The sequence below is a fragment of the Allopusillimonas soli genome (genome assembly GCF_004153445.1).
GTDB lineage: Bacteria > Pseudomonadota > Gammaproteobacteria > Burkholderiales > Burkholderiaceae_B > Allopusillimonas > Allopusillimonas soli.
Genome location: NZ_SDQC01000006.1, coordinates 1 through 112,778, shown reverse-complemented (window position 1 = coordinate 112,778; position 112,778 = coordinate 1). Strand labels below are relative to the sequence as shown.

111 protein-coding genes, 2 tRNA genes and 1 pseudogene (1 of these 114 running past the window's edge) are annotated in these 112,778 nt (G+C 59.3%); 68 read left to right on the top strand and 46 right to left on the bottom strand.

Going from position 1 to position 112,778, the window contains the following annotated elements:
* A protein-coding gene (locus tag ERD78_RS17020) for a class I adenylate-forming enzyme family protein (RefSeq protein ID WP_129970761.1) crosses the window boundary here: on the top strand, positions 1-1,195 show its 3' portion. The gene continues 329 nt to the left of window position 1, outside the view; 1,195 of the gene's 1,524 nt are visible here — the last part of the coding sequence; its start codon lies off the left edge, out of view; its stop codon occupies positions 1,193-1,195.
* Positions 1,196-1,262: 67 nt separating this feature from the next.
* Here the strand turns inward: ERD78_RS17020 and ERD78_RS17015 are convergent, their stop codons facing one another.
* Positions 1,263-2,477, bottom strand: a complete 1,215-nt coding sequence (locus tag ERD78_RS17015; RefSeq protein WP_129970759.1) for a trans-sulfuration enzyme family protein — start codon at positions 2,475-2,477, stop codon at positions 1,263-1,265.
* Positions 2,478-2,614: 137 nt separating this feature from the next.
* On the opposite strand from ERD78_RS17015, the gene ERD78_RS17010 reads away from it, so the two are divergent.
* The 7 genes from ERD78_RS17010 (at position 2,615) to ERD78_RS16980 (ending at position 10,160) form a co-directional block, all read left to right on the top strand.
* Entirely contained in the window at positions 2,615-3,316 is a 702-nt protein-coding gene (locus ERD78_RS17010; RefSeq protein WP_129970757.1) for a GntR family transcriptional regulator, read from the top strand.
* Between the two features lie 226 nt (positions 3,317-3,542).
* Complete coding sequence (locus ERD78_RS17005; RefSeq protein WP_129971069.1) at positions 3,543-4,685, top strand: malonyl-CoA decarboxylase domain-containing protein; 1,143 nt, start codon at positions 3,543-3,545, stop codon at positions 4,683-4,685.
* Positions 4,676-5,542, top strand: a complete 867-nt coding sequence (locus ERD78_RS17000; protein ID WP_129970755.1) for an enoyl-CoA hydratase/isomerase family protein — start codon at positions 4,676-4,678, stop codon at positions 5,540-5,542. Before ERD78_RS17005 ends, ERD78_RS17000 begins: the two co-directional genes overlap by 10 nt.
* Entirely contained in the window at positions 5,539-7,077 is a 1,539-nt protein-coding gene (locus ERD78_RS16995; protein WP_129970753.1) for a malonate--CoA ligase, read from the top strand. The genes ERD78_RS17000 and ERD78_RS16995 overlap by 4 nt, the downstream gene beginning before the upstream one ends.
* A 150-nt stretch (positions 7,078-7,227) precedes the next feature.
* Positions 7,228-8,220, top strand: coding sequence for a TRAP transporter substrate-binding protein (locus tag ERD78_RS16990; RefSeq protein WP_129970751.1), 993 nt, complete (start codon positions 7,228-7,230; stop codon positions 8,218-8,220).
* 135 nt (positions 8,221-8,355) lie between these two features.
* Complete coding sequence (locus tag ERD78_RS16985) at positions 8,356-8,847, top strand: TRAP transporter small permease subunit (protein ID WP_129970749.1); 492 nt, start codon at positions 8,356-8,358, stop codon at positions 8,845-8,847.
* A complete protein-coding gene (locus ERD78_RS16980; protein ID WP_129970746.1) occupies positions 8,844-10,160 on the top strand; it encodes a TRAP transporter large permease in 1,317 nt (438 codons plus the stop codon). The genes ERD78_RS16985 and ERD78_RS16980 overlap by 4 nt, the downstream gene beginning before the upstream one ends.
* A gap of 115 nt (positions 10,161-10,275) precedes the next feature.
* On the opposite strand, the gene ERD78_RS16975 is transcribed toward ERD78_RS16980, so the two are convergent.
* On the bottom strand, positions 10,276-11,742 hold the full coding sequence (locus tag ERD78_RS16975; RefSeq protein WP_129970744.1) for a phospholipase D-like domain-containing protein: 1,467 nt from the start codon (positions 11,740-11,742) through the stop codon (positions 10,276-10,278).
* 158 nt (positions 11,743-11,900) lie between these two features.
* Positions 11,901-12,959 carry a tellurite resistance/C4-dicarboxylate transporter family protein gene (locus ERD78_RS16970; protein ID WP_167668972.1) on the bottom strand — a complete coding sequence of 353 codons (1,059 nt, stop codon included), beginning with the start codon at positions 12,957-12,959 and terminating at the stop codon, positions 11,901-11,903.
* A gap of 208 nt (positions 12,960-13,167) precedes the next feature.
* On the opposite strand from ERD78_RS16970, the gene ERD78_RS20270 reads away from it, so the two are divergent.
* Positions 13,168-13,329 (top strand): transposase, encoded by a 162-nt coding sequence (locus tag ERD78_RS20270; protein ID WP_425331543.1) that lies wholly within the window; start codon positions 13,168-13,170, stop codon positions 13,327-13,329.
* Positions 13,330-13,465: 136 nt separating this feature from the next.
* On the opposite strand, the gene ERD78_RS16960 is transcribed toward ERD78_RS20270, so the two are convergent.
* A tRNA-His gene (locus tag ERD78_RS16960) sits at positions 13,466-13,541 on the bottom strand.
* Between the two features lie 119 nt (positions 13,542-13,660).
* Between ERD78_RS16960 and ERD78_RS19810 the strand changes: the two genes are divergently transcribed.
* Both ERD78_RS19810 and ERD78_RS16955 read left to right on the top strand, forming a co-directional pair.
* Positions 13,661-13,927, top strand: a complete 267-nt coding sequence (locus ERD78_RS19810) for a hypothetical protein (RefSeq protein ID WP_167668971.1) — start codon at positions 13,661-13,663, stop codon at positions 13,925-13,927.
* Positions 13,924-14,289: a hypothetical protein gene (locus tag ERD78_RS16955; protein WP_129970740.1), complete on the top strand. Its 366-nt coding sequence runs from the start codon at positions 13,924-13,926 to the stop codon at positions 14,287-14,289. The genes ERD78_RS19810 and ERD78_RS16955 overlap by 4 nt, the downstream gene beginning before the upstream one ends.
* Before the next feature lie 81 nt (positions 14,290-14,370).
* Here the strand turns inward: ERD78_RS16955 and ypfJ are convergent, their stop codons facing one another.
* On the bottom strand, positions 14,371-15,225 hold the full coding sequence (gene ypfJ, locus ERD78_RS16950) for a KPN_02809 family neutral zinc metallopeptidase (RefSeq protein ID WP_129970738.1): 855 nt from the start codon (positions 15,223-15,225) through the stop codon (positions 14,371-14,373).
* Positions 15,226-15,413: 188 nt separating this feature from the next.
* Here ypfJ and ERD78_RS16945 point away from each other — a divergent pair, with 188 nt between their 5' ends.
* From ERD78_RS16945 to bamC, 4 genes are all read left to right on the top strand, one after another.
* The gene (locus ERD78_RS16945; protein ID WP_129970736.1) at positions 15,414-16,040 is read left to right on the top strand and encodes an L-threonylcarbamoyladenylate synthase; all 627 of its coding nucleotides are present in this window, start codon (positions 15,414-15,416) and stop codon (positions 16,038-16,040) included.
* Between the two features lie 89 nt (positions 16,041-16,129).
* On the top strand, positions 16,130-16,780 hold the full coding sequence (locus ERD78_RS16940) for a site-2 protease family protein (RefSeq protein ID WP_129970734.1): 651 nt from the start codon (positions 16,130-16,132) through the stop codon (positions 16,778-16,780).
* A 78-nt stretch (positions 16,781-16,858) separates the two neighbouring features.
* Positions 16,859-17,764, top strand: a complete 906-nt coding sequence (dapA, locus tag ERD78_RS16935) for a 4-hydroxy-tetrahydrodipicolinate synthase (protein ID WP_129970732.1) — start codon at positions 16,859-16,861, stop codon at positions 17,762-17,764.
* Positions 17,765-18,892, top strand: coding sequence for an outer membrane protein assembly factor BamC (gene bamC, locus ERD78_RS16930; RefSeq protein ID WP_129970730.1), 1,128 nt, complete (start codon positions 17,765-17,767; stop codon positions 18,890-18,892).
* Between the two features lie 11 nt (positions 18,893-18,903).
* Here the strand turns inward: bamC and cysG are convergent, their stop codons facing one another.
* The 5 genes from cysG to mutS form a co-directional block, all read right to left on the bottom strand.
* Positions 18,904-20,298 (bottom strand): siroheme synthase CysG, encoded by a 1,395-nt coding sequence (cysG, locus tag ERD78_RS16925; protein ID WP_129970728.1) that lies wholly within the window; start codon positions 20,296-20,298, stop codon positions 18,904-18,906.
* Positions 20,299-20,341: 43 nt separating this feature from the next.
* A complete protein-coding gene (gene cysI / locus ERD78_RS16920; protein WP_129970726.1) occupies positions 20,342-22,072 on the bottom strand; it encodes an assimilatory sulfite reductase (NADPH) hemoprotein subunit in 1,731 nt (576 codons plus the stop codon).
* 21 nt (positions 22,073-22,093) lie between these two features.
* Positions 22,094-23,890 (bottom strand): assimilatory sulfite reductase (NADPH) flavoprotein subunit, encoded by a 1,797-nt coding sequence (locus tag ERD78_RS16915; RefSeq protein WP_129970724.1) that lies wholly within the window; start codon positions 23,888-23,890, stop codon positions 22,094-22,096.
* A gap of 147 nt (positions 23,891-24,037) precedes the next feature.
* Positions 24,038-25,231, bottom strand: coding sequence for a JmjC domain-containing protein (locus tag ERD78_RS16910; RefSeq protein ID WP_129970722.1), 1,194 nt, complete (start codon positions 25,229-25,231; stop codon positions 24,038-24,040).
* A 1-nt stretch (position 25,232) separates the two neighbouring features.
* Positions 25,233-27,935: a DNA mismatch repair protein MutS gene (gene mutS, locus ERD78_RS16905; RefSeq protein ID WP_371734626.1), complete on the bottom strand. Its 2,703-nt coding sequence runs from the start codon at positions 27,933-27,935 to the stop codon at positions 25,233-25,235.
* A gap of 202 nt (positions 27,936-28,137) precedes the next feature.
* On the opposite strand from mutS, the gene ERD78_RS16900 reads away from it, so the two are divergent.
* The 5 genes from ERD78_RS16900 to ERD78_RS19805 all read left to right on the top strand — a co-directional run bounded on the left by ERD78_RS16900 (position 28,138) and on the right by ERD78_RS19805 (position 32,455).
* Positions 28,138-28,848 carry a type IV toxin-antitoxin system AbiEi family antitoxin domain-containing protein gene (locus ERD78_RS16900; protein WP_129970718.1) on the top strand — a complete coding sequence of 237 codons (711 nt, stop codon included), beginning with the start codon at positions 28,138-28,140 and terminating at the stop codon, positions 28,846-28,848.
* Positions 28,849-29,096: 248 nt separating this feature from the next.
* A complete protein-coding gene (locus ERD78_RS16895) occupies positions 29,097-29,726 on the top strand; it encodes a TetR/AcrR family transcriptional regulator (protein WP_209020028.1) in 630 nt (209 codons plus the stop codon).
* A 53-nt stretch (positions 29,727-29,779) separates the two neighbouring features.
* A complete protein-coding gene (locus tag ERD78_RS16890; RefSeq protein ID WP_209020026.1) occupies positions 29,780-31,009 on the top strand; it encodes an MFS transporter in 1,230 nt (409 codons plus the stop codon).
* Positions 31,010-31,036: 27 nt separating this feature from the next.
* The gene (locus ERD78_RS16885; protein ID WP_129970716.1) at positions 31,037-31,975 is read left to right on the top strand and encodes an alpha/beta fold hydrolase; all 939 of its coding nucleotides are present in this window, start codon (positions 31,037-31,039) and stop codon (positions 31,973-31,975) included.
* 318 nt (positions 31,976-32,293) lie between these two features.
* A complete protein-coding gene (locus tag ERD78_RS19805; protein ID WP_167668970.1) occupies positions 32,294-32,455 on the top strand; it encodes a hypothetical protein in 162 nt (53 codons plus the stop codon).
* Between the two features lie 117 nt (positions 32,456-32,572).
* On the opposite strand, the gene ERD78_RS16880 is transcribed toward ERD78_RS19805, so the two are convergent.
* The 3 genes from ERD78_RS16880 to ERD78_RS16870 all read right to left on the bottom strand — a co-directional run bounded on the left by ERD78_RS16880 (position 32,573) and on the right by ERD78_RS16870 (position 35,562).
* Complete coding sequence (locus ERD78_RS16880; protein WP_209020024.1) at positions 32,573-34,045, bottom strand: Nramp family divalent metal transporter; 1,473 nt, start codon at positions 34,043-34,045, stop codon at positions 32,573-32,575.
* Positions 34,046-34,298: 253 nt separating this feature from the next.
* Positions 34,299-34,673 carry an RNA-binding S4 domain-containing protein gene (locus ERD78_RS16875; RefSeq protein ID WP_129970714.1) on the bottom strand — a complete coding sequence of 125 codons (375 nt, stop codon included), beginning with the start codon at positions 34,671-34,673 and terminating at the stop codon, positions 34,299-34,301.
* Between the two features lie 148 nt (positions 34,674-34,821).
* A complete protein-coding gene (locus ERD78_RS16870) occupies positions 34,822-35,562 on the bottom strand; it encodes a GntR family transcriptional regulator (RefSeq protein ID WP_129970712.1) in 741 nt (246 codons plus the stop codon).
* A gap of 192 nt (positions 35,563-35,754) precedes the next feature.
* Here ERD78_RS16870 and ERD78_RS16865 point away from each other — a divergent pair, with 192 nt between their 5' ends.
* From ERD78_RS16865 to ERD78_RS16825, 9 genes are all read left to right on the top strand, one after another.
* Entirely contained in the window at positions 35,755-36,618 is an 864-nt protein-coding gene (locus ERD78_RS16865) for a VOC family protein (RefSeq protein ID WP_129970710.1), read from the top strand.
* Entirely contained in the window at positions 36,615-37,304 is a 690-nt protein-coding gene (locus ERD78_RS16860) for a class II aldolase/adducin family protein (RefSeq protein WP_129970708.1), read from the top strand. The genes ERD78_RS16865 and ERD78_RS16860 overlap by 4 nt, the downstream gene beginning before the upstream one ends.
* 14 nt (positions 37,305-37,318) lie before the next feature.
* Positions 37,319-38,773, top strand: a complete 1,455-nt coding sequence (locus ERD78_RS16855; RefSeq protein ID WP_129970706.1) for a 2-hydroxymuconic semialdehyde dehydrogenase — start codon at positions 37,319-37,321, stop codon at positions 38,771-38,773.
* A 34-nt stretch (positions 38,774-38,807) separates the two neighbouring features.
* Positions 38,808-39,983: an ABC transporter substrate-binding protein gene (locus ERD78_RS16850; protein WP_129970704.1), complete on the top strand. Its 1,176-nt coding sequence runs from the start codon at positions 38,808-38,810 to the stop codon at positions 39,981-39,983.
* A gap of 63 nt (positions 39,984-40,046) precedes the next feature.
* On the top strand, positions 40,047-40,964 hold the full coding sequence (locus ERD78_RS16845) for a branched-chain amino acid ABC transporter permease (protein WP_129970702.1): 918 nt from the start codon (positions 40,047-40,049) through the stop codon (positions 40,962-40,964).
* A gap of 9 nt (positions 40,965-40,973) precedes the next feature.
* Complete coding sequence (locus tag ERD78_RS16840; RefSeq protein WP_129970700.1) at positions 40,974-41,963, top strand: branched-chain amino acid ABC transporter permease; 990 nt, start codon at positions 40,974-40,976, stop codon at positions 41,961-41,963.
* Entirely contained in the window at positions 41,960-42,724 is a 765-nt protein-coding gene (locus ERD78_RS16835) for an ABC transporter ATP-binding protein (RefSeq protein WP_129970698.1), read from the top strand. The genes ERD78_RS16840 and ERD78_RS16835 overlap by 4 nt, the downstream gene beginning before the upstream one ends.
* A complete protein-coding gene (locus ERD78_RS16830) occupies positions 42,721-43,431 on the top strand; it encodes an ABC transporter ATP-binding protein (RefSeq protein WP_129970696.1) in 711 nt (236 codons plus the stop codon). Before ERD78_RS16835 ends, ERD78_RS16830 begins: the two co-directional genes overlap by 4 nt.
* 3 nt (positions 43,432-43,434) lie before the next feature.
* Entirely contained in the window at positions 43,435-44,409 is a 975-nt protein-coding gene (locus ERD78_RS16825) for a 3-hydroxyacyl-CoA dehydrogenase NAD-binding domain-containing protein (RefSeq protein ID WP_129970694.1), read from the top strand.
* Between the two features lie 12 nt (positions 44,410-44,421).
* On the opposite strand, the gene ERD78_RS16820 is transcribed toward ERD78_RS16825, so the two are convergent.
* On the bottom strand, positions 44,422-45,498 hold the full coding sequence (locus tag ERD78_RS16820) for a LacI family DNA-binding transcriptional regulator (RefSeq protein ID WP_129970692.1): 1,077 nt from the start codon (positions 45,496-45,498) through the stop codon (positions 44,422-44,424).
* Between the two features lie 98 nt (positions 45,499-45,596).
* Between ERD78_RS16820 and ERD78_RS16815 the strand changes: the two genes are divergently transcribed.
* The 6 genes from ERD78_RS16815 to ERD78_RS16790 all read left to right on the top strand — a co-directional run bounded on the left by ERD78_RS16815 (position 45,597) and on the right by ERD78_RS16790 (position 51,864).
* Complete coding sequence (locus tag ERD78_RS16815; RefSeq protein WP_129970689.1) at positions 45,597-46,610, top strand: TRAP transporter substrate-binding protein; 1,014 nt, start codon at positions 45,597-45,599, stop codon at positions 46,608-46,610.
* An 81-nt stretch (positions 46,611-46,691) separates the two neighbouring features.
* Complete coding sequence (locus ERD78_RS16810; protein ID WP_129970687.1) at positions 46,692-47,225, top strand: TRAP transporter small permease; 534 nt, start codon at positions 46,692-46,694, stop codon at positions 47,223-47,225.
* Entirely contained in the window at positions 47,222-48,502 is a 1,281-nt protein-coding gene (locus ERD78_RS16805; RefSeq protein WP_209020023.1) for a TRAP transporter large permease, read from the top strand. Before ERD78_RS16810 ends, ERD78_RS16805 begins: the two co-directional genes overlap by 4 nt.
* Before the next feature lie 111 nt (positions 48,503-48,613).
* Complete coding sequence (locus ERD78_RS16800; RefSeq protein WP_129970685.1) at positions 48,614-49,153, top strand: VOC family protein; 540 nt, start codon at positions 48,614-48,616, stop codon at positions 49,151-49,153.
* A 7-nt stretch (positions 49,154-49,160) separates the two neighbouring features.
* Positions 49,161-50,426, top strand: coding sequence for a ribulose-bisphosphate carboxylase large subunit family protein (locus ERD78_RS16795; protein WP_129970683.1), 1,266 nt, complete (start codon positions 49,161-49,163; stop codon positions 50,424-50,426).
* A 4-nt stretch (positions 50,427-50,430) separates the two neighbouring features.
* Entirely contained in the window at positions 50,431-51,864 is a 1,434-nt protein-coding gene (locus tag ERD78_RS16790; RefSeq protein ID WP_245152511.1) for a four-carbon acid sugar kinase family protein, read from the top strand.
* On the opposite strand, the gene ERD78_RS16785 is transcribed toward ERD78_RS16790, so the two are convergent.
* The 5 genes from ERD78_RS16785 to ERD78_RS16765 form a co-directional block, all read right to left on the bottom strand.
* The gene (locus ERD78_RS16785) at positions 51,861-52,616 is read right to left on the bottom strand and encodes a YggS family pyridoxal phosphate-dependent enzyme (RefSeq protein WP_129970681.1); all 756 of its coding nucleotides are present in this window, start codon (positions 52,614-52,616) and stop codon (positions 51,861-51,863) included. The two genes, ERD78_RS16790 and ERD78_RS16785, sit on opposite strands and share 4 nt — an antisense overlap.
* 65 nt (positions 52,617-52,681) lie before the next feature.
* Entirely contained in the window at positions 52,682-53,689 is a 1,008-nt protein-coding gene (locus ERD78_RS16780; protein ID WP_129970679.1) for an LLM class flavin-dependent oxidoreductase, read from the bottom strand.
* 36 nt (positions 53,690-53,725) lie between these two features.
* Positions 53,726-54,484, bottom strand: a complete 759-nt coding sequence (locus ERD78_RS16775; protein ID WP_129970677.1) for an alpha/beta hydrolase family protein — start codon at positions 54,482-54,484, stop codon at positions 53,726-53,728.
* A complete protein-coding gene (locus ERD78_RS16770) occupies positions 54,459-55,595 on the bottom strand; it encodes a DUF3182 family protein (protein ID WP_129970675.1) in 1,137 nt (378 codons plus the stop codon). The genes ERD78_RS16775 and ERD78_RS16770 overlap by 26 nt, the downstream gene beginning before the upstream one ends.
* A 5-nt stretch (positions 55,596-55,600) precedes the next feature.
* Positions 55,601-56,095, bottom strand: coding sequence for a PRC-barrel domain-containing protein (locus ERD78_RS16765; protein ID WP_129970673.1), 495 nt, complete (start codon positions 56,093-56,095; stop codon positions 55,601-55,603).
* Positions 56,096-56,370: 275 nt separating this feature from the next.
* On the opposite strand from ERD78_RS16765, the gene ERD78_RS16760 reads away from it, so the two are divergent.
* The 3 genes from ERD78_RS16760 (at position 56,371) to ERD78_RS16750 (ending at position 57,943) form a co-directional block, all read left to right on the top strand.
* Positions 56,371-56,586, top strand: a complete 216-nt coding sequence (locus ERD78_RS16760; RefSeq protein WP_129970671.1) for a glycine zipper 2TM domain-containing protein — start codon at positions 56,371-56,373, stop codon at positions 56,584-56,586.
* A 60-nt stretch (positions 56,587-56,646) separates the two neighbouring features.
* A complete protein-coding gene (locus ERD78_RS16755; protein WP_129970669.1) occupies positions 56,647-56,793 on the top strand; it encodes a lmo0937 family membrane protein in 147 nt (48 codons plus the stop codon).
* A gap of 310 nt (positions 56,794-57,103) precedes the next feature.
* Positions 57,104-57,943 (top strand): mechanosensitive ion channel family protein, encoded by an 840-nt coding sequence (locus ERD78_RS16750; protein ID WP_129970667.1) that lies wholly within the window; start codon positions 57,104-57,106, stop codon positions 57,941-57,943.
* A gap of 137 nt (positions 57,944-58,080) precedes the next feature.
* Here ERD78_RS16750 and ERD78_RS16745 read toward each other — a convergent pair whose 3' ends face one another.
* Positions 58,081-58,647 carry a DUF2306 domain-containing protein gene (locus ERD78_RS16745; protein WP_129970665.1) on the bottom strand — a complete coding sequence of 189 codons (567 nt, stop codon included), beginning with the start codon at positions 58,645-58,647 and terminating at the stop codon, positions 58,081-58,083.
* 148 nt (positions 58,648-58,795) lie between these two features.
* Here ERD78_RS16745 and ERD78_RS20285 point away from each other — a divergent pair, with 148 nt between their 5' ends.
* Positions 58,796-58,891, top strand: coding sequence for a helix-turn-helix domain-containing protein (locus ERD78_RS20285; RefSeq protein ID WP_483413483.1), 96 nt, complete (start codon positions 58,796-58,798; stop codon positions 58,889-58,891).
* A 63-nt stretch (positions 58,892-58,954) separates the two neighbouring features.
* Here ERD78_RS20285 and ERD78_RS16735 read toward each other — a convergent pair.
* From ERD78_RS16735 to cysS, 6 genes are all read right to left on the bottom strand, one after another.
* Positions 58,955-59,047: transfer RNA gene (locus ERD78_RS16735), tRNA-Ser, on the bottom strand.
* Positions 59,048-59,149: 102 nt separating this feature from the next.
* Complete coding sequence (locus tag ERD78_RS16730; RefSeq protein WP_129970663.1) at positions 59,150-60,436, bottom strand: aspartate kinase; 1,287 nt, start codon at positions 60,434-60,436, stop codon at positions 59,150-59,152.
* Positions 60,437-60,600: 164 nt separating this feature from the next.
* Positions 60,601-61,614, bottom strand: coding sequence for a tRNA lysidine(34) synthetase TilS (gene tilS, locus ERD78_RS16725; protein WP_371734629.1), 1,014 nt, complete (start codon positions 61,612-61,614; stop codon positions 60,601-60,603).
* A gap of 47 nt (positions 61,615-61,661) precedes the next feature.
* Complete coding sequence (locus ERD78_RS16720; RefSeq protein ID WP_129970659.1) at positions 61,662-62,624, bottom strand: acetyl-CoA carboxylase carboxyltransferase subunit alpha; 963 nt, start codon at positions 62,622-62,624, stop codon at positions 61,662-61,664.
* Positions 62,625-62,659: 35 nt separating this feature from the next.
* Positions 62,660-63,310, bottom strand: coding sequence for a DNA-3-methyladenine glycosylase family protein (locus tag ERD78_RS16715; RefSeq protein WP_129970657.1), 651 nt, complete (start codon positions 63,308-63,310; stop codon positions 62,660-62,662).
* 15 nt (positions 63,311-63,325) lie between these two features.
* Entirely contained in the window at positions 63,326-64,774 is a 1,449-nt protein-coding gene (cysS, locus tag ERD78_RS16710) for a cysteine--tRNA ligase (RefSeq protein WP_129970655.1), read from the bottom strand.
* Between the two features lie 264 nt (positions 64,775-65,038).
* Between cysS and ERD78_RS16705 the strand changes: the two genes are divergently transcribed.
* The 3 genes from ERD78_RS16705 (at position 65,039) to ERD78_RS16695 (ending at position 67,243) form a co-directional block, all read left to right on the top strand.
* Positions 65,039-65,752, top strand: coding sequence for a tetratricopeptide repeat protein (locus tag ERD78_RS16705; RefSeq protein WP_129970654.1), 714 nt, complete (start codon positions 65,039-65,041; stop codon positions 65,750-65,752).
* A 146-nt stretch (positions 65,753-65,898) separates the two neighbouring features.
* On the top strand, positions 65,899-66,447 hold the full coding sequence (locus ERD78_RS16700; protein ID WP_129971057.1) for a peptidylprolyl isomerase: 549 nt from the start codon (positions 65,899-65,901) through the stop codon (positions 66,445-66,447).
* Positions 66,413-67,243 carry a UDP-2,3-diacylglucosamine diphosphatase gene (locus tag ERD78_RS16695; RefSeq protein ID WP_129970653.1) on the top strand — a complete coding sequence of 277 codons (831 nt, stop codon included), beginning with the start codon at positions 66,413-66,415 and terminating at the stop codon, positions 67,241-67,243. The genes ERD78_RS16700 and ERD78_RS16695 overlap by 35 nt, the downstream gene beginning before the upstream one ends.
* Here the strand turns inward: ERD78_RS16695 and ERD78_RS16690 are convergent.
* From ERD78_RS16690 to ERD78_RS16680, 3 genes are read right to left on the bottom strand one after another with little or no spacing between them, the layout of a single operon-like run.
* On the bottom strand, positions 67,218-68,108 hold the full coding sequence (locus tag ERD78_RS16690) for an undecaprenyl-diphosphate phosphatase (protein ID WP_129970652.1): 891 nt from the start codon (positions 68,106-68,108) through the stop codon (positions 67,218-67,220). The two genes, ERD78_RS16695 and ERD78_RS16690, sit on opposite strands and share 26 nt — an antisense overlap.
* Positions 68,105-69,679: a TerC family protein gene (locus tag ERD78_RS16685; protein ID WP_129970651.1), complete on the bottom strand. Its 1,575-nt coding sequence runs from the start codon at positions 69,677-69,679 to the stop codon at positions 68,105-68,107. Before ERD78_RS16685 ends, ERD78_RS16690 begins: the two co-directional genes overlap by 4 nt.
* A 31-nt stretch (positions 69,680-69,710) precedes the next feature.
* On the bottom strand, positions 69,711-70,502 hold the full coding sequence (locus tag ERD78_RS16680) for an inositol monophosphatase family protein (protein ID WP_129970649.1): 792 nt from the start codon (positions 70,500-70,502) through the stop codon (positions 69,711-69,713).
* Between the two features lie 73 nt (positions 70,503-70,575).
* On the opposite strand from ERD78_RS16680, the gene ERD78_RS16675 reads away from it, so the two are divergent.
* Entirely contained in the window at positions 70,576-71,388 is an 813-nt protein-coding gene (locus tag ERD78_RS16675; protein ID WP_129970647.1) for an RNA methyltransferase, read from the top strand.
* A 99-nt stretch (positions 71,389-71,487) separates the two neighbouring features.
* Here the strand turns inward: ERD78_RS16675 and ERD78_RS16670 are convergent, their stop codons facing one another.
* The 3 genes from ERD78_RS16670 to ERD78_RS16660 all read right to left on the bottom strand — a co-directional run bounded on the left by ERD78_RS16670 (position 71,488) and on the right by ERD78_RS16660 (position 73,912).
* Positions 71,488-72,126: a 3-oxoacid CoA-transferase subunit B gene (locus ERD78_RS16670; protein ID WP_129970645.1), complete on the bottom strand. Its 639-nt coding sequence runs from the start codon at positions 72,124-72,126 to the stop codon at positions 71,488-71,490.
* Positions 72,123-72,839, bottom strand: coding sequence for a 3-oxoacid CoA-transferase subunit A (locus ERD78_RS16665; protein WP_129970643.1), 717 nt, complete (start codon positions 72,837-72,839; stop codon positions 72,123-72,125). The genes ERD78_RS16670 and ERD78_RS16665 overlap by 4 nt, the downstream gene beginning before the upstream one ends.
* A 77-nt stretch (positions 72,840-72,916) precedes the next feature.
* Complete coding sequence (locus tag ERD78_RS16660) at positions 72,917-73,912, bottom strand: Bug family tripartite tricarboxylate transporter substrate binding protein (protein ID WP_129970641.1); 996 nt, start codon at positions 73,910-73,912, stop codon at positions 72,917-72,919.
* A gap of 123 nt (positions 73,913-74,035) precedes the next feature.
* On the opposite strand from ERD78_RS16660, the gene ERD78_RS16655 reads away from it, so the two are divergent.
* The 3 genes from ERD78_RS16655 to ERD78_RS16645 all read left to right on the top strand — a co-directional run bounded on the left by ERD78_RS16655 (position 74,036) and on the right by ERD78_RS16645 (position 77,216).
* Positions 74,036-74,806: an IclR family transcriptional regulator gene (locus ERD78_RS16655; protein WP_167668969.1), complete on the top strand. Its 771-nt coding sequence runs from the start codon at positions 74,036-74,038 to the stop codon at positions 74,804-74,806.
* Positions 74,807-74,888: 82 nt separating this feature from the next.
* Complete coding sequence (locus tag ERD78_RS16650; RefSeq protein ID WP_167668968.1) at positions 74,889-76,265, top strand: chloride channel protein; 1,377 nt, start codon at positions 74,889-74,891, stop codon at positions 76,263-76,265.
* Between the two features lie 63 nt (positions 76,266-76,328).
* On the top strand, positions 76,329-77,216 hold the full coding sequence (locus ERD78_RS16645; protein WP_129970639.1) for an HpcH/HpaI aldolase/citrate lyase family protein: 888 nt from the start codon (positions 76,329-76,331) through the stop codon (positions 77,214-77,216).
* Positions 77,217-77,242: 26 nt separating this feature from the next.
* On the opposite strand, the gene ERD78_RS16640 is transcribed toward ERD78_RS16645, so the two are convergent.
* Positions 77,243-78,694, bottom strand: coding sequence for an NAD-dependent succinate-semialdehyde dehydrogenase (locus ERD78_RS16640; RefSeq protein ID WP_129970637.1), 1,452 nt, complete (start codon positions 78,692-78,694; stop codon positions 77,243-77,245).
* Between the two features lie 160 nt (positions 78,695-78,854).
* The gene (locus ERD78_RS16635; RefSeq protein ID WP_129971051.1) at positions 78,855-79,451 is read right to left on the bottom strand and encodes a transglycosylase SLT domain-containing protein; all 597 of its coding nucleotides are present in this window, start codon (positions 79,449-79,451) and stop codon (positions 78,855-78,857) included.
* Between the two features lie 115 nt (positions 79,452-79,566).
* On the opposite strand from ERD78_RS16635, the gene ERD78_RS16630 reads away from it, so the two are divergent.
* Together ERD78_RS16630 and ERD78_RS16625 are read left to right on the top strand one after the other, a co-directional pair.
* A complete protein-coding gene (locus tag ERD78_RS16630; protein WP_129970635.1) occupies positions 79,567-80,556 on the top strand; it encodes an NUDIX hydrolase in 990 nt (329 codons plus the stop codon).
* A 36-nt stretch (positions 80,557-80,592) separates the two neighbouring features.
* The gene (locus ERD78_RS16625; RefSeq protein WP_129971049.1) at positions 80,593-81,180 is read left to right on the top strand and encodes a phenylacetic acid degradation protein PaaY; all 588 of its coding nucleotides are present in this window, start codon (positions 80,593-80,595) and stop codon (positions 81,178-81,180) included.
* Positions 81,181-81,210: 30 nt separating this feature from the next.
* Here ERD78_RS16625 and ERD78_RS16620 read toward each other — a convergent pair whose 3' ends face one another.
* The 5 genes from ERD78_RS16620 to ERD78_RS16605 form a co-directional block, all read right to left on the bottom strand.
* Positions 81,211-82,383, bottom strand: coding sequence for an alpha-hydroxy acid oxidase (locus ERD78_RS16620; protein WP_129970633.1), 1,173 nt, complete (start codon positions 82,381-82,383; stop codon positions 81,211-81,213).
* A gap of 72 nt (positions 82,384-82,455) precedes the next feature.
* Entirely contained in the window at positions 82,456-83,388 is a 933-nt protein-coding gene (locus ERD78_RS16615; RefSeq protein WP_129970631.1) for a phosphoribosyltransferase, read from the bottom strand.
* A gap of 13 nt (positions 83,389-83,401) precedes the next feature.
* Entirely contained in the window at positions 83,402-84,487 is a 1,086-nt protein-coding gene (locus ERD78_RS16610; RefSeq protein WP_129970629.1) for an LPS O-antigen chain length determinant protein WzzB, read from the bottom strand.
* Between the two features lie 189 nt (positions 84,488-84,676).
* Complete coding sequence (locus ERD78_RS19800; RefSeq protein WP_167668966.1) at positions 84,677-84,847, bottom strand: hypothetical protein; 171 nt, start codon at positions 84,845-84,847, stop codon at positions 84,677-84,679.
* A 268-nt stretch (positions 84,848-85,115) separates the two neighbouring features.
* Positions 85,116-86,123, bottom strand: coding sequence for an AraC family transcriptional regulator (locus ERD78_RS16605; RefSeq protein ID WP_129970627.1), 1,008 nt, complete (start codon positions 86,121-86,123; stop codon positions 85,116-85,118).
* Between the two features lie 140 nt (positions 86,124-86,263).
* Between ERD78_RS16605 and ERD78_RS16600 the strand changes: the two genes are divergently transcribed.
* Together ERD78_RS16600 and ERD78_RS16595 are read left to right on the top strand one after the other, a co-directional pair.
* Entirely contained in the window at positions 86,264-87,529 is a 1,266-nt protein-coding gene (locus ERD78_RS16600; RefSeq protein ID WP_129970625.1) for an MFS transporter, read from the top strand.
* Entirely contained in the window at positions 87,516-88,550 is a 1,035-nt protein-coding gene (locus tag ERD78_RS16595; protein ID WP_245152510.1) for an NADP-dependent oxidoreductase, read from the top strand. The genes ERD78_RS16600 and ERD78_RS16595 overlap by 14 nt, the downstream gene beginning before the upstream one ends.
* Here the strand turns inward: ERD78_RS16595 and gcvA are convergent, their stop codons facing one another.
* A complete protein-coding gene (gcvA, locus tag ERD78_RS16590; RefSeq protein WP_129971047.1) occupies positions 88,551-89,468 on the bottom strand; it encodes a transcriptional regulator GcvA in 918 nt (305 codons plus the stop codon).
* Between the two features lie 274 nt (positions 89,469-89,742).
* Between gcvA and ERD78_RS16585 the strand changes: the two genes are divergently transcribed.
* The 7 genes from ERD78_RS16585 (at position 89,743) to ERD78_RS16555 (ending at position 97,594) form a co-directional block, all read left to right on the top strand.
* Positions 89,743-90,456, top strand: a complete 714-nt coding sequence (locus ERD78_RS16585; RefSeq protein ID WP_129970621.1) for a cupin domain-containing protein — start codon at positions 89,743-89,745, stop codon at positions 90,454-90,456.
* On the top strand, positions 90,453-91,478 hold the full coding sequence (locus tag ERD78_RS16580) for a zinc-binding dehydrogenase (RefSeq protein WP_129970619.1): 1,026 nt from the start codon (positions 90,453-90,455) through the stop codon (positions 91,476-91,478). Before ERD78_RS16585 ends, ERD78_RS16580 begins: the two co-directional genes overlap by 4 nt.
* 58 nt (positions 91,479-91,536) lie before the next feature.
* A complete protein-coding gene (locus ERD78_RS16575) occupies positions 91,537-92,757 on the top strand; it encodes an MFS transporter (RefSeq protein ID WP_129970617.1) in 1,221 nt (406 codons plus the stop codon).
* 390 nt (positions 92,758-93,147) lie between these two features.
* Complete coding sequence (locus ERD78_RS16570; protein ID WP_167668965.1) at positions 93,148-95,280, top strand: TonB-dependent receptor; 2,133 nt, start codon at positions 93,148-93,150, stop codon at positions 95,278-95,280.
* Positions 95,281-95,284: 4 nt separating this feature from the next.
* A complete protein-coding gene (locus ERD78_RS16565) occupies positions 95,285-96,415 on the top strand; it encodes a PepSY-associated TM helix domain-containing protein (protein WP_129970613.1) in 1,131 nt (376 codons plus the stop codon).
* A gap of 32 nt (positions 96,416-96,447) precedes the next feature.
* Positions 96,448-96,627, top strand: a complete 180-nt coding sequence (locus ERD78_RS16560; RefSeq protein ID WP_129970611.1) for a hypothetical protein — start codon at positions 96,448-96,450, stop codon at positions 96,625-96,627.
* Positions 96,602-97,594 carry a pyridoxamine 5'-phosphate oxidase family protein gene (locus tag ERD78_RS16555; protein ID WP_245152509.1) on the top strand — a complete coding sequence of 331 codons (993 nt, stop codon included), beginning with the start codon at positions 96,602-96,604 and terminating at the stop codon, positions 97,592-97,594. The genes ERD78_RS16560 and ERD78_RS16555 overlap by 26 nt, the downstream gene beginning before the upstream one ends.
* A 125-nt stretch (positions 97,595-97,719) precedes the next feature.
* On the opposite strand, the gene ERD78_RS16550 is transcribed toward ERD78_RS16555, so the two are convergent.
* Complete coding sequence (locus tag ERD78_RS16550; protein WP_129971045.1) at positions 97,720-98,091, bottom strand: pyrimidine dimer DNA glycosylase/endonuclease V; 372 nt, start codon at positions 98,089-98,091, stop codon at positions 97,720-97,722.
* 657 nt (positions 98,092-98,748) lie between these two features.
* On the opposite strand from ERD78_RS16550, the gene ERD78_RS16545 reads away from it, so the two are divergent.
* The 8 genes from ERD78_RS16545 to ERD78_RS16510 all read left to right on the top strand — a co-directional run bounded on the left by ERD78_RS16545 (position 98,749) and on the right by ERD78_RS16510 (position 105,603).
* Positions 98,749-99,198 (top strand): hypothetical protein, encoded by a 450-nt coding sequence (locus ERD78_RS16545; protein WP_129970607.1) that lies wholly within the window; start codon positions 98,749-98,751, stop codon positions 99,196-99,198.
* A 3-nt stretch (positions 99,199-99,201) separates the two neighbouring features.
* Positions 99,202-99,549, top strand: coding sequence for a MaoC family dehydratase (locus ERD78_RS16540; RefSeq protein WP_218940896.1), 348 nt, complete (start codon positions 99,202-99,204; stop codon positions 99,547-99,549).
* On the top strand, positions 99,546-100,046 hold the full coding sequence (locus ERD78_RS16535; RefSeq protein WP_129970605.1) for a MaoC family dehydratase: 501 nt from the start codon (positions 99,546-99,548) through the stop codon (positions 100,044-100,046). Before ERD78_RS16540 ends, ERD78_RS16535 begins: the two co-directional genes overlap by 4 nt.
* Positions 100,043-100,459 (top strand): RidA family protein, encoded by a 417-nt coding sequence (locus tag ERD78_RS16530; protein WP_129970603.1) that lies wholly within the window; start codon positions 100,043-100,045, stop codon positions 100,457-100,459. The genes ERD78_RS16535 and ERD78_RS16530 overlap by 4 nt, the downstream gene beginning before the upstream one ends.
* 72 nt (positions 100,460-100,531) lie before the next feature.
* The gene (locus ERD78_RS16525; RefSeq protein WP_129970601.1) at positions 100,532-101,530 is read left to right on the top strand and encodes a Bug family tripartite tricarboxylate transporter substrate binding protein; all 999 of its coding nucleotides are present in this window, start codon (positions 100,532-100,534) and stop codon (positions 101,528-101,530) included.
* Positions 101,530-103,707, top strand: coding sequence for an acetate--CoA ligase family protein (locus tag ERD78_RS16520; RefSeq protein WP_129971041.1), 2,178 nt, complete (start codon positions 101,530-101,532; stop codon positions 103,705-103,707). Before ERD78_RS16525 ends, ERD78_RS16520 begins: the two co-directional genes overlap by 1 nt.
* Positions 103,704-104,582 (top strand): IclR family transcriptional regulator domain-containing protein, encoded by an 879-nt coding sequence (locus ERD78_RS16515; protein WP_129970599.1) that lies wholly within the window; start codon positions 103,704-103,706, stop codon positions 104,580-104,582. Before ERD78_RS16520 ends, ERD78_RS16515 begins: the two co-directional genes overlap by 4 nt.
* The gene (locus ERD78_RS16510; protein WP_129970597.1) at positions 104,554-105,603 is read left to right on the top strand and encodes an NADH:flavin oxidoreductase; all 1,050 of its coding nucleotides are present in this window, start codon (positions 104,554-104,556) and stop codon (positions 105,601-105,603) included. Before ERD78_RS16515 ends, ERD78_RS16510 begins: the two co-directional genes overlap by 29 nt.
* A gap of 297 nt (positions 105,604-105,900) precedes the next feature.
* Here ERD78_RS16510 and ERD78_RS16505 read toward each other — a convergent pair whose 3' ends face one another.
* The 3 genes from ERD78_RS16505 to ERD78_RS16495 form a co-directional block, all read right to left on the bottom strand.
* Positions 105,901-106,221 carry an acyl-CoA synthetase family protein gene (locus ERD78_RS16505; protein WP_129970595.1) on the bottom strand — a complete coding sequence of 107 codons (321 nt, stop codon included), beginning with the start codon at positions 106,219-106,221 and terminating at the stop codon, positions 105,901-105,903.
* Positions 106,222-106,497: 276 nt separating this feature from the next.
* Positions 106,498-107,475 (bottom strand): Bug family tripartite tricarboxylate transporter substrate binding protein, encoded by a 978-nt coding sequence (locus ERD78_RS16500; RefSeq protein ID WP_167668964.1) that lies wholly within the window; start codon positions 107,473-107,475, stop codon positions 106,498-106,500.
* A 47-nt stretch (positions 107,476-107,522) separates the two neighbouring features.
* Positions 107,523-109,268: a thiamine pyrophosphate-binding protein gene (locus ERD78_RS16495; RefSeq protein ID WP_209020021.1), complete on the bottom strand. Its 1,746-nt coding sequence runs from the start codon at positions 109,266-109,268 to the stop codon at positions 107,523-107,525.
* A gap of 106 nt (positions 109,269-109,374) precedes the next feature.
* On the opposite strand from ERD78_RS16495, the gene ERD78_RS20265 reads away from it, so the two are divergent.
* On the top strand, positions 109,375-110,097 hold the full coding sequence (locus ERD78_RS20265) for a Crp/Fnr family transcriptional regulator (RefSeq protein WP_129970591.1): 723 nt from the start codon (positions 109,375-109,377) through the stop codon (positions 110,095-110,097).
* Positions 110,098-110,966: 869 nt separating this feature from the next.
* On the opposite strand, the gene ERD78_RS16485 is transcribed toward ERD78_RS20265, so the two are convergent.
* Together ERD78_RS16485 and ERD78_RS16480 are read right to left on the bottom strand one after the other, a co-directional pair.
* Positions 110,967-111,302: a helix-turn-helix domain-containing protein gene (locus ERD78_RS16485; RefSeq protein ID WP_129970589.1), complete on the bottom strand. Its 336-nt coding sequence runs from the start codon at positions 111,300-111,302 to the stop codon at positions 110,967-110,969.
* Positions 111,283-111,534 (bottom strand): annotated as a pseudogene (locus ERD78_RS16480) (type II toxin-antitoxin system RelE/ParE family toxin); the annotation flags it as partial. The pseudogene ERD78_RS16480 and the gene ERD78_RS16485, both read right to left, overlap by 20 nt.
* Positions 111,535-111,832: 298 nt before the next feature.
* Here ERD78_RS16480 and ERD78_RS16475 point away from each other — a divergent pair.
* The gene (locus tag ERD78_RS16475) at positions 111,833-112,150 is read left to right on the top strand and encodes a type II toxin-antitoxin system RelE/ParE family toxin (protein WP_129971037.1); all 318 of its coding nucleotides are present in this window, start codon (positions 111,833-111,835) and stop codon (positions 112,148-112,150) included.
* Entirely contained in the window at positions 112,147-112,446 is a 300-nt protein-coding gene (nadS, locus tag ERD78_RS16470) for a NadS family protein (protein ID WP_129970587.1), read from the top strand. Before ERD78_RS16475 ends, nadS begins: the two co-directional genes overlap by 4 nt.
* Positions 112,447-112,778 lie beyond the last annotated feature (332 nt).

The window sequence follows — 112,778 nt, the reverse complement described above, 5'->3', positions numbered from 1 at the left end:
AGCCCTGGCGCAGCAGCGCCTGCCCGATGGATGCCGGGAGCTCGGGCTGGACAGCGGCAGCGTCGAGGCCATTCTGTCCGGCGACCATAGCGAGCCATTGGTCGCCCCCCGCGCCTTGCAGGATGATGCGCTGGCATGGCTGTTTTATACGTCCGGCACAACCGGCCGCCCCAAAGGCGTCATGCTCTCGCATGGAAATCTGATGGCGATGTCGCTGTGCTATCCGCTGGATGTCGATGACGTGCATTCGCGCGACGCGGCGCTCTACGCGGCGCCCATGTCGCACGGTGCGGGTCTGTACAACTTCGTGTTCGTGCGTTGCGGCGCCAGGCATGTGGTGCCGTGCTCACGCGGTTTCGATAGTGCTGAGATTCTTTCCCTGGCAGCGGAGCTCGAGAACGTGTCGATGTTTGCGGCACCCACCATGCTCAAGCGCATGGTTCGGCAGGTACAGTCCGACGGCGGGGGCGCGGGCGGCATTCGCACCGTCGTGCTGGGTGGCGGACCCCTGTATGCGGCCGATCTCATTGAGGCGCTGGATGTCATGGGGCCGAAGTTCGCCCAGATTTATGGGCAGGGTGAAAGCCCGATGACCATCACCGCCATGCGGCGCGAGGCCATCGCGGACCGGAGTCAGCCTGATTGGGTGCACAGGATAGCCTCGGTTGGCACGGCGCAATCGTGCATGGAGGTGCGCGTCGTGGATGCGGATCTGCGGGACATGCCGGTGGGAGAGTGCGGCGAAGTCGTGACGCGCGGGACAGCGGTGATGCAAGGCTATTGGGAGAACCCTTCCGCGACTGCTCAAACCCTGGTCGATGGGTGGTTGCGCACCGGTGATATCGGCTTTCTGAATGCGGATGGCTTCCTGACGCTTACAGACCGCTCCAAGGACGTCATCATTTCAGGAGGCACCAATATCTATCCGCGTGAGGTCGAGGAGGTGCTGGCCCGCCATCCCGATGTATTCGAGACGGCCGTGGTGGGTGCGCCTCATCCGGAATGGGGCGAGGAGGTGGTGGCTTTCGTGGTGGCGCGTGCGGGCCGCACCCTGGATGCCGCGGCGCTTGAAGCATGGTGCCGCGACGAGATCGCTTCATTCAAGAAGCCGCGTCGCTATGTATGGTGCGACGAGCTGCCGAAGAACAGCTATGGAAAAGTGTTGAAAACGGCATTGCGCGAGCAGGCGGGCTGATCCGCCATATCCCGCCTGGCTGCGGCCCGGCAGCGCTTTGGGGCGCACGGCCGTGTTGCCGGCGTATTCAGGCTATTGCCGCCAAAGCAGTTGCCAGGTCGGCCTTGAGGTCGTCTATGTGCTCCACGCCCACCGACATGCGCACGAAATTCGGCTCTATCCCGGCCGACTGCATCTGCGCTTCGGTCATGGTGCCGGCCCACATGGCAGCCGTATGAACAATGAGGGTTTCCACGCCGCCCAGACTCACGGCATGTGTGGCCAGCTTCAACGACGATACAAATTGGCTGGTGGCTTCGAAGCCGCCTTTTATGGAAAAGGCTATGACCGCGCCGTAGCCTTTCATCTGGCGGCGGGCCAGATTGTGCTGCGAATGGCTGGGCAGGCCGGGATAAAAGACACGGTCGATGGCGGGCTGGGTTTCCAGCCATTCCGCCACGGCCTGAGCATTCGCATTGATGCGCTCCATGCGCAGAGGCAGCGTACGCAGGCCGCGCAACAGCAGCCATGCATCCATGGGCGACAACACAGACCCAAGCGTGACATGCATGGGCCAGATGCGCTCGGCCAGTGCCTGACTGCAGCACACGGCTCCGGCCATCAGGTCATGGTGCCCGCCGAAGTACTTGGTCGCGCTGTGTACGACAATATCAATGCCCAACTCGTGGGGGCGCTGGTTCAGCGGCGAGGCAAAGGTATTGTCGGCGACCGTGATGATGCCGCGCGGCCGCGCCAGATCCGCAACAGCCTTCAGGTCGGTGAGGGAAAGCGTCGGGTTGACTGGTGTTTCCACCATGATCAGCCGTGTTTCAGACCTGATGGCGGCGGCGAAGGCCTCGTTGTCGGTCTGGTCCACCAGCGTGCAGGTCACGCCGAATCGCGGCAGCACTTCCTCGAACAGCTTCGAGGTGCTCATGTAGTGGCGTTGCTGGGCGATAACGTGATCGCCGCGTTCGACCAGGGACAGGATGGTGGTGCTGATGGCGCCCATGCCGGAGCCCATCAATAATGCGGTTTCAGTTTGTTCGAGCTCGGCGAGAATGGCTTCCACATGCTTGTGTACGGGATTGCCGTAGCGATTATAGAAGCCCGGGTGGCGCGGGGTATTGGCCATGTCCGCAAACTCGGCCGCGCTGCGGGCGCGATAGGTGGCACTGTAATGAATGGGCGGGACGACAGACGCGTCGGCGTTCAGCGCCGCATCGCCGTGCAGCACGGTGGTTTCGTCATGCCAGTTGAATGGTTCATTTGAAGGCAGGCCGGCTGAATCGGCGACTTTCATCGAATGCTCCGCAAGAGAGTGATGGCACGGCGGGCCGCCGTGCGAAGACTCTCATCATACCCTCGCCGCCCTCTGGCATTATCCATAATTATGAATTATGATGAGTTCAGGCGTTCAGGCAGCCGCAAGGAGGCGTCATGGCACAACGCATCATTCAACAGGTCCTCTACCAGCAGGTGGCCGATCGCCTGCGTGCCATGATCCAGTCCGGCGAGCTTCAGGCGGGCGCCTGGATAGACGAGAGCCAACTGACCAGCGAGCTAGGGATTTCCCGCACACCTTTGCGCGAGGCGCTCAAGGTTCTGGTGGCCGAAGGCCTGCTGCGGCTCGAGCCGCGCAGGGGCTGCTTTGTGAATCAGCTGTCGGTTCGCGATCTGGACGACATCTTCCCGCTCATGGCAATGCTCGAGGGACGCTGTGCGTTCGAGGCCGCCCGCAAGGTCACCGACGAGGATCTGCGCCGCCTGGAGCCCCTGCATCAGCGTCTGCAGGAGCACGCGAAGCTGGGCGACATCGATCAATACTATGCCAGCAACGCGGTTATCCACGAGGCCGTTCAGGCCCTGGCCGACAATCGCTGGCTTTCCGATCTCATCGACAACTTGCGCAAGCTGCTCAGCCTTTCGCGTCATCGCAGCCTCGTCGTGCCCGGACGCATTGCCGATTCCTGCGCCGAGCACATGGCGATATTCGCCGCGCTGAAAGCGCGCGATCCCGAAGGCGCGGAGGCGCTCACGCGCAAGCATCTCATGCGGCAGCTTGATGCCCTGCACATCCTGGCTGCACAAGATGAGTGCGACACTACCGAGCGCGCCGCCGCGCTCACTGCGGGAGATTGACATGACAGCGACTCAGACCGATCCGCCGCGCGCCGCCAAGGCGGCCGCAGATGCTCAGGCAGGAGAGGCGAAGAATAAAAGCGCGCCAGCCGTGCTTGTGCCTGGGGCGCGGGACGGCGGCACAGTTGACGTCGCAGTGGCGCCCGAAGCCCCGCAGGGCTTGATTGCGCGCCTTGGCCGCTGGCTGGAGCGGGATCACATTCCCAATGCGGCCGATGTGCGGCCGCTGTTCGCGGCCCGACTGACCGATGTGGCCGCCAACAGGCTGGCCCAGCAGTGGGGCGCGCGCTACATCGGCGCATCCGACAAGGATCGTCGCGCCATGGTGGGTAGCCTGGCCCAGGCCAGCGCGGCCCTTGAACCCAGGCAAGACCAAGGCTTGCGTTTTTTCAGACGGCTGTATGCCCAGGCCGACAATCTGCGTCTGTTGGTGGATCTGCGCGCCGATCTTTTGCGTTGGCGCAAACAGGTATCGGGCCTGACGGTGCTCGAACACGAGCTCGAAGGCCTGCTGTCCAGCTGGTTTGATGTCGGCATGCTGGAATTGCGCCCCATCAATTGGGACTCGCCAGCGTCGCTGCTGGAAAAGCTCATCCAATACGAAGCCGTCCATGAAATACATTCATGGGAGGAGCTGCGGCACCGTGTGGCCGAGGACAGGCGGTGCTACGCCTTTTTTCATCCTCGCATGAGCGATGTGCCGCTCATCTTTGTCGAGGTGGCATTCGCGCCGCAGATGGCCGGCAACGTACAGCTGCTGCTTGATCCACATGTGCCGTCCGATCCTCCCCAGAAGGCGCGCTGGGCCATCTTCTACTCCATCTCCAATACGCAGCCCGGCCTGCGCGGCATAAGTTTCGGCAACTTCTTGCTCAAGCGCGTCATTGATGAACTGCTGCGCGAGTTGCCGCGCCTGAAGTCTTTTGCCACGCTTTCCCCCATACCGGGTTTTGCCGACTGGCTGGGCAAGCAGGATGGCAAGGCCTTGCATGCACTGCTGCACGACAAGACCGAGCGCCAGCAGGCCCAGGATGATCCGGAGGCGGGCGCCAAATGGGTACAGCGTCTGCGTGACGCCGCAGCGGGACAGGCCAGTGACACGGTGCAGCGCAATGGCCTGCGCCTGGCGCTGCACTATCTGAAATCCATGAAGAACGGTCAGCCACTGGATCCTGTGGCCCGATTTCACCTGGGCAACGGTGCCCGCATCGAGCGCCTGAACTGGGGGGCCGATTGTTCAGCCAAGGGGATGGCGCAGTCTTGCGGCATCATGGCCAATTATTTGTATGAGTTGGACCAGCTTGACGATAACCTCGCTCAACTTGCCGAAGGCAAGCCCAAACTGGGATTGAATTTGAGATGGCTTTGAACGCACACGGACAGGCGCCCGATGCCCAGCCTCAAGGCGGCGCGCGCGCGCGGCGGCAGGGGGAATCGCCAGCGGGGCCGGGGCAGGTGCTCCTGTCGCGCGAGGGACGCGTGGCCACCGTGACATTGAGTCACCCCGGGCGGCTTAATGCCATCAGCGTTGCCATGTGGCGGGAGCTGGGCCGCGTCTTCGCAACACTGTCCGACGACGACAGCCTGCGTTGCGTTGTCCTGAAAGGACAGGACGGCAACTTTGCCGCGGGCGCCGATATCAGCGAATTTCCGCGCGAGCGCGGCAATCTTGAGAGCGTGCTGCACTATCACACGCAAATCATTGCGCCGTCCCTGGCGGCTGTGGGCCAGTGCATACATCCGGTTATTGCGTGCATAGAAGGTGTTTGCGTGGGCGGCGGCCTGGAACTGGCCAGCCAGTGCGACTTGCGCATTGCTGAGGCTTCTTCGCGCTTTGGCGTTCCCATCAACCGCCTGGGTTTTCCCATGGCACCCGATGAAATGCGTGGATTGCTGGCCTTGGCGGGCAGAGCCGTGACGATGGAAATCCTGTTGGAAGGCCGCGTATTCAATGCGGCCGAAGCCATGGCCAAGGGTTTGCTGACACGCGTCGTGCCGGATGGCGAGGCGGCTGGCGACGCCGCGCGTGTAGCGCGGAGGCTGGAACATGGAGCACCGCTGGCCGCACGCATCAATAAACGCACTGCCGCGCGCCTTGTTTCAGACGCCCGGTCGCTGGATCACAATGAGCTCGCAGGCTTTTTCAGCTATGCAGACAGCCGCGATCACCGGGAAGGCGTCGAGGCATTTCTGGCCGGCCGCGCGCCGGTATTCACTGGAGAATGAACTTGGAAGGCAATGCCAATCTGTATGCCCTGCTGTCGTCGGGCTTTCCTTCGGACAAGTCGAAGACGGCCATCGAGACGCCGGACAGGAGCTACAGCTACGCAGACATCGACGACATGAGCGCGCGCCTGGCTGCGCTGCTGCGGGCGCTCGATGTGCCTGATGGCGCCCGGGTGGCCGTGCAGGTGGAAAAATCGCCAGAGGCGCTTATGCTTTACCTTGCCACGATACGTGCAGGCCTGGTGTATCTGCCGCTCAATACTGCGTATCGTTCGGCAGAAGTGGCGTATTTTCTCACCGATGCCGAGCCATCAATCGTGGTGTGCGACAGCGCCAATCTGGCCTGGGTGTCAGAACTGGCCCAGAAGGCCGGTACGCCGCATGTGTACACGCTGGATGCCGACGGCAGCGGCAGCCTGGCCGTGGCGGCCGCCAGCCAGGAGCCAGACTTCCCGACCGCATCGAACCGGCCCGAGGACCTGGCCGCAATTCTGTATACCTCCGGCACCACCGGGCGCAGCAAAGGGGCCATGCTATCCCACGGCAATCTGGGCTCCAACGCGCAGGTGCTGAATACATATTGGGGGTGGCGCCAGAACGACGTGCTGCTGCACATGCTGCCCATCTTTCATGTACACGGCCTTTTTGTGGCGTCGCATGGCGCTCTGCTGGCCGGCGCCACAATGATCTGGCTGCCTCGGCTGAATATCGACCAGGCGCTGTCTTATCTGCCGCGCAGCTCGGTGATGATGGGCGTGCCCACCTATTATGTTCGCTTGCTGGCCGACAAGCGCTTCAGCCGCGAGGTGTGCGCCAATATGCGGCTGTTTATTTCGGGATCCGCGCCGCTGCTGGCCGAGACTTTCGATGCCTTCCGTGAGCGTAGCGGGCACACCATACTCGAAAGGTATGGCATGAGCGAAACCATCATGCTGACATCCAACCCTTATGATCCGAATGAGGGGCCGCGCCTGCGCGGTACGGTGGGCAAGCCGCTGCCGGGCGTATCCCTGCGCGTGGTGGATGATGAGGGCGGGGCGGTGGCGCCCGGCGGCGTCGGCAATGTGCAGGTGCGCGGACCAAATGTATTTTCAGGCTATTGGCGCATGCCCGAGAAGACTCGCCAGGAATTCACCGGCGACGGCTGGTTCCGAACTGGCGATCTGGGCCAGCTTGGCGGCCAGGGCATTCCGGATACTTACCTTACGATTGTGGGCCGCAGCAAGGATCTCATCATCTCCGGCGGCTACAACGTCTATCCGAAAGAGGTGGAACTGGTCATCGATGAAATGCCGGGCGTGAACGAATCGGCGGTCATCGGTGTGCCACACCCCGATTTCGGCGAAGCCGTCGTTGCGGTTGTTGTGCCGCGTGAAGGAGAAACGCTGGATGGCGATGCCATCATTGCACAACTCAAGCAGAGCCTGGCCAACTACAAGGTGCCCAAGCGTGTGCATTTTACCGATCAGCTTGTGCGCAACACCATGGGCAAGGTGCAGAAGAACGTATTGCGCGAGCGCTACAAGGCGTTGTAGACATCGCGGGGGAGTGGCGGCGCCTTGCTGCGCCGCCAGAACGTAGTGGGTATCGCGGATGGACAAGGAGGAAAATCCACGGGGAAAACAGGGCGGCCTGGCCGCGAACGCAGCATAAGTTTTTATTTTTATAAGTTCAGGAGACAGACTATGCAAAACGTATTTCGCTATGCAGCCCTGGCTGCCGTACTGGCCGTTGCGGGGACAGCCTCGGCCGAGACCACACTGCGTGCTTCTCACCAGTTTCCGGGAGGGCAGGGCGACCCGCGCGATGAAATGGTGCAGATCATCGCCCGAGAGGTGGCCAAGGCCGATGTGGGCCTGAAAATTCAGGTGTTCCCTGGCTCGTCGCTCTACAAGGCCACCGAGCAATGGGGTGCCATTACGCGCGGCCAACTGGACATGGCCGCGTTCCCGCTGGATTATGCATCGGGTCGCGTGCCGCAGTTCTCCGCCACGCTTATGCCTGGCCTGGTTCGCAACTACGACCATGCCGAACGGTTGAACAAGTCGCCCTTCATGCAGGACATCAAGAAGCTTGTAGAGGACAAGGGCGCCATAGTTATTGCCGATGCCTGGCTGGCAGGCGGCTTTGCCTCCAAGAAGGAATGCATCACCAGCCCGGATACGATCAAGGGCCAGGTGATACGCGCGGCGGGCCCCGCCTTCGAAAAGATGCTGGCCGCGGCGGGCGCCTCCATATCCTCCATGCCGTCCTCGGAAATTTACACCGCCATGCAGACTGGCGTACTGGATGCGACAAATACATCGAACTCGAGCTTTGTCTCCTATCGCATCTACGAGCAGGTCAAGTGCCTGACCGCGCCTGGCGAGAATGCGCTGTGGTTCATGTATGAGCCGGTCATCATGTCCAAAAAAGTCTATGACGGCCTTGAACCCAAACAGCAGGAAGCCATCATGGCGGCTGCGAAGAAGGCGGAAGCATACTTTGACGCGGAATCACGCAAGGGCGAGCAGAAGATGGTCGACATCTTCAAGAAAGCTGGCGTGGAGGTGGTGACCATGTCCGCCGACGACTATGCCGCCTGGATGAAGGTCGCCGAGGATTCCTCATACAAGGACTTTGCCGAGAACGTGAAAGGCGGCAAGAAGCTTTTGGACGAGGCGCTGGCAGTCAAGTAGGTTGCGCGCAGGGGCGGCGCCGGCAACGAGGGGCACGCCTTTCCCGGCCCGCATGCCCCTGTCGTCGTGCGTTTTCCCCCGCATTCCTCTTTCTCGCACTCAGCTCCATGTTGCGGACCTGAACAAGGATCTTCTATGTCATTACGACGCTTTGTCGTTTGCGTTGATACGCTGTCGCGCGCCTGCGGTGTGCTATCGGCCTTGCTGCTGACCTTTGCAATGGTGGTCGTATGCGAAATGATCATCATGCGATATATATTGCGCGCGGCCACCATCTGGCAGACCGAGGCGGTGGTCTTCAGTGCCACGGCGGCCATTTTTCTCGGGGCACCCTATGTCTTGCTGGTGAAGGGGCATGTGGGCGTGGATGTCATACAGCTTTTGGTCAAACCGCTGACCCGTTATCGCATGGAATGGGTGGGGTCGGTCTGCGGCCTGGTGTTTTGCGTTGTGATGACTATTGCAACGGGCATCCATCTCTATGAGGCCATCGACGGGGGTTGGACCACCCCAAGCGTGGCCGCCTATCCGCTCTGGATACCACTGACGCCTGTACTGGTCGGGCTGGCCCTTCTGAGCTTGCAGTACATCGTTGAAATGATCAAGCTCAAGGGAGCGCATCCATGACCCCCACGACTGCAGGCATCTCCATCATTGTCGGCTTGTGCCTTTTGCTGGGTACAGGCATGCCCATTGCGTTTGCCCTCGGCCTGGCCGCCATTACCGGCTTGTTTCTCGATATGGGGCCCGACGTAATCTACGTCATTACCGAAACCATGTTTGCGGGTATTGCCAATCTGGCATATGTGGCAATACCCATGTTTGTGCTCATGGGTGCCATCGTGGCAGGCACGCCGGCAGGGGGCGATCTGTACAAGGCCCTGGACCGGTGGCTTTACAAGGTGCCGGGTGGACTCGTGCTGTCCAATATCGGTGCATGCGCCATCTTCTCGGGGATGACCGGATCCAGTCCTGCCACCTGCGCTGCCATTGGAAAAATGGGCATACCCGAGATGACCAAGCGCGGATACCCGAACACGGTAGCGACCGGATCGATTGCGGCCGGCGGAACGCTGGGCATCCTCATACCACCCTCCGTCACCATGATTGTCTACGGCATTTCCACCCAGACATCCATTGGGCGTTTGTTCCTGGCGGGCGTGCTGCCCGGCATCATGCTTACGGCCATGTTCATGGCCTGGGCTCTTTTTGACGCGCGGCGCAAGGGCTTTCGCTTCAAGGTGGGCTCGCTGAGTTATTCGCTGAAAGAAAAATTGGCGACGCTGCCGCGAGTGCTGCCGCTGCTGCTGATCATTACCGGCATGCTCTTCGTGCTGTATGGCGGCGTGGCAACGCCGTCGGAGGCCGCGGGCGCGGGTGCACTGCTGACACTGGTCGTTGTGGTGCTGGTGTACAGGCTGTTTCGCATTCGCGATTTCACGGGCATATTCGGCTCGGCGATGCGTGAAAGCGTAATGATCATGATGATCATGGCGTCGGCCGAGTTGTTTGCCTTCGCGCTGTCATCGCTCTACATCACGCAGTCGCTTGCGGCGACGATCGCTTCCTTGCAGATCAGCCCCTGGGCGCTCATGGCCATCATCAATGTATTCCTGCTGGTGGCGGGCATGTTCCTGCCTCCTGTTGCGATCATTGTCATGGCCGCGCCGCTGCTGTTTCCCATCATCACGCAAGCGGGGTTCGATCCGTACTGGTTCGCAGTGGTGCTGACCATCAATATGGAGATAGGCCTGATCACGCCTCCGGTGGGCCTGAACTTGTTCGTGCTCAATTCCATTGCGCCGGATGTGCCGACCAAGGACATATTGTGGGGCGCATTGCCCTATGTGCTGGTGATGCTGTTCGCCATTGTTCTGTTGTGCATTTTCCCGCAGATTGTGACGATATTGCCGGAGCTGGTCATGGGGCCGGCCATTTAGGTGCGCTTGCCGGCCCTGCGCAAGGCGTTCGGTCTTGTTTGGGCGGGCATCGGCAAGAGAGTCGATTTTGCTGGCTCTCTTTTGCCGCATTTGTCGCGGGCGCAAGCCCTCTTGTTCAGAGATAGGGACTTGCCAGCCAGATGACGCGATTGCGCAAGCGCTTTCGGAAGGGAATGGCGGCCAGCGACTCCAGCGTGACGGCGTCGGCTTGCGCGATCTCGTCATCGATAAGACTTTCAATTTCGGCGGCGGTGTCCTCGCTGTAGATTTCCATATCCAGCTCGAAATTCAACCTGAGGCTGCGCGGGTCGAGATTCGACGAGCCCACATACGACCAGATGCCGTCGATGGTAATAAGCTTGGAATGGTTGAAGTTGCCGCGCGCGCGCCACACGCGGCAGCCATTGCGGATGATCTGGTCGAGCTGTGCCGTCATGGCATAGTTCACCAGGCGCAGGTTGTTGCGCCCCGGTATCACCACATCAACCGTGATGCCGCGCCGCGCGGCGGTATTCAGGGCTCCCAGCAGAACCTGGTCGGGCAGGAAGTAGGGCGATTGAATCCTTATGTGGCGCCGGGCGACAGCGAAGGCGCCCAGCAGCATGTTGTGTGTGCCCACAATATAGCGATCCGGCCCCGAGCGGATGCATCGGGCCGGCACGCGTGGTCCCGATGCGCCCCAGATGTCGCAGGACCAGTCCAGATGAGGAAGCTCCTCACGGGTGGTGAACGACCAGTCATGGGCGAAGACGGACATCAGTTGCAGCACGACGGGACCATCGACCCGGAAATGCGTGTCCAATGCCGTGTCCTTGCCCGCGACGGCCGTCACGAAACCTTCGCGTATATTCATGCCGCCGGTGAATGCCGTGCAGCCGTCTATGACCAGAATCTTGCGGTGGCTGCGTAGATTGGCGTACGGCATGCGCATGCCCAGGGGGTTGGTCATGAACAGGGCGCAGGGGATGCCGCTGCGGCGCAAGCGGCGGATGACCGGGGGACGGGAGTACCGGGAGCCTACGGCATCGATCAGCACGCGCACCTGTACCCCGCGCTCGTGCGCCCGGGCCAGCGCATCGACGATTTTTCGCCCCTCGCTGTCGTCATCGAAAATATACGTTTGCAAGGCGACGGACTTCTGCGCGCTGTCGATGGCGCAGATCATGGCGGGATACGTTTCATCGCCGCCGCGCAGGATGCTGATCTGGTTTCCACTGCGCAATGGAAAGTGGCTGACGCGGTCGCCCAGCACCCGCAGCGACTCGAAATGCGGGGAAATCAGCTGTTCGGGCGTGGCGATGGGCAGGTCGGGGTTGCTGAAGTAATCCCGCAGGTTGCGGTTCTGCTGGTCGGTAATATGCTCGTGCCGGACGCGGTTGATGCCTGCAATGAGATACAACAGGGGGCCGAGCAGGGGTGACATGATGATGACGCCAACCCATGCAATGGCCGCGCGCACGTCCTGTTTGGTCATGGCGGCATGCACGGCCGCCGTGCCGCCTATAACCAGGCTCAGCAGGAAAACCAGGTGCGGCCAGTATTCCTGGAACAGATATTGGAAGGTAACCCAGCTCAGGACCATAAGTGCGTTCTATGCGGCAAGAATGCCGGCAGCGCTAAGTATACAGGTCTGCGCAATGCGGCTTCGTGCGTGGCCTGCTGGAGGTTGCTTGCCGCACGGGCAGGCCCATGCCAGGCTGCGGGAGGCCGGCAAGCCATGATTGCCGTTTCTTCAGGCCATCATGGCCGGTTTCGAAAGCCGGTGGCAATGAGACTGTCGAGCAGGCCTACGAAGACGCCCAGCCATGCAATGCCGGCCAACACCATGAATAGACCGGACAAGGCTGTGGCAAAGGGCACCTGGAAAATGCGCGCGAGATGGAAGGTACAGACCGAATACATGGCCAGTGGGAAGACGCCGCCCCAGTAAAGCGAGTCATAGGAGAACGCAATGCTGCGCCGGACATGGCGCCAAAAGCTCAGGACTACAAGCATGGGTATCCACCAGCTGGCAATGGCCCAGAAGAACACCACGAATCCCTTTACAAAGGGGAGAATGTCCGTCACCACTGTCGACAGCGGCGCATGCTCCACCAGCAGGGCGCCGGCCAATGTGGAAATGGCGACCGCCCCCATGTTGATCCAGTAAGGCGGGGTCAACTCCTCGGGCATCATGTGCACGAATGTGTAGCGCAGGAAAATCAGCGTCATGATCCACATGTACAGCGCGCCGCCGCCCAGCCACAGCGCCAGCGCGGCGAAGTCCAACTCATGCCGCAGCGTGGGCAGCGCGCCATGGCCCAGCAGCACGATCGTAAGCACGACCAGCGATTGGACGGCCACGACCACGAGCAGCCAGGCGCCGTTCAATCCATGTTCCAGCGATGGTTTGTCGGCCTTGGTTGTCAGGACAGCCAGTACGCCATAGTTGATGATGATCCACAGCACGACGGACAGCCCCCAAAGGCCCATGCCCAGCCATAGCGCATTTGTCTGCAGCGAAATCTGCGTTCCGAATGTGGCTGTGCCGGCCACTAGCGTGAAGAAGCCCATGCCGCGGCTGTGGCTGTGGATGTCCGCCAGGAAATCCGGCCAGTGGCGACAGGCGCGGCATATATATGCCACCGCCAGCACCACGAAGAAGACGGTGTTCAATGCCAGCAGCACTGTGGGTGCCAAGGGTACGTCATGGCGGTACATGGAGACAGACAGGGCGCTTGTGGCCATGACCATGGCGAAATAACCCGGATGCAGCGTACGCAGGGTGTCGCGTGCGCCATGTTCGAAACGAAGGGCCATTGCTTTTCTTGTATTCCTTGCCAGTGCCAGGGCCGGCAGGAACATGCGCTGCATTGATGCTTCAGGTGTGCGGTGCGCAGGCGGCTCGCCGGCCGCGTGGATGTGGCGCCGAGGGTAGGCGCAAATCATGAGAAAACGTAAGTATAGACACTCGGTACGACTTGCGCATGCCTGCGTTGCGCCCTGACGCCGATTGGCGGGAGCCGATATGCGCATGTGGCGCTTTTCTAAATCCAGTGGCGTTACCCGGGGCTTCCACACGAAGATGGAGATGCGCTCGCGCCGAGCGCATGGGTTCGGGAACTTTGAGAATCACCGCATGCGAGTGTTGGCTCAATGCGGCTGGAATGGTGTGATCAACCGAGTTTGAAGCGTGCGCTGATCCCTGATCGTGAGGGAAGGCCAAGAGCCCGGGGAAGAGCCCGAGCCCATTAGTGCATGTCACCAATTCGGCGCCATGTCACCGTTTAGCAGTTTCTGAAAATGCTCGAAACCTGCAGAAATACTGGGGTGACCGATGGGGCTCGAACCCACGACAACCGGAATCACAATCCGGGACTCTACCAACTGAGCTACGGTCACCGTTGAGCGGTGCTGCGGATAACAAGCCGGAAACCGACCTTGCTACCCGAAAGCAGTGCTGCGAACCCGGAAGTATACCATTCGGGGTAGGCGTGCGCTGCAAAGAACGGGATTCTAGCATGAAACCATCCGCGGCTTTTGCTGTCTCATTTTGTGGCTCGCATTATCGCGCCGACCTCCAAACACGGTATGCCAGCCGCCGGAGCATGAAACAATCTATGACCGGCGCGCGGCGGCGCAGCCGATTATTCGGGATAACCCTTGTGTTCAGTCAGTCATTGCCCGATATAAACAGTGACGCACGGAAACGATTGGGGCTGCGCCAGGGCCGTGGTTTCCTCTACGATGAGGTGTCGGCAAACTTCCATAAGGAGCTGCTACTGTGAAAACGCTCACCAAATCGCTGATTATCGCTGCCATCATGGCTGCGCCTTTTGCCGCTCAGGCACACGAAACGGCGGCCGAGCATCAGGCCTGGATCGAAGCCCAGAAAATAGACATCCAGCCCACGCTCAAGATTACCGAGACGCAGATTCCCGCAGATCAGGCCGGCACGAACAGCTCGGGCACCGGTTACACCACGCCTTCAACATCCGGCCAGACCATGCCGTCCACGACGATGCCGTCCTCCGACATGTCTCCCTCCAGCATGCCCCCCTCCAGCATGCCATCTTCGGGCAGCCAGGGTAGCACAGAGGCACCTATCCAGGACAACTCCACCATGGAGCCGGTCAGGCCCGCCCAATAGAGCTTTCGTGCCTCGACGGATGCTGGCCGGGGCCGGCACCCCGAGGCAGCGTTCGACGTCGGCGGCGTCGCGGGTCAAGCGTCAGAGCGACGATGCGGCAAAGGTATCGCATTGGCCGGTATCGCCAGATTTGTAGCCCTGCGAAAACCACCGCACGCGCTGTTCCGATGTGCCGTGCGTGAATGAATCGGGCACCACATAACCCTGCGATTGCCGCTGCAGGCGATCGTCCCCGATGGCGGCTGCGGTGGTCAGCCCTTCATCGATATCTCCCTCTTCCAGGGTGTTTCGCTGGCTGTCGGAATGATGGGCCCACACGCCGGCCAGGCAGTCGGCTTGCAGTTCCGTTCGCACCGACAGGGTATTGGCCGCTTGGGGATTGCGCCGGCGGGCCTGATCGACCTGATCGGTAATGCCAAGCAGGTGCTGCACATGGTGGGCCACTTCATGCGCCACCACATAAGCCTGCGCAAAATCTCCTGGAGAATGCAGTTGCTCTGCCATCTGCTGGAAAAAGCTCACGTCCAGATAGACCTTGCTGTCGGCGGGACAGTAGAAGGGGCCCATGGCCGCCTGGCCGGTTCCGCAGGCCGTGGGGGTTACACCGCTAAACAGCACCAGTTTTGGCGCGCGGTAGGCGCCCCAGCCCTGTTGTTCAAACACAGCGGACCAGGTGTCTTCGGTGTCGGCCAATACTTTGGAGACGAACTGCGTCTGAGGAGTGGGAGGAGGGGGTGCGCCCGCGTCGGTCGTTTCGTAGCTTTCCTGCGGGCCGCCGGCCATCTGCAGAACAACGTTCGGATCGACGCCGAAATACATGGCTACCAGCGCCAGCACGATGGTGCCGATGCCAATGCCTCCGCGCCTGCCGACACGCAGGCGCCGACCGCGTCTGTCCTCGATATTGCTGCTTTCCCGTGCATTCCCAAGTCGCATGTCCTTCCCCTTTTTTCTTTTGCCCGTGCGGCGCCGGCTTCGGCGCGTTACCATTCGGGTATGCTGCCGTCCGGCTCGCTGGCGGCGGATCGGGCGGACCGGGATCTGGCCGCGCCGAGGCCTGATTGTATTGCCCCGGGCGGAATAAAAATTCGAACTCACTCAACAAGAGTGTTAGGATAAGTTAAATGGCTCAGTTATTTGTCGTTCACCCCGAAAATCCCCAGACGCGTCTTTTGAAGCAGGCTGGCCAGCTCCTGGCCGACGGTGGCTTGGTGGCCGTACCCACCGATTCCAGTTATGCGGTCGTGGCCCGGCTGGATGACAAGGCCGCTGCCGATGCATTGCGCCGTCTGCGCGGGCTTGATGCACGTCACCATCTCACCCTGTTGTGCCGCGATCTGGCCGAAATCAGCCACTTCGCGCGAGTGGACAACAAACAGTATCGGTTTCTCAAGCTGGCCACGCCTGGGCCCTGGACATTCATTCTCGAGGCCACCAAGGAGGTGCCGCGCCGCGTGTCGCATCCGTCGCGCAAGACCATAGGCATACGCGTTCCCGACCACCGCGTCGCGCTGGCGCTTGTCGAGGCGGCCGAGTCTCCCCTCATGTCGACGACGCTTATCCCCGAGGGGGAAGACGATCCGCTCAACGAGGCCCAGGAGATCTTCGAGCGCTACGGCAATCAGCTGGCGGCCGTGATCGACGGAGGGCCATGTCCATTGCTTTCCACGACTGTCATCGACCTCACCGGTCCGCTGCCGGAAGTCATCCGGCGCGGCCAAGGCGATCTCTCCACACTGGGGCTCGACTGACGCACCGTTTCAATCTCACGAACTTTTTTCGCCTGGCGGCTTCTATTCTTAGCGGCCGCCGGTTTTTTGTGGCCTAAACCCGGATATCCATGGATACGCTGATACAGACCATTACCGTTTATGCCCTGCCTGTGCTTTTCGGCATAACACTGCACGAGGCAGCCCACGGCTATGTGGCCCGCATGTTCGGCGATCCCACCGCCTGGCAGATGGGCCGGGTAACGCTCAATCCCATGCGTCACATCGATCCCATCGGCACCATTGCCGTGCCGCTTTTCCTGCTTTTCAGCACCAAGCTGCTGGGCGGCGCCGGTTTGCTGTTTGGCTGGGCCAAGCCCGTGCCCGTCGACTGGGGCAGGCTGCGCCGTCCCAAGCGCGACATGCTCTGGGTGGCCCTGGCGGGGCCGGGTTCCAATCTGGTCATGGCCATTATCTGGGCACTGGGATTGCGCTTGCTGGCTGAGTCGGGCGCCAGCCAGGGCGACTTCTGGGTGCAGATGACCATCGCCGGCATTCAGGTCAATCTGGTGCTCATGGCGCTCAATCTCGTCCCGCTCCCGCCGCTGGATGGCGGCCGTGTGGTATTCAGCCTGCTGCCCTCGCGCGCGGCTTGGCAGTACTCTCGTATCGAGCCATACGGCTTGCTCATCGTTATTGTCCTGATGGTCACAGGCATACTCTGGCACGTATTGCAACCATTCCTTGCGCTCGGCCAGGCCATTGTGGGCTGGTTTTTGTAAATTTGATCCGCTAATCCGGTAAACTTGCATTTTTACAGGCACATACCGCCTGGTCAGCACACGGAGAACCTTCCTATCATGGCAACAAGTACGGATTCGACGGCCCCCGCATTGGGTGGCAGTCTGGTGGCATTGGTAACCCCGATGCTCCCCGATGGCAGTCTGGACTTCGAGGCCTATCGAAAACTTATCGACTGGCATGTCGAGCAGGGTACCGATGGCCTGGTCGTGGTGGGAACGTCCGGAGAATCCCCCACGGTGGATGTCGATGAGCACGCCGAGCTCATCCGCGTGGCGGCCGAGCATGCGGCGGGGCGAATTCCGGTGGTGGCGGGCACGGGCGGCAACTCCACCTCCGAGGCCATCGAGCTGTCGCGCCACGCGCTGCGCGTGGGTGCGCAAGCGGGGCTCTCGGTCGTGCCTTATTACAACAAGCCCTCACAGGAAGGCCTGTACCAACACTTCCGTACCATTGCGGAGGCGGTCGAGCTGCCTTCGCTGCTCTACAACGTGCCGGGCCGCACGGTAGCTGATGTGTCCAACGACACCATTTTACGGCTTGCGCAGGTACCCGGCATCATAGGTGTCAAGGATGCCACTGGCGACATTGGCCGCGTCGCGCTGCTTTTGCGCAGTGTGCCCGCAGCGTTCCGGGTTTTCAGCGGTGACGATGCCACAGCGGCTGCGCTCATGTTGCTGGGGGGGCACGGTAACGTTTCGGTTACCGCCAACATCGCGCCGCGCCTCATGCATGATTTGTGTGCGGCGGCCATACGCGGGGACGGCATGCAGGCACGGGCGCTCAATGCGCGCCTTGCCGTGCTGAACAAGGTGCTCTTCGTCGAGGCCAATCCCATCCCCGTCAAATGGGCGGTTGCCGAGTTGGGGCTCACCCAGCTTGGCTATCGTCTTCCTCTCACCCCCCTGAACGAGCAGTACCACGACGTGGTGCGCAATGCGTTAAAAGAAGCGGGTCTGATCTAAATGATGAAACAGCGTATCAACAAACACGCCGCCTGCCTTGCCATGGGCATGGGCGTGCTGGTCCTTTCCGGGTGCTCGGCCGTCAAGCAGCTTACCGGCGCGGAAGAGTCCGTCGATTACAAGAGTACAGTCGCGGGCGAGCCGCTCAGCATTCCACCCGATCTCACCCAGGCCAATGAAAATGCGCGCTATCGCGCACCTGAAGGCACCACCACCTACAGCCAGTATGCCAGCTCGCAGCAGGCGCGCCAGGCAGCCAGCGACAAGGATCGCGTGCTGCCGCAGACACCGGGTGTCGAAGTCATGCGCGACGGCGATCTGCGCTGGCTGGTTGTAGATCAGCCCGCCAGTGCGGTCTACCAGAAAGTCGTCGACTTCTGGATCGATCAAGGCTTTACCTTGCATTCACGCGATCCCAAGGCCGGGCTGATGCAGACAGACTGGGCGGAAAACCGGGCAAAAATTCCCGAAGGCTGGATACGGTCGGCGCTGGGTGCGATCATTGACCAGGTTTTCGACAGTGGCGAACGCGACCGCTTCCGCACACGCCTCGAGCGGGTCAATGGCAAGACTGAGGTATACATCAGCCACGAGCACATGGAAGAGACCCCGTCGGGCGACGGTGCCACGTTCAAGTGGGTGTACGGCAAGGAAGATCCAGGTCTGAACGCCGCCATGCTGGCACGCCTCATGGTATATCTGGGCACAGACGTCAAGCAGGCCCAGCAACAAGTGGCGCAGGCCGAGCAGGCGCCTGACAGTTTGCAGGAGCCGACTCTGGCCGAAGACCAGACTGCCTTGAACCTGTCAGAGGACTTCGACAGGGCGTGGCGCCGTGTTGGCGTGGCCATCGATTCCGCTGGCTTCGAGGTGGTCGATCGCGATCGTTCCGCGGGCGACTATTACATTCGGTATTTGGACAGCGATACGGGCGAGAAAATCGAGCAGCAGAACTTCTTCGGCCGCCTGTTTGGCACCAAGAATACCGCCGAGGCCGCCAGCTATCGCATTCACGTGGCGGGGCAGGGCGCCACCTCACAGGTCACGGTACTCGACAAGTCCGGCCAGATACTGCAAGATGGCACGGCCAAGCGCATACTGTCGGTGCTGTCCAACCACATGACATGATCGGCAGGCTGTCAGGCTTCCAGTGTGGCGCCGAACCAGTTCAGGTTCGGCGCCAAGCCTGCCACTTCGCCAATCAGCAACATGGCCGGCGATACGATGGCGTGCCGTTGAGCCAGGCTGGGAAGATCCTTTAGTTTGCCATGCAGCAGGCGCTGCGTCGGGCGTGTACCGTTTTCCACAATTACAAACGGTGTATCGCCTGAGCGGCCATGAGCCTGCAATTGGGTGGACAGTGTCTCCAGTTGGCCAACCGACATATAAAATGCCAATGTCTGTTTGTCCTGGGCAAGACATGGCCAGTCCTGCAACAGTGCATCTTCCCGGCAGTGGGCCGTGACCAGGCGTACCGATTGGGCGTGATCCCGATGCGTGAGCGGCACACCGGCGTAGGCAGCACAGGCAAGCGCCGCCGTTATGCCAGGCACCACCTCATAATCAATGCCTTGGTCGCGCAGAAACGCCAGTTCCTCGCCACCCCGTCCGAATACAAAAGCATCGCCTCCCTTCAATCGCACCACCAGGCGGCCTTGCCTGGCGTGTTCCTGCATCAGGGCGTGGATGCGAGCCTGTGTCGCGTCATGATTCTCGCCCGTACGCTTGCCCACCGCGATCTGCATGGCGTCACGTCGCGCCAGGTCTCGAATCGCATCATCCACCAGGCGATCGTACAGAATCACATCCGCCTCGTTCAGCGCGCGCAGCGCCTTGATAGTGAGCAGGCCAGGATCGCCTGGCCCCGCTCCCACCAATACCACCTTGCCGCGCGATGGGGCCTGGGTCTGATGCAGGGCTGCACTCAGCAGTGATTCCGCTTCGTCGGGCTGCTGGCGGCGCATTGCGTCGCCTACCGGGCCATCGATCAGCCAGTCATAGAAATTGCGCCGTGCGCGTAGCTCGGGCCGGCCCCTTCGGATGGCATCGCGATAGCGGGCGGCAAGTGCAGTCAGGGCGCCGAGACTGTGGTCGAAAAGGCTTTCAATGCGTTCACGTACGCGCCGTGCGATGACGGGAGCATGACCCGCGGACGAGATGGCGATAGTCAGGGGTGCGCGGTCGACGATGGAAGGCACATGGAAGGAGCACAACTCGGGATCATCGACCACGTTGATGAATAGGCGGCGAGCGCGCGCAAGATCGGCGATGCGGCGGTTTAGATTCCTGTCGTCGGTTGCCGCGATCACCAGCCATGCTTCGTCCAACCAGCTTTGTTCGAACGTGCCGGCCAGATGACGGATACGTCCCGCCGTAGCCAGGGAGGCCAGGGCATCCGTGAGCGACGGAGCGCCCACGACCACGTCGGCATCGGAAGCCAGCAGACTGTTGATCTTGCGCTCGGCGACGGCGCCGCCGCCCACGACCATGACGCGGCGCTGCGAAAGGTCGGCGAATAATGGAAATAATTTCATGGGTCCGGACTATGGTACGGCCTTGGCATGGACACCCATATGCTCAGGCAACGGTTTCGAGCACGATGGGGATGAGATTCTGCGTTGGGGCAGGCAATACGCCTGTGCGAATAAGGAAGTCGCCAAATTTTTCATCGGCTTTCCGTTCGCGGGCATAGCTGCCGAACAGTGTATCAAGGCTGCTCAGAATTTCGGGCTCGGCCACGTTTTCACGATATAGGACGTTGAGCCGCTCGCCGGTGAAGTTGGCACCCAGACGCAGGTCATAGCGACCGATGGCGCGCCCGATCAGGGCAATCTCGGCAAGATAGGGGCGTGCACATCCATTCGGACAGCCGGATATGCGCAGCAGAATGGGCGCGTCCAGCACGCCGTGTCCATCCAGGATGGTTTCCAGCTTGCCCAGTAATTCTGGCGCGTATCGTTCGCTCTCGGCCATGGCGAGGCCGCAGGTGGGCAAGGCCACACAGGCGATGCTGTGGCGGCGGATGCCGCTCTGGGCCTTATATCCATCGAGCCCATACTTGGCCACCAACTTATCGATTCTGGTTCGGTCTTTGGTTGCCACGTTCGCAATGACCAGATTCTGATTGCAGGTCATGCGGAATTCGCCTTTCAGTATCTTGGCGATCTCGCGCACGCCAGTCTGCAGTTGCTGGTCTCCCTGATCCCACAGGCGGCCCGATTCTACATACAACCCCAGGTGCCACAGGCCATTCTCTCCCTGCGCCCAGCCAAAGCGATCACCGTTCTGATCGAAATGATAGGGCCGTGGCGGCGGGAGCGCAAAGCCGGTGCGCTGCTCCACTTCGCCCTTGAACCAGGCCAGGCCAAGATGATCGATGGTGTACTTCAGGCGTGCATGCTGGCGTTCGGCGCGATTGCCGTAGTCTCGCTGTGTGGTCACCACGGCTTCAGCCACCGTCAGCAATTGTTCGGGTGTCACAAAACCGATCAGGCTTCCCAGACGGGCGTAGGTCGTGGTGTCGCCATGGGTGGCGCCCATGCCGCCGCCCACGGCGACATTGAAGCCCCGCAGCACACCGTCTTCGATAATTGCTATGAGGCCGAGATCCTGAGCAAACACGTCGCAATCGTTGGTGGGCGGTATCGCGATGCCGATCTTGAACTTGCGTGGCAGATAGGTGGAACCATAGATGGGTTCCACCTCGGGCTCATCGGTCAGGCGCTCGCCATCCAGCCATATCTCGTGATAGGCGCGGGTGCGGGGGATGAAGTGATCGGACAATTTCTTGATCCACTCCCAGGCCAACGCATGCTGGCTCGACAGATGCGGATTCACGGAGCCCACTACCTGGCGGTTGACGTCGCCACAGGCCGCGATGGTGGTGGCCATGGCATTGTGGATGGCCTGCATGGTGGCCTTGAGCCTGGTCTTGATGACCCCGTGCCATTGAAACGTCTGGCGTGTGGTAATGCGCAGACCGCGGGTGGCGTAATTGCGCGCAATGTCGTCGAAAGCCAGCCATTGCTGCGGCGTTACGACGCCGCCCGGCAGGCGTGCACGTATCATGAAGGCGTATGCCGGCTCCAGCTTCTGGCGGCGGCGTTCGTCGCGAATGTCGCGATCATCCTGCATATAGCTGCCGTGAAATTTCAGCAGCTTGGTGTCGTCTTCGCTAATGGCTCCTGTAACGGGGTCGTTCAGGCCTTCTTCGATGGTTCCGCGCAAATGACGGCTGGCCGCCTTGATATCCTCAAGGTGAGAAAGTGGCTTGCCGGCGCCATTGGCGCCGGAGAAAGGGTTGGTCATGCTGATGGGTTCCTGCTGTGATCAATATACGTCGCGGGCATAGCGCCCCTGTGCTGCCAGATCATCCAGCCAAGCACGGGCCCGGCCATCGTCCATCCGGCCTTCCTGGATCGCAATCTGCAGCAATGCCTGATGCACGTCCTTGGCCATGCGCGTGGCATCTCCGCAAACATAGAGATGGGCGCCTCCCTCTATCCATGCAAACAGATCGGCGGCCCGTTCCATCATGCGATGCTGGACATATACTTTCTCGGTCTGATCGCGCGAGAACGCCAAGTCCAGCCGATGCAGATGGCCGTCATGCAGCGCGTGCTGCCACTCCGTCTGATAGAGAAAGTCCGTGGAAAAATGCGGATTGCCAAAGAACAGCCAATTGCGTCCGGCGGCCTGTGCGGCGGCGCGCTCTTGGACAAAGGCGCGGAACGGTGCCACGCCCGTGCCTGGTCCGATCATGATGATGTCGCGCGCGTCATCGTCGGGCAGGCGAAAACGCGTGTTCTCTTCCACGAAGATAGGCAGCTTTTCACCCTCCACCAGATTGGATAGAAAATGGGAGGTTGCACCCCACCGGTCTTCGCCGTCCACTTCAAAGCCAACATGGGCCAGCGTCAGATGTACCTCTTCCTCGACCACCGATTGGCTCGATGCGATGGAATACATGCGGGGCGTCAGTGGACGCAGAGACTTGAGCAGCGCTTCGGCAGTCCATGTCGCTGGCCAGGCTCGCAGCACATCAATCAATTGGCGCGATTCAAGCAGTTCGCGCAGCGCCTGCGCGCCCGATGGCTGCAGCAAGGCGTTGAGCGCGTCGCTGCCGGCGCGCTCGGCATGCGCAGCCAGAAATGGTCGGGTGATCTGGGTCAGTTCGCGATGGCCGCGCAGCCAATCTCCCAGTGTGCGCCGAGTACCGCCCAGTTCGACTTCCTCATTGCCGTCCAGCGCAAGAACCGCCAGAACGCGCTCGACCAGCGCTTCGGATTGCGTCGGCCAAACGCCGAGCGCATCGCCAGGCTTGTAGTGCAAGGCGCTGCCCTCCAGGGATATCTCCAGATGACGGATATCCTTGTCGCTGCCGCGGCCCGTGATAGGTTGATTCAGAAGCAGCTCGGCATGAAAGGGCTGCTCGCGTGTGACGGAGGCTTTGGGGCGCAGCGGCGTAACATTGGCGGCCGAGGCGGCCTGGGTTTGCAGTAGTGCTTTGCGGGCGTGGCCCAGCGCGCCATCCTGCCAGGGCAGTGCAACGGTTTCGATGTCCAGGTCAGCCGCGCCGGCCTCCTGCAGGCGTTCCGCGCCCAGTTCGGCGAGACGCGCATCAATACGTTGTGATATGCCGCAGAAATCGGGATAGCTGGAGTCGCCGAGGCCGAGCACGGCATACTTGAGTTGCGGAAGCTTTGGCGCGCGGCGGCTGTTCAGGAACTCGACGAAGGCAATGGAATCGTCGGGCGGGTCGCCATCGCCCTGGGTGCTCATGACGATGTAGAGCAGTTGCTCGTCCTTGAGCTCCCGTGTTGCATACCGGTCGGCGCGCACGAGGCGAACGTTCAGTCCTTCCACGGCCACGCGTTCGGACAAAGCCTCGGCCACGCGCTTGGCGTTGCCGGTCTGGCTACCAAAAACAATGGTCAGTCGGCGCGCGGTTTCGGGCTCGGCCACGGCGATAACCGGCGGCGCCGCAGCCACTCGGCCAGATTGTCGGCCGTGCGCCACGCCAGCGAAGTAACCGGACAGCCAGCTCAAGGCGCTGGACTCCAGGCCATCGGTCAGTTCGGTTATCAGGGTGTGCTTTGATTCGGGGAGATAGGAAGGGGCCAGCATGTGATGCTCACGGGAATTGAATATATTCCTGCATTCTAGGGAGCTGGCGGCAGGGCGGGAACGAAGGCTTTTTTATTTCCTTATTGCTTATAAGCTTATTTGGGTGCGCGTATCGATATAAAAAGGCATATTGTCCACGGCGCCAGGTTACGCTGGGTGGTAATGCAGCCAGCCATCCTCAAGCCAGCGGGCGAGCGTGTTGCATTCCTCCGTGGTCAGGTGCCGAGCAAGCCGATGCGCACATTCCAGCACGCGGCGATCGGCCAGACGGCGCATGGCGGCGCTGGCCGGTACAGGCGCCGTCTCGCCGTTGATGAACAATTGCCGCTTGCGATACATCATGCGCGTGCAGCGGTCCAATATCAGGCTGCCTTCGCGTGGCAAGCCTTCAGATAGGATTGTTTGTGCGGTGTCATCCGACGGTTCGAATATCGCGCCTGCCGGCGGCTCGGTGAGCCAGACTCCCAGAAAGCGCGAAGCCAGCGCTTCGTCATAGCGAATCTTGCTCGCGGCGGCCAGTGTTGCGTCGATGAGGCGCTGCGGCAGCGCTGCGGGATTCGCCGTGGCGGATATGCCGCGATCCTTGTAGGTGGCAGATAAGATCGCACCGGGAATGACGGGGCTGCCGTAGAGACCACCTGTGTCGCCGAGATTGGCCATGATCTGGTCGTTTGCGGCCTCCAGCATGCCGCAGGCCAAGGCCGCCTGGGTGGGGGCGCGAAAGCCTATGGAGATGGTCATGCAATCGCCTTCGGCCACACCGTCGTGGGCAACGTGCGGCGGCAGGTACAGCATATCGCCCGGCTCCAGTACGTACTCTTCTTGCGGCTGGAAGTTGCGCAGAATCTTCAGCGGCAGATCGGGTTCCAGGGAAAGATCGCGTTGCCGGCTTATCCGCCAGCGCCTGCGGCCATGTGCCTGCAGCAGGAAGACATCGTAGCTGTCGAAATGCGGGCCCACTCCGCCGCCGTCGCTGGCTATGCTGATCATGATGTCATCGAGCCGGGCATCGGCAATGAAGCGAAAACGATGCATGAGTGCGGCCATGCGGTCATCATGCAGGTCCACGCTTTGCGCCAGCACGGTCCATTGCGGCTTGTTCATGGCAGGCAGGCGGCTCATCGGGCCGTGCTTCATATGCCAGCCCTGGCTGTCATGCCAAATCAGGCGCGATTCCACCTCTTCGCGGCGCACCAGCCGGCGAATGTCCGTGATGGACAGTGCCGGTACGTAGTTCGGAATGGCCTGCCGAATGAGCAAGGGACGCCGTTGCCAGTAGCGGCGCATAAAGGCCCGGGGAGTCAGGCCGCCAAGCAGGTCCAAAGGTTTGTTGATGTCCATGTCAGCCGAGGTCCAGGTAATCATTGCGCAAACGGTACAGCGCGTCCAGCGCATCGCGAGGCGTGAGTTGGTCCGGATCCAGGGCGGCCAGGTCTTCCATCAGCCGGATTGCGCCGCTGGGCGGCGCTTCAGCGATCTCCTGCAAGCTATCAGGCGCGCTGTGCACGCCCGATGCCGCATCGTGGTTCCCCGCGGATGCGTCGCCGTCGCCTTTGGCAGCGGCTGCGGCGAACAGGTCCAGTTGCGGCGTGGGTGCGCCGCTGGCTTCCAGGCGTGCCAGTTCGCGCGCCGCATGGCGGATGACGGCCTGCGGAATGCCGGCGCGCTGTGCCACCTGGATGCCATAGCTGCGGCTGGCTGGTCCCGGGCGCACCTCATGCAGAAACACGATGCCCGATGAAGATTCAGCAGCGGCCAGATGGACGTTGGCCGCCGCCGGCGATTCGGTGGGCAGGCGAGTGATCTCGAAATAATGCGTGGCGAACAGGGTGAGCGCCTGATTGTGCGTGAGCAAACGGTAGGCTATGGCCCAGGCCAGCGCCAGACCGTCGTACGTGGATGTGCCTCGGCCGATTTCATCCATGAGCACCAGGCTTTGCGGTGTACTGGCGGCAAGGATGGACGATGCTTCGGTCATTTCCATCATGAAGGTGGATCGCCCGCCGGCCAAATCATCGGCTGCGCCGATGCGGGTGAAGATGCGATCGAGACGTCCAATGCTCGCGCTTTGCGCCGGCACGAAGCTGCCGACGCGAGCCAGCAGCGCAATGAGCGCAACTTGCCGCATATAAGTGGATTTGCCCCCCATATTGGGGCCGGTGATGAGCAACATGCGCCGCTGGGGTCCCAGCTCGCAGTCGTTGGGTGTGAACTGCTCTATGGTGTGTTCCACAACCGGGTGACGCCCCGCTTCGACGCGAAGCGTTCCGGGCTCCGCCAGATCGGGAGCCGTCCAGTCATTCTGCAAGGCATGGCAGGCCAGCGCGGCCAAGGCATCGATTTCCGCCAACGCGGTGGCACAACGGGAAAGCGCCCGCGCCTGTTCGGCCAGTTCATCCAGCAGCCGCTCGAACAGCCATTTTTCGCGAGTCAGGCTGCGGTCCTTTGCAGACAGCACTTTGTCTTCCCAGGCCTTGAGTTCGGGCGTGATGAAGCGCTCCGCATTTTTTAGGGTCTGGCGGCGGCGATACTCGGGCGGTACCTTGTCCGCCTGGGCTCGCGAGACTTCGATATAGAACCCATGCACGCGGTTGTACTCGACCTTGAGCGTCGGTATGCCGGTGTTCTCACGCTCGCGCGCTTCGAGCTGCACCAGAAATTCCCCGTTATCGCTGGCCAGGCGGCGCAGTTCGTCCAGTTCTTCGTCGTATCCTGTGGCGATCACGCCGCCTTCTCTTATCAGGAGTGCCGGTTCGGAATCAATGGACCGGTGCAGCAAGTCGGCCAACGCAGGATCCAGCGACAGCGTCTGGGCATATTGAGTCAACTGAGGCTCGTTGCCGAAGTCGGCGGTCAACTGCCTGCTCAGTTCGGGCAGCAGGGCAAGCGCATCGCGCAGGCTCGCCAGCTCGCGCGGCCGTACCGAGCGCAAGGCAATCCGGGTGGCAATGCGTTCGATATCCGGATAGCGGTCCAGCGTGATGCGTAACGCTTCCAGCGGCGGTTGCGCGTCAAGTGCGCTGGCGCCAGGTGGTGCCGACACGAGTGCCGAGATCATATTCTGCCGAGCCATGGCGGGTTCGTTGTCGCGCAACGGATGGTGAAGCCAGCGGCGCAGCAGACGGCTACCCATTGGCGTCTGGCAATGGTCGAGCGTGGAGAAAAGAGTCGGGCTTGTTTCTCCCGCAATGGTTTCCGTGAGTTCCAGGTTTCTGCGGGTGGCGGGGTCGAGCACCACGTATTCGCCAGGCTGGTCCACGCGCAGCGACTGCACATGCGACAGGGACTGGGCCTGCGTGCGGCTGACATAGCGGAGCAGGGCGCCGGCCGCGCAGGTGGCAACGGGTACATCATCCAGGCCGAAGCTGGTCAGCGAGTCGATGCCGAAGTGTTGCTGCAATACGGCACGTGCGCCATCGGTTTCGAAATGCCAGTCAGGAATGGCGCTGATGGCCATGCCGTCGCGCGCCGCTGGCCTGGCGCTTTCCGCGCAGACTAGCTCCGCCGGGTCCAGACGGCTGAGTTCGGTGTCCAGCATGGCAGGCCCGCACTCGCACACGTTGAACTGTCCGTTGGCCAGATTCATCCAGGCCAGGCCCGCGCGCTCCTCGCGGCGTACCCGCACGGCCCAGACGGCGGCTATGACGCGGTCGGCCTTGGCCGGCAGCAGGGCATCGTCGGTCAGGGTGCCGGGGGTGACGATGCGAACGATTTTGCGCTCCACCGGCCCCTTCGTGGTTGCCGGATCGCCGATCTGTTCGCAGATGGCCACCGATTCGCCCATCGCCACCAAACGAGCCAGGTAGCCTTCCATGGAATGGTGCGGCACGCCTGCCATGGGGATAGGCGCGCCATTGGACGTGCCGCGCTTGGTCAGTGTCAGATTAAGAAGGCGCGCGCCACGTTCGGCATCTTCGTAGAACATTTCATAGAAGTCGCCCATGCGATAGAACAGCAGATGCGATCCGGCCTCGGCTTTGAGGCGGAGATATTGCTGCATCATGGGGGTGTGGCCTGGGTGTGCGCTTATATCCGGTTTATTCATTAACAATCAATAGGCTACGTTTTTTTAAGAACGAGTTGGGGTAATGTTGAGGCAATGCTTATATTGCTGGATCCACGTGTGAGGAGCGCATGCTCGTGTAACTGACATTGTAATGAGTATGCTTTCCCTATGAATAAGCCATCAAAATGGGCGTTATCCGGCGTACCTATGTCTGGCGGGATAGATTTAGCTTCCCCAAATCATGGCGCTTTTGCGCCAGGCGCGCAAACACCGTCTGGCGAATCCCCGGCACGGCTTCTATCTGATTCTTCGCCCCGAAGACCGCAACATCGGTGCGCCTGATCCGGTGCGTTGGATTGATCCGCTGATGAAATACCTCCAGGTCGATTACCGCGTCACGCTGCTGCGCGCGGCTGCTTTTCATGGAGCCTCGCACCAGGCGTCGATGGTGTTCCAGGTGATCGTGCCCAAACAGATGCGAGGCTTCGAGATCGGCCGGCACCGGATGGCGTTCATTTATCAAAATCCTGCAGCGTTCGCCAAGGTCAACCGCGAAGACTGGCTGGACCGGCTGAAAAGCGATGCGGGCTTTGCGAACGTTGCCGGCGTCGAATTGACGCTGCTCGACTGTATTCGCTACTTCCACAAGGCGGGCGGTATCAACGGTGCGGCGCAGATCGTCAAGGATTTGGGGTCGCAAGCTCAACCGGCGGTACTGTCCAGAATCGCCGCTCATTACGAAAACTCGTCCGTGCGTCGGCTGGGCTACTTGCTGGAACGTATGCGTCATCTTCGACAGGCGCAGGCCCTTCAACCTTTCATCAAGAAGGCCAAAACGGCCGTGCCGCTGGGCCCGTCCGTCAAGCCTTTGATCGAAGGGATGCCGCAACACCATGAGCGGGAAGCTCGCTGGCGGCTGATTATCAATGAATCCGTGGAGGTGGATTTTTGATTCCCCAGGCTTATCTTCGGGCATGGAGCGCCGAGGCGCCGTGGCCTGATTTGCGTTGAGTCGAGCAGCACGCTCACATCTCTTTCCTTTGCATTACAGCTAGCGGGTATAACTATCACGCGGTGGTAACCTTTCGCGACCACTCTCTGAGGCTGTGCGCGATCATCATCAACCCCATGTCGGATTCTTAATCGTACCGGTCGGTCGCGGCGAACGCTTGATCTGGGCAGATAGCATTGACTTATAGAATGATCGTTCTCTATAATCAGTCCATGACATTCTCAAATCATAGGCAGATCGGCCGCCCACGCGAATTCGATATGGAACAGGTTCTCGATGCGGCCGTGCTGCTGTTTCGCGAACGCGGGTACAACGGTACATCCATCGCCGATTTGCGCGCGGCAATGGGTTTGACAGCCGGCAGCCTCTACAAGGCATTCAAGGATAAGCGTGCGATCTTTGTCGCCGCGCTTGACCGCTACCTTGCAATTCGCGAAATGGCACTTGAGCATCGATTGAACGAGGCGCGGACAGGCAGGGATAAGATCCTCGCAATGTTGCGCAGCTACGCTGATGTGTCTCACGGCCTGGAAGGACGCCGAGGCTGTATGGTGTTGAGCGGCTTGACGGAGGTCGATACGTTCGACGAGGCGCTTGCACATCGGCTCTTCCAGGCACTTGCCGGCAACGAGCAGCGTCTGACCCGGTTCATCAAGCAAGGCATCCTTGATGGGTCCTTGCCCAGCCGTCTTGACGCGCGCGTATCGGCACGCTATCTCTTGTGTGTGGTGGAAGGATTGCGTGTGCTGGGCAAACGAGGGGCAGGTGCGGACGAGATCAACATGATCGTTGAACAAGCAATGCGCGCACTGGAGTAATTTTTTTTCCTATTTAGGAAACAATCATTCTCTAATAATATCAAGGAACTTTCGTGTCCGTATCGTCAAACACCTCCCGCGCTGCTGACCTGGCCAATGCCCCCTCATATGGGTACATCGCCATGGCCTGCGCGTTCGTCGTCGTCATGGCTGGCACGACGTTGCCAACGCCGCTATACCCACTTTACAAGCAGCAATTCGCGTTGAGCGAACAGGCGGTGACAGTCATCTTCGCAACATACGCATTTGCGGTTCTCGGCGGGCTTTTGGCATGCGGTCCGTGGTCTGACCAGGTAGGACGCCGCCCGATACTTGCAGCGGGACTAACTGCGGCCATCGTGAGCTCCTTATTATTCCTGGACGGTGGAAGACTCTGGATACTGTTGGGCGCTCGGGCCTTCTCCGGCTTATCCGCTGGTTTGTTTACAGCGACTGCGACTGTCGCCGTCATTGAGCTGGCGCCGGCCGCGCGCAAGGCTCATGCCGCCTTGCTGGCTGCCTGCGCAAACATGGGCGGGCTCGGACTGGGCCCGCTATTGGCCGGTGTCGTTTCTCAATACTTGCCGTGGCCGCTGCATCTCGTGTATGCCGTGCATCTGGTCTTGCTGCTCGCCGCCTGCGTTGTCGTGTTGCGCTGCCCCGAAACAGTCGAGCGTCCGGCGCATCTGCGCCTGCAGTGTCAACGGCTGAAGCTTCCAGGCAGTGTACGCCCCGCCTTTGCGGTTGCAGCCGTCGCCTGCTTTGCTGCCTTTGCCTTGCTGGGATTGCTCACTTCCCTTGAACCGGAAATTCTGGCCAAGGTCACCGGTGTGTCCAATCGGGCTGTTATAGGAAGCCTGATCTTTCTTGTCTTTGTCGCCTCCTTGTGCGGACAGATTCTGCAGCGACGTTTTGCTGCCGCAGTGAGGCTGCCGTTGTCGTGCCTCGTACTGATTCTGGGTGCAGGCGTATTGGCCGTCTCTATGGCCACCGGTTCGCTGGTGTTACTCACGCTCGGTGCGGTCGCCTCCGGCCTTGGACAGGGTGGAATCTTCGCTGGCAGCGTCGTCGCTGTGGCCGCCGCGAGCCCCGATGATGTGAAGGCCGAAGTTACCTCACTGCTGTTCGTTGTGGTCTATCTGGCGGTGGCCGTGCCGGTTCTTGGTCTCGGCGTTGCCGCCGTAGCTGTGGGTGTGCAGACGGCTGGAATTGCATTCACCGTTCTGGTCATGCTTCTGGCGGCTGGAACGCTATCAGCATTATGGCGCCGTCACCGCGCACAAGTACCCATCGAAACCAACTAAACCTCATTCCTTTTTGGAGAAGCAAACATGAATACCTTCCATACAACAGGCACCACTGCCCAAAATCAACGTGATTTCGACGCGCACGCTTTCTGGCAACAGTTCCAACACCGTGAAGCGCAAGTCGGATCGATCAGACTGCACTATGTCGAGGGTGGCCAGGGCCGACCGTTGCTGCTCATCCCAGGCTGGCCACAAAGTTGGTATACATGGCGTCATGTTATGCCGGCGTTGGCAGCTAGCGATCGTCGGGTTATTGCGATTGATCCGCGCGGCTTGGGGGACTCGGACAAGCCTATTGCTGGCTACGATTTGGCCACCGTAGCGCAAGACCTTCATCAATTCGCCCTGCAGACTGGGCTCATGTCCCACGGAGCACTGGATGTAGCGGGACACGACATCGGCGCTTGGATCAGCTATGCCTGGGTTGCCGACTGGCCGGGCGACATCGGGCGTTTGGCGCTCTACGACGCAGCATTGCCGGGCATAACACCGCCGCCACCGGCCGGAGTTCTATCCGAGGAGGGCAACATCCGCACCTGGCATTTCGGATTCAATCGTTTGGCAGACCTGCCCGAACTGCTGGTCGAGGGGAGGGAGCGAGCCTATCTGGACTGGCTCTTTCGCGCCAAGCTGCGCATCTCGTCGGCCATCACGGCCGCCGACCTGGATGAGTACACACGGGTTTTCAGCGCGCCGGGGGCCGCCCGGGCAGGTTTTGCATATTACCGAGCACTGTTTAACGGCGATGGATTGGAGCAAAACCGAAGACGGGCGACCCGACGCCTATCCATCCCAGTCATGGCCTGGGGCGCAAGCGATGGCGTGGGAAACATACTGCTCGATACGATCAGGTACATAGCTGACGACGTGAGAGGTGGGACGATAGAAGCTTGCGGACACTATGTGCCGGAGGAAGCCCCAGAGACGGTGATACGGCAGTTGGCGGAGTTCTTTACCGAGTAGTCAGCGTTTTGGTTCGTGGGTTGCTCATGCCCTAATGGCCGGCCCTTTAGTCGTCATTGATGGTGGTGCCGGTGAAGCTGTTAACTGTTGATTCTAAATCCAAACATTCTTGCAGCAACTCTTCGAATGGCAAAGCATTCGGCACGTCCATATTCCAACGCTTCGCGTTGATCCTTCTTGCTCAGATCGAAGAAACCTTCAGCCACGAGCAGCTTCCTTGCCGATGGCGTGGGCCATCCAACTGGGCAGTGTCGCTCGCGCTGAGGCTAATATACGCAGACGTGCAAAAGGCGGGTTTTTTGCGTCCATATCACGCTTATGGCAATAAACCGCATTCCATTCAATAAGCCGGCATCGTCGCCAGAGCAGCTTCTGCAGAAGCTTGAGCGGCAAGGATTGGTGGTGGACGACGCCAAGCGCGAGTGGGCGCGCAGTTATATGTGCTTCGTGGGCGGATGGCCATCGGTCTGGGAGGCGTGACGTGTAGACAATCAGGCGAATACGAGTTGACTGAAGGCCGAGCCTGGCATGGATCAGCTCCGGTCAAAAAGACGCTTGCACCGAGCGCGCCGGTGCAAGCGTCAGGTTTGCACTGGATCAGAACAGCTTGCCGAACTGATTGACCACCAGGTAGATGGAGAAGCCGCCATAGAACAACACGGCCCAAAGCACGGCAGCGTAGCGCACGCCGCCCAATCCGATGTTGCGCGGGAGCATGCCGCGATTGAGCAGGATAAGCAGCACGGAGTACACGAACATCACCAGGCCGTTCAGCGCGGAGGCGATCACCAGCAACACCAGCGGCTGGTTCACCCCGCTGAGCAGGATCACGGAGCCGAAGATCACCATTAGCCAGACTACCAGGAAATACAGGCGGCTTTCCGTCCAGGCCTGGCTGTCGCGCAGCCAGTTGGCCTTGACAATGTCGGCCACGATACGGCCTATCATGTCCAGCACGGTCAGGTTTGTGGAGAGCAGCACCACTACGCCGGTAAACCAGAAGGCAGGCCCGACCCAACCGCCGGCCTGCGCGATCAGGTTTTCACCCAGCAGACGTACGAAGTCGAAGTTCTGTGCCGTGCTGCCCACGCCAACATATGTGTAGGCCAGCATCATGAACAGCATGATGGCGATCAGGCCCAGCACGAAGAAGGTGACGAACTGCTCACGGTCCGCCACGCGCCACCATCCACGCCACCGCCTCATATTGGCTTCGTCCTGAGGAAAGAAGAAGCCTATCGATGCCTGGGTGGTTTCCTGGCCCGTGATGGGCGACACGATCTTGGGCAGATGGGCGCCCATGCCCAGCCCCTTGTCGCGTACCCAGTTTGATTGCGCCAGATTCATGACACCGCCCGCGCCGGCAAAGGCAATGGCGCCCAGCAGCAGGGCCGTGGGGAGCTTGCCTATGGATTCCGGAATCTTGGGTATTTCCGTAGTGAATCCGGCCACCAGCGCCGACCAGGACTCGCCTTTCAGCAGGCCGAATATCATGTACAGCATGAACAGGACGATGAGTGCAACCAGCAGGAATTGAATTTTCTCTACTGTCCTGTAAACGACGGGCGAGACCGTCAGAATGATGCCGATGATGACCAGGGAGGCGATGGTAATGGGCACCACGGCTTCAGGCGACAGGCCAAACGCGTATGTTAGCGCCGTGGAACTGCCGGTTGCCCACCCCGGCCACATCCATGGCACTACTGCCATGATGATGAACAGTGCGCCCCATGGCTTCCAGAGGCGGGTGAAGCCGGTCACGGCTGTTTCGCCCGTGGCCAGCGTGTAGCGGGTGATCTCCATGTTGAGGAAGTACTGCGTCAGAATGCCGATGGTGGCAAGCCAAACGAGCGCCAAACCGGTCTGCGTCGAGATGTAGGGCCACAGGACGAACTCGCCCGAGCCGATCGAACCGGCCAGCAGCAATACGCTGGGCCCGATAACCTTTTTCATCGGTAGCGGTTCGGGTAAATCGCGGTAGGTGACAGGAGGGAGATGGCTGCTGCGGATCTCGGGTGCAGCCTGTCCGGACGAGGTACTACTGCTGGCGGCGGAGTCGGCCATGTTCATATGCAATATCCTTTTATTCTTGAAGAAACAAGATACTTGCAACCGATGGCCAGGCGATGCCGCCTTGGTCATCACCACGCGCTCGCCGATATTCAGCAAGGCGTCAGGTCATCCTAATGCCGCGATATGAGAGGGTCAAGCATTGCAAAGTTGCCTAAGGGTTTACCCTTGTCGTATTAACCCCACGGCGATCGACCGCATGTCGGCAGCGGTTCAGCCCGCCGGTAGTCACAGATTCAATTGACTTGCGCGGCTACTGGCTGCGCCGCATGCGTTCGAGTTCGCGCCGGTCGCGCTTGGTGGGCCGGCCTGCTTGCAGGTCTGTGGCGGGCTCGGGAGCAAGGCGACGCAGCTCTGCGGCGCGTTCGCGCGCGGCGGCGCTTTCGGGTGTTTCTTCGTATAGCTGCTGAGCGACCGGCGCCGGTCCGCGCGCATGGCTCAGTGCGCGTACGACAACGGTAATGTCCAGATCGCCGCGACGCACATGAATAGTATTGCCCATGCGTATTTCGCGTGCGGGCTTGGCCAACTGCTCATTCACATGTACGCGTCCCTTGCCGATTTCCTGCGCGCTCAAGCTGCGCGTCTTGTAGAAGCGCGCCGCCCATAGCCATTTGTCCAATCGCATGTGTTCAGAAGCCATGCGCAAGTATGGCATGAATCGGCTTTATTGCTGGCTGCATTACGTGTGGCGCGACGCGACCATGGTCTCGTGACGAGAACCGGCGTCGGCCTGCATTGACGAAGGCTTCTGCGGGGCCGGGCGGCCAGGGGTTTCAGTTCTCGAACAGGGCCTGAGGCAGCTGTTTGATAGCCTCGTAGGTAGTGCGGATGTGGTCGGTGAGCAGGGCACAGGCCGTGTCTGCGTCGTGTGCAAGCGTGGCATCGAGAATGGCTTGGTGCTCGGCATGCACGTCGCGCGGAATGGGTTTGCGCTCTATGGAAAGGCGGCGATAGCGCTCGGCCTGATGATACAAAATGGCCAGGAAATGATGCAGCCACGCGGATCGGCAGGCGCTGATCAGAGCGTGGTGAAAATCGCGGTTGCGCGCTTCCCATTCTTCGAAGCGCTCGTTGTGATTGCCTTCCAGGCGTTTCTCGGCCCGGTTCAGTCGATGAAAGGCCGCCACCACTTGCCCCTCCCAGGCGTCGTCGCCGCAGCCGATGGCCTGGCGCAGCGCCTGGCATTCAAGAAGGATGCGGGTCTCGGTGATGTCATAGAAATCCGCCATGGACATGGGCTTTACGTGGAAGCCGCGCTGCCCCTCGGCCACCACAAGGGCATCGGATACCAATAATGCCAGCGCTTCGCGCAACGTGCCGGCACCTACGCCGTAGACCGTCTTCAGGTGTTCCACCCGCAATTTTGTGCCTGGCGGCAGTGTGCCGTTGATGATGTCGCGGCGCAGGCCAAGATAGGCCGAACCAACCAGTGTCTTGGTGGAGGCGGCCGGCGGCAGGCCGGGGAGGGATGCGGCAGTCGCCGTCGGCAGCAAGGCGGAGAAGTCATCTGGCATGGCGCACGCGATTTTATGGTTATGGGCCGGAGGGCTTGAAGCTCGGCCTGTAGATTACTCGTGCCTACATAATAAAGCCACTTACATCGAGAAATCAAAAAATATCGAGAATTTATATTGACTATGTAGGTTTGTGAAATTATCCTAAAACAAAATGCAGTCGCTGCAACGACAGGAATCAAGGAGACAACGGTGATTCATCTGCATGACATTCGCTATGTCAGGCTGGGTACCGCCAACCTGGACGAATCCGTGCGCTATGCCACGGAAATCCTGGGGCTGGAAATTGCGCGAAAGGAAGCCAAGGCTGTCTACCTGCGTTCGGACAGCCGCGATCACACATTGTGCTACTTTGAAGGTGATCCGCGAGACCATACCGTGGCGTTTGAAGTGGACACGCCGGAAGAGCTGGAGAGTGCCCTGGTTTTATTAACGGGCAATGGCTATCAGGCACGGCAGGGTAGTTTGGAAGAGATGGAGCGGCGCTATGTGCGCGATTTCATCAATTTCAAGGATCCTTCAGGCAACAGCGTCGACCTGGTGTTTGCGCCGCATCACAGCGGGCGCCGCTATTTTCCCTCGCGCGATGCAGGCATCACGGGTTTTAGCCATATCGGATTGCGGACGCTGGATCCCCGTCGGGACGAGGCTTTTTGGACCCAGCTGCTCAGCGCCAAGGTCAGCGACCGTATCGGCGATGCGCCCTTGCTGCGCATCGACGAGATCCATCATAAGCTGGCGCTGTTTCCGTCCGCCTTTCCGGGGGTGCAGCACATCAACCATCAGGTTGAAAGCATCGACGATATCATGCGCGCCTTCTACATGCTTCAGGAGCGCGGCATTCCGATCCGGTTCGGGCCGGGGCGCCATCCCACATCGGGCGCCATGTTTTTATATTTCGAAGGACCCGACGGGATGATTTATGAGTACTCGACGGGGGTGCGTCACATCACGGCCGAAGATGAAAAAAGCTATCGGCCACGCACCTTCCCGGCGATACCCTCATCGTTCTGCATGTGGGGGTCCAGGCCCGATATCCCCGAGTTCAAGTCATGACCCACGCTTCGCATGACTGTCAGCGCCTGGTGCGTCAGGCTGCACGGGCTCTGGCCAGGGCGGGCCTGGTCCATGCGTATGGCCATTGCAGCACCCGGCTGGACGAGACGCACTTCCTGGTTTGCGCACCCATGCCCATGGGCATGATCCTCAGCGAATCCGGGGCTGTGGTGCGGGTGCACGGACCGTTGCCTGACGGCGTATTGGGCGAGGTTCGCATCCATCAGCAGATTTATCGCAACCGGCCGGATGTGGGCGGCGTGGTGCGCAGCATGCCGCGCGATGCGATGGCATTGTCGGCTGCAGGCCGCACCCCCGCTGCGCGGCACGGCATGGGCTGCTACTTTTCTCCCGGCGTGCCCTTGTGGGACGACGTGCAGCTTGTGCGCAGCGAAGATCAGGCGGAGGGTGTCGCCGCTGCACTGGGCAGTGGACCCGCCGTCGTCATGCGTGGCAACGGCGTGGTGACTGCCGCCGCCACGCTGGAAAAGGCGGTTGTGCTGACCTGGTATCTGGAGGATGCCGCGCGCATCGAGCTGCAGCTGCGCAGTGCCGGGCTGGCTGGCGAAGACGGGATAGTGGACCCGCGCGCGGCGCGCTTGCGCGCGACCGAAGCGGGGCGCATCTTCGAAAGGATGTGGGATTTCCTGTGCGATGGGGATCCTGAAAACCTGGCATTTCAATAACAGACGAGATCTTGATGGCGGACTTCAGAAACTTTATCAATGGACAATGGATTGCCACGGGCAAGACATTCGAGAATCGCAATCCGGCCGACAACAGCCTGGTCGGTATGGTGCATGAAGCGGGGCAGGCCGAAGTGGATGCCGCTGTACAGGCCGCACGCGCGGCGCTTCAGGGACCATGGGGCAGCCTGAAGGTACAGCAGCGTGTGGATCTGCTGCATGCCATCGTGGATGGTATCGACAAGCGCTTCGACGAGTTCCTGGAAGCCGAAATCAAGGACACGGGCAAGCCGCGCCGGCTGGCCAGTCATCTGGATATCCCGCGCGGTGCCGCCAATTTCAAGATATTTGCTGATTTGATCCGCAACGTACCCGGCGAGTCATTCGGCATGGATACACCAGATGGAGGGCGGGCGTTGAACTATGCCGTGCGTGCGCCGCGCGGTGTGATTGGCGTCATCTGTCCGTGGAACCTGCCCTTGCTGCTCATGACATGGAAGGTTGGCCCTGCGCTGGCTTGTGGCAACACCGTTGTCGTCAAGCCCTCGGAAGACACGCCGGCCACCGCCACGCTGCTGGGTGAGATCATGAATGATGTCGGAGTGCCGCATGGCGTCTATAACGTCGTGCATGGCTTCGGCCCCGAGTCGGCGGGCGAATACCTGACTGCGCATCCTGGTGTGGACGGCATTACCTTTACAGGCGAAACCCGAACGGGCGAAGCCATCATGACCGCGGCGGCGAAGGGGCTGCGTCCGGTTTCGCTGGAACTGGGTGGCAAGAACCCGGGCATCGTATTTGCGGATGCTGATTTCGATAAGGCCGTCGCCGGCATCGCGCGCTCCACGTTCGAAAACACCGGGCAGGTTTGCCTGGGCACTGAGCGGGTTTACGTGCAGAGGCCGATCTTTGAACGTTTCGTGGCCGCGCTCAAGGCGCGCGCGGAATCTTTTCGCATGGGCGATCCCTTCGATGACGACGTTGATTTCGGCCCCCTGGTATCGCTCAAGCACAGAGAGAAAGTGCTGTCCTACTACGAGAAGGCCAGGAAGGAAGGTGCCACAGTGGTCACGGGTGGCGGCGTGCCTGGGATGACCGGCCCGCTGGCGGACGGCGCCTGGGTGCAGCCCACCATATGGACTGGCTTGCCTGAAACCTCGCCGGTGATACGGGAGGAGATCTTCGGGCCCTGCTGCCATATCCAGCCCTTCGACACCGAGGACGAGGTCATCCGCATGGCCAACGAGACGCCTTACGGGCTGGCGGCCACTGTCTGGACGCAGGATCTGAGTGCCGCGCACCGGCTTGGCGCGGCGCTGAATGTCGGTCTGTGCTGGATCAATTCCTGGTTTCTGCGTGATCTGCGCACTGCGTTCGGCGGTGCGCGGCAATCAGGTATCGGCCGCGAAGGGGGTGTGCATTCGTTGGAGTTCTACACAGAGATGCGCAATGTTTGCGTAAAGCTTTGATTGCGCATTTTCAAACAATAAAGAGGAGGCAGGAATGAAGACCAGGAAACTGTTGATAGCGGTATCCGCGGCGCTGGCCATGGGATGGGCTGCGGGCGCCCAGGCGGCCGATCCAGTCAAGATCGCGCTTGTGGCCGAGTTGTCGGGGCCGGCTGCGGCGCTTGGCCAGGACAAGCTGGACGCCTTTATGATGGCGGTTGAGCAGAACGGCGGAAAGCTGGGCGGCGTGCCAGTCGAGGTATTGGCGCGAGACAGCCAGTTGAAGCCCGAAGTGGCCAACCAGATTGCGGAAGAATTGATCGAGAAGGAGAAAGTGCCAATTGTCACGGGGATATCCTTCTCCAATATCATGATGACCATGGCGCGCAAGCTGGATGCGGCCAACATCCTTGTGGTGGGCTCGGGCGCGGGGCCCGCGCCATTGGCCGGCAAGCGCTGTCTTCCCAATGTCTTCGTGGTGTCGAAGCAGAATGACCAGTTTGCCGAAGCCATGGGCCAGTATGCCGCCGATCAGGGCTACAAGCGCATCATTGCGATGGCGCCGAACTACCAGGCGGGCAAGGACTTCGTCAATGGCTTCAAACGCACCTATACGACACCTTTGGTCGATGAAATCTACACGCCGCTGAATCAGCTGGATTTTTCCGCGGAGCTGTCGCGCATCAGCGCGGAGAAGCCCGATGCCGTCTATGTGTTCTACCCTGGTGGCCTGGGTGTGAGCTTTGTGCGAGCGTACAAGCAGGCAGGTCTTATTGACAAGGTGCCTTTGCTTAGCGTATCCACGGTGGACGGCACCACGCTGCCTGCACTGAAGGACACAGCGCTGGGCGTCATGCACGCTTCAGCCTGGGGTCCGGATCTGGACAATCCGGTGAACCGGAAATTCGTGGCCGACTTCGAGGCAAAGTACCATCGCATTCCTTCCGAGTACGCGGCGCAGTCTTATGACGCCGCGATGCTGATTGCGTCTGCGCTGGCCAAGACCGGCGGCGATGTCAGCGATCTGCAGGCACTCAGGAAAGCGGTGGCGGCGGCTGATTTCAAGTCTGTGCGCGGCAACTTCAGTTTCAACACCAATCAGTTCCCTATCCAGGACTTCTACGCCTTCAAGGTTGTCAAGGGCGCCGAAGGCAATGCAACGCTCAAAACAGTCAGCAAAGTCCTGAAGAACAGCAAGGACGCATACTACCAGGAATGCAAGCGCAGCTAGCCTGACCGGGTGCCGGCCATGGGTGGCCGGTACATTTTTCTGTCTTTGATGAATGTGTACGGAATGGACTGGAGCCTTTTTCTTTCGCAGGTGCTCAACGGCGTACAACTGGGTATGCTGCTGTTTCTGCTGGCGGCGGGGCTGACGCTGGTGTTCGGCATCATGAATTTTGTCAACCTTAGTCATGGCTCTTTCTACATGCTGGGTGCCTATTTTGCCGCGACAGCGTTTCGCTACACGCAGTCCTTTCTGTTGGCCGGACTGATCGGGGTGGGCGGCGGCATGCTGCTGGCTGTGGTGGCAGAGCGCGTGGCGCTCAAGCGGCTGTACGACAAGAACCATCTGGTGCAGGTTTTGGGCACGTTTGGCCTGATCATGTTCTTCAATGAAACCGCACGCATGATCTGGGGTTCGCAGCCTGTCTTCACGTCACTGCCAAGCTGGGCGAACGGATCGCTGGCCGTTGCGGGGCTGAGCTATCCCAGCTATCGGCTTCTTATCATTATTGCTGGCCTTCTGGTTGCGTTGGGTATCTACGTTCTTATTCATCGAACCCGTGTCGGCATGCTGGTGCGCGCGAGTTCGACCCATGTCGAGATCGTGTCGGCATTGGGTGTCAATGCCAGGCTGGTCAATACGTTGCTGTTCAGCGTGGGCGCTGGCCTGGCCGCGCTGGCGGGATGGCTGGTGGGGCCTATTGTTTCGGTGCAGTCCGGCATGGGCGACAGCGTGCTCATACTAGCGCTTGTTGTGATCGTCATCGGCGGAATCGGGTCCATACGCGGTGCACTGTATGCAGCGTTGTTGGTCGGTATGGTGGATACCATGGGCCGGGCCTACATGTCGCACATGCTGCGCGGCATATTCGAGCGCAATGTGGCCGATGCGGCTGGTCCCGCGCTTGCATCCATGCTTATTTATCTTTTCATGGCAATCATGCTGGCAATCAAGCCGGATGGGTTGTTTCCGGTAAAACGCTGAGGATTTCGCATGTTTCCTGAACAACTGCGCTGGCAGTCGCCTCGCGCCCTGCTTGGAATAGCAATCATTGTGTGCCTGTTGCTGCTGCCGGCCTTGACGGCATGGCTTGATCTTGGGTTCTATTTATCGCTGGCCACACGGATAGTGATCTATGCCATTGCGGCGACGGGCTTGAATCTCGCCCTGGGCTACGGCGGCATGGTCAGCCTTGGACATGCCTTGTTTGTGGGCTTGGGCGCTTATGTGGTCGGGATATCTTCCTACCATGGCATGGACAATGGCTGGATGCAGCTGCTTATCACGCTGGTTCTGACAACCGTGGCCGCCTGCCTGGTTGGCATTGTGTCGCTGCGCACACGCGCGATCAGCTTCATCATGATCACGCTGGCATTTGGCCAGATGTTTTACTTTCTGGCTGTGAGCCTCAAGGAGTATGGCGGCGACGACGGCCTGCCCATCTACCAGCCAAGCATTCTGGATCCGCTTCCCTCGCTGGACGAGAAGATGGTGCTGTATTATCTCGCGCTCCTGGTGCTGTTTGCGTTCATGTATCTGGTCTGGCGTATTGTGCATAGCCGTTTTGGCTATGTGCTGCGCGGGTTCCAGTCCAATGAGCGGCGCATGATGGCCGCTGGCTATTCCCGCATGCGCTATCAGCTCAGCGCCTTCGTGGTATCGGCCTTGATGTGCGCAATGGCGGGCATGCTGCTGGCCAATCTCACGACATTCGCGTCGCCTTCGTATCTGTCGTGGCAGGCCTCGGGCGAGTTTCTGCTGATCGTGGTCATTGGCGGCATGGGAACCGTCATGGGGCCGCTGATCGGCGCCTTTGTTCTGCTCGCGCTGGAGGAAACGCTGTCCAGCATGACACAGCACTGGATGGCCATTCTGGGGCCGCTCATTCTGCTGGCCGCGCTGTATGCAAGCCGAGGCATATGGGGAGGCCTGCTGCGGACATCGCCAGGCGCCTCAGACATGCAAGGGGAGGTCGACCAATGACGGCTTTGCTTTCCGTGACAGGATTGGTCAAGCGTTTTGGCGGCTTGATCGCGACCAATGGCTTGAATCTTGATGTGCGCAGCGGCGAACTGCATGCCTTGATTGGGCCCAATGGCGCCGGCAAGACCACAATCATGAGCCAACTGACCGGGGAGTTGCGGCCGGACGCCGGGAAGATCGCCTTTGATGGGCGCGATATCACGCATTGGCCCATCCCCAGGCGAGCATTGGGCGGCATGGCGCGGTCGTATCAGATCACGCAACTGCTCAAGGACTTCAGCGTGTTGGAGAATGTCATGCTCATGGTTCAGGCACGCCAGGGGCATTCCTTTCGATGCTGGCGGCCGGCCCTGTGCGAGCGTGCGCTGGTGCAGCCTGCCATGCAGGCGCTGGAAAGCGTGGGACTGGCGCAGCGGGCTCAAGATGACGTCATGGCGCTCGCACACGGCGAACATCGTCAGCTGGAGCTGGCCATGGCGCTTGCCATGTCGCCGCGGCTGCTGCTGCTTGACGAACCTCTGGCGGGCATGAGCCAGGCGGAGTCGTCGACCATGGTGACGTTGCTTGGACAACTGAAGCGGCGCTATACCATTTTGCTTGTGGAGCATGATATGCAGGCGGTATTTGCCTTGGCTGATCAGGTATCGGTACTTGTCTATGGCAAGGCGATTGCCACAGGCACGCCCGCGCATGTGCAGCGTAACCCGGAAGTGCGCCGGGCCTATCTTGGCGACGACGAGCCGCTGAGGAGTGCAGCATGAACGCATTGCTTGATGTTTGCGGATTGCAGGCGCGCTACGATCGTAGTCAGGTGCTCCATGGCGTCGACTTTTCCGTTCGTCAGGGAGAAGTGATTACGCTGCTCGGACGCAACGGCATGGGCAAGTCGACATCCTTGAAGTGTGTCATGGGCATGGTGCGCGCACATGCGGGTGAAATCCGCCTGGACGGCGAGATCATTAGCGGGCGTCCTTCGCATGTGGTGGCACGGTGTGGTGTCGGGCTCGTGCCGGAGGGGCGGCAGATATTTCCGACGCTTACTGTGCAGGAGAACCTGCTCGCCACAGCGGCCAACCGTCATCACACGGAAAACCCTTACGATCTGGATCGTGTCTATGCATTCTTTCCGCGACTGAAGGAGCGGCGGGGCAATATGGGAAACCAGCTTTCGGGCGGCGAACAGCAGATGCTCGCCATCGGCCGCGCACTCATGACGAATCCGCGGCTTCTCATTCTGGACGAAGCCACAGAGGGTCTGGCACCTCTAGTGCGTGCCGATATCTGGCGCGTGCTGGGCGAGCTGAGCCGTTCGGGCATGTCCATGATAGTCGTCGACAAGAACCTTGGGCCGCTGCTGGAACTGGCGCAAAAGCACTATGTCATCGAAAAAGGCCGGGTTGTCTGGTCGGGCAGCAGCGAGGCGCTCAGGCAGGATTGCGCCATTGTCGAGCGGCATCTGGGGATCTGACTGATGGGCATCACCGACAATCATATTTCTGGTCCCGCCGCGCGCGAGACAGTCGAGGCGGCGCGCCATGTGGCGGTGATTGGCGCAGGCATCATTGGCGCGGGCTGGGCTGCTTTCTTTGCGTTGCGCGGATTGGCCGTGCGGGTCGTGGACAGCAATCCTGGCGCGCGGGACATGCTGGATGCGGCGCTGGCACGCGCTGAGCAGGTAATGAAGGCGCTGGGCCAGGTGGGCGAGCGCACGACAGTGCCTGTACTGACCGATGACCTTGCCTGGGCGGTGTCCGGCGCGGCGCATGTGCAGGAGGCTCTGCCTGAAAAGCTGGATCTTAAGCACGAGGTTTATGCCGGCATAGAGGCGGCATCGTCGCCGCGCTGCGTGATTGCGTCGAGCTCCTCCGGCATACCGCCATCTGTCCTGCAGCAGGGCCTGCGCCATCCCGAGCGGTTGCTGATAGCACATCCATGCAACCCGCCCTATTTGATGCCGCTGGTGGAAATCTGCGGCGGACAGCACACAGCGCCCTGGGCGCTGGACGAGGCCGAGGCATTCTACCAGGGTCTGGGCAAACAGACCGTGCGCCTGCGTCGCGAGATCACGGGCCACTTGGTCAACAGATTGCAGTCTGCGCTGTGGCGCGAGGCCGTATACCTGGTGGCCAATGGCTATGCTTCGCTGGAGGACGTGGACCGTACCGTGACCGAGGGCCTGGGGGCGCGTTGGGCAGTGTGCGGGCCGCATCGAATCTTTCATCTGTCTGGCGGCGAGGAGGGCATGGCGGGCTTTCTTGAGAAGCTGGGCGAGCCGGTGGAGCAGTGGTGGGCCAGTCTGGGCCAGCCTCGGCTCGACATGGCGACACGCAAGGCCTTGATCGACGGCATGGATCAGGCTGCGCACGGCCGCGACAGTGTGCAGCTTGCCCAGGATCGCGATGACGGCGTGATTGCAATGCTGATGGCCAAGAGGCACGGGGCTTGACGGCCGGCCGGTTCAAGGCAGGTTTTCGCTCAATACCACACTGATCTGCATGGGCTCCACACCAGTCATGGCTTCACGGCCAGCGCGCACATTTGCAAAGATGCGCACCGTGTTGAATATGGTTGAGTGCAGATTCTGATTAAGCAGGGCATCCATGGTGCCGTCTATGAGCAGGGCGCGTGTATCGGGCGTGAGGCCATGCCCGACAAATACAACGGCTTGGTCGCGTCCGGTTTCCTTCAAGGCCTTGGCAACGCCGTCAGAGGCGCCCCCTATGTTGTAGATGCCGATGAGATCCGGATACTGTTCCAACAGTTGCCGCGATTGCCGATAGTTGGTCGCGGCATCGTCGTGGCCCTCGCGCAGGCCAACCATGCGCAGCGCAGGGAATTTCTCGTCCAGGATATGCTGGAAGCCCATCTCGCGCTCCTCATGGCCGCGATAGTGGCGGCTGCCCGCTATCATGGCAACCTTGCCGCTGCGCGAGCCGATGAAGCGGCCGAGGAGCAGGCCGGCGCTGCGCCCCGCCGCGCGGTTGTCCAGCCCCACATAGGCGGCTCGCGCGGAACGTGAAAGATCGGAAATGAGTGTGATGGTATGCACACCGTCTTCATGCAGATGGTTGACCGCCTCGCGCACTAGGGGATGTTCCAGGGCCATGAACGCGATACCGTCCACGCGCTTGCCTTCCCGCAGCAAGGTGTCCGCAAGAATGCGAGCATCGAAGCCCTCCACGAAGCGGTTGCGGCACTGCACATTGAAGGGTTCCAATTGCCCATGCACCATGGTGGCGTAATCGCCCAGCATGTTCAGGTAACGATTGGTGCCTGCGGGCAGCAGAAAAAGCAGGCGCATGGGTTGCGGGCGTAGCGCTTTGTACAGATCATCCTGCGGCAGGTAGCCAAGATCGGCTGCCGCCTTGAGTACAGCCTGCACAGTGGCCGCGCGGACGCCGGAACGCCTGTTCAACACCCGATCCACCGTTGCGGTGGAAACGCCCGCCTTTTGCGCGACATCAATGATGCCGGCCCGATTTCGCCGAGAAGGCATGGTATTGCTTGATTTTGTATTCACATCAAAAACCATCATTAAATAAGATTGACGGAAAAACCCCTTATGCGCACAATTTCGTTTAGTTTTGATGATTTACACAGAATATCACATCAATTCAAATCAAGGGGACATCAATGATCCGATTGCAATCACCGTTCAGGCGGGGCATGTTGATTGCCGCAACCCTGCTGGCATTGGGCCTGGGCGCGAGCCCGGCCACCTCCGCGGCGCTCACACTGCGCTACGGCCACATGAATTCACCCAGCAGCGTTGCCGGCCAGCAAGCGCAGATGTTTGCGGACAAGGTAAAGGAATACACGAACGGCGAGATAGAGATACAGGTCTACCCCTCCTCGCAACTGGGCAAGATGCAGGAGATGGCCGAGGCCACCTCCACGGGTGTCATTGCGCTTTCACACAATACGGCTGGCGGTACCGGTTCATTGTATGAGCCGTTTGCGGCGCTTGATACACCTTATCTGTACCGGGATGTGAAGCATCTGATGCAGGTGACGAGCATCGACTCCCCGGTCATGAAAAAGCTCAATGAGGGCCTGATCGAAGCGGCGGGGGTCAGGGTGCTGTATGCCTATTATTTCGGAACACGCAATCTGACGGCCAACAAGGCGGTGCGGACACCAGCCGATTTGGCCGGTGTAAAGATCCGTGCCTTGCCCTTTCCCATTTACATGACGGCGGTCGAGGCGTTGGGCGCCGTCCCGGTTCCCGTGGATTGGTCCGAAGTGCCCACGGCGCTTGCGACGGGGCAGGTGTCGGGGCAAGAGAATCCGGTGGATGTGGTGTTGTCAAACAAACTCTATGAGTCGCAGTCCCATCTGATGCTGACTGGCCATATCATGAATCCTGAAGTGATCATCATGAACAATCGCACCTGGGAAAAACTGACCGATGCGCAGCGGGAAGCATTCAAGCGCGCGGCCAACGAGACCCGTGCCAAGGCAACGGAAATGGTGCAGTCGCAGGAAGCGGATCAACTGGCCAAGCTCAAGGCGCTGAAGATGACGGTCATCGGACCGGAGCAGGGGCTGGATCTGGAAGCCTTCCGGGCCAACGCGAGCAAGCTTGTCAAAGAGCGATTTGCCGACAAGTACGGTGATCTCTACAAACAGATCGCCGATATCAAATAGCCTGACTGAGACGGGCCGCCACGCGCAGGCCCGCTTGCTCGAACATGCCCGGTCAGAGGGCGCCGACGGAGTTACCCATTCATGATAACCAACGAGTCCCCAGGCTCCGGAAGGGTTGTGCCTGCCCTGACGGCCGCATGTCGAGTGTTTGAATGGCTTGCCATCATCATGCTGTTGCTCACCACCTTTCTCGTGGTGCTACAGGTCGTGGCGCGTAATGCCTTTCAGGCGGGGTTGCCGTGGGCCGACGAACTGGCCCGGTATGGCGGACTGGGCATCGTCTATCTTGCCGTGCCATTGCTGCTGCTTCGAGGCGGGCACATCGCCGTTGACATCGTGAGCGGCCGGCTGCGGGGCCGTGCACGCCACATCATTTTTGTGCTGAATGAGGCGATCACGCTGGCGTTCTGCGGCTTCTTTCTGGCGGGAGGCTATCTGTTTCTCGTCAAGGCGGGAAAGTTTGCCACCCCCGCGTTGCGTATGCCCAATCTGATTTTCTACCTTCCCGCGATGCTGGGCATGGTGTTGTTCACACTAGTGGCTATCCTGCGCCTGCATCGCGCCATCGCGCAGCGGGCGTTAACAGACGAACAGCCGGGAGGGCAACCATCATGATGAGCTTGAGCATTCTTGTCCTGTTCCTGGTGATCATGCTGATGGGTGTTCCCATCGCCGTGTCCATGGGCGTGGCCGCGGGCATTGTCCTATGGCTGTTTGATCTACCGCTGTCGGTACTGGCCCAGCGCATGGTCAATGCTCTGGATTCGACACCGCTGCTGGCCGTGCCCATGTTCATTTTTGCTGCCGCGCTGTTCAATGCATCGGGTATCACCAGACATCTGTTCGACTTGGTCCGGTTGCTTGTTGGGCGGATACGTGGCGGCCTGGGCCACGTGTCGGTGCTGACCAGCCTGATATTCTCGGGCATGTCCGGCGCGGCCCTTGCCGACATTGGCGCCTTGGGCGGCACGCAGATGCGCCTGATGCGGGAACAGGGTTATCGTCCGGAGTTTGCTGCGGGCATAACCATGGCCGCGGCCACGATAGGTCCCATCTTTCCGCCCAGCATACCCTTGATCATCTTTGCGTCCGCCGCGGAAGTGTCGGCAGTGAAGCTGCTCCTGGCCGGCGTTGTGCCAGGCCTCATCATCACGGTATTGCTCATGGCGCAGATTGCCATCATGGCCAGGCGGCAGAACCTGCCGCGCGACACCATCGTGTCCAGCCTTCGGATCATCGGGCGCCAGGCCGTGGTCGCCTTTCCCGCGCTGTGCGCGCCCCTTGTTCTGATAGGAGGCTTGGTCAGCGGCCTGTTCGGTCCCACGGAAGTGGCTGGCGTTACCGTTCTGTATGCGCTGTTCCTCGGGTTTGTCGTCTATAGGCAATTGACCGTGCGGGCGGTGATGGAGGCTGCAAGGGAAACTGTCCATGCAACAGCTAGCGTGCTCTTTATCGTGGGAGCCGCGGCATTGTTCGCGTGGGTGTTGACCATAGATCAGGTGCCCATGCTCGCCACCCGTTTCCTGCTCGGTTTGTCCAGCAGTCCTTTTGTGCTGCTGATGATAGTCAATGTGCTGCTTCTGGTGGTAGGCATGTTCATGGAATCCATTGCAGCCATTCTGATTCTCGCGCCCATCCTCACGCCGGCGCTGCTTGCGGCTGGGGTCGATCCTGTTCAGCTGGGCGTGGTCGTCGTACTGAATCTGATGATAGGCCTGCTGACGCCGCCTGTGGGCATGAGCCTTTACATGGTGAGCATCATGGCGCGCATGCCCCTGCATCGTGTCATTGCGGGCGCGCTTCCATTCTTTATTCCGCTGCTGCTGTCGCTGTTGGTGGTGACATTGGTACCCGCCGTGTCTTTGTGGCTGCCAGGCCTGTTTGTTCAATAGCGGCGCAAGGCAAGCGATGCAATGGCCATGCCGCGGTAGGCGATGGCATGGCCGAATTCAAACCGTTGTTATTCGCGGCGTTGCTGCCGTGTGTGATCTGGAGCAAATCCAATGAGCCGTTTTTTTGGAGAGATACGTCAGCTTGGCTATGTCGTCGAGGATATCGAGGCAGCCATGGACTACTGGAGCCGCAGCCTGGGCGTCGGCCCGTGGTACTACAACCCCAAGGTTCCCATACGGAACTACAGCTATAGAGGTGCGTCCTATGCGCCGCACAATTCCGTCGCACTGGCGAATTCGGGGCCACTGCAGGTGGAGCTGATCCAGACCCGCAACGATGTGCCTTCCATGTACCGTGATTTTCAGCGGGCGGGCCACACCGGGCTGCAGCACGTGGCCTACTGGACGCAGCAGTACGACGACGATCTGGAGCGCTTGATGAGGCAGGGCTTCAAGCCTGTGATGAGTGGAGAGGTGGGCGAAAACGGACGCTTTGTTTATTTCGACACGGAGTATCATCCCGGCACCGTCATCGAGCTTTCGGAAGTGGCTGGCCCCAAGGGAAGATTGTTCGACACCATACGCCGGGCCGCGCAAGGATGGGATGGCGAGGAACCGGTGCGCCCCTTCCCGGATTTGGACACGCTTTGAGGTCGGCATGCGCAAGGATGATTTCGAAGCCGAATACCTGATCGAAACACCGCTGGACGTCTTTCGGGTTGCCGAGGTGATGGCGGGCGAGCAGTCTTGCGGGACTTTTGCACGCGTGGCGGGCGAAACCGATATGCTGCGCGCCCGCGCGCGCGCCGAGGTATTGAATGTGGAGGTCGTGGGTCGCGCCGATGCGCCATCGCTGCCGAACGCCTGGCTTGCACGCAAAGGAATCAGCGGGCCATGGACGCAGGCGCGTGTGCGTGTCCGCTTCCCGGTGGACAATATCGGTGCAAATCTGCCTACACTGGCTGCCACGGTAGCCGGCAATCTGTACGACCTGGGCGAGACTACCGGCATGCGACTGGAAGTCCTGCGCCTGCCATCCAGCTATCGCCTGCAATTCGACATGCCCAGTATGGGTGTTGCAGGCACGCGCTCGGCAATCGGTGTTGCACATGGTGCATTGCTGGGCACCATCATCAAACCCAACGTCGGGTTGTCGCCTGAACAAACCGCAGGCCTGGTGGGCATCTTGTGCGAGGCGGGGGTGGATTTCATCAAGGATGATGAAGTGTGCGCCAATCCAGTCCACGCACCGCTCTCCGAACGCGTGCCCGCTGTCATGGCCGTGATTCGTGCTCACCGTGAACGCACCGGCAAGCAGGTGATGATGGCGTTCAATATTAGCGACGATACCGACGCGATGCGCGCGCACGCCGATCTCGTCGAACGGGAGGGCGGTACCTGTGTCATGGCAAGTCTGAACAGCTGCGGCTTTTCCGCGGTGCAGACGCTGCGCCGGAGCACACCGCTGGCATTGCACGGCCATCGCAATGGTTTTGGCGCGCTGTCCAGACACCCGCTGTTGGGCATGTCGTTCCAGGCGTACCAGACGCTGTGGCGGCTTGCCGGCGTCGATCATATGCATGTGCATGGCCTGCAGGGCAAGTTTTCACAAACGGACGCCGAGGTCGTCGAATCGGCAAGAGACTGCCTGAAGCCGCTGGCCGACGGCCTTGAGGACTGCGTCTTGCCCGCATTCTCGTCGGGCCAGTGGGCCGGCACCGTACCAGCGACCTACGAGGCGGCAGGAGAAGACCTGTTGTTCATGTCCGGCGGCGGCATTCTGGCGCACCCTGATGGCCCTGCGGCTGGTGTGGCCAGCTTGCGCCAGGCGTGGGAGGCCGCGCGCGAGGGCATTGCGCTGGAGGCATTCTCCCGCGGCGCGCCCGAACTGCAGCGCGCTCTGTCGTTCTTCGATGGCAGATAGATTCATGTCTCAACAACGCGCAATGCATGTGCAAACGGGCGGGTCCGATGCGACGCCGCGGCGCGCAGCGCGGCCCGCCAGTGTGGACGAGACCGCAGCTTTGCGCCTGGCCTTTTATGCCGATGATTTCACGGGGGCGACGGATACTCTGGCTACCGTGGCGCGGGCAGGCCTGCGTGCCATGCTGTTTCTGCGCCCGCCCAGTCCTGAGCAGCGCGCTGCCGCAGGCACGCTGGACTGCCTGGGCATTGCGGGCGCGGCGCGCGCGATGCGCAACGACATGCATCGCGAGGAACTCGAGGCGATAGGCGCTTATCTGGCGTCCCTGCCAGCACCCGTTTTTCATTACAAGACCTGCTCGACGTTCGACAGTTCGCCGGATATCGGGAGCATCGGTCTCGCCGTTCGCGTGCTGAGGCAACGGCTGCGAGCGGGCCGATTCCTGCCGGTCGTGGGTGGCCAACCCAATCTGGGGCGCTATTGTGTCTTTGGCAACTTGTTTGCAGCCTATCGGACCGGGGGCGAGGTTTTCCGCCTGGATCGCCATCCCTCCATGAGCCGGCATCCGGTCACGCCTTCGGATGAAGCCGATTTGCGCAGGCATCTATGCGCGCAGGGGCTGACCCGCATGTCGGCCATTCCTTATACAGCCTATGCCTTGCCGGCCGATAGGCTCGATAGGGAAGTGGCGTGCGCCACCGAGGCGGGGCCGGACGGCGTGCTGTTTGATGTGGGCATGGATGAGCATCTTCGCGAGGTGGGACGGGTAATATGGCAGCATGCCCAGCATGAGTTGGTGCTGGCCGTAGGGCCCAGCAGCGTCGAGCAGGCGCTGCTGGCGCATTGGGCGCAGGCGCGACAGGATGTCGAAAGCCCGGCGGGACCCGTGAGCCACGCGCATTACGTTGCGCCCGGCAATGCCGCGCGAGACGGCCCGGTTCTAGTGTTGTCCGGCAGCCTCTCCCCGCGCACGGCGCAGCAGGTGGCAGCCGCGGCCTCGTATAGACACATGCCCGTTTCCATGTCAGTCTTGCTGGGAGACAATGAGCACGACCGACGTGCTGTCCAGGCCGCGATTATTCGCACTCTGCAATCGGGCCGACATGTGCTGGCCGTGCTTGCCGACCCGGGCGATCGCCAGGACGATGCACGTCTCGATCCGGCTACCGTGGCCGAGGCGGGCGGCCGCCTGCTGGCAAGCATTCTGCAAGGCGTGCGCCCAGCGCGGCTTGGGTTGGCGGGCGGCGACACGTCGAGCCATTGCATTCAGGCTCTGGATGTATGGGGCCTGTCGTATCGCACACAGATTGAGCCGGGCGTTGCGCTGTGCCGCCTGCATGCCGATGCATCGCATCTCGATGGTCTGGAGGTCATGCTCAAGGGCGGGCAAATGGGATCGGACGGCATTTTCGAGAAATTGCTGGGCGCCGCAGCCTAGACAGCGCTGCCAGGCCGCTGCGTTTCGGGCCAATAGTAGTCGTCGTTGTAGATGCGGCCGCCGAAGATGGCCGTACCGATGCGGACTTCTGTCGACCCTTCCTCGATGGCGATTTCAAAGTCGCCGCTCATGCCCATCGACAGACGCTCCATCTCGATACCGTCTATGGCCAGCTCGCGCATCTGATCGCGCAGCGTTCGCAGCGTGCGAAAGCAGGCGCGTACAGCATCCTTGTCAGGCAGATTGATGGCCAGTGTCATCAGTCCCTTTATTCGCAGGGTGGGAAAGTCGCCCGCAACCTGGCGTAGAAAGCCGGGCAGCTCCGCAGGGGGCAGGCCGTACTTGGTGGGCTCGGTGGACGTCTTTACCTGCACCAGCGCATCGATGGCGCGGCCTTCATGCTGCAGCCTGCGATCCAGCGCAATAGCCAGATCCAGCCTGTCCAGTGATTGAATCTCGGAAGCCATGCGTGCAACGTCCTTGGCCTTGTTGGTTTGCAAATGACCAATCATGACCCAGTCTATGTTGCAGTCGGCCAACGGTTCGAATTTGCTGCGGATTTCCTGGGCCTTGTTTTCCCCCAGGCGGTGCGCACCCGCCGCCACCGCTTCACGAATGGCGGCCTCGCCGAAAGTTTTGCTGACCGGCAGCAGCGACACGGAGTCTGGCGCGCGGCCGGCGCGCTCGGCGGTTCTACGAATGCGCTCGCGCACCTGCGCGAGGCGGAAGGCGATGGAATCTTCGTTGGCCATGTCTGAAAACGATAAGTGTGGAGCACGGAGGAGAGAGAGGCTGGCTGCATGCCGCATCGGGCTGTTCAAGGCTCGGCAACGGCGGCACGCAGCGTCTTGCCGACTTGGGCGGCGATTTCATAGGACTGCAAGCGCGCCTTGTGCTCGTGCATATTACAGGTGATCATGAGTTCGTCGGCGCCGGTGCGGGCAATGAACGACTGCAACTGTGCGGAAACGGTTTCGGGCGAGCCGATTGCCGAGCATGACAGTGTGTGATCCAGCAAGGCCTGGGCTTGTGGCCCGAGCTCGTCCAGATAGTCTCGGCGCGGCGGAGGAAGGCGAGAAGGCCGACCGCTGCGCAGGTTGACGAATGACTGCTGCCACGATGTGGCGAGATACCGGGCCTGATCGTCTGTTTCGGCCGCGAATACATTGAAGCCTAGCATGACATATGGTTTGTCGAGGCGCTCCGAGGGCTTGAATGTGCTGCGGTAGATCTGGATGGCCTGCATGAGCTGCTGGGGTGCGAAATGCGATGCAAAGGCATAGGGCAAGCCAAACGCGGCGGCGAGTTGGGCGCCAAACAGACTGGACCCCAGAATCCAGATAGGGACATTCGCGCCGCGGCCCGGCACCGCAAGCACGGGCTGCTGCGGCGAATCGGACATATAGTCCATGAGCTCCAGGACATCGCGGGGAAATTCGTTGGCATCCGAGGATAAATTGCGGCGCAGCGCGCGGGATGTGGTCTGGTCTGAACCGGGAGCGCGCCCCAGTCCGAGGTCTATCCGGCCCGGGAAAAGGGCTTCGAGCGTCCCGAATTGCTCGGCAATGACCAGTGGCGAGTGATTGGGCAGCATGATGCCGCCGGCCCCCACCCGTATGCTGCGGGTGCCTGCGGCCACATGGCCGATGAGGATGGAGGTGGCCGCGCTGGCAATACCCGGCATGCCGTGGTGTTCGGCCATCCAGTAACGCTGATACCCCCATTGCTCACCATGCCGGGCAAGATCCAGCGTATGGCGGAAAGATTCAGCAGCGGAGCCGCCTTCGTTGATGGGGGAGAGATCCAGTATGGAAAAAGGCGTCATGACGTGTCGGGCCGGCGGCAGCGGGTTCTTGGGGAATCAGGGCAGGCCGATGCGGCTTCCAACGCGTGCGCCGACGACCATTTCCGTTATCCAGTGTACCAAGATGGAAGTATAGGCCTCCTGGCACACCTTTTCGCTCAGGGCATGATCGGCGCCATCGACAACCCGGTGTGTGAGGGAATGCGAATTCTGGAAGGCAGCCCGGTAGCTCATGATGGTGGCGTGAGGTACCAGATGGTCGTACTCTGATTCGACAATCAGTACGTCGCCGGTGAAGGCGGCGCACGCAGCCAGGGCCCGGTTCTCTTCGGGTGTCACGGGGCTGCCCCGGTACTCGGCCAGATCCTCGCGATTGAGCTGCCGTTTCGGGAGCGTCCATTGATCGTCCCGATAAAGAGAGGGTACCCGCAGTGAAAGCCATTTCACCGGCCGCAGTGTGGTCAGAATGGTGGAAAGGTAGGCGCCGTAGCTGGTGCCGACCACGGCAATCGAATGTGTATCGATCGCGGGATGCTGCGCCAGCTTGTCGTACGCACACACAATGTCGTGCAGATTCTCGGCGCGCGTCACCGTTTTCTGCCTTGCTGATTCCTTTTCGTGGCCGCGTAGATCAAAGGTCAGGCATACGCAGCCCAACCCCGCAATGCCACGGGCGCGGTCCAGATCCCGGGCCTGGCTGCCGCCCCAACCGTGTACAAACAAGACCCCTGGTACTTTGGATTGAGGGGCGAGAAAAGTACCTGCCAAGTGTTCGTCGTCGATGACCAGTTCAATTTTGGTGCTGCTGGTTGTCATAAGCCCGAACCGTTACATATTTGCTCAGCATACCCATTTCGGGGTCGTATCCCCGGTAAATGCATTCGGCGCCTGCAGGCGCGGGCGCGTCGGCACCGAAAATTTCGATGGTGGCTGCCCGCACCGCGTGGAGCGCCGGGTCCGCCTTGAAGGCCTGCAGCGCGGCGATCTCTGCGGCGCTGGCGCCACCCATGCGCCATGATTGCTCCAGGACGCCGCTCCGCCGCCGGCCCGCGCTGTCCCAGCCGCAGGCCACATCGTAGTTGCGTCGCGATGCCAGCAGACCTGGAAAACATGACATGGCCGCTTGGTCATACTGGCGGGCCATGCTTATGGCAAGCCGTTCTTCCTGATCCAGATCCAAGGTCAGCAGTCGATCGAAGCTGCCCCGCACGACAAGCAGCTCGGATCCACCATAGACCATTTCACCCTGATTGTCAGGTGTGAGAGACTGGCGGCCGACATAACAGGCTTTCTGTCCGTCCACGCGGACCTGCCCCACGCTGAATGTGTCGACCTCTCGAAGATTTTCCTCGAGCACCAAGCCACAATCGTTCAATGATTGCGTATCGGCTTGATCCAGTGCGTCGCGCAGCGCTGTCTCGTCTTCCACCACGACTTGCCCGCGGCCGCCAGTTGCCAGCACCGGCTTGATCCTCACGGGACCATGCCGTAGCAACATCCGCCCGGCACGCATCGCGTCTTCGCTGGAGAAAGCGGTTACGCCACGCAGCACGGCACCGTGAATGAGAGAGCCGAAAGCTTTCGACCACCCCTGCGGGGCAGTAGCGTTCCCATCGAGTAGGGCGTGACTGATGGCTTTGGTCGGCACAAAGGGGTACGGCGCTGCGCCACCGAAAAGGTCGGTCTCGCTGCCCACACCCAGTCTGCGCGCCAGCGCATCGCCTATGAGTGTCTCGGTGGGAAGAAGATAAGTGCGTCCTTCGTACCGTCGGCCAGCCTCATGGGTGCCGCCGAAATCCAGCTCCAGCAGCGCCGCAATGCGCTGCCCGAGCAGGGCGTGAACCACCGCCTCATGCTCGGGCTCGCGCTCGCGCGCCGAATAGACGAGGACAACGCCGGATGCGGCCCGTCCCGGCTTGGCGGGCATGGCGCCTATTTCGCCACTTCTACTTTGGGCAGGGCTTTTAATTGCTCCTTGGTATAGCCCGGCAGAACCATCTTGTCCGAGGTTTGCTGGATCTTGTCATAAGGGATGGCTACATTGCGTTCGCCGACGCCCAGGAAGCCGCCGGCGCCCACGATGAAGTAGGCGGCCTTGCCATCCTGCGAGAGCACGACGTCGCTGATATCGCCGATCTTTTCATCGTTCTCGTTGAAGACGGCCTTGCCAATGATCTGATCCTTGACGCTCCAGCCCGAAATCGTTTCGGTGGGTTCCTCGGCTTTTGGCGCCGACGCGCCCATAGAGCCGCCTCCCGCCGGCGCCGCCTGACCCGGAGCGGGAGCCGGCGCGGGTGCAGGCGTTGGCGCCCCTCCCGGTGCGGCCGGCGCATCCGACGATGGCGCGTCCGATGATTGCTGCGCCTGGACCTGGGCGGCGAAGACCATGGGCAGTGCGACCAAGGTGGCTGTAATGAAGCGTTTCATGGCTTACTCCTTTGCTGACAGAATGTGTACGCAGCACCCCTTGCAAGTTCCATGCCACCCCCGCCAATCACCCCGTGCTGACAGCCGTTCTCGGATACTCATCCAACCTTGCCCCCTACCCGCCGCTTCCGTGCGAGCTCATCGGCGGTGCTATGTTGTATGCGACCCTCTCCCTCTGTAGGAGCCGCCCCCATTTTCCTCTTGGGCACGCCGCTTGCTGGGAAGTCGGACAGCCGGCGGATTATGCCGGACTCACTTTTGCAGGGGGTACGAGAATGAATACAACGAAACGCTGTCTGGGTGCCGTCGTCATCCTGACACTGGTGGCCAGTCTGAGCGCATGCAGCGGCATGTCCAGGCAGGGCAGGAATACTGCGATTGGCGCGGGCATCGGCGCGGCAGGTGGCGCCGTATTGACGGGTGGGAGTGCGTTGGGCACGGTGGGCGGTGCTGCGGTGGGCGGTATCGTCGGACATGAGGCATCGGAATAGGCGCCCGTGGCGTGCAAATAATACAAAACCGATAACACGGAAAATCAGAAGAGGACATCTATGCTTTATACCCTTGCCGTTATTCTCGTCGTCCTTTGGCTGTTGGGCCTGGTCAGTTCATACACGATTGGTGGTTTCATCCACATATTGCTTGTCATTGCCATCGTGTTGATTTTGGTGAGGCTGATCAGCGGCCGTTCCCTTTGAGGGGCGCCGCAGGCTGCCCGTTGGGGCGGTGTGCGGCGACGACACTGGCGTCTGGATCCCGCAATGCTCGAAAAGGGCGCGCGGCCAAGGCCATGCGCGCGATTTGGATGAATTTCATACGCGTGGCCTAAGCCGTTGATACGACTAGGGTATTCGAAGTAGTGCCCAAGTTGTCCGTCCACTTGTCCACAGTAGCGGTGGATAAGTCATGGTTTTCCTTGGCGGGCATACTGCATACAATGACGCGATGCGACCGTCTGCCCATATAGGCAGGCGGTTTTGTTCCTACTTCTGAATATTGGTTTTGATCATGCAGGACTTTTTCCAGCAGGTGCCGGCCTTTATGCCCAGCATACAGGCCCTGGCTTTCAACCTGGTTGTCACCATTGCCATACTCGTCATCGGATGGACAGTATCCACCGTCATTGGCCGCGGCCTGCGCAAGCTGGCCGACCGTTCGCCGCGTATAGATCCGACCATCGTCCCCATGGTCTATACCGTTACGGTATGGGCGATCCGGGTCTTTGTCATCATTGCCGTCCTGGCGAGGCTGGGCGTGCAGACTGCCAGCATCATCGCCGTGTTGGGCGCTGCGGGTCTGGCCATCGGCCTGGCACTCCAGGGCACGCTGCAGAATATTGCCGCGGGCATTATGCTGCTGGCGCTACGCCCCATACGCGCCGGTGAGTACGTATCGGTCAAAGGACAGGGAGATGGTACGGTAGCCGAAGTTGGACTGTTTCTCACCAAGCTCATCCAGTTCGACGGCATCCACCTCACGCTGCCCAATAGCCTGGTCTGGAACAATCCCATTATCAATTACAGCCGCAACGCCACCCGTCGACTCGATATTGATGTCTCCGTGCGCTACGGCGACGACCTGGAACTCGCCATGCGCGAGTTGCGCGAACTTATCGAGCATCATGCGGATGTGCTTGCCGACCCTGCACCGCAGGTCATGGTGACGGAATACCGTGATAGCGCAGCCGCTGTCAATATGCGCGTATGGGTGGATAACGCAAAGTATTGGGATCTGCGTTTCGATCTGTACCGTCAGGCGCAATCCCGGCTTGCCGCCGCCGGCCTGCAGCTGCCGCTGCCTGTTCGCGAAGTGCGCGCCCACTCCGGAGAGCCAGTGCAGGGCGTCTGAAGCGCAACAACGGGCACACCTTGTTTTGATGGGACAGCCGCGTGCCGCCAGGGCGCGGTCGTCATATCTTTGTACTTGGCAATCGGCTGGCCTGTCTTACCCATTCGGCGAATTGCTATTTCCATGACTTAGGCTGTTCAGCTCGATATATGTTTGGTGGAAGCGTGTAGATCGCGACCAGCTTTTTTCGCCGACAGTCTCTTCCTGCTCCACAGAGCAAGCAGGTGCCGTCCGCCCACCACCAGTGCGACGCCAATCAATATCCATGCCCACAAAGGGATGGCTGCATAGGCATTTTTCGCGCCAGAGGGCCCGAAAACGACTTCGTGCATGATGCGCCCCGGCAGGAAAGTGAAGAAAGTGGCCAGCAGCAAGGCGTTGTAAAAAGCCGATTTCATGAGTTCTGCATGCAGTGGCACCCTGCGCTGCCGGATGGCTTGATAGGCTCGCACCATAAGAATCAGCGTGATCAGCGAAAGAATATGTATGGGGCTCCATGGTCCCCACGTGCGGAGTTCGTGAATGAAAAATGACGAGAGCACCGCAACCAGCATTGCCATTAGCCAGAAACGGCCCATCCATCTATGCGCTGTGCTGCCTTTGGGGCGTATGAGTATATAAACGCCAACGGCCAAGGCCAACAACGCAGCCCAGGCGTGCATCTGTATGACAGCCGAAGCGGAGGTCAGTGGCGTGAGGCTCATCGCTTTACGCTAACACCATCCAGCGCCGGTGACTAGTGTTCCATATCATCACAATCGCTTAGCAAGCCACCCGAGTGCCCCTTTGTACCTGAGCCTGGCCACAGCAGCCCATTTTTGCCCTTTACCTGAATGTGTCAGCAAGAATCTTGTGTCTGACTGGGAGCGTGGCGTCAAGAAACCGGGCGGACCCACCCTGCGCCTGTTGACCGTAGTGGAGAAGATCGGCAGTCAGGCTATCGCCTAACGTAAAAAATAAACCCCTTGTAATTCCAGTAGCTACTGAAATTTCAAGGGGTTTAGCACATCTTGGCGGAGACGGAGGGATTCGAACCCTCGATACGGGTATAAGCCGTATGCTCCCTTAGCAGGGGAGTACCTTCAACCTCTCGGCCACGTCTCCGTGCATGAAGTCGGCTATTCTAGCATGAGATCATATAACGCCCAAACAATATGGGCGCGCTTCTCGCTGCGGGTGCGGCCTGAAAACAGGCAGCCCGCCCGCTCAGATTTCGACCTTGTCCAGGTTCTCGGGCAGCGAGGAATCCTGGTCGAGACCGAACGCCTTGTGCAGGGCGCGCACGGCCAGTTCCATGTACTTGTCGTTGATGATGACCGATGTCTTGATCTCGCTGGTGCTGATCATCTGGATGTTGATGCCTTCCTCGGACAAGGTGCGGAACATGAGGCTGGCAACGCCGACATGGCTGCGCATGCCAATGCCGACGATGGATACCTTGCAGACCTTGTCGTCAGGCACGATTTCCGCGGCGCCGACCGACGGGCCGATCTGGTTCTTGAGCAGCTCGAGCGTGCGGGCGAAATCGTTGCGGTTCACGGTGAACGAGAAATCGGTTGTGCCGCGTACAGACTGGTTCTGGACGATGGTGTCGATGTCGATATTGGCTGCCGCCACCGGTCCCAATATGGAATAAGCGACTCCTGGGGTGTCCGGCACTGCCAGCAGAGTCAGCTTGGCTTCGTCTCGGCTGAAGGCGATGCCTGAAACAACGGCTGCTTCCATTTTCTTGTCTTCCTCGAAAGTGATCAGGGTGCCCGAAGCCATTTCTTCTTCGAGCGGAATGAGCGGATCGGTGAGCGAGGACAGCACGCGCACCGGTATGCGATATTTGCCAGCGAACTCCACGGAACGGATCTGCAGCACCTTGGAGCCCAGTGACGCCATCTCGAGCATTTCTTCGAATGAAATGACGCCCAGGCGCCGGGCTTCCGGCACCACGCGCGGATCGGTGGTGTAGACACCGTCCACGTCGGTGAAGATCAGGCACTCGTCCGCGTTCATGGCAGCGGCGACGGCCACGGCCGAGGTGTCGGATCCGCCGCGTCCGAGCGTGGTGATATTGCCTTCATCGTCAACGCCTTGAAAGCCGGTGACGATGACCACGCGGCCTGCGTCCAGGTCGCCCCGGATGCGCGCATCGTCAATGGACTGGATGCGCGCCTTGGTGTAGGAAGCATCCGTGCGCACAGGCACCTGCCAGCCAGCGTAGCTGCGTGCCGCCACACCTTGTGTCTGCAATGCGACGGCGAGCAGGGCGCTGCTGGCCTGTTCCCCCGTCGCAGCGAGCATGTCGAGTTCGCGCGGATCGGGCGAGGGCGTTATTTCCTTGGCCAGGCCAAGCAGGCGATTGGTTTCCCCGGACATGGCCGAGGGGACCACCACCACCTGGTGGCCGGCGGCATGCCATTTGGCCACGCGTCGAGCAACATTCTGGATGCGCTCGATCGAGCCCATGGAGGTGCCGCCGTATTTGTGAACGATCAGGGACATCTTGGAGTTTCTATGCTGGTTGACAATAAAAAGCCGGCGAATACGGGCGCCTTGCACCGAAAAAGCGCAAATAAGCCGCTCAGACAGGCCAAAACGTACCATTTTAACGTCATTTGCAGAACTATTTCAGCGGGCGTGCGAGCGCGGGCCGCTTGCTGGCATACTCAGCCTTCTGCGTTCAGAGCCCCGTACTCGCTGCCCCGCTCCTCGGCCAGGTAGACCCGTCCACGTGCGCAAAGAATGAAATCGGCGCCGTGCTTGACGCGCATTTGCCTATCATGTCCCAGTGCATGGAGCTGGCGCAATTGACGCATGAGGTCTTGCAGGCGCGCGTCGCTCGGCATGCGCAACCCCGACTGGGCTAGCCAGTATCGCAGGACCAGCGCCTGCCGCGCCATGGACAGCTGGCGCCACGCGGCGAGCGAGAAGCTGCGGCCATCGGGTGATGGGGCCAACCCGGCAAAATCGGCTGCTGCGACTTCCCCCAGTACGGCGCGTGTGTCAGCGCTCTGGCGGGCCAGGCGCGTCAGTACGCCTCGCCAGCCTGGCCAGCGTTCATCGAGCACGGGAGCGAGCCGCTCGCGCACAGCGGCGCGTGTGTACTTATCGTCGGCGTTGGTGGGGTCGTGCACGGGCGACCAGCCGGATATCGTCGTGAACGCGGCCGCCTGCTCTAGAATCATGGTTCTATCGATGTCCAGCCAGGGGCGAAGATAGGCGATGCCGTCACGCTGCATGCGCGGGGCCATGGCGGCCAGCCCTTCAGGCCCCGCTCCGCGCAACAGGCGCAACAGCACGGTTTCAGATTGATCATTTCGGTGATGGGCAAGCAGGATGTGTGCGACTTTAATTTCCCGCGCCAAGGCAGCCAATGCCTGGTATCGCGCATCGCGCGCGGCGGCCTCCATGCCCAGATCCCGTGCCTGCGTCACGCAGACACGCCGCGTGTGGCATGGGAGGCCCAGTCTCAGTGCCAAGTCGTGGGCGTGGTCGCGCCAGCCGTCGGCGCGATCCTGCAGGCCATGATGCACATGCAGGCAATGCACCACAAAGCCGCGCTTCCGGGCAGCCAGGGCTGCATGGGCAGCCAGCATGGCCGAATCGGCGCCGCCGCTGAGCGCAACGGCAATGCGGTCCGGCTGTGGAGAGGGCAGGGCCTGTTCAAGCGCCTCGAGCATGGTTGGCGAGCCGAAGCCGCGCCAGAATGCATTGGGCAGCATGCCGCCTAGTTCACTTCCTGAAAGCGGCCGTATGACATCAGGCGCTGCAGGCGGTGGTCTATCAGCTCCTCGGGGCTCATGCCCGACACCTGGCGCAGGGAGTCGGCCAAGGCCCGGCTGAGCTGGCGGGACATGGTTTCGGGATCGCGGTGCGCGCCGCCCACCGGTTCGTTGACGATGCGGTCGATCAATCCCAGTTCTTTCAGGCGCGGCGCCGTAATGGCAAGGGCGTCTGCAGCCACGGGCGCCTTGTCGGCGCTACGCCACAGGATGGACGCGCACCCTTCGGGTGAGATGACGGCATAGGTGGAGTACTGCAGCATCATGACCACGTCGCCGACTGCAATTGCCAGCGCGCCGCCGGAGCCGCCTTCGCCAATGATGGTGACGATGATGGGCACCTTGAGTTCGGCCATGGCATAGAGGTTGTGGCCGATGGCCTCGGACTGGCCGCGCTCTTCCGCGCCTATGCCGGGGTAGGCGCCCGGTGTGTCCACAAATGTGAAGATGGGCAACTCGAATTTCTCCGCCAGGCGCATGAGGCGCAGGGCCTTGCGGTAGCCTTCGGGGCGAGGCATGCCAAAGTTGCGCATGGCGCGCTCCTTGGTGTCGCGGCCCTTCTGGTGGCCGATGACCATGCATGGCATGCCATGGAAACGGGCAGGGCCGCCAACCACGGAAAGGTCGTCAGCGTACATGCGATCGCCGTGCAGCTCGTGAAAGTCGGTAAAGATGGTTCGCACGTAGTCCAGAGTATAGGGGCGCTGCGGGTGCCGCGCCACCAACGCCGTTTGCCACGGCGTGAGCTTGGCGTAAATGCTCTTGGCCAAAGCCTGATTCTTTTGCTGCAGGCGTCCGACTTCCTCCGAAATATCGACCGCGGAGTCTGCCTGAACGAAGCGGAGTTCCTCGATCTTGTTCTCGAGCTCGGCCAGCGGTTGTTCGAATTCCAGATAAGTATTACGCATAATGAGCTTGTTTTCCTGTTTGAGGGCTGCGCGGCTTAGTAGCGTACGCAGGCCGGATCGAGGCTGCGCCACAGATACCACGTGGCCACAGTGCGCCAGGGCGCCCAGGCTTGAGCAACCTCGCGGGCCTCGAAACGTGAAACGGGTTCGCCACTGAAATAGTGTAACGAAATTGCCTTGAGCAGGCTGAGATCGTCGAGCGGCAGGATGTCTGGCCGCTGCAGGTTGAAGATGAGAAACATCTCGGCTGTCCAGCGGCCTATGCCGCGGATGGAGCACAGTTCGGAGATGACCGATTCATCGTCCATGCCGCGCCAGGCAGCGGGCCGTATCCTTTTTTCGGCGAAATGCACGGCCAGATCCAGAATGTATTCGGCCTTGCGCTTCGAAAGACCCGAAAGGCGGAGGTCAGTCTCGGCCAGCCGCATGACGCATGCCGGTGAGGGCGTGCGCCCGCAAGCCTGGACGAAGCGTGCCCACATGCTGTCGGCCGCCTTGACGGAAATCTGCTGCCCGACAATGGCCCGGGCAAGGGTCACGAAGGGCGTGCCCGATGGCGCCAGCCACTCGCCGTGATGGTGAGGAATGAGCCTCTTGAGTATGCGGTCCCGCCGCATGAGCTGCGCCGAAGCTTCATCCCAGAAGCCGGGCTTGTCGACATCGGGGTTTGGACTGCTTAAAGACATTTCCCTCCCCTTGGATCAGGCGCGACGCCATTGTGTAAGGCCATCGGGCTTGTCTTCCAGCTCGACGCCTTGCTCGCGCAGTGTTGTGCGTATATGGTCGGCGCGCGCAAAATCGCGGGCTTTCTTGGCTGCAGCCCGCTCGGCAATGAGCGCGTCGATCTGCTCGGTGATGAGCAGGGCGACCCCCGAGACGCCGCGGTGGTAGCGGCTTGGCGACTGCAGGTAGACAGCGGGATCGGCCTGCAGCAGGCCCAGCAGGCCCCCCAGCGCCTTCATCTGGCCCGAGACCTGTGCCGACCGCGAGCGGTTGGCCTCATTCGCCAGCTCAAATAGGATGGCCACTGCGCCGGATGTGTTGAAATCATCGTCCATGGCGGCTTTGAAGGCAGCCGGCTGAGGTTGGCTCCAGTCTATCCCGATAGGGGCTGGCGGCACGTTCAGCAGCGTCTGGTACAGGCGGTCAAGCGCATTTTGTGCGTCGAGCAGGTTGTCGGGCGTGTAGTTTTGCGAACTGCGGTAATGGTTGCGCACGATGAAAAAACGCAGCATCTCGGCCTCGCGCGGATTGGCCTCATAGCTCGCCTGGCCGTCCGCGAGTTTGGGGTCAGAGGCTATGGTGGCGCGAATGGTGCGAAAGTTGCCCAGCGATTTGGACATTTTGTCGGCATCGACCATGAGCGGGCCGCAATGCATCCAGACCGTGGCCAGTTGTCCGCCGAAGGCGCCTTCGGTCTGGGCGATTTCGTTCTCATGGTGAGGGAATTTCAGATCGGGGCCGCCGCCATGGATGTCCAGTGGCAGGCCCAGCAAGGCCTGGCTCATGGCCGAGCACTCGATGTGCCAGCCTGGGCGGCCTGGGCCGTAGGCCGACGCCCAGCGGGACTCATCCGGCTCTTCGGGCTTGGCGGACTTCCATAGAACGAAATCGAGCGGGTCCCGTTTGCCCGCGGAGACGGCAACGCGTTCGCCGGCGCGCAAGTCGTCAAGAGAACGGCCAGACAGCTTGCCGTAGCCAGGGAAGTCGCGCACTGAATAGTTGACGTCGCCATCGCCTGTACGGTACGCCAGACCGTTTTTTTCCAGCTTGCCGATAATATCCAGCATGTCGGTAACGTGCTCGGTTGCGCGCGGCTCCGCATCGGGCGCCTGCACGCCCAGGGCGTGTTCGTCGGCATGCATCGCATCGATGTAGAAGGCCGTGACCTGGCCCAGCCGCTGGCCAGTCTGCACGGCCTTGCGGATGATCTTGTCGTCGATGTCGGTGATATTGCGCACGTACTGGACTGCATAGCCGCTGGCCCGCAGCCACCGTTGCACGACGTCGAAGCTGACCAGCATGCGAGCGTGGCCCAGATGGCAGAAGTCGTAGACCGTCATGCCACACACATACATGCGCACCTTGCCCGGTTCTGCGGTTTTGAACGGCTCTTTGTTTCGGGATAAGGTGTTATAAATGTGCAGCATGAGCGGATAAAGACACGGTGGGTTGCATGGCACGCGTGACGCGTACCAGGCTTGCCTGCGGTAAACTCGATTTCGCTCGGTCCGGAACCGCAAGCAAGGCTAAAATGGCGGTCGATAAGTATAGCAAGCGGGTGAAACCGGCGCAGTCCCGCCCGCATATCTGCGTTGGCATGCGGCTGCAGCCCTTCGGCCCGTCATCTTACTCACGTCAGAGGCCCATACCCTGTGTTTCGAAATTCTTGTCATGCATTTACAGCATTAACGATGACCCTGCTGCTGGGTTCATGGCCACTGGCAATGCGGGCTCAGACCCCCGTCCCCGGTCTTGTGCCGCACGTCGATCTTAACGCTTCGGTGGACGCGGGTCCAGACTTCGGTGCTTTCGATCCGAGCCGTGGAGGCGTGACCGCGGCCATTGCGCCCGCGCCGTCCACCGGCAAGCTGTTCGAGGATGCACCCCGCGAGGAAGGCGGCTGGAAGGGCCTGGCCCGGTTGCTAGAAGCCCTTGAGCCGAATGTCGATACAAGCATTCCACTGACCGCCTCGCAGATCACCGACCGCATCAGCGGCATGCTGGATCAGGGCCAGGCACACCAGGCGCTGGACGTCATCGAGAAGCGCGAGGCGCAACTGAAAAGCCAGGGCGGCATAGGCACAGACGTGCAGCTCATGTTTCTTCATGCCCGCGCGCTGTCGGCCGTGGGGCGGCATGACGACGCTGTGGCGCTCTATCTGAAAATGACCACGCTCTATCCCGAACTGCCCGAGCCATGGAATAATCTGGCTGCCGAGTATGTCAGGCAGGGCAAGCTGGACATGGCGCGCGATGCACTCACTGTGGCCTTGCAGGCCGATCCGGGGTATGCGACAGCCCAGGCGAATCTGGGTGAAGTCCAGCTCATGCTGGCCGAACGCTCGTTCCGGCAGGCCGGAGCCAGCCGCAAGGCCAATCAAGCCGCCGAGATCCTTAAACACTGACGCGGCTTGCGCCGCACTGGAATCGTTTCCCGATGACCCCGTTTTCCGCCATGCCACTTTCCCGCGCCACGCTGCGCGTACTCACTCTCTCGTTGCGCCTGCCCGGTCTTGTGCTTGCGCTCCTCCTGGCTCTGGGGGTGGGCGGCATGGCGCAGGCGGCCTCTTCAACCCCCAACCAAGGTAAATCCATGACTTCTCCACGAGTAAGCCTGCAGACCAATCACGGCGACATTGTCATCGAACTGGACGCCGAAAAGGCATCCAAGACAGTCGAAAATTTTCTGAGTTACGTGAAGGAAGGCTTCTACGACGGCACCATCTTTCATCGAATCATCAACAATTTCATGATCCAGGGCGGCGGTTTCGAGCCGGGAATGAAACAGAAGCAGACGCATGCACCCATCGAAAACGAGGCCAACAACGGGTTGAAGAATGACCGCTACACCGTCGCCATGGCGCGCACGGCTGATCCGCATTCTGCCACGGCCCAGTTTTTCATCAATGTCGCCGACAACGACTTCCTGAACTTCACCGCACCCACGCCGAATGGCTGGGGCTATGCTGTCTTCGGAAAAGTGGTCGAAGGCACCGATGTCGTGGATCAGATCAAGTCCGTCAAAACGGGCAGCAAGGGCTTTCATCAGGATGTGCCGGTCGAGGATGTCGTCATCGAGAAAGCCTCGGTTGTCGAATAGCCCCGAACGGCTCGCGCTGCCCGGCACGGTCTGGATCGCTTCGGATATCCATCTAGGGCCCGATGTCCCCGCCACGGCGCGCGCCTTCCATCGTTTTCTGCAGCAGGCATGCGTTCAGGCGGATGCCTTGCTTTTATGCGGCGACATTTTCGACGCATGGATAGGTGACGACTTTGCCGGAAAAGACGCTCCGCAGTGGCTGAGGGAGTCGCTTGCGGCGTTGCGGGACGTATCCGCCCGTATTCCTTTGTGGCTGGGCAGAGGCAACCGCGATTTTCTGCTTGGCGAGACATTGGCTCGGCAGGTTGGTGCCAGGCTGCTTCCCGACAGCGTGGTGATTGAAACAGCAGCGGGGCGGGTGCTCCTGTCGCACGGCGATGAGTACTGCACACAAGACCGCGCCTACCAGCGTTTCAGGAGGCTGGTGCGCCGCCGGTCCGTTCAGCGGCTTTTTTTGTCCTTGAGCCTGTCTATGCGCCGCCGTATCGCGGATTTTGCGCGCAGGCGCAGCATGGCGGGTAATCAATACAAGCCCGCGGCCATTATGGATGTGGAGCCGGTTGCGGTGGCGAGGGCGTTCGAGCGCAGCGGCGTGTGTCTCATGGTGCATGGCCATACCCATCGCCCTGCGGTACATACGCTGGAAATATCGGGCAGGGAATGCAGACGCATTGTCTTGCCCGATTGGGAGTTCGATGGGGCATCGCCACGCAGGGGAGGGTGGGTCGTCCTGGATGCGCAAGGCGCCCGTCTGAAGTGGGCCGAGGCGCTCAGCGGGCCATCAGCCAGATCATGACAACCACGCCCAGTGCGATCCTGTACCAGGCGAACGGTCTGTAGGTGCGCCGACCGACAAACCACAGCACTGCCCGCACAAGGATCAGGGCGCTGAAAAAGGCTGCGATAAATCCGATAACGATGGCGCTCGTCTGTGCTTCGTTCAGGGCGGCGCCATGCCGGTACAGATCATAAACGGTGGCAGCCAGCATGGTGGGCATGGCCAGAAAGAAGGAAAACTCGGTGGCGGTCTTGCGCTCTATGCCCGATATCATGCCGCTGATGATCGTGGCGCCCGAGCGCGACGTACCGGGCACCATGGCCAGGCATTGTGCAAATCCCACCACCAGCGCCTGCTTCCAGCTTATCTGCTCCAGCGCGCGCGCGCTGGCGTGCTGGTTGGCCACGCTGTCGCCCGCATTCGCTGTCGCATCGCCCGCCGCTGCGCCCTGTGCATGACCCTGCTTGGCATACTGGGGCTTGCGCTCCACCCATAGCATGATGACGCCGCCGGCAATCAGTGTGACGACAAACACGGCGGGATTGTGAAAGAGCGCCTTGATTCCGTTGATTGCGATGGCGCCGATGACGGCCGCCGGAAGAAAAGCAATAATCAGATTGCGCGTAAACAGCACTTCGCGAGGTTCTCCACGCAGCGTGCCGCCAATGAGCTGCCAAAGCCTGGCCCGGAACACCCACATGACTGCAAGAATGGACCCAAATTGAATCACGACTTCGAATACCTTGTCGTTACCGGAGGAAAAATTGATCCAGTCGCCAATGAGAAGCAGGTGGGCTGTGCTTGAAACCGGTATGAATTCCGTGAATCCCTCGATGAGTCCCAAAAATAGGGCCTTGAGCATGAACCACGCTGCATCTGTCATTCTGTATCGCTTTCCATGTCAGTGTCCTGCGCTGGCAGGCGTTCTATGAGAACGGAGGCAATGCGCCGACCGTCGAGTCGCAATACTGTAAACCGGAATGTTCTCCGGTTCTGCTTCAATTGGCAACTCTCTCCCGCACGGGGAAGATGATCGAAGCGCTCCAGCAGATAGCCTGCCAAGGTGGAGTACTCTTCATCGTCGTCGACCAGTCCATCGGTGTCGAGCAGCAGCTCCAGATGGTGCAGATCTGCGGCGCCGTCTGCACGCCACCGGTTTTCTCCGTCGGTCACGATATCCGGTGTTTCGTCCTCGTCCGGGAACTCGCCGGCAATTGCCTCGAAGACGTCGATGGGCGTCACCACGCCTTCAATGGCTCCGAATTCATCGGTTACCAGCACCAGTTGGCCGCGCGAACGCTTGAGTGTGTCCATGAGCTTGAGGACGCCGATGGATTCGTGCACGACAATAGGATCGCGCAGCCGATTCAACCGGATGGCGCCATTGCTGATCAGATCGGCGATCATTTCCTTTGCTCGGCCTATGCCTATGACTTCATCGAGAGAGCCGCGACAGACCGGAAAGAAACTGTGCGGCGATTTGATGATCTGGGCACGCTGGTCTTCGGCCGCATCGTCCAGATCCACCCATGAAACATCTGTGCGCGGCGTCATGATGGAGTGTATGGAGCGGTCTGCCAGCGTGAGCACCCCGCTGACCATGTAACGCTCTTCGTCCTCGAAAACCTGGACGGGAGGCGGCTCGGATGCGGCAGGCACGGGCGTGTCGGCGACTGGTCGTTTGCCCAGCATGCGCAGCACGCCTTCGGCGGTGCGCTCGCGCAGAGGGCGTCGCTCAATCAGTTTGCGCAGGTTGCGGCGCGCCAGCTGGTTGAGAATCTCGATGAGCACGGAGAAGGTGATCGCCGCATAGAGATAGCCCTTGGGAATGGGAAAACCAAACCCTTCGGCAACCAGCGAAAAACCGATGACGAGCAGGAATCCGAGACACAGAATGACAACGGTCGGGTGCGCGTTGACGAAGCGTGTCAAGGGCTTGGAGGCAACAAGCATGAGACCGATAGCGATGCACACCGCGATCATCATGATGGCCAGGTGGTCCACCATGCCCACGGCAGTGATGACCGCGTCGAGGGAAAACACCGCATCCAGAATGACGATTTGCGTGACGATTACCCAGAACCCCGCATGCAGCTGGGTGTTCGATGTGCCGGCGCTACGACCTTCCACGCGCTCGTGCAGCTCCAGGGTGCCCTTGAGCAGCAGGAAGAAGCCACCGACGATGAGTATGATGTCCCGGCCCGAGAACGAAAGCGGCCCCAGCCAGAAGAGGGGCTGCGTGAGCTTCACGAGCCACGACATGACAGACAGCAGCAGCAGGCGCATCAGCAGCGCCAGTAGCAGGCCGGTGACGCGGGCGCGATCCCTGAGCGCGGGCGGGAGCTTGTCGACCAGGATGGCGATGAAGATGAGGTTGTCGATGCCCAGGACGATTTCGAGAATCACCAGGGTCAGCAGACCCACCCAGGCCGAGGGATCGATTATCCACTCCATCAGGCATTATCCTCGGGTCTGGCAGACTGACTCAATGTTCGAGGTGCCCCAGCATCTGCGGGAATATCTTGGGCGTGGCGGCCACAATAGAGCCGCTCTGCAGCCAGCCCTGGTCGCCGGCGAAGTCAGACACCAACCCGCCCGCTTCGAGCACGAGCAGGCTTCCCGCAGCCATGTCCCAGGGCTTGAGCCGATAGCCACAAAACCCATCGAGCCGGCCTGATGCGACATAGGCCAGGTCAAGCACCGTCGACCCGAGCCGGCGCGCCGCCGCACAGCCCGACAGCAACCCTTCGAACTGCGTGCCTGCGCTGCCGGAAGCGGAGCGCGGCACGTGCGCGCCAAGCAGCGCGTCGTGGTAGCGGGTGAGGCCCGAGACGCGCACCCGGCGGTCGTTCAGAAACGCACCACCGCCGCGGCTGGCTGTGAACAGCTCGTTGCGGTTTGGGTCGTAGATGACTGCCTGGGTAATCTGGCCACGGTGGGCCAAGGCGATGGAGATGGCGTAGATGGGAACGCCGTGTATGAAATTGGTGGTGCCGTCGAGCGGATCGATGATCCACTGGAATTCAGGCTGAGCCTGGGTGTCTTGCTGCCCGGCGGGGACGTGTGTGCCCGATTCCTCGCCAAGGAATCCGTGGTCCGGGTAGGCTGTGCGCAAGGCGTCTATGATGGCCTCTTCGGCAGCATGATCCACTTCCGTGACATAATCCTTGGGCCCTTTGCGCGCCACCTGAAGGCGTTCGAGGTCGAGGCTGGCGCGGTTGATGATTGTGCCAGCACGGCGGGCCGCCTTGATGGCGGTGTTGAGCATCGGGTGCATAAAATTCCGTAATTGAGCAAAAGTGGGGCCGGCGCAGGTGACGGCTCCAGACACTATAAACCGACTATTTTAAATGACGCAGACGTTTTCCTCCGGCGAGTCTCCTCTTTTCGACCGCGTGCGGTTCATCATGGTGCAGCCGAGCCATCCCGGCAACGTGGGCGCCGCGGCCCGGGCCATCAAAACAATGGGGTTTGGTGACCTGTGTCTTGTGGCCCCGCGCTTCGACGACGTGCTGATTCAACCCGAGGCCCAGTCGCTGGCCAGCGGCGCGACCGACGTGCTTGCTGCCGTGAGAATATTTCCGACGCTGGCCGAAGCGTTGGCGCCTGTTACACTCGGCTTCGCCCTGACCGCGCGCCCCCGGGATCTGGGGCCTCCAGCCTGCGATATCCGGGCTGCCGCCGATCTGGGCTGCATGCATCTGCGCCAGACCGCGGGCAGGGTGGCGGTGGTGCTGGGTACGGAGCGCTCAGGACTGACAAATGAAGACATCGCGCTTTGTCAGCGTATCTGTCATATTCCGGCCAATCCCCTGTACAGCTCACTCAATGTTGCGCAGGCATTGCAACTGGCTGCCTGGGAAATGCGTTATGCCCTGGCTGCCGCGGCGAGCCTGCCGTTATTGCCCAGCACGCAGGGCCAGGCCGATGCCGGGCACGATCCAGCGAGCGGCGAACAGGTGCAGGCGCTGATGACGCACTGGGAGCAGGCCCTGGTTGAGGTGGGTTTCCTGGATCCGGACCATCCCAAGAAGCTTGCCCCGCGCATGCGGCATATGTTCGGACGCAATGCCCTGACGCGCGACGAAGTGGATATGATGCGGGGGCTGTGCACCGCCATGATCAAGACCGCACGCGGCACAGACAAAAAAAGGCAGCGCTAAGCCGCCCTGTTTTCATTCGTTGTCGAGCCCTTCGGTTGGACAGCCCCGAACTGTCCGCCGCATCCCGGCTGCAAGCCGCGGCCTTGGCCAGGGCGGCTTTCAGCTTTCGTGCACGGGCAGGTTGATCAGGTCCGCCAGGCCCTGCCGGCCAAGTCCACTGAAATCCTCGACAAGCATCACATCGCCATCGCGCAGCGCAAACACGGCCAGATCCGTATAGACGCGGGTGACACACGCGACACCAGTCAGTGGATAGCTGCAGCGCTCCACCAGCTTGCTTTGTCCATCCCGTGTGAGTAACTCCATCAATACGTACACATCTTTTGCGCCGGTTGCCAGGTCCATGGCGCCGCCCACCGCCGGTATGGCGTCGGGCGCGCCCGTATGCCAGTTGGCCAGATCGCCCGTGCATGACACCTGGAAGGCGCCCAGTACGCATATATCCAGGTGGCCGCCACGCATCATGGCAAACGAGTCCGCATGATGAAAGAAGGCGCCGCCCGGCAGCAGGGTGACCGGTTGCTTCCCGGCATTGATGAGCTCAGGGTCTTCATGCCCCCGCTCCGGCGCCGGACCCATGCCGATAACGCCGTTCTCGCTGTGCAATATGATTTCCCTTTCGGGCGGCAGATAGTTGCCGACTTTGGTGGGCAGGCCTATGCCCAGGTTGACCACGCTGCCTTCGGGAATGTCCCGGGCCACTCTTGCGGCCATCTGTTCGCGATCCAGACGCTTCATGTATTTGCTCCCGCCGCAGAGGCCGAGGTGTCCTCGGTCTTCGTCCTGCTTCTTTCTGGCACCACCACGCGCTTGACGAACAGCCCCGGCGTCACGATGTTCTCCGGATCAAGCTCGCCCAGCGCCACGATTTCGTGCACCTGTGCAATCGTGGTACGGGCAGCGGTTGCCATGATGGGACCGAAGTTGCGCGCAGTCTTGCGATATACCAGGTTGCCCCAGCGGTCTGCCCGCTGTGCCTTGATGAGCGCGTAGTCCGCGTGAAGAGGGTACTCCAGGATGTAGTCGCGCCCGTTGATGTGGCGCTGTTCCTTCCCTTCGGCCAATGGCGTGCCCACGGCGGTGGGTGTATAAAAACCACCAATACCCGCCCCAGCGGCACGTATCCGTTCGGCCAGGTTGCCCTGTGGCACCAACTCAAGTTCCAGCTTCCCCGCGCGGTACATGCGGTCGAAATGATGGGAATCGGCTTGACGCGGAAACGAGCATACGATCTTGCGCACGCGTCCCGCGCCGATCAACGCGGCAAGGCCGGTGTCACCGTTGCCCGCGTTGTTGTTGACGATGACGAGGTCGCGCGCACCCTGGTCCAGCAGGCCTTCAATGAGCTCGGTTGGCTGGCCGGCCAGGCCGAATCCGCCGATCATGATGGTGGCGCCATCAGGAATATCGGCCAACGCCTCTGTGATACTGCCTACGGATTTGGAGATCATATAAGAATCCGGCGCAAGCGCCGGCCAATCAAAAAACGTGTAAGACCCGCTTCCGTACGGAAGCGGGCCCGATGGCATCAGTCCACGGTTGCGCCCGAGGCCTTGACGACCTTCGCCCAGCTGTCCACTTCGGACTTAATGAAGTCGCCGAACTGCTCAGGCGTGGTGTCCGCGGTCACTGCGCCCAGCTTGGCCATGTGTTCCTTGACCTCGGGCTTGGCCAGCGCGGCCCGGATAGCCTTGTTGAGAGTCTGGATGGCTTCGGGCGGCGTGCCGTGAGGCGCGATCACGCCAAACCAGGAAGACACATCAGGCCACTCAGGAAAGCCCGCTTCGTTCATGGTGGGCAGATCGGGTGCGGTCTTGGAACGCTCAGTCGTGGTAACGGCCAGGGCGCGCAGTTCGCCCGCTTGCACATGCGGCCAGGATGAAGGCATGTTGTCAAACATGTAGTCCACTTGTCCGCCAATGAGGTCCTTCAACGCGGGCGCGCTGCCCTTGTAGGGAATATGCACGACGTCGATGTCGGTCAGCATTTTGAAGAGCTCGCCCGACATGTGGATGGATGTACCGCTGCCGGACGAGGCGAAGTTCAGCTTGCCGGGTTCCTTCTTGGCCAGGGCAACCAGATCCTTGACGCTCTTGACGGGCAATTTAGGATTGACCACCAGGACGTTGGGCACACGCACGGCCAGGGCAACGGGATCGAAATCCTTAATCAGATCGAAATCGAGGTTCTTGTACAGCGTGGCATTGATGGTGCTGGTGACGGCGACCATGTACAGCGTATAGCCGTCGGCATCGGCGCGCGCGACGTAGTCGGCGGCGATATTACTGCCTCCGCCTGGCTTGTTTTCTACCACGACCGGCTGGCCGAGGGTCTGGCTGATTTCCTTGCTCAGGATGCGGGCGACGGTATCTGTGGAGCCGCCTGCGGAGAAGCCCACGATCAGCCGTATAGGCTTGTCGGGATAGGCGGCGGCAGCCGGGAAGGCGCAAGCCAGGCCGGCAAGGCCAAGCGTACCCGCTGCAAGGGCCTTAAGCCCCATGTTCCATGTTTTGCGTATCGACATAGGTGGTTTCCTCCTTGGTATCGCCCCGTGTTAAAGGCGTTGTCCATGAAACGGACAGTTATATAATTGCGAACTGAAATTCTCAATCAATTCACTCTTATTTCCAAATATTACGTACGCACTGTGGACACTCAGGATGCACAAACCAACGACGCCGGCCCGCGCACCCTAAGGCGGGGCCTAGCGGTGCTGAACGCCTTGCGGGAAAACCCCGAATTCGGGCTGAGCATCACTGGCCTGGCCCGCGCGACCGGCTTGCAGCGGCCAACTATTTACCGTCTGCTGGCCGCGCTCATGGACGGCGGTTTTGTGCGCAAGGTTGGCGGCAGCAAGCGATACATGGCCTGCCTGGGCCAGGAAAGCGGGCCGCTGGCTGGCCAGGATCCGCGCATTCAGATCGCCTACCCGGCCATGCGGCGACTGGCCGCGGCCACGGGCGACGCCGTGTTCCTCGTGGTGCGCGACGGGCCGGAGTCGCTTAGCCTATGGCGTGAGATCGGCCCTTATCCCGTTCAGATTCTCGCAACCTATGCGGGCAAGCGTCAGCCGCTCGGCGTGGGATCGGGCGGCATGGCCCTGCTGGCGAAACTGGACGATGCAACGGTGGACGGCATCATCGACCACAATAGCGACAAGCTTGAACTGTATGGCGGCATGACTATCCGGGAAATGCGCCAGTTGGTGCAGAACACGCGCACACGCGGCTATTCGGTAGTGGGCAATTACGCGGTGAGAGGCGCGTTGGGTGTTGGCTGCGCGCTTACAGACAGCCGCAGGCAGCCGGTGCTGTCCATCAGTGTTACCGCCATCACCGAACGCATGCCAGCCACGCGTCAGCGCGAAATAGCGTCGCTGATCCAGGATGAGCTGGACGCCATGGCATCGCGCATCTAGCTGTGGCGGGGGCGCGTGCGCCGCTGCGTGCGTGAGGGCATCGCGCCGCTGGCTTCCCTTCCCGGTAAAATGCCGCTTCATCATGCCCAGAATAAATCTTGTCGAACCCGCTGTCATGCTGGCCACTGTGCTGCAGTGGCTGTTCCTGGCGACAATCACAGGCGTCATTGTGGGGACCGGAACCAGCGTCTTCCTGCATGGCCTCTTCTTCCTGACGGACAGCACCGCGGGCATTCCGCTATGGCTGCAGATGGTGTTGCTGCCCATTGGCGGCCTGCTGAATGGCCTGCTGCTCTACTATGGCTACAGACTCAACTCGACCGGCCTGAAAGATTCCGCGATCGCAGCGGTGCACACCCAGGCGGGCCGCATGCCATTCAAGACGCTGGCGATCAAGCCCGTGGCCGCCATCATCACGCTTGCCTGCGGCGGCTCCGCGGGCAAGGAAGGGCCTTGCTCCCATATTGGCGGCACCCTGGCATCGGGCTTGGGCCGGCTGTTCCATCTGAACCCTGAACTGCAGAAGCGCCTTGTGGCGTGCGGGGTCAGCGCAGGCTTCGCCAGCGTGTTTGGCACGCCCATCGCCGGTGCAATCTATGGCGTCGAAGTGCTGGCCGCCGGCCGCATCCGCCACGACTTTATCTTTCCCGCCATTATTGCTGGCGTCTCGTCGTTCCAGATCAGCAAGTTCTGGGGCATTCCCTACAGCTATTATCAGCTGCATCTGCTGCCGGACTTTTCCGAGGCGCTTTTTCTCAAGACCATTGCCATCGGCATCGCCTGTGGTCTGGCTGCGTGGCTGTTCGTGGACATGGTACGGGTCAGTCACAGGCTGTTCGATGCGTTGCGCCGGCGCATGAACCTGTGGCCGCCCATGCTGCCCTTTTTGGGCGGCGTCTTGCTGGCCGTTCTGATCCTGTTCGTGCCCACCGACTATCTGGGCCTGAGCCTGCCCTTGATGGACAGTGCGCTCGCAGGCGACGTCATGCCTTCCTTCGGTTTTTTCTGGAAAACACTGCTGGTGGCCATCACCCTGGGCTCGGGCTTTTACGGGGGCATTGTGACGCCGCAGTTTGTTATAGGCGCGGTAACGGGCGGCGCGCTGGCGCCGCTGCTTGGCATGAGCCCCGCCCTGGGCGCTGCGGTAGGGCTGGTGGCCGTGGTGGCCGCTGCATCCAATACACCCGTGGCGGCGATCCTGATGGGTGTGGAGCTATTCGGCGGCGTGGCGGGCACTGGATATGTGGCCGGCGCCGCCATTGCCGCCTATCTCATCATAGGCCATCGCAGTGTTTATCCCGACCAGTTGCTTGCCTATCCGAAGTCATCCTGGATCCAGCTGCAATCGGGTCTGCCCATGGGGCAGGAGAAAGTCCGCCTGTCCTATGGTCTTCTAAGAGGTATCAGCCGCTTTCGCCTGGGGCGACGCCTGGAGCGCCTTTTCCGCCGTCACCGTTGACACGCTGTTGCTACAATCACACGGCTTCGCGTTTCCGATTTTCCCTACAGGAGTGGCCCTTTCATGGCTGACATCAATTTCTGGCGCTCGATGCTGTTCGTCCCCGCATCCAGTGACCGCTTCATCGAGAGCGCTGTACGCCGCAAGGCCGATGTGCTGCAAATTGACCTGGAAGACTCGGTTGCACCGCAGGACAAGGAAACGGCCCGAGCCAGGGTTGAGGACATCGCGCGTAAATTCGTGGCGGCGGGTTTTGACGTTACCGTGCGCATCAACAGGCCATGGCGCATGGCCATCGCGGATATTGCCCACGCCGTATGCGCCGAAGTTGCCGCCCTGGTGCTGCCCAAGGTGCCCGATGCCGCCTACGTGCGTTATATCGGAGAAATACTGGATGAGATCGAGGCCGAAAAGGGCTTGCCCATAGGCCATACCCGCTTGATTCCCATGGTCGAAGACGCCGAAGGCCTGGAGAACATGTCAGCTATTGCGCGTGGCGCGCGTGTGGCCGGCATGATCATTGGCGCCGAAGATCTCGCGGCGACCATGCGCATGTCTGTCAGTGACGACGCACTGTACATCCCCAATGTCATGGCGGTGGCGGCTTGTCGCCGTGCCGGCATCGTGCCCATCGGTTTTGTCGGTTCGGTGGCCGATTTCAAGGATGAAGACGAATTCCGGGAAAAAATACGCCGCGCTCGCGGCCTGGGTTTTGACGCGGCTTTCTGCATCCATCCAAAGCAGGTGGACATTGTCAATGAGGAGTTTGCGCCCAAGGCGGCCGATGTGGAGGTGGCGCGTGCCCTGGTGGCCGAGTTCGAAAAACAGAAAGCCGAGGGCAGGGCAGCGTGCACGTTCAATGGCCGTATGGTGGACATGCCTGTGGTAATACAGGCGCGCCAACTCATCGAACGCCATGAGGCGTTCGAGCGCCGCGCCGGCCGTGGCTGAAACTCAGGCGGCCGGCGCAAGGCGAATCAGCCCAGGCCGCCCGCGCAGATGTATTTGATTTCCAGGTAGTCCTCGACGCCATACTTGGAACCTTCGCGTCCCACGCCTGATTCCTTGATGCCGCCGAAAGGCGCGACTTCCGTGGAAATAATGCCCTCGTTCAGCCCGACGATGCCCGTTTCCAATGCCTCCGCCACGCGCCACGAGCGCTCGTAGCTGGTGGTATAGAAATACGCAGCCAAGCCGAAAGGCGTGTCGTTGGCCATTCGGATGGCCTCGTCGTCGGTCTTGAAGCGGATGAGTGGCGCAACCGGCCCGAAAGTTTCCTCCTGCATGAGCTTGCTTTCCGGGGATACATCCACCAGGATGGTGGGGCTGAAGAACAGCCCGCTCTGCTTGCCTTCGCCACCGGTCAGCACGCTGGCGCCTTTGGTGGTTGCGTCGTCGATGTGCTCCTTGACCTTTGCCACCGCGGCTTCGTCGATCAGTGGGCCAAGGTCCACGCCATCATCCATGCCGTTGCCCACCTTCATGGCCTCCACCGTCTTCTTGAGCCGCGCTGCGAACTCATCATAGATGCCATCCTGAACAAAAATGCGATTGGCGCAGACGCAGGTCTGGCCGGCATTGCGAAACTTGGATGCGATCACGCCCTTGACCGCCTTGTCCAGATCGGCATCGTCGAAAACGATGAATGGCGCGTTGCCGCCCAGCTCCATGGATACTTTCTTGACCGTGCCGGCACATTGTTCCATAAGCAGCTTGCCGACCTCGGTTGAGCCAGTGAACGACAACTTGCGCACGATAGCGCTGCCGGTCAGTACATTGCCGACAACGCTGGATGCGCCGGTTACCACATTGAGCACACCGTCGGGGATGCCTGCCTGGGCGGCCAGTTCAGCCAGGGCCAGCGCAGAATACGGCGTGGCAGTGGCTGGCTTGATGACTATGGTGCATCCGGCGGCCAGCGCCGCGCCCGCCTTACGGGTAATCATGGCATTGGGGAAATTCCATGGGGTGATGGCGGCCACCACGCCCACCGGCTGCTTGAGCACCACGATGCGGCGATCGCGCGCGGGCGCCGGTATGATGTCGCCGTAAATGCGCTTGGCTTCCTCGGCAAACCACTCGATGAAGGATGATCCGTAGGCGATTTCGCCGCGCGACTCGGTGAGCGGCTTGCCTTGCTCAAGTGTAAGGATGCGTGCCAAGTCTTCCTGGTTTTCCATGCACAGGTCGTACCAGCGGCGAAGCAGGGCAGCGCGCTCCTTGGCGCTGCGCGCACGCCAGTCAGGCAAGGCCTTGTCGGCCGCCGCGATGGCAGACTGCACATCCTCCGCGGTGAGTTTGGGCACCGTACCGATTTCCTGCCCGTTGGCGGGGTTGGTGACCGGAATGGTTTCGCCATTGGCGGCGTCAATCCACTTCCCGCCGATATGGCATTGCTGGCGAAACAGCTCGCTGCGTTGTAGTTTCACGTTCAAGTCTCCTGCTTAAAGATGCCTGTCTTGGCAATAATTCTGGACAATCTATGTTAACGCCGATGGCGGCACGAGTTCTGGCACTGCCATTGGGCCTTGCAGCGCCGGCCACGGGCCGCCGGATCCGGCGCGCTTTCAGGCGCGTCGCAGAGCGGTATCAAAGGTCGTCCTGGCAACTGCGGTATTGGGCGCCGAAGCGCTCCGCGCGCGCCTGCACCTTGGCCGCCACGCGCTTGAGCCAGGCCTTGCGTTCATAACTGCGGTTGCGGTAGCCCGTCCAGCCCTCGTGATAATTGAGGTACTGGCCATAGGCATCCCATTTTGATACGCCGTTCAGGCGCTGCGACTTGTTCATATACCAGCCCATGAAGTCCAGCGCATCGCCGAAATCGTCCCGGTCGGAGAACCAGCTGCCGGCCTCGCGCTGATAGTCGGCCCAGGTTTCATCCTTGGCCTGGGCATAGCCGTAGGCCGAGCTGACGCGGCCCCAGGGTATGAAGCCCAGCAAATAACGGCGCGGTGGCAGCGCATCCTCGCGAAAGCTGGATTCCTGATAGATGATGGCCATCGCCACCTGCGGCGGCACGCCCCATTTTCGCTGCATGTCCAGGGCGTCATCATGCCACGCTGGCCGTTCGCGGAATATTTCGCAGATATTGTCGAGATTGGATGGGGGAACCGTGGCGCAGCCAACAGCCAGCAATAGCGGCATCAGGCGGGCCAGACGCACGATGCGGAAAATGAGGGCGGGCATGCGATGAAAGGCGGGATGGTCCGGAAAATTTGCCAACCGTAACATGTGGGCGCCATATCGTCCACGGTATAGCTTCAGCAGCCATGCCTATAATGGCTATTTTCCCGCTGCACCCATGTCATTGCCCAAGGCTACTTCGTTTCCAGCATCTGTCGACCAGGTCGAGGCCGAACTGGTCGCCGTACTTGTGGCGGTCAATCAGGGCAGGCCGCGAGTGCTGACGCGGGCCGGACACCATGCCTTGCCGGCGGGGCCATTCCAGTCGTCCCACCGGTCGCTGCAGGCGGGCATGCGAGCCTGGGTGGAGGCGCAAACCCACCATCCATTGGGCTATGTCGAGCAGCTCTATACCTTTGCCGATCGCGATCGTGCCGATCAGGCCGGCCGTCGCGTCATTTCCGTCAGCTATCTCGGCCTGACGCGAGAGGGCGATGAAGCAGCGCCCGCGCATGAGGCGGGCTGGCGCGACTGGTATTTTTATTTTCCCTGGGAAGATTGGCGCAGTGGTCGCCCGGGTATGCTCGACACCGCCATGCTGCCGGCCTTGCATGACTGGTGTAATGCCGCTGACGGCTGCACTCGGCAAACACGCATGCAGCGCGTGGCAGACACCTTCGGCCATAACCATGCCGCCTGGAACGAGGAGCTGGTCTTGCAGCGCTATGAGCTGCTGTTCGAGGCCGGACTGGTACCCGAGGCAGCGCGTCGGCCGGCCGCTCATCCGAATTCGCTTCCGTTCGAGGAGAGGGGGCCATCGTTTCCGAAGGAAGCCGCATGGGGACACGACATGCAGCATGATCACCGCCGCATTCTCGCCACTGCCATGGCGCGTCTTCGCGCCAAGATCCGCTACCGGCCTGTAGTGTTCGAGTTGATGCCCGGAGAGTTCACGCTGTTGCAGTTGCAGCAGGCATTCGAGGCGGTGGCGGGACGGCCGCTGCACAAGCAGAATTTTCGACGCTTCATCGAACAGCAAGCGCTGGTGGAAGAGACGGGCAGGATGACACGGGGCGCGGCGGGCCGGCCGGCAAAGCTGTTTCAGTTCCGCGGAGATATATTGCGTGAGCGGGCGATTGCGGGCAGCAAGCTGCCGCTGGCGCGATAATGACCGTCATTCAACATGACAAACGGAGGCAGCGGCATGGTCAAGGTCTATGCGCTTGACGGCATCACACCGGTGGTGGATCCCACCGCCTATGTACATCCCAGTGCCGTTCTGATTGGCGACGTCGTTATCGGCCCGCATGCCTATATCGGTCCCTGTGCCTGCCTGCGCGGCGATTTCGGACGCATCGTGGTGAAAGAGGGAGCCAATATCCAGGACAACTGCGTTTTACATGGGCAGGTGGAAAGCGAGCTTGTGGTGGATGTGGACGGGCACATTGGTCACGGCGCCATTCTGCACAGTTGCTATATCGGGCGCGATGTGTTGGTGGGCATGAATGCCGTGGTCATGGACAACGCATCCGTGGGTGATGCGAGCATCGTCGGCGCCATGGCCTTTGTGAAGGTGGGCATGCAGGTGCCGGCTCGCAGTCTGGTTCTGGGTTCACCAGCGCGTGTGATGCGCAGCCTGAGTGATGCCGAGATTGCCCATAAGCAGTTCGGTACGCGGCAGTACCAGCGGCTGACACTGCGCAGCCTGGCATCCATGCGCGAAACCGAGGCCTTGACCCGTGAGGAAGCGGGTCGTCCGCGCCTGACCCGCGCCATGACCAAACCCGACTAGGCGGCGCCGCGCACTGCCGGCGCGATCCGCTCAGGCGGCGTGCGTATCGAAGATACTGCCGTTTACCAGAACGGACCGGTCTATCTTGCGAATGTCCGTATGGCCACAGAATGCCATGGAGATATCCAGCTCATTGGCGATCATCTGCAAGCAGCGCAGCACGCCTGCCTCCCCCATGGCGCCCAGTGCGTAAAGGAATGCGCGTCCTATCATCGTGCCCTGCGCGCCCATGGCCACGGCCCTCAGCACATCCTGTCCGGATCGTATGCCGCCATCCATCCAGATTTCAATGTCCTTACCCGCCGCATGCGCAATGGCCGGCAGCGCCGAGATGGAGGAAGGGGCGCCGTCGAGTTGCCTGCCGCCATGATTGGAAACGATCAGCGCATCGGCGCCGCAGTCCACGGCCAATCTGGCGTCGGCCGCATCCATGATGCCCTTGACTACGAGTTTTCCGCCCCAGCGTTTCTTGATCCAGGCGATGTCGTCCCAGCTCAGGCGCGGATCGAACTGCTCGGCGGTCCACGTGGAAAGCGATGATAGATCTTTGACGCCTTTTGCGTGGCCCACGATGTTGCCGAATGTACGGCGCCGCGTACCCAGCATGCCCATGCACCAGCGCGGCTTGGTGACAAGATTGACGAGGTTGGCCAAGGTGGGCTTGGGTGGCGTGGACAAGCCGTTCTTTATGTCTTTGTGGCGTTGCCCCAGTACCTGCAGATCCAGGGTGAGAACCAGCGCCGAGCAGTTGGCCGCCTTTGCGCGGTCGATCAGGCCCCCGATGAAATCGCGGTCGCGCATGACGTATAGCTGGAACCAGAATGGCTTGCGCGTATGCTCGGCAATGTCCTCGATTGAGCAGATGCTCATGGTCGAGAGTGTAAAAGGTATGCCAAAGGCGGCGGCAGCGCGAGCGCCCAGAATTTCGCCATCGGCATGCTGCATGCCGGTAAGGCCCGTGGGTGCGATGGCCACCGGCATGGCGACATCCACGCCTATCATGGTGGTGCGCAGCGTACGTTTTTCGATATCGACGGCGACGCGCTGACGAAACTTCAGCTTTTGCAGATCGGCTGTATTGGCCCGATAAGTGCCTTCCGTCCAGGAGCCGGAGTCGGCATAGTCATAGAACATGCGCGGCACGCGGCGCTTGGCGAGAATACGGAAATCTTCGACGCAGGTGATCTGGGCGGGGTTGGGCAAGGCGGGGCTCCAGTATGCGTGCCCATGCGGGCCGATGCGGAGATTTTAATGTCAACAGCTGCAGCGAGTGCTTCAGAGCAGCTTCAGTCCGCCCACCTCGCTGGCATGGACGGCCAGCGCCTCGCCGCCGTTCCACCAGATTACACGGGCCACAGGCGCGATGCGCGCGATCTGCAGCGCCTGAACGGGGTCGCTTTCCAGAAAGTGGGTGTGGCACCGTGCCAGCAGGGCCTGGGCCTTGTGCAAGGGCGTGTCGGCCGGCCCATGCCGACGCGCGTCCCGCATGACGAGCGACCCATGAAAGCCGTGGCGGTCAAGCCACGATTTGGTGCGCTCCCTGTCTTGTTCGGGGCGGCCCGTGATAATGGTAACGTTTTGCAGATCGATCCCTGGCAGCGTATTGCTGGGAAGCAAGGCGTCTCGACGAGCGAGCGTCTCGTTCAGCGCCCGTGCATAGTCGGCTTCCGGCAGATCCATGAGCAGGATGCCATCGAGATCTATGGCCCAGTACGCATAGTCGTATTCGGGACGGTTTGGCTGGTTGTCAGTAGCGTCGAAGCCCGGGGAAATAGAGGTGCGTTCCCAGGGAAACCAGGCCCGATAGCCGTCTGGTACGGGCGCGCCGTAGTCGGGTCGGATGCGTGACTGCGCATCGTGGGCCAGGGTAAAAATATGAACTTCATGTCCCTGAGCGCGCAGGAAGGCGGCGCAGTCGCTGAGCGTCGTGCCGCGTCCTGCAATGTCTTCCACCAACAGTAGCCGAGATCGCCTCGCTGGCTGGCCGGCGCTGTACCACGTGGGCCGCCGGGCGGGGCGATCGTAGGCCAGGGCATGCAGCGGCAGGTCGAGCTCAGTTGCCGCCATGACCCCGGGCACCAGGCCGCCGCGCGCAATGGCCACTATTGCATCGAAGCCCGCCTGCCGCCACGCAGGCACGAAGGCGAGCACGATGGCTTCGACGCGGACATAGTCATAGCATAGGGCTGTAGCGGAGGGGGGTGGCATGCGTGGGCTCCATTCATTCGCATGCAGTATAAGGCTGACGTGCATGGCCGACCATGACCAGCGTCCAGAAGCAGGCGGCAAGCATGCCAAGCAAGGCGCCCAGCATGATGGACATGGTGCGTTGAGGGCTGTCGCGGCGCATGGGCAGGGTAGGCGCGAGTTGATAATCGTAGGATTGCGTCCTGATGTCGTACGAGCGCAAGGGTTGCAGCGCCCGCAGGTCGCGCTGCATCTCATGATAGTGCGGCGGATGAATGACGGGGGTTTCCTTGGCTGTCGCCAATTCGGCGCGCAGATACTTTTCGCCATGCATATACAGCCGCCGTGCATCACTCAATTCGATCACCATGGTGCCGTCCTGCGCGCGGCCCAATGCGTAATCGCCCAGTTCGGCGGCTTGGGCCGTATGCAACGCAGCCTCGAGCTGAGCGATGCGATGGTCGCGTTCGGCATGCAAGTGCAGATCGATATTGCGCAACGCCGTCTGCCGCGACATGATCTGGGCGTCGAGGGCGTCGTTGAACTCTGTATCCACCTGCCGGAATGCCAGATCGTTGATCCAGGCGATAAAGCCGGCCAGTGTTTGCTGGGCCGATTCCGGCGAGTCGGCGGTGAAAGAAAGCTCATGATAAGGCGCAATCTGTCCCGCCTCAGGCGCCTTGATGTGCAGCGCGTCCTCAGCCAGATGGTAAAGAGCGCCTGGCGAAGCCATCGTGCCGCGATGCTTGAGAAGCCGGCGGTAGTAGGCTGTGCCCGCTAGGTAGTCCATCTTGTGGCGGGCTTCGGCTGCAAGCGCGACGAAGCGGCTATACAGGGCATTGGTCAACGCGGCGGTATCGACTGTCTTGTTGCCATCGACGCGTGCCATGGCACGCCGCTGTTCCAGATAGCCCCGGATCTGTTCAATCTTGGGCGGCTGCAATCTCGCCGTCGATGTCCATTTTTCAGGAACCAGATAAGTATAGGCGGCCGCAAGGGCCATGCCGATGAGCATGCATGCCCAGATGAACAGCCGCTTGCGCCAGAGAAGAACAAAGAACAGGAAGATATCCAGCTCATCATCGATAGGCCTTTTGGCATGCTGCGGTGGCGAGGTCATGGCAGTGGCAGACAAGGACGATGGCGGACCGCCGCGTGCGGCACGCCGTGCCGATATAGTGAAAAACGGGTGAGTCTACCTCGTGTGGCAAATTTTCGATAAGGCGAGTTGAGCCGGATTTTGCTGCTTTATTTATTTTGGCCGGCGTAAAAGCAGTGCCCGATGAAAGAGGCGCTCCCGCGCCATGCCTTACACAGCCTGAACAATATCCCAGTGCGGCTCGTCGTCGGTAAGCACATCGCCGTTTGGCGACCATGTCCGCCAGGCGCGAACGGATTCCTCGCGTGACCCTTCGACGGTATAGCCATGCGCCTGCGTTGTGGCAAGCTGTGGATTCTGTTCGAACCTCTCAATAAACACGAGCCGTCCTCCTCGTGTGACATAAACTCCGCGACCTGTGATGATATCGGATGATGTGGACAAAACCTTGCCTTTGCTGATTCGTTGAGTATGTGACGTGACCAGTATGGTCGAGTTGTATCAATAATCAACAGGATAAGTGCAAACCATTGCAAATTAAGGATTTTTCCCTGCCGTAGCGGAGCTGATTAACCGTTTATTGATTTAGATCAAATAATTTACGGCGAGGCGGCGGCACGCAGGCAGCCGCCCCTTCCCTGGTGCGACGTCAGTTTTGCCGGCTGCTGGATGCTGACGTGCGGGCGGCGCCGGGCGACAGGCCGGTGCTGCGCTTGAATGCGCGACTGAAGGCCGCCTGCGACCCATAACCAAGCCGTTCGGCAACATCGCCTATGGGTAGGCGATCGCGGTCTATCCATTTCCGGGCGAGACGCATGCGCAAGTCCGTCAGGTAGCGATGCGGTGTGGTGCCGGTGGCGGCGAGAAACCGTTCGGAAAAGACCGCTCGCGAGCGTCCCATTTCGGCGGCAAGGTCATCGAGGGTCCAGTTCTTTCCAGGGTTGCGATGCAAGGCGGCAATGGCCCGACCCAGGCGGGGGTCACGCAGCGCATCGATCCAGCCGGCAGCGTCGCCGCAGCCGCACTCCACCCAGCCGCGCACAATATAGGCGGCTACGACGTCGGCCAGGCGCGCCAGGATGGCGGCGGAGCCGGCACGCTGCGATCGCGCTTCGCGCTCCATGGCGTCCAGCATGGGACGGATTTCCGGATAGCGGTCCAGCAAGGTATCCACTCGCATGATCTCCGGCATCAACCCTACCAGGGGGTGCATACCGCCGAGGTCGAACTCCATGCATCCACTGAATATCAACGTGTCCTGGTCGCGGCACGACATTCCCGCGCCGTCGCAGACGCTGCGCACGCCATCGCACAACACGACTGCTTCGAAGCAGGCGATATCCCGGCTATGAATGTCGGGCGCGGAAAGCAGATCATGACGCCCACCGCGTGGCAGCAGGACCGCATCGTCAGTCTGCAGCACATGCAGTGTGCCGTCTTCCGTGCGCACATGCACCGGTCCTTGCGCGACGAAATGGAACTGGGCGTGATCGCCGACCGCGTGGAAGCCCAGCCCGAATGGGGGCGTGAGCTTCACCCGATGGTAGTTGACGCCGTGAAGACGCATGCCAAGCAGCAGTTCACTGATCAGGTCGCCGGGAAGCGATGCGTATTCCGGATTGCTGGAGGCCGCAGTGTGCGAGGCAGTCTTTGTCATGAAGGGCCTGTTTTCGTTGCAAGTGAATTTCAAGACGAATGATCAAAAAATTACTGTTTTTTAGCATAGACATGCCTGTTTTGCCACTCTAAACTGGCACGCCATGACAGGGCATTTCAGCCCTCGCGACGGAGAGTTTCATGTATGCATCAACCCAATCGTCCCGGCCGGCCTGGGGCGCCGTGTTTTCCATGGCCTTGGGCGTTTTCGCGCTGGTCACATCCGAATTCCTGCCGTCCAGCCTGCTGACGCCCATGGCGGCCGGCATGGGCGTTACTGAAGGCGGTGCTGGCCAGGCAGTGACCGTCACGGCCTTTGTGGCGCTGTTTGCCAGTCTGCTGGTGTCCACCGTCATGCATCGCGTGGACCGGCGTGCCGTATTCCTGGCGTTTTCCGCACTACTCGTTGTATCGGACTTGCTCGTCGCCGTCGCGCCCAATGTGTCTGTGTTGCTGGCGGCCCGTATATTACTCGGCATCGCAATCGGCGGGTTTTGGACTATGTCCACGGCTGCAGTCATGCGGCTGGTGCCCGAGTCCGACATTCCACGCGCCTTATCCATCGTATTCAGCGGCGTGGCCGCCGCCACCATTGTCGCGGCTCCGGTTGGCAGCTATCTGGGAGCGATCATAGGCTGGCGCCTGGTTTTCCTGGTCGGCGCCGCGCTGGGGTTGGTGGCTCTGGTGACGCAGGCCGCGACGCTGCCGCGGATGGCGCCTCGCAGCGCCACGAACCTGGGAACGCTGCTCGCGGTGATGCGGCGCCCAGGCATCGGAATAGGCGTAGTGGCGGCAGGCCTGGTCTTTGCGGGACACTTCGCCTTTTTCACGTACTTGCGTCCATTTCTGGAGGATGTGACCGGTGTGGGTATAAGCGGCGTCTCGGGAATGCTCCTGGTATTCGGTGTTGCCAATTTCCTCGGTTCCGCCATGGGAAGCTGGGTGATCAAATGGGGCCTGTCGCGCACGCTGATCACCATGCCTCTGATCATGGGTATGCTGGGCATCGGTCTGGCCGGGCTAGGCGGTTCGCAATGGGGAGCCGTGACCATGATCGCGGCCTGGGGGATGGTGTTCGGCATCGTCCCGATGAGCTGGTCCACCTGGGTTGCGGACGCTGTTCCAGATGAGGCGGAGGCGGCTGGCGGATTGATCGTTGCAGCCATCCAGACAGGGATAGCAGCGGGCGCCGCCGTCGGCGGCGCCATTGTCGACGCCAGCGGCGTTTCAACCGTCTTTGTTGCCGGCAGCGTAGTACTCCTGGCGGCCATGCTGCTGGCATGGATCGCCACCAGGCCGCGTTCCGTTCATGTTGCAAGCGTCGTTCAGGCGAAAAAAGCCTCGCTCGCCGATACCTGCAGCCAATTTCTGTCCACTCCCCAGGAATCCATCCGTGAAACAAACTGACCTGATCAATCGGCGCATCCTCTTGGCTTCGCGCCCGCAAGGCCTGCCAGCACCGGAAAACTTCCGCATCGAAACGCGGCCGCTACCGGCACTCGCCGAAGGCGAGGTGCTGCTGCGCACGCTGTACCTGTCGCTGGATCCCTATATGCGGAACGTGATGAACGAGGATGGCCCCGTCTACGCACCATCTATTTCCCTTGGGGAGGTGATGATCGGAGGTACCGTCTGCCGCGTCACAGAATCGCGGCATCCGGCATTCCAGGCTGGCGACCTGGTGCTGGCCAACTCCGGCTGGCAGGACTACGCCGTGTCTAATGGGGAAGGTCTCATGCCGCTTGGCGCCACGGATCGCCCGTCACTGGCGCTCGGCGCGCTGGGCATGCCGGCCTTCACCGCCTACGTCGGCCTGCTGGACATAGGTCAACCGCAGGCGGGAGACACCGTTGTCGTGGCCGCCGCCACAGGCGCGGTCGGCTCAATCGTGGGGCAGATAGCCAGGATCAAAGGTGCGCGCGTCATAGGCATTGCGGGCGGCGCAGAGAAATGTCGGCATGCGGTGGAGAATCTGGGCTTGGACGCATGTCTCGATCACCGCAACCCGCTCTTTGCGGAGAACCTGGCGGCCAGCTGCCCGCAAGGCATAGATGTGTACTTCGAAAGCGTGGGCGGCGCGGTGTTCGATGCCGTGTTGCCATTGTTGAACGTAGGCGCACGCGTTCCGGTGATCGGCGTCATCGCGCATTACAACGACACGGATACGCGCCTGCCGGGCCCCGACCGTCGGCCTGAACTGATGACGGCAATCCTGCAGAAACGCCTGCTCATGCAAGGTCTCATCATCCTGGATCATTATGAGAGGCGCTTCGATGCGTTCCGCCAGGACATGGAAACATGGCTTGCGGCCGGCCTCGTCATACCGACGGAAGACATCGCGGAAGGTCTGGAGCAGGCGCCTGCCGCCTTTATCGGCATGCTGCGGGGCAGCAACCTTGGCAAGCTGGTGGTTCGGGTGTCGGACTGATCATTTGAACCGCGTCGCCTCCAGTATTAGCCATCGCCGAAATGCCTGCAGTTTTGCCAACGAGGCGCTTTCGGCGCGATAAACGATAAAGTAGGCCAACTCGGACAGCAGGTTGACATCAGGAAATAGGCGGATGAGCCGACCTGCTGATACATCGTCATATGCCATGACACTGCGGGCCAGGGCGACGCCATGCCCGTCGATGGCAGCCTGCAACACGGCGGCCGAATTATTGACCTGCATTCCCCTGGTCGAGTCGGCTTGTGTGGCGCCTGCATATTGTAGCCAGGCGCTCCATGAGGCGAAGCCGATATGGGTATCCACTGATAAATCATGAATGAGCGCTTTGCCGGCGAGATCCTGTGGGTTATCAAGGGGGCCATTTCTTGCAAGCCAGTCAGGCGAACAGACGGGATAGATTTGCTCCTCCATTAATTTTTCGACTACCAGTCCATGCCAGTCGCCTCGGCCATATCGCACGCCGACATCAATGCCTTGGGCAGCGAAATCCATCAGTCTGAGGTTAGTATCAAGACGTACATCGGTCTCAGGGCAGAGGGCTTGAAAATTCTCTATCTTTGGCAAAAGCCACTTGGCTGCGAATGCGGGGCTTACTGTCACAGTCAGCACACCAGACTTGGAATCGTCTCGCAGTCTGCTCAGGCCAATGTTCAGCCGATCAAAGCCTGCTCGGATGTCCGGGAGTGCGCGCTCGGCGGCATCGGTGAGGATCAAACGCGTACGCCCACCAGTAGTCCTGAGAAACAGCGGTGAGCCGAGCCAGTCTTCCAGCGAGCGTACGAGCTGACCTACGGCGGCCGGCGTCACGTGCATTTCGGTGGCGGCGGCGGAAAAGCTCTGATGGCGAGCGCTGGCTTCGAACGCACGCAAAGCATTGAGGTAAGAGGGCGATTTCATGAGAAGAAAGACTTTAGCCAAATAAAGCACAGCGTGGAGGCTTAGTCAACCACCGGTAAAGTTTTTCTTTTGTATAGAGAAAGAATTTCGTCGTTGTGATTAGATGATCATTAAAGGAGAATTGTCCCTGCATCTACACAGGAGTGAAGCAATGAGCCACCTGGAAATAACACTGAAGATCGAAACCGCTAATCGATCCGTGGCCAAATTGCTGGCTGCGGCTCCCCACGTGCGAATCTACGACATGGTCTAAGCTCGGGTAACGATAACGAATATGCTAGTCAATGCGGATTTTTCGCGCCGAGCTGTCGTGACACCACAACAGTACCAGTGGGTAGCTTCGCCGCAGCCAGGGGTCGAGCGCGTCATGCTGGACCGGCAGGGCGGTGAGAAGGCTAGGGCGACCAGTATCGTGCGCTATACGGCCGGATCCAATTTTCCGCGCCACGAGCATCCGGGCGGGGAAGAGATTCTGGTCCTTTCCGGCAATCTCTCCGAAGGACGAGTGGATTATCCAGCTGGCTGGTATCTACGCAATCCGCCCGGGTCCAGCCATCAACCTTCAAGCAAGGAAGGGGCGGTCATCTTCGTCAAACTCTGGCAGATGTCCGCGAGCGAACGCGGCAGCGTGCGCATCGATACGCGCGATACGTCTCGGTGGGAAACGCAGCGCGGCAGGCGGTCCTGCCTATTGTTCGCTAGCGATGCTGAGCACGTTACCATGCAGCGCCTGATGGCGGGCAACCGAGTCTTCGACGGTTTCGTCAATGGGGCCGAGATATTGATACTTGAAGGTACCTTGAGCGAGGGACAAAAACAGTATGTCAGCGGTAGTTGGCTGCGCTTGCCATCCGGACATTATCCGGATTTCATCGCGGATGTTGCTGGTGCGAGCATTTATCTCAAGACCGGCCATCTTGCAGGCCAGAACCTACCGACGGGGGATTATGAGCATTTCTCCAACTACCGCAGTCGAGGGATGGCATGAATAAAACTTATCGGGCGATGCAGGTCGGCCGCTCGGGCACGCTGGAGATAGTTGCGCGTGATGCGCCTGATCCGATGGCGGGAGAAGTTCTGATTGAAGTGGAAGCTTGTGGCGTTTGTGGCGTGGACCTCGCCGATATAGAAAAGGCTGCCGCCGCCCGCTTGTCGCGTGTACCTGGCCATGAGGTGGTTGGGCGGATCGCGGCGCTTGGCCCGTATGTTCCGCCGTTATGGGCGGTGGGGCAACGCGTGGGCGTGGGCCGTCTCGGCGGTCACTGCAACGAATGCGACCAATGCCGGCAAGGCCGATTCCAGCTTTGTAGAAATCAGCAAGTTGTTGGTGTTGACATTGATGGCGGATATGCAGAAATGATGCTGGCACGCTGTGCCGGTTTGGTCTCGATTCCTGACGAATTGGACGCTGAGGACGCGGCCCCCATTCTATGCGCCGGCGTCGCCACGTTCAACGCACTGAAGAAATGCGGCGCCGAAGCGGGCGATCTCGTTGTCGTATTGGGTATTGGCGGCTTGGGCCACATGGCAGTTCAATATGCGCGCCGCATGGGTTTCAGAGTCGTTGCGGTAGGGCGCGGTGCCGATATCGCCGATGACGCATTGGCACTGGGTGCGCACGTTTATATCGACAACCGGCAGGAAGATGCCGCCGCGAGAATCAAGGACATGGGCGGGGCGCAGGCAATGATTACCATGATCGATCACATGGAGACCATCTCTGCGCTGATAAGCGCTTTGTCACCCAAAGGGCGTCTGGTCGTGCTTAATCCAGGCAAGAGTCCGCTTTCCGTTCCCTTGGGAATGCTGATTGGCGGAGAACGCAGCGTCATGGGATCCATCACCGGCTCTCCCTATGAAAGCGAAAAAGCACTCAGCTTCAGTGTACTGGCGGACGTACGGCCCAGGATTGAGCGCATGCCATTGGAGCAGGCGGGCGAAGCTTGTCAGAGGATGGCGTCTGGGGATGCCAAGTTCCGCGTGGTATTGACCATGACTGCGCAGAAGTGAACAGCATCTATTTGACCCCTTATTGAAGAGAAGGCCTTCCCGCCTAAAACGGATACATATGACCAGCGCACACGGTACCGCCGCGATAAGTAATTTGAATGAACTGCCCAGGAATGTTCAAAGAGGTAACATCTGGCGCCTTTCCATTGCGCAAGCGCTTGCGGGAGCGAACTCGACAGTGGTCTACGCGACTGGCGCAATCGTTGGCGACATGCTGGCGCCCTCGCCCGTACTGGCCACCTTGCCGATTTCCATTTTTGTGGTTGGCATGGCGGCATGCATCCTGCCGGCAGGTATGATTGCCCGGCGCCATGGCCGTCGTACTGCGTTCCTGGCCGGCACTGGTGCTGGCGTGTTGACGGGGTTATTGGCCATGCTCGCGGTCGTCCTTGGCTCCTTCTGGCTGTTTTGCCTTGCCACTTTTTTTGGTGGAGGCTATGCCGCCGTGGTATTGACATTTCGTTTTGCCGCCGCTGATGGCGTGGCTGCCGACCGTCGCGCAAGTGCGCTGTCGCTTGTTATGGCAGGCGGCGTCCTGGCGGGCGTCATCGGCCCACAGCTTGTTACCTGGACGATGAGTCTATGGCAGCCACATGTATTCGCGGCCACATTTCTTGCCCAAGCTGTGGTTGCCGCCATATCGGCGTTCATATTACTGGGCGTCAGGCTGCCGATGCCAACGGCTGCGGAAGTGAACGGCGGTCGGCCCCTGTCGATGATCGCGCGGCAACCACACTTTATTGCCGCGGTGATAAGCGGGGCAGTCTCTTATATGCTGATGAATTTCCTGATGACGGCCGCGCCTTTGGCGATGCACATGTGCGGCCATTCTCAAGCATCTGCCAACCTGGGGCTCCAATGGCATGTTATTGCGATGTACGGGCCGAGTTTCTTCACTGGAAGCCTTATCAAGCGCTTTGGCGCGGGGCGCGTGGCAATGGTGGGTATGCTGCTGACAGGACTTTCAGCCGCAGTGGGCTTGGCAGGTATCGACGTTGCTCACTTCTGGGCAACGTTGATTCTCTTGGGAATAGGTTGGAATTTCGGATTTCTTGGCGCATCCGCTCTGGTTCTTGAAAGCCATAGGCCAGAGGAAAAGACACGGGTTCAGTCCCTTAATGATTTCATTGTATTTGGCTTGATGGCCATAGGATCGTTCTCTTCGGGAGGGCTGTTGAGTGCTTATGGATGGGACATGGTGCTCGTAGTATCCTTTGCCCCACTCATATTGGCGGTGCTGGCGCTTGTGCTAGCACTGCGCAGGAAGTCCCTTGCTTGAAGCAATCGTACACGCTTTATATATCCACTCCAGGTAAGAGTTGGGACTTCCTTCCTGGTGATCCGATAATCTCGGAAAGTGGCATGCCTGGCCTTGAAGTATCTGGCCGGCCCTATTGAGCCCTCTACTGGCGCAGCCGACAAGTGTTGAATGAGGAGCTTTGATATCGACAAAGTTCTGTGTATTATATAAATAATAACAAGTCTTATTTATATTATTAGAATTGGCTGCTATTGCAAGAATACCGTCTGCCGATTCTCACGCATATCAACATTGGGATAAATAATAAACATGCATGCGTATCCCCATTATGCCCGCGGCCAGGGTGCGAGGCGCTGTTTCGTCCGCCCCAGCGCGCTTGTATTGGCCGTTCACGCCGCATGCGCCTGCATGACGTTGCCGTTGGCGAGCGCCCAAGCGCAAACTGCATCCACAGTCACGGCTTTGCCCGCCGTAACCGTCCGGGGTGCGGCACAGCCTGTGACGCAAACGCCCTATGTGGGTGGCCAGGTCAACGAGGGCGGAAGCCTGGGCATACTGGGCGGTTCTGATTTCATGGATACGCCGTTCAATCTGAGCAGCTACACCGCGCAATTGATCGAGGACAATCAAGCGCGCACGCTGGCTGATCTCGTGTCTGTCGATCCTTCGGTACGCATGGGCAGCGGACGCACCAATATCAACGAAGACTTCACCATTCGCGGCCTGCCTTTCAGTAGTCAGGACGTCGCTTTCAACGGCCTGTACGGTGTACTTCCCTACTACCGTGTCCCGCTGGAAGTTGCCCAGAGCGTGGAAATTCTGAAAGGCCCTTCCGCATTACTCAGCGGCATGGCGCCAGGCGGCACTGTGGCTGGCGCCATCAATATCGTACCCAAGCGCGCTCTTGATACGCCCTTGACGAGCGTGACCGCCAGTTACTGGTCCGATTCACAATTCGGCACGCATGTAGATGTGGGACGCCGTTTTGGCGACAGCGGCCAGTTCGGCATACGCATCAATGGGGTATATCGCGATGGCAGTACAACCATTGATGATCAAGAAGATCGGGAGGGCCTGTTGTCCGTTGCGTTGGACTACCGTGGCGAGCGTACGCGGGCATCGCTGGATATCCTGCACGTATCGCAGCGGATCGACAACGAAGTGCGCCAATTCTCGATCAGCCCTGCGCTGGACAGCCTGCCAAGCGCGCCGTCGGACACCAGCCTGAACTATCCCGGCTATGGCCGTGTCATCATGCGCGACACGTCGGTCGTGGGGCGCATTGAGCATGACATCAACGATGACATTACCGTGCATGCGGCACTGGGCAATCGCAGGCATAAAATGGATGCGGTTGCTGGCAATGCAACCCTAACGGGCATGAATGGCGACTATGTATCGACTCCAGCCTGGCAGATATTCGAGCCCGAAACCACCAGCTTTGAAACCGGCCTGACCGCAAAGTTCGCGACTGGTGCCGTCAAGCACAAACTCGTTGCCAGCTTTTCGCGCATGACCAATGATTCCGACATCGGTTTTGTATTCCCATGGGGCTATGCGTCGATTCCAAACAATCTTTACGCGCCGATTGATCCACCCAGCGATTATCACAATACAGACGGCATAGAGAACCCAGTTGGGAAATACACCGAGGCAACGCTGACCAGCTATGCGCTGGCCGACACACTGTCTTTCATGGGAGACAGCGTTCAACTGACCTTGGGCGCGCGTCATCAGTCGGTGAAACAGCAGAACTACGTCTACTTTCCCACGCCCACTAACGCGCCGGATGGCCCTGGCTATAAGGAATCCGCCATCACGCCGGTGGTGGGCCTGGTGGTCAAACCCAGCAGGAACCTGTCGCTTTACGCGAACTACATCGAAGGCCTGTCTCAAGGCGCGTCGGCTTCGCCTCCGGCAGTGACGTCGGCGGCCTCGCTGCCTCCAATGAAAACCAAACAGGTCGAAGTCGGTGCCAAGTACGACTGGGGCAACTTTGCAACGACCGTCAGCCTTTACCAGATCAAGCGTCCCAGCGCCACGGTATTCAATAATTCCCTCCAGGAAAATGGCATGCAGGTGAACCGCGGCCTGGAAATCAACGCCTTCGGTGAAGTGGCGAGAGACGTGCGCGTATTGGGCGGCGTAACCTTCATGCGCGGAAAGCTCGACGAAATGGTCGGCGGCGTCAACGAAGGCAATGACGCCGTGGGCGTGCCGCATGTGCAAGCATCACTGGGTGTGGATTGGGACAATGTATTGACCCCGGGCCTGGGCTTGAATGCACGCGTGGTCTATACAGGCTCGCAGTATGCGGATCAGGGCAACAAGTACAAGCTGCCCTCGGTAACCACTTTTGATGTCGGCGCGCGCTATAGAACCAAGGTTGCCGGCAAAAGCCTGACGCTGCGCCTGAATGTGGACAACCTGTTCGACAAATCTTATTGGGCGACCTCCAGTTCGGCAAGCAATGTATCCGATGGCTATCTGTTCCTTGGTTCCGGCCGCATCGTGATGCTGTCGGCAACAATGAATTTCTAAGAAAATGCACCTTCGTACCTGGGTACTCATCCACAAATGGACCAGCCTGGTCAGCACGATCTTCCTGCTGGTGCTGTGCCTGACCGGGCTGCCATTGATCTTCCATGAAGAGATCGAGCAGCTGTCGGGCGAGGTCGAGGCGCCGTCCATGCCCGCAAGTACGCCCAATGCCAGCCTGGACACGATTGTTGAAAGCGCGCTGGCGGCACAACCCAAAAAAGTGGTGCGCTACATGTTCTGGGACGAGGGAGAACACCCGCACATCACGATGGTGTCCATGGCCAGCAAGGTTGATGCGCCACCAGATGAATTCTGGACAGTGGCTATCGATTCGCGTACCGCGCAGGTGCTTGGCCAGCCCAATGACAGGGGTTTCATGGAGGTCATGCTTCAACTGCACAAAGACCTATATGCCGGCCTGCCCGGACAGCTGTTTCTTGGCTTTATGGGTCTGCTGTTACTGATTGCCATAATTTCCGGCGTGGTGGTCTACAAGCCGTTCATGCGCAAACAGGATTTCGGCACGGTGCGCAGACAGAAGGGGCGCGGCATCAAATGGCTGGACCTGCATAATCTGCTGGGTATCGTCACGGTGGCATGGCTGACGGTCGTAGGGGCAACAGGCATTATCAATACGCTGGATCCCATAGTGCTGGCTGTCTGGCAGAGCGACCAATTGGCCGACATGGTCAAGCCCTATAAAAATGCGCCGCCCATGAAAGACAATGGCTCGGTGCAGGCCGCATTCGTCACGGCCACGAAAACCGCGCCTGACATGACAGTGCGTCTGATCGCCTTTCCGGGTACGGCATTTGCCGACCCGCACCACTATACCGCCTTCATGAAAGGCAACACCCCGCTGACGGCCCGCTTGCTGCGCCCGGTGCTGGTGGACGCGCAAACCGGCACCCTGACCGACACGCGGGAAATGCCCTGGTATGTGAAGTCGCTGTTCATATCGCAGCCGCTACATTTCGGTGACTATGGTGGCCTGCCGCTGAAAATAGTCTGGGCGCTGCTCGACATTATCGCCATCATCGTTCTGGGCAGCGGCGTGTACCTGTGGGGCAAGAAATATCTTCGTCACCGCGAAGCATTGGCAGTCCTGGCCGAGGCCGAAACCAGAGAAGCGTAGGGGGCAGGGGAGATGACAGGAGTGCAGGCACAATGAAAATCTGGTTCTGGCCGATTGTAATAGGCGTCGTGAGCACTGTCGGATTGCTGTCCGGCCTTCTGTACGACGGCCTCGGCGATGTCGTGTCTTGGCTGGCGCTGCTGGTACCCGTGGCGTTTTCCGCACTGTATGGCTGGGGAGGCAACAATGCTGCGGACGATCGCCGAGCTTGAGGCACAGGCTGGCGCCAAACCTGCGGCCATCGACCTGAAGGTTATCGACCATCTGGATGGGCATGCGCGCCGCTGGCTGCGTGCATCGCCCCTGGCATTTGCTGCTTTCAGCGATGCACAGCGCATCGACGTGACCATCGCAGGCGACAAGCCAGGCTTTGCGGCCGCGTTAGATGAAAACAGGCTTCTATTGCCGCGCTCGGCGATGGACGACCCCGCACAGGCCCGACAGGGATGCGGCGTAGGCTTGTTGTTTCTTGTTCCCGGCATAGGTGAGACTTTGCGCATAAACGGCAGCGTGGCGAATGCGGATGGCGAGACTCTGGTCATAGCCGTGCAGGAATGCTATTTGCATTGCGCCAAGGCATTGCTGCGTTCGGATTTCTGGCAGCCTGCGCAGCTAGCAAGCGATGGCGTCGCCGGCTTCTTGCAATCGAGCCGTTTCATGGCCTTGGCCACTGCCGATACCGTGCTGAATACCGACCTCAGCCCCAGGGGCGACCCGGCCGGGCTGCTGGCTCTATCCTATGAGGGCGGTATTCGTTTTGCGGACCGTCCGGGAAACCGCCGCACGGATAGCCTACGCAACATGCTGGAGCGGCCCCATGCATCGGCATTGCTGATCGTGCCTGGACACGCCCAGGTCGTTCACGTACAAGGCATGGTCAGCATCAGCGCCGACCTGCGGCTAAGGCAGCCTTTCACTGTGCGCGGCAAGCTTCCCAAGCTCGTCACTAGCATTGCTTCGTCTTCAGCCGAGCTGCGCGACAGCAACGCGCTGGCGCGCGCCCTGCCGTGGGTGGCGATCTCTCCCCCTGCAGATATCGACCCGGCAGCCATTTTCGCCGCGCATGTAAAACTGCACAAGGCTCGCGGCATGGGTGCGCTCGTCGCCAAAGGGCTGGTCTCTATTCCCAGCCTGATGCGCAAAAGCCTGGATGCCGACTACAAGCGGAATCTGTACTGACGAGGCAATCAGGAGCACGTCCCGCTTTGACCTGTCTATCAGCTTCCCGGCGGTGTAGATCCTTGGGAAAGTGCGAGCATGTGGCCGCTGCACTGTTGGCAAGAATGTGTCGCGGGATGGCCCCGTTAGGCTAGAGGTGATCGCTCCCTGATGCGTTGGCGATTTAAATTCAATGCATCCTCTGATGGCTGCCAGTCTCGCCAATACTCATCAGGTATCCCAGGGAAATCCTGGCGCTTCATCCCGCTAAATGACGGCTTGTATCCCCGGCGCTTCATTTCCTTTATTAATTCACCGTGGCGTTTAACTAAGTAGCCCAGTCGCGTATAGAAGAAAAGCACGTGGCCTTTTCCGAGTGTATAGCAGGCCGGTTGGGTGAAATTTCCCCGGGCGGCTGCTTTGTCTGCAAGAGCAAATACTCGAGGCAACTCACGATACTCGGCTATTAAATGAGGGCCGCTAAGCTCCTGTACGGGAACGCAATTTATTCGAGTCATCTTCATACACTCGCGGATTTCCTAAGCATTTTATATAAAGACGGGTTCTCCACCATGAGATGCTCCGGTACAGCGCGCCGTTGAGTCGCAGCTGCGCAAGATCCGCAAGGCTCGGAGGCATTTCTCCAGCGAGGACGCTGCCGCGAAGCTTATCTGGCTGGCGCTTGCAGTATCACGGAAAAATAGAGCCGATCTGCCATGCTTGGGACCAAGTCATGAACTGAATCGCTATCCTTTACGTTGAGCGATTCAATTCATCGCTCGTGTAATACTTAATCCACCTCAAACACGGAATTACTGGCACCACTCGAAGAGTGGCTGGAGGAAGCAAGATAGCGTCTTTCGTTAGTGCTTGCAATATCGCCCCATGCTTACCAATATTCCAGCAATTAATACGACTGGATACTCCCGTCTTTCGTCGCACGCAGCAACGCCCTGATCGTGTTGTGACGGTGTCCAGTCGCCATATCCGCCTCCTTGAGTGCATATGTCGTATTGATATACAGACCTCAAGAATATTCGCACTAAATTCAAAATGTGCGCATACCGCACATTTTTGTCTAAACGTTGACCTCTTAAACCCTCCTTCCTAGGATGATCAGAAGCGTTCAATTGAACGTCGAAGTATCAGAATAATGAGCAAAATGGAGAGATACCGTGACTCGACCCAATGAAATCAAGCCGCGTGAAGGTAGTGTGCCAGGCACGCCTTATGGTGATTTTGTAGAAGGCATGGAACTGAAACCAGTCAGCTTTGACATTACCCCGGCGATCGTGGATGAGTATATAGAGTCCGTTGAGGCAGATGCTGACCTTTATATGGTGGATGGCAGGCGTGCCGCGCCGCCGAATGTCATCTTTCCGTATATGACAGTGCCTCTGTATTGCACCTACCCTCCTATCCAGGGGATTGTCATGGCCGAGGTTGACATGCAATGGCATACCCCGATTTGGGCGGATGAAACAACCAAGGTTGTGGCGGCTGGCAAGATTCTCAAGAAATTCGAGAAGCGCGGCCGTTACTACGTAGAGTGGGAAGGGACGTTTAGCCGCCTCGACAACACACCCATTGCCACCTTGGTTAATTGTTTTCACGTTCCAGAGTAAGCCATGATATCGAAAACTATACAGCGCGCTATTTCTATTGATCAGAAGAAAATTGATCGCTACGGAAAAATCAATGGCGATAACGACATTATTCATTACGATGATGCCTATGCGAAAGAGCGCGGCTTTAGGGGGACCTTGCTCCATGGGCCTCATATGAGCGGCTTTGCGGCAGAAATGGGCGCTCGAAAGTACGGCGCCGAGTGGTTGTATCGGGGCCGCCTTCACACTAAATGGGTAGGCCCAGTATGCCCTGGTGATGTGTTTGATGTGCGAATCGATGAAGACGGTGTATTGACGGCATCCGTTGACGAGCAGGTGGTCTTGGTCGGAAGCGCGACACTCCGATGATGATCTCGCCTGATTCTGTTTCCGCCACTCCGTATCCGCGGCAATTGGGTGCCGCGGACCTAAATCCAGGCGATGTGCTGGCCAGACGTAAAGTCGTATTGGACAGCGAATCCTTTACGGTTTTCGCAAGCTTGAGTGGCGATGCGCACCCCATCCATTACGATCAGGAGTATGCGGCAGCACAAGGGTTGTCCGCGCCAATTGCTCATGGCTTGTTGGTGCTTGCAGTGACTGCACTGGGAGCGACTGAATTGTCCAAGGCCTTACATGACAGCATGCTGGCTATGGTGAGTGTCGAGGCGAAGTATCGCTCTCCCGTCTATGTAAATGACGAGGTGGAAATTGTCTTTACCGTGGCGGATATCCAGGTGAAATCAAAGAACCGTGCTGTCGTGAGTTTCAACGTCGATGTCCTGCCTATTGCGGGCGGTAAACCGCATGCTTATGTGGTGCAAAGATATTTGTTGAAGCATTTTTCAACGGGGAGTTCAGAGTGAATCCTAGCCTTACACCCATCGTGCTTTCCAATACATCCAAGAAAAGTACATTTTCGCCCGCTGTAAGAGTAGGAGATCTGCTCTTTATATCCGGGATGACCGCCGTAAACGATGAGCACCAAATTGTGGGTGAAGACATCGTTGAGCAAGCTCGATTCATTTATCAGAAGATGGATAAGGTTTTGCGTGCCGCAGGGTTGGGGTTTGATTCGGTCATCGAAACTCATGAGTATGTCACCACGCTCAAGGATTATGACAAGACGGCAGAGGTAAGACGCGAGGTATTCAATAACGGTCCATACCCTGCAGCCACTGGCGTTCAGGTCGCCGGTTTGGTACGTCCTGGTGCTTTGATTGAAATCAGTGCGATTGCTTACGCCGGAGCAGAAAAAGGTCTGGCCATCGCGGGCTGAGGACCCATGACCTGATCCCAGAGAAAACCTATTTCGAATTATTGACCAACTCCCATGGGAGGAGACATCATCATGCATAAAACAACGCTGAGCAAAACACTACTTGGTAAATTACTTTTGAATATTGCAATTGGAGCGTCGATCACTTTTTCAGGCCTGGCGATAGCCAGCACCTTTCCGGCTAAGCCTATAACTATCATCGTGCCATATAACGCAGGTGGGACAAACGATATCATTGCAAGATCGGTCGCCGCGCAGATGGCACTGAATATGGATCACAGTGTCATTGTTGAAAACAAGAGCGGGGCGGGAGGTAATATCGGGGCGCGTTTGGTGGCGAAGTCGGCGCCCGATGGTTACACCATTCTCATTTCATCTCCGGGTATTCTCGCAATCAACCAGTGGTTATACGAAGATCCTGGCTATGACGCCTCTAAAGATTTCCGGCCAATAACGCTTGCTGGCAGGCTGCCAAATGTGCTGCTTGTCAATCCGGATCTACCGGTAAAAAGTGTAGAAGAACTTACGGCTTACGCAAAAGAGCATCCGGGCAAGTTAAACATGGCTTCCATGGGAAATGGCACCTCGGGGCACTTGAACGGTGAGCTGTATAAAATGTTGGCGGGCGTTTCCATCCAGCATGTGCCATACAGAGGTAGTGCACCGGCCCTGACAGATTTGATAGGTGGGCAAGTGCAATTGATGTTCGATAACTTGCCGACGGCATTGCCGCAAATCAAGAATGGGCAGTTGCGGGCGCTAGCAGTCACCAGCGCAGAGCGATCAAAATCGCTCCCGGAGGTGCCCACCATGGCAGAGGCCGGGGTCACCGGTTTTGAGGCGACGACGTGGTTTGGCTTCGCAGCACCGGGGCAGACTTCCGACCACATACTTGAAAGACTCAATAAAGAGATTGTAAAGGCATTGAACGACCCGGGCGTGAAACAGCGGCTTAATGATCTGGGTGTCGAAGTAGTTGGTAATTCGACTGAAGAGTTCAGAAGCTACATAAAAGAGGAATCCAAGAAATGGAAAGAGGTTGTTGATAAGGCAGGAGTAAGGGTTCAGTGATGGAGGTTGCTGCAAAAGTTGAGCAAATAAAAGCAGGCCTGGGCAGCGACATCGTCGAGCCTTTGATTGACCAAGCCTGGATAGAGGCGGCATTACGTCCTGATAGCATCGCCGTCATTGGTGCATCAGATAATCCCGATAAAGTGGGCGGCCGCCCCATCAAGTACATGCGATGTCTGTCGTACACGGGACGGCTATATCCGATCAATCCAGGACGGACCGAAGTGCAAGGATTAAAGGCCTATTCAGCCCTGGCTGATTTGCCGGAAGTGCCGGACATGGCTATCGTCTGCGTACCAGGAGCGGCCGCGGTCGAGGCGGTCCAGAATTGTGCGTCGGTGGGGGTTCGGGTGTGTGTCGTGATTTCCTCCGGGTTTGGGGAATTAGGAACACAGGGAAATACCCTGCAGGAGCGCATGCTACAGCTTGCGCAAGATCATGGAATGCGCTTGATCGGGCCCAACACGCAGGGGCTGGTGAATTTCGGCAGCGCCTGCATTGCGAGCTTTGCTACCCTGATCGGCGAAGTCGAAGTAATGGACGGTCCGGTTGCCATTGTCAGCCAGAGCGGGGCAATGAGCATGGTGCCATATTTGGCGCTACGCAACGCGGGTATCGGTGTACGCTACGCACATGCTACAGGCAACGAAGCTGACCTCACGGTGGCGGATTTCGCGCTGGCCGTGGCCAAAGATCCATCGATTCAGCTGATCTTGCTGTATATGGAATCTATCGCCGACCCGGGCACACTGGCCCTTGCTGCAAAAGAAGCACGGCGCCGAGGTGTTTCCGTGTTGGCGTTAAAGGCGGGGACGACGCACCTGGGTCAGGCTGCGGCGAGCTCTCATACAGGCGCCATTGCCACCGAAGATAAGGTTATCGATGCATTCTTCAAGCAGCAGGGCATATTGCGCGTCAGGGATATGAGAGAGCTGGTTAGCTCGGCCCGTCTTCTGCTTGCACCGATGAAGCCGCGTGGTTCGAGGATCATAGCGATCAGTAATTCCGGTGCTGCATGTGTCATGGCGGCCGATAGCGCAGAACGCCATCATCTCGACATGGTGGCGCTATCGGATCATACGAAAGCTGGATTAAGTCATATTCTGCCTGCTTTCGCAAGCAGTACGAATCCTATTGACTTGACTGCAGCATTGCTGACGAAAGGCTCTCTTCTGGGAGAAGTACTGTCCGTCATCGCACAGGATGACACGGCAGATGCGCTCTTTATCAGTTTGCCGATGTCCGGTAAAGGATATGATGCTCCAGCCTTCGCCCAAAGTGTAGCTGCCTTCTCAAAAGCCACTAATAGGCCGGTTGTCCTGGCATGTCCTCTTGCTGCTACGCGACAAGTGTTTGAGCAGGCTGATGTGGTGACATTCGAACATGACGAAGATGCTATGCAGGCTCTAGGACACGTTGCCAAACAACGTGAATTGCAGGAGGTGGCTGGCCGTCTGTATGATATTGTTGGGCATGACAGGGCGTCGAATGACAGTCGGGCCGCAACGATGGGCACGCGCTTTCTTTCTGAGTTTGACAGCCTGAAAACGCTCGAAGTAGTGGGTATTCCCACTGTTCGTTCGGTGGTTTGCACAAACCCAAGCGAATTGCAGGGAGCGCTTGAACAAGTCACCGCTCCCTGGGTCATGAAGGCGTGCTCCCCCAAGCTACCACACAAGTCAGAACTCGGCCTTGTCCAAGTGGATATTGCCACTCCGCAAGATGCCGCGTCAGCATACAGGCAGCTTATGGCGCGTGCAAAAGATCTGGGCGTGCATGTGGATGGCATTATCGTCGCGCCGATGTTAAACGCTCAGCGTGAACTGATGATCGGAGCGCGTTGGGATCGGGACTTTGGCGCAGTGGTGGTTGTAGGCGATGGTGGAAAGTATATTGAAGCTATGCCGGACGTGGTCACAATGCTCTACCCATTTGATGCCGGCTATGTGATTGATCAGGTGCAAGCATTGCGTATGGCGCCTCTGTTTAAGGGAGCCAGAGGAGATCCGGCTCTGCCGCTTGATCGTATTGCGTCTATGGTTGTTGACCTGGGAAAGTGGGTGCACCAAGCGGGCGGCAAGGTCTCTTCGGTGGATATAAATCCGCTGATGGTTGGACCAGGCCCACAGATTGTTGCCGTGGATGCATTGCTTGAACTAAGTGTGCCGTCATCATGAGCAGGCCGTCGCCGACCAGCAAGAACCCGGCCTTCATTAACGGTCTGGCAAAAGGACTGGCAATGATCCAGATCTTCAATGAAGAGCACACGGGCCTGACCCTGGCCGAGGCGGCTGCCCGTACCGGAATGACCAGGGCCACGGCAAGACGAGTCTTGATGACGCTTGAGGAGCTTGGTTTCGCCACACGGATAGATGCACGTCGTTTTGTCTTAACGCCTCGCGTGCTGTCGTTGGGATGCGCATATCTGTCGACCATGCCTTTTTGGTCATTCGCCGCACCCGTTCTTGAGTCCCTAGTCGATGAGTTGGGTGCGACCTGTAGCATTGCTGTTCTGGACTATACCGAACTCGTGTACGTGATGCGGATACCGATACGTCGCATCCTAAGCTATACCGGTATTACGATTGGTTCGCGGCTGCCTATTTATTGTAACTCCATGGGGCGCGTGCTTCTGGCTAGTATGGATGATCATCAGCTTGATAATTATCTTGCGAACACGGCATTGATACCGCTGACGCCGTATACCATTACCGACCCTGAGAAGCTGAGGTCAGCCGTGATCGAGGCGCGGCGGAAAGGTTACGCCTGGGTGCATGGTGAAATGGAAGAAACTGTTGGTGGATTAGCAGTGCCATTATTCTCTGCCGACGGCAGTGTGATTGCCGCCCTAAACGCTAGCGTCAATCAACAAGCGAGCGACCTGCGCACCGAAGATGAAGTCTTGGAGCGCTTCTTGCTTTCCGTGAGGCGGGCGGCCAAGCGTTTGAATGCTTCGTTGCTCTTGAACATCAACCAAGCACGTCAATATAGTTCCACCAGAAAAATACCGCATCGGAGAAAGCATGAAGCTCCTCGAACCTCTGGACATTAGAAACATCCAGATCAGCAATCGCCTGGTGTTGGCCCCGATGTCGCGGATGCAGGCCAACGAGGACGGCACGGTATCGGAGCGAATGCCGCTCTATTATTCAAACTATGCCCGACGTGGCGTCGGTTTATTGATGACCGAAGCGCTCTATACAGATAAAATATCTGGAAGGGCTTATTTCAACCAGCCAGGTTTGTGTACCGCTGCACAACGCGATACATGGAGAACCGTTGTCAGTGCGGTACACGACATGGGTGGACGCATTTTTGCTCAACTGCAGCATGGAGGCCGCCTGGCGGAACCGGGTTTGAACCCTCAACATATAGCGGCAAGTGATGGCATCGCCGCGGGGAATACTTGGCAAACTGGAAGGCCGAATGCTGCTGCCCGTGCAGCAACCACATCCGAAATCAAGCAGATCATCGAGTGCTTTGAGCGTGCGGCATCTTACGCTGTCGAAGCAGGTTTCGACGGAATTGAGATTCATGGGGCAAGGGGTTACTTGATAGATGATTTCCTTTCTGCCAGCACCAATCGCCGTGAGGATGAATACGGTGGGTCGCTTGAAAATCGCTTGAGGCTTCCTGTACAGATTGTAGAATGCGTTCGCGGGGTAGTGGGGAAGCGTCCGATCAGTTTCAATATGTCGCTTTATAAAATGGACGATCTCTCATACACGCCGCCAGGCGGTGAGGCGGAGATGACCTCCATCGCCTCGGCGCTCGAGACGGCCGGTGTTGATCTGTTGCACGTATCGACGCGCAAGGCACTGCGTGACGAGCAGTGGGGAGAGCCACTCGTCAAGGTGATCGGGGCTGCCGTTACACGAGCACGAGTGATTGCCAACGGAGGGCTTAAAACCTTGGATGATTGCTCACAGTGTCTTGCGCTGCCGGGTGTTGAGGCTGTCTCATTGGCAAGAGCGTTGCTTTCCAATCCGGATTGGCTGTCCATGGCGCTTGAGAGACGGCCGTTGGAGACGTATGTACCAGGCATGGAGCGCGAGGCGCTTCGTATTGCGTAGCGGGTTAGCAGGGGTGGCACGTCCCCGAGCACCAAGCTATTGATCGCAGTAAATGCCCTGCATGCTAATTCTTGCATGAGGAATATCCTCTCTGGTGGACAGTTTTAACTAAACCGTTTTGACTTGATTTTGATACCGGCTTGTTCTCTATCCCAGGTTCATTTCACCAGTATCACCGATCGGGACTTCACAGTCATGGTCGTCTACCAGGGCGGATGTCCACGCCCGAGCGCTATTGGCCGCAGGTTCCTGCCAGTTGCGGATTCTTAACCGATAATATAGGTGTGGAAATTTCAGTCATGTTGAAGATCGTATGCACATCGCAGCCGAAGAAAACGTTTCGACTAGACCGCTGAAAGGCATAATAAAGACAGTGCGCAAAGGATGTCGCTTCTCTTCCGGTGCAGAAGCCTGCTTGAGCAGGAAGCCAGCCATCGAGCCCAGCAAAAATGTGGTGATTTTATCCGTATCAGGCACCTGACTCCAGAATACTGCCGTATCAAATCGTTCAAGAGGTGAAATAGATCCACCGAGTGCGAATATGAAGTAGGTTACGCCGGTGCCATCGATGTGAAATATCGGCACATTGATCATACAACCATCTTTCTCGGTGATCATTTGCCAAGTCTCCGGACCGCAGTTGCTGAACACGTGCAGGCAGGAAGATAAAACGCCTTTGGACGGAGCCAGTGGTCCCCGATGTATAGATGATTGATTGCGGATCCCACGGCTCGCTCGGCCATCTGACCCAAGCGAGTTCGTCCAAAAGTGGTCAGTGAAACCCAAAGAGGCAACCTCTCTCCAGTTTTAAACCGTCTAATTTCTGGGAGCGGATCAAAAACGCCTGGCACTAACCTTGACAACTGTCCGGGAAACCGAAGCGGATCAGCACTCTTATTGTTGTTTTTCAATGCCGGCCTCCTTAAGTAAGGCAGGCCATCGAGCAAACTCGTCGTTCAACATCAGTTCAAAATCTTTCGATGTGCCTCCAACTGTGTCAAATCCCTGCGATGTAAATGCTTTGAGAATCTTTGGATTCGCTAAAGCCTCGTTTGTGGCATCGACAAGTTTAGCCATATCCTCTTTGGGAGTGCCCACTTTAGCGACGAGACCCAGCCAAGTATTGAAGTTGTATCCAGGCACGCCTGATTCAGCAAAAGTGGGCACCTGGGGGATGAGCTTGTTACGTTGTGGCGTTGAGACTCCCAATGCAGCAATTTGCCCAGAGCTTAACAGTGAAGCGACAGCCGGTAAGCTAGCCATCCCAAGCGGCACTTCGTTAGCCCTAACGGCGGTAACCACGGGCCCAGCGCCTTTGTAAGGAATACCCAGAATATCTATATCGGCCTTAGACTTAAGTAACTCCATCGCGATGTTTGCTGGCGCACCATGACCACTGTGACCATAACTTAGCTTTCCTGGCTGCGATTTGGCCATGTTAATGAGTTCCTGCAGCGTTTCCACTTTTAATGAGGGATTTCGGATTAGCACTTGCGGGCTGTCGGCTACGTTGATAACGGCCACGAAATCCTTCTGCGGATCAAATGGCAAATCTCGTAAACTTGGTGCAAGGGTATGACTCACAGTAGTAAAGAGAAACGTATACCCATCCGCCGGCTGACTGGCAACATATTGAGTTCCTATTGCTCCGGCAGCACCGGATTTATTTTCTACCACGAAAGTGGCATTCAAGATTTCTGACAAAGCGTTGCTAAGTTGTCTAGCCAAAATATCAATTGATCCGCCGGGAGCATATGGCACGACAATACGCACGGGGCTTGAAGGCCATGATTCCTGAGAGGCAGCACTTGTGGTGAAGAGTGCCATTACTACTGCGGCGATGTACAAGCGGTAAAGATGAGTCTTAATCATTATGGGTCTCCTCAATGGCGTATTGTCCATTAATTTTTTTGATGCATTTACTCTATCGAAGACTTGGCACGTCTGTCTGTCAACGCCTCAACAAGGGGGCTGATGACACCCTTAGTCCGAACATTGACGCATGCTGGAAGATTGCTGGCTATCGCCTCCCTGATGGCGTGAGCAATTTCAGAAGGCTCATCTATAGTTATTCCGTGCCCGCCTAAGCCTTTAAATAGACCATCAAACGGAACATCTCTGAAGGCAGTTCCACACGGTTCACCACTATCCCAAATGCGCCTTTGTTGTTGTTCGATGGAGCTTAAGCCTCGGTTATTATCAATCACGACCGTGATAGGCACATTTTCATTGAACGCAAGCTCAATGCCAAAGCCTCCTGATAAAAAGGCACCATCTCCGCTGAGCACAACTACATTACTGGTTGGGTGCATCAGCTTTAAAGCCATACCAAACGATATGCCGCATCCGATTAAACTATTTGGTCCGGGATGGAATACGCCCCGAATGGGCTTGCCGTTAAACGCAGCTATGTTTAAAGCCATCTCAGCCCAGTAATGTGTATCCCCGCCATCAATGACCAAGAAGTCGTTGCTTCCAATTGCATTTATGACTTCAACAGATAATGCAAGTGGGTGCATGGGTCGGCTGTCTGACTCTTTTCGAATCAGTTCCTGCAGCTCGCCTATCCACCGTGAGCGATCTTGGCGACAAGTCTTTAGCCATTCTCGCGTGACAGGCTCAGAACCTTCTTTTGCTTCAGCTAGCTTTGACAGCACAATTCTTGGATGGCCGAGCAGATTGACATCGGCCGCATGATTGTCGGCTACTTCAGTAATGGAGCCATTCACACATATCAGTTCAGCTGTTTTTGGAACTAGCGGTGGGTTGCCAAAGTTGAGCATATTATCGAGTCGACAACCAATGCTCAAGATCAAATCGGCATCACGTAACATTGCTTCTGCGGGTGGATATTGGTGGATGTCTGCTAATCCAAAGTAATAAGGAAGTTGACCTTCAAATAACGCTTGATGATAGGGAACTATTAACACGGGAACATCATATCGCGATGCGAACCGAGCAAGCTCAGTTTCGGCGCGGCCCCACCAAACTCCATTTCCAGCTATTACCACCGGCCTTTTCGCTTTCTCGAGCTTGTCGAACAATGTGTTGATCTCACCCGGGTCAGGCCACGCCAAATGCTCAGGCTGGGCTGTCAGACTGAACGGCCTATCTAGCCGCTTGTTCGGGTTATCGAACGACGAGTACAGCAAATCTGTGGGAATTGATATGTGTACAGGACCAGGATTTCCGCTGCCACAAATTTCGTAAGCCTTATTAATGAATTCAGGAATCCGGTTCCCGTCAGTAACCAACACGGAATATTTGGTAAGTGGATCAGCCACACGGACGTGATCAATCTCTTTGAATCCGCCTTGTCCCATTCTTTTAATTGTGCTTGACCCTGTAATAAACAGTACAGGAGAATGTTGACCAAAGGCCTCCAGCATTGCGGGTACTGCATTTCCCATTCCTTCTGGGCCCGCTAAGCACACTGCGGGTGCACGTGAGCTTCGCGCCCAGCCATCAGCGAGATGCCCCGCAATCCTTTCATCTGGAGCGTTAACTACACGAACTCCATGTTGCACCAGCCCTTCGATGACGGGATTAATAAAGCCGCCGCTCATGGTAAACACTACTTCCGTTTTTTTTGTTGCGAGTGTTTGCGCTACTAGCCAGCCTCCTCGAACTCGACTATGCCTAGACAGGGCTTGTTTATTCTGCATTTTGGCTCCTTGAGTGCCTCATTGATATGTAGTATCTAACGTGCGGCGCCATAGTATATTGATCTAAGCTGCCAGGATTATCTGTCAACTGGCCGACACTTTTTGGATGGACGCAACTGTGTCTACTACGACGACCACTTCAGAATACGAACGCTTCCATATACCAGCCGAGTGGGTAGCGGCAAGCAGTTGTTTTCTGGATCGTCTTAAGCCAATGGAAAGGGAGCAGCTACTCGAGCGTGCTGATATCCAAAGCTTTAAAAGGAATACAATCCTATTCCGAGCCGGAATCAGCGGAGATAAGCTGTACATCCTCAAGTCTGGATGTGTGAAGGTCTTTCAGCTAGCAGCAACAGGCCGAGAAATGATTCTCTGGTTTTGCATGCCGGGAGATCCATTCGGGTTGGCTTCGGTTCCTCAGATGGGCCCGCGTTTAGTGTTTGCGCAAGTCCGTAGTGACGCATCTGTTTACTGTATTTCTCGAGCGAATTTCCTGGATTTTCTTGCTAATCATCCACGTGTATCGGGCGAATTAATCGGACTGCTATTGGGACGCTTATATCTATTAAGCGATACCCTATTGAATTCATCCAGCGAGTCAACGGAAGAACAGCTATTGAGGCTATTGGTAAGGCTTCAACATCAGTGTGGCAGGCACATTGGTAAGGAAATATGCATTGATATTGACCTGACCCAGCAAGAGATTGCTGACATGATTGGTGCAAGTCGGCAAACAGTTAGCTCTCTTCTCAATCAGATGCAAGAGCGCGGTATTTTACGGATTCATCGGAGACGGATCTATCTCCGACCGTCGGCGGAGTCCTCATAAATTGTTGAACGATGTTGGGTTGACGCCCACTGTCGTCTCGCCGGGAAATTCCGCAGTCCTGTTTTATACGAGAAGGAAAAGCGTAACCATGAACGCATACTCGTCCCGCAAAGAAAACCCAAGAGCACCCTCCATTAAGTTGGAGGAGGTTATTGCTTTTATGCGTAATAGTATATGACGCCGTGTGTGCACAACCAACTCCGACAGCAACCATTGCAAAGCACATGGGGTATAAAAGTACTAATAACGGCGTGGCACTGCAAGCACTAGTAAGCGCAAGGTATTTTGGGTTGTTGGAAAGGTTGGGAGATAGCCATCTTTCTGCGACACAGGCGTTTGAACAATTCGTACTCGCCCAGGACGTGGCACAACGCAAGGCTTTACTTGTGCGTTTTTTGCGCAACCGGTCCCTGTACTCCGATTTGCTGGATAGATATAAAAGCCCCACAGTGTCAGTCGATACCTTGAGGTCAGATCTTATCGAGTGGGGGTTTAACCCCATCGCTGCTGAAATCGTTCTGAAGACCTTCTTGAAGTTGGTTGAGTACGTGGATCGGCAGCAATGATGAAAGGCAGAGGCGAGAACACACCGCCTTACGGTTCCTATGAACCATGCTCATCGCTCTGTGTGCTCGCCCAAAGGTGGATAGAATCTATAGCGATTTCAATGGATGCTTCCGATACAGGCAGGCGTATGGCGTTAGCGGGGTCCATCAAATACACACCGGCCTGTTTGCGCCTGATTCCGAGACTTCATTTAGCAAAGCCGCCAGTTGGGCCAGGGTAAGAGTATCGCGTATCCCTTCCTCGATCATGGATAGCTCCATTTGATCCAATTGCCCGTTGTGATTACTGTAGCCTGCATTTCACTAAGCGAGTGCGACCGTCAGATGCCCTAAAGATTCGTTTGCTGGCTTGACTTTAATTTCGATGTCATAGCCCAAGCGATTCAAACACTCCATTAGCTTTCGCTTGGACAGGTTCGTAAAGTCACCTCGCATCATGCCTGATACCTTCGCCTGCGAAATGCCCATGCGCTGCGCTGCCTCCGTTTGAGTCAGCCCATGTACCTTCATCGCCTTCCTGATTTCAATCGCTAGATCGGTTTTGACTTTGAGTTTGTTGGCATCTGGCACGCCGAGGTCTGCGAAAACATTTCCAGAGCTACGTCGCACTTCGACGCCATCAACGATTCGTTTTTGCATTCTGAAGCTCCTGCGCTTGTTGCTCGGCCATTTTCAGCCGGGAACGGATAATGTCCATGTCGGGCTTGGGAGTGGATATCCTGCTTTTGCTCTTTTTTGAAAGCAGTGCAAGACGAACACAGCTTCGGCAAATTTAACCGTATAGACCGCCCGATAAGTGCCCGTACTATCGTCCTCAATGACTTCCAATACCCCCGGCACCGCCGAAGCCAGTCAGTACTTTGACGGTATCAGCTGGACTGGATGATTTGCATGTGCACGACTTACGGCACCGTTGGCATGAGATCCATCAAGTACACCGGCCTGTTTACGCCCGATTTCAAGGCTTCATTGAGTAAAGTCGCCAGTTGAGCCACGGTAAGAGTACCGGGTGTCCCTTTCTTGATCATTGACAGCTTCCTTTTGGTGACACGCTCTCGGGCAAATTGTGGCACGCTTTTCGAGTTCCAGGCTTTCGCCAAATTCTGATAAGCGTCTATTCTCGTCATGTCGGGATTGTGTTATACGTCAGAGACGTATAAAATATCGTGATGGAATTCATTGAAACCCCGGTGTTCACAAAGCTGATCACTGCCTTGTTATCAGATGAGGAATATACCGGGCTTCAGAATCTGCTAATCGAGAATCCGGCGCGGGGTGATCTCATTCCGGGTGGGGGTGGTATTCGGAAGATTCGTTATGGCCGACAAGGCATGGGAAAGAGTAGCGGAATCCGAGTGATCTACTACTGGATTAGTGAAGATCAACAAATCTACATGTTGGTCGCCTATCCAAAGTCCCGAAAGGACAATTTGACGCCTGGCGAGATAGCGACACTGGGCGAACTGGTAAAGGAGCTTCGATTATGAAGAAGGGTGATACTTTATTTGATGATTTGCAGGCCAGTCTGAAGCAGGCGGTTGCTATTCGCAAGGGCGAGCTGGAGCCATCGCGTGTGTTCAAGGTTGAGACGATCGATGTCAAGGCGACCCGCGAGAAAACACATCTGTCGCAATCAGAGTTTGCGAGGGCCATTCACGTTAGCGTCCGGACGCTTCAGAACTGGGAACAAGGCCACCGCAATCCTACTGGTCCCGCAGCCGCTCTACTGAAAATTATGGCGAATGAACCGGAGATGGTTGTGCGTACGCTTCAGGCGTCGTGACATACCCTAACGCGAGGCAGGTGGATAAGATCCACACAAAATTACTCCCCTAAAAGCCCGTTCTCTCTGAGGGTTTTTTTCGCCTGGGGCCACTGGCTTTTGCCTATTCAACGAGCAATACAGTAAGCACCATGTGCTTTGCTCATTGTGTTTTGCTCTATGCGCAATGCATCGTCATCAACACAGGCAGTCTTGTCTTAGCAAAAGAAGCGGGCTCTTCATCATAAAAGGGGGACGATCAGCATTCATTAAACTTGTTTTTGCGAAGAAACACGTCTAATGGAAGGAATGCCGATGTCCCCAGTCGATTTTATCTTAGGAATCCGCGATGT

Coding starts and splice junctions, on each gene's coding strand:
- ERD78_RS17015 (WP_129970759.1), bottom strand. CDS start 2,477: ATGAAAGTCGCCGATTCAGCCGGCCTGCCTTCAAATGAACCATTCAAC.
- ERD78_RS17010 (WP_129970757.1), top strand. CDS start 2,615: ATGGCACAACGCATCATTCAACAGGTCCTCTACCAGCAGGTGGCCGAT.
- ERD78_RS17000 (WP_129970755.1), top strand. CDS start 4,676: ATGGCTTTGAACGCACACGGACAGGCGCCCGATGCCCAGCCTCAAGGC.
- ERD78_RS16995 (WP_129970753.1), top strand. CDS start 5,539: ATGAACTTGGAAGGCAATGCCAATCTGTATGCCCTGCTGTCGTCGGGC.
- ERD78_RS16990 (WP_129970751.1), top strand. CDS start 7,228: ATGCAAAACGTATTTCGCTATGCAGCCCTGGCTGCCGTACTGGCCGTT.
- ERD78_RS16985 (WP_129970749.1), top strand. CDS start 8,356: ATGTCATTACGACGCTTTGTCGTTTGCGTTGATACGCTGTCGCGCGCC.
- ERD78_RS16980 (WP_129970746.1), top strand. CDS start 8,844: ATGACCCCCACGACTGCAGGCATCTCCATCATTGTCGGCTTGTGCCTT.
- ERD78_RS16975 (WP_129970744.1), bottom strand. CDS start 11,742: ATGGTCCTGAGCTGGGTTACCTTCCAATATCTGTTCCAGGAATACTGG.
- ERD78_RS16970 (WP_167668972.1), bottom strand. CDS start 12,959: ATGGCCCTTCGTTTCGAACATGGCGCACGCGACACCCTGCGTACGCTG.
- ERD78_RS20270 (WP_425331543.1), top strand. CDS start 13,168: ATGCGCATGTGGCGCTTTTCTAAATCCAGTGGCGTTACCCGGGGCTTC.
- ERD78_RS19810 (WP_167668971.1), top strand. CDS start 13,661: ATGAAACCATCCGCGGCTTTTGCTGTCTCATTTTGTGGCTCGCATTAT.
- ypfJ (WP_129970738.1), bottom strand. CDS start 15,225: ATGCGACTTGGGAATGCACGGGAAAGCAGCAATATCGAGGACAGACGC.
- ERD78_RS16945 (WP_129970736.1), top strand. CDS start 15,414: ATGGCTCAGTTATTTGTCGTTCACCCCGAAAATCCCCAGACGCGTCTT.
- ERD78_RS16940 (WP_129970734.1), top strand. CDS start 16,130: ATGGATACGCTGATACAGACCATTACCGTTTATGCCCTGCCTGTGCTT.
- dapA (WP_129970732.1), top strand. CDS start 16,859: ATGGCAACAAGTACGGATTCGACGGCCCCCGCATTGGGTGGCAGTCTG.
- bamC (WP_129970730.1), top strand. CDS start 17,765: ATGATGAAACAGCGTATCAACAAACACGCCGCCTGCCTTGCCATGGGC.
- cysG (WP_129970728.1), bottom strand. CDS start 20,298: ATGAAATTATTTCCATTATTCGCCGACCTTTCGCAGCGCCGCGTCATG.
- cysI (WP_129970726.1), bottom strand. CDS start 22,072: ATGACCAACCCTTTCTCCGGCGCCAATGGCGCCGGCAAGCCACTTTCT.
- ERD78_RS16915 (WP_129970724.1), bottom strand. CDS start 23,890: ATGCTGGCCCCTTCCTATCTCCCCGAATCAAAGCACACCCTGATAACC.
- ERD78_RS16910 (WP_129970722.1), bottom strand. CDS start 25,231: ATGGACATCAACAAACCTTTGGACCTGCTTGGCGGCCTGACTCCCCGG.
- mutS (WP_371734626.1), bottom strand. CDS start 27,935: ATGAATAAACCGGATATAAGCGCACACCCAGGCCACACCCCCATGATG.
- ERD78_RS16900 (WP_129970718.1), top strand. CDS start 28,138: ATGGCGCTTTTGCGCCAGGCGCGCAAACACCGTCTGGCGAATCCCCGG.
- ERD78_RS16895 (WP_209020028.1), top strand. CDS start 29,097: ATGATCGTTCTCTATAATCAGTCCATGACATTCTCAAATCATAGGCAG.
- ERD78_RS16885 (WP_129970716.1), top strand. CDS start 31,037: ATGAATACCTTCCATACAACAGGCACCACTGCCCAAAATCAACGTGAT.
- ERD78_RS19805 (WP_167668970.1), top strand. CDS start 32,294: ATGGCAATAAACCGCATTCCATTCAATAAGCCGGCATCGTCGCCAGAG.
- ERD78_RS16880 (WP_209020024.1), bottom strand. CDS start 34,045: ATGAACATGGCCGACTCCGCCGCCAGCAGTAGTACCTCGTCCGGACAG.
- ERD78_RS16875 (WP_129970714.1), bottom strand. CDS start 34,673: ATGCGATTGGACAAATGGCTATGGGCGGCGCGCTTCTACAAGACGCGC.
- ERD78_RS16870 (WP_129970712.1), bottom strand. CDS start 35,562: ATGCCAGATGACTTCTCCGCCTTGCTGCCGACGGCGACTGCCGCATCC.
- ERD78_RS16860 (WP_129970708.1), top strand. CDS start 36,615: ATGACCCACGCTTCGCATGACTGTCAGCGCCTGGTGCGTCAGGCTGCA.
- ERD78_RS16855 (WP_129970706.1), top strand. CDS start 37,319: ATGGCGGACTTCAGAAACTTTATCAATGGACAATGGATTGCCACGGGC.
- ERD78_RS16850 (WP_129970704.1), top strand. CDS start 38,808: ATGAAGACCAGGAAACTGTTGATAGCGGTATCCGCGGCGCTGGCCATG.
- ERD78_RS16845 (WP_129970702.1), top strand. CDS start 40,047: ATGGACTGGAGCCTTTTTCTTTCGCAGGTGCTCAACGGCGTACAACTG.
- ERD78_RS16840 (WP_129970700.1), top strand. CDS start 40,974: ATGTTTCCTGAACAACTGCGCTGGCAGTCGCCTCGCGCCCTGCTTGGA.
- ERD78_RS16835 (WP_129970698.1), top strand. CDS start 41,960: ATGACGGCTTTGCTTTCCGTGACAGGATTGGTCAAGCGTTTTGGCGGC.
- ERD78_RS16830 (WP_129970696.1), top strand. CDS start 42,721: ATGAACGCATTGCTTGATGTTTGCGGATTGCAGGCGCGCTACGATCGT.
- ERD78_RS16825 (WP_129970694.1), top strand. CDS start 43,435: ATGGGCATCACCGACAATCATATTTCTGGTCCCGCCGCGCGCGAGACA.
- ERD78_RS16820 (WP_129970692.1), bottom strand. CDS start 45,498: ATGATGGTTTTTGATGTGAATACAAAATCAAGCAATACCATGCCTTCT.
- ERD78_RS16815 (WP_129970689.1), top strand. CDS start 45,597: ATGATCCGATTGCAATCACCGTTCAGGCGGGGCATGTTGATTGCCGCA.
- ERD78_RS16810 (WP_129970687.1), top strand. CDS start 46,692: ATGATAACCAACGAGTCCCCAGGCTCCGGAAGGGTTGTGCCTGCCCTG.
- ERD78_RS16805 (WP_209020023.1), top strand. CDS start 47,222: ATGATGAGCTTGAGCATTCTTGTCCTGTTCCTGGTGATCATGCTGATG.
- ERD78_RS16800 (WP_129970685.1), top strand. CDS start 48,614: ATGAGCCGTTTTTTTGGAGAGATACGTCAGCTTGGCTATGTCGTCGAG.
- ERD78_RS16795 (WP_129970683.1), top strand. CDS start 49,161: ATGCGCAAGGATGATTTCGAAGCCGAATACCTGATCGAAACACCGCTG.
- ERD78_RS16790 (WP_245152511.1), top strand. CDS start 50,431: ATGTCTCAACAACGCGCAATGCATGTGCAAACGGGCGGGTCCGATGCG.
- ERD78_RS16785 (WP_129970681.1), bottom strand. CDS start 52,616: ATGGCCAACGAAGATTCCATCGCCTTCCGCCTCGCGCAGGTGCGCGAG.
- ERD78_RS16780 (WP_129970679.1), bottom strand. CDS start 53,689: ATGACGCCTTTTTCCATACTGGATCTCTCCCCCATCAACGAAGGCGGC.
- ERD78_RS16775 (WP_129970677.1), bottom strand. CDS start 54,484: ATGACAACCAGCAGCACCAAAATTGAACTGGTCATCGACGACGAACAC.
- ERD78_RS16770 (WP_129970675.1), bottom strand. CDS start 55,595: ATGCCCGCCAAGCCGGGACGGGCCGCATCCGGCGTTGTCCTCGTCTAT.
- ERD78_RS16765 (WP_129970673.1), bottom strand. CDS start 56,095: ATGAAACGCTTCATTACAGCCACCTTGGTCGCACTGCCCATGGTCTTC.
- ERD78_RS16760 (WP_129970671.1), top strand. CDS start 56,371: ATGAATACAACGAAACGCTGTCTGGGTGCCGTCGTCATCCTGACACTG.
- ERD78_RS16755 (WP_129970669.1), top strand. CDS start 56,647: ATGCTTTATACCCTTGCCGTTATTCTCGTCGTCCTTTGGCTGTTGGGC.
- ERD78_RS16750 (WP_129970667.1), top strand. CDS start 57,104: ATGCAGGACTTTTTCCAGCAGGTGCCGGCCTTTATGCCCAGCATACAG.
- ERD78_RS16745 (WP_129970665.1), bottom strand. CDS start 58,647: ATGAGCCTCACGCCACTGACCTCCGCTTCGGCTGTCATACAGATGCAC.
- ERD78_RS16730 (WP_129970663.1), bottom strand. CDS start 60,436: ATGTCCCTGATCGTTCACAAATACGGCGGCACCTCCATGGGCTCGATC.
- tilS (WP_371734629.1), bottom strand. CDS start 61,614: ATGCTCGAGGCGCTTGAACAGGCCCTGCCCTCTCCACAGCCGGACCGC.
- ERD78_RS16720 (WP_129970659.1), bottom strand. CDS start 62,624: ATGCGTAATACTTATCTGGAATTCGAACAACCGCTGGCCGAGCTCGAG.
- ERD78_RS16715 (WP_129970657.1), bottom strand. CDS start 63,310: ATGTCTTTAAGCAGTCCAAACCCCGATGTCGACAAGCCCGGCTTCTGG.
- cysS (WP_129970655.1), bottom strand. CDS start 64,774: ATGCTGCACATTTATAACACCTTATCCCGAAACAAAGAGCCGTTCAAA.
- ERD78_RS16705 (WP_129970654.1), top strand. CDS start 65,039: ATGACCCTGCTGCTGGGTTCATGGCCACTGGCAATGCGGGCTCAGACC.
- ERD78_RS16700 (WP_129971057.1), top strand. CDS start 65,899: ATGGCGCAGGCGGCCTCTTCAACCCCCAACCAAGGTAAATCCATGACT.
- ERD78_RS16695 (WP_129970653.1), top strand. CDS start 66,413: ATGTCGTCATCGAGAAAGCCTCGGTTGTCGAATAGCCCCGAACGGCTC.
- ERD78_RS16690 (WP_129970652.1), bottom strand. CDS start 68,108: ATGACAGATGCAGCGTGGTTCATGCTCAAGGCCCTATTTTTGGGACTC.
- ERD78_RS16685 (WP_129970651.1), bottom strand. CDS start 69,679: ATGGAGTGGATAATCGATCCCTCGGCCTGGGTGGGTCTGCTGACCCTG.
- ERD78_RS16680 (WP_129970649.1), bottom strand. CDS start 70,502: ATGCACCCGATGCTCAACACCGCCATCAAGGCGGCCCGCCGTGCTGGC.
- ERD78_RS16675 (WP_129970647.1), top strand. CDS start 70,576: ATGACGCAGACGTTTTCCTCCGGCGAGTCTCCTCTTTTCGACCGCGTG.
- ERD78_RS16670 (WP_129970645.1), bottom strand. CDS start 72,126: ATGAAGCGTCTGGATCGCGAACAGATGGCCGCAAGAGTGGCCCGGGAC.
- ERD78_RS16665 (WP_129970643.1), bottom strand. CDS start 72,839: ATGATCTCCAAATCCGTAGGCAGTATCACAGAGGCGTTGGCCGATATT.
- ERD78_RS16660 (WP_129970641.1), bottom strand. CDS start 73,912: ATGTCGATACGCAAAACATGGAACATGGGGCTTAAGGCCCTTGCAGCG.
- ERD78_RS16650 (WP_167668968.1), top strand. CDS start 74,889: ATGCCCAGAATAAATCTTGTCGAACCCGCTGTCATGCTGGCCACTGTG.
- ERD78_RS16645 (WP_129970639.1), top strand. CDS start 76,329: ATGGCTGACATCAATTTCTGGCGCTCGATGCTGTTCGTCCCCGCATCC.
- ERD78_RS16635 (WP_129971051.1), bottom strand. CDS start 79,451: ATGCCCGCCCTCATTTTCCGCATCGTGCGTCTGGCCCGCCTGATGCCG.
- ERD78_RS16630 (WP_129970635.1), top strand. CDS start 79,567: ATGTCATTGCCCAAGGCTACTTCGTTTCCAGCATCTGTCGACCAGGTC.
- ERD78_RS16625 (WP_129971049.1), top strand. CDS start 80,593: ATGGTCAAGGTCTATGCGCTTGACGGCATCACACCGGTGGTGGATCCC.
- ERD78_RS16615 (WP_129970631.1), bottom strand. CDS start 83,388: ATGCCACCCCCCTCCGCTACAGCCCTATGCTATGACTATGTCCGCGTC.
- ERD78_RS16610 (WP_129970629.1), bottom strand. CDS start 84,487: ATGACCTCGCCACCGCAGCATGCCAAAAGGCCTATCGATGATGAGCTG.
- ERD78_RS16605 (WP_129970627.1), bottom strand. CDS start 86,123: ATGACAAAGACTGCCTCGCACACTGCGGCCTCCAGCAATCCGGAATAC.
- ERD78_RS16600 (WP_129970625.1), top strand. CDS start 86,264: ATGTATGCATCAACCCAATCGTCCCGGCCGGCCTGGGGCGCCGTGTTT.
- gcvA (WP_129971047.1), bottom strand. CDS start 89,468: ATGAAATCGCCCTCTTACCTCAATGCTTTGCGTGCGTTCGAAGCCAGC.
- ERD78_RS16585 (WP_129970621.1), top strand. CDS start 89,743: ATGCTAGTCAATGCGGATTTTTCGCGCCGAGCTGTCGTGACACCACAA.
- ERD78_RS16580 (WP_129970619.1), top strand. CDS start 90,453: ATGAATAAAACTTATCGGGCGATGCAGGTCGGCCGCTCGGGCACGCTG.
- ERD78_RS16575 (WP_129970617.1), top strand. CDS start 91,537: ATGACCAGCGCACACGGTACCGCCGCGATAAGTAATTTGAATGAACTG.
- ERD78_RS16570 (WP_167668965.1), top strand. CDS start 93,148: ATGACGTTGCCGTTGGCGAGCGCCCAAGCGCAAACTGCATCCACAGTC.
- ERD78_RS16565 (WP_129970613.1), top strand. CDS start 95,285: ATGCACCTTCGTACCTGGGTACTCATCCACAAATGGACCAGCCTGGTC.
- ERD78_RS16560 (WP_129970611.1), top strand. CDS start 96,448: ATGAAAATCTGGTTCTGGCCGATTGTAATAGGCGTCGTGAGCACTGTC.
- ERD78_RS16555 (WP_245152509.1), top strand. CDS start 96,602: ATGCTGCGGACGATCGCCGAGCTTGAGGCACAGGCTGGCGCCAAACCT.
- ERD78_RS16550 (WP_129971045.1), bottom strand. CDS start 98,091: ATGACTCGAATAAATTGCGTTCCCGTACAGGAGCTTAGCGGCCCTCAT.
- ERD78_RS16540 (WP_218940896.1), top strand. CDS start 99,202: ATGATATCGAAAACTATACAGCGCGCTATTTCTATTGATCAGAAGAAA.
- ERD78_RS16535 (WP_129970605.1), top strand. CDS start 99,546: ATGATGATCTCGCCTGATTCTGTTTCCGCCACTCCGTATCCGCGGCAA.
- ERD78_RS16525 (WP_129970601.1), top strand. CDS start 100,532: ATGCATAAAACAACGCTGAGCAAAACACTACTTGGTAAATTACTTTTG.
- ERD78_RS16520 (WP_129971041.1), top strand. CDS start 101,530: ATGGAGGTTGCTGCAAAAGTTGAGCAAATAAAAGCAGGCCTGGGCAGC.
- ERD78_RS16515 (WP_129970599.1), top strand. CDS start 103,704: ATGAGCAGGCCGTCGCCGACCAGCAAGAACCCGGCCTTCATTAACGGT.
- ERD78_RS16510 (WP_129970597.1), top strand. CDS start 104,554: ATGAAGCTCCTCGAACCTCTGGACATTAGAAACATCCAGATCAGCAAT.
- ERD78_RS16505 (WP_129970595.1), bottom strand. CDS start 106,221: ATGATCACCGAGAAAGATGGTTGTATGATCAATGTGCCGATATTTCAC.
- ERD78_RS16500 (WP_167668964.1), bottom strand. CDS start 107,475: ATGATTAAGACTCATCTTTACCGCTTGTACATCGCCGCAGTAGTAATG.
- ERD78_RS16495 (WP_209020021.1), bottom strand. CDS start 109,268: ATGCAGAATAAACAAGCCCTGTCTAGGCATAGTCGAGTTCGAGGAGGC.
- ERD78_RS20265 (WP_129970591.1), top strand. CDS start 109,375: ATGGACGCAACTGTGTCTACTACGACGACCACTTCAGAATACGAACGC.
- ERD78_RS16485 (WP_129970589.1), bottom strand. CDS start 111,302: ATGCAAAAACGAATCGTTGATGGCGTCGAAGTGCGACGTAGCTCTGGA.
- ERD78_RS16475 (WP_129971037.1), top strand. CDS start 111,833: ATGGAATTCATTGAAACCCCGGTGTTCACAAAGCTGATCACTGCCTTG.
- nadS (WP_129970587.1), top strand. CDS start 112,147: ATGAAGAAGGGTGATACTTTATTTGATGATTTGCAGGCCAGTCTGAAG.